The 86,029-nt window shown below is 64.4% G+C and carries 75 protein-coding genes and 3 pseudogenes (1 of these 78 running past the window's edge); 34 read left to right on the forward strand and 44 right to left on the reverse strand.

What is annotated here, in order from left to right:
- Positions 1-394, forward strand: the final stretch of a protein-coding gene (locus XI09_RS29785; RefSeq protein WP_271570011.1) for an enoyl-CoA hydratase-related protein. Its footprint begins 410 nt before the window's first position; the window shows 394 of its 804 coding nt (coding positions 411-804); its start codon lies beyond the left edge, outside the window; the stop codon is at positions 392-394.
- A gap of 11 nt (positions 395-405) precedes the next feature.
- Here XI09_RS29785 and XI09_RS29790 read toward each other — a convergent pair whose 3' ends face one another.
- Both XI09_RS29790 and XI09_RS29795 read right to left on the reverse strand, forming a co-directional pair.
- On the reverse strand, positions 406-678 hold the full coding sequence (locus XI09_RS29790) for a hypothetical protein (protein ID WP_271570012.1): 273 nt from the start codon (positions 676-678) through the stop codon (positions 406-408).
- A gap of 172 nt (positions 679-850) precedes the next feature.
- Entirely contained in the window at positions 851-1,735 is an 885-nt protein-coding gene (locus XI09_RS29795) for a LysR family transcriptional regulator (protein WP_271570013.1), read from the reverse strand.
- Between the two features lie 111 nt (positions 1,736-1,846).
- Between XI09_RS29795 and XI09_RS29800 the strand changes: the two genes are divergently transcribed.
- From XI09_RS29800 to XI09_RS29815, 4 genes are all read left to right on the forward strand, one after another.
- On the forward strand, positions 1,847-3,211 hold the full coding sequence (locus XI09_RS29800; protein WP_271570014.1) for an FAD-dependent oxidoreductase: 1,365 nt from the start codon (positions 1,847-1,849) through the stop codon (positions 3,209-3,211).
- Between the two features lie 34 nt (positions 3,212-3,245).
- Positions 3,246-4,250: an ABC transporter substrate-binding protein gene (locus XI09_RS29805; RefSeq protein WP_271570015.1), complete on the forward strand. Its 1,005-nt coding sequence runs from the start codon at positions 3,246-3,248 to the stop codon at positions 4,248-4,250.
- Positions 4,251-4,437: 187 nt separating this feature from the next.
- The gene (locus tag XI09_RS29810; RefSeq protein ID WP_271570016.1) at positions 4,438-5,211 is read left to right on the forward strand and encodes an ABC transporter ATP-binding protein; all 774 of its coding nucleotides are present in this window, start codon (positions 4,438-4,440) and stop codon (positions 5,209-5,211) included.
- Positions 5,204-6,031, forward strand: coding sequence for an ABC transporter permease (locus XI09_RS29815; RefSeq protein WP_271570017.1), 828 nt, complete (start codon positions 5,204-5,206; stop codon positions 6,029-6,031). Before XI09_RS29810 ends, XI09_RS29815 begins: the two co-directional genes overlap by 8 nt.
- 222 nt (positions 6,032-6,253) lie before the next feature.
- Here the strand turns inward: XI09_RS29815 and gtdA are convergent, their stop codons facing one another.
- Positions 6,254-7,294 (reverse strand): gentisate 1,2-dioxygenase, encoded by a 1,041-nt coding sequence (gene gtdA, locus XI09_RS29820; RefSeq protein ID WP_271570018.1) that lies wholly within the window; start codon positions 7,292-7,294, stop codon positions 6,254-6,256.
- Positions 7,295-7,400: 106 nt separating this feature from the next.
- Between gtdA and maiA the strand changes: the two genes are divergently transcribed.
- Positions 7,401-8,033: a maleylacetoacetate isomerase gene (gene maiA / locus XI09_RS29825; protein ID WP_271570019.1), complete on the forward strand. Its 633-nt coding sequence runs from the start codon at positions 7,401-7,403 to the stop codon at positions 8,031-8,033.
- Positions 8,023-8,535 carry a MarR family winged helix-turn-helix transcriptional regulator gene (locus tag XI09_RS29830; RefSeq protein ID WP_271570020.1) on the forward strand — a complete coding sequence of 171 codons (513 nt, stop codon included), beginning with the start codon at positions 8,023-8,025 and terminating at the stop codon, positions 8,533-8,535. The genes maiA and XI09_RS29830 overlap by 11 nt, the downstream gene beginning before the upstream one ends.
- A 171-nt stretch (positions 8,536-8,706) precedes the next feature.
- On the opposite strand, the gene XI09_RS29835 is transcribed toward XI09_RS29830, so the two are convergent.
- The 5 genes from XI09_RS29835 to XI09_RS29855 all read right to left on the reverse strand — a co-directional run bounded on the left by XI09_RS29835 (position 8,707) and on the right by XI09_RS29855 (position 14,069).
- On the reverse strand, positions 8,707-10,320 hold the full coding sequence (locus tag XI09_RS29835) for a benzoate-CoA ligase family protein (RefSeq protein WP_271570021.1): 1,614 nt from the start codon (positions 10,318-10,320) through the stop codon (positions 8,707-8,709).
- Positions 10,317-11,456: an FAD-dependent monooxygenase gene (locus tag XI09_RS29840; RefSeq protein ID WP_271570022.1), complete on the reverse strand. Its 1,140-nt coding sequence runs from the start codon at positions 11,454-11,456 to the stop codon at positions 10,317-10,319. The genes XI09_RS29835 and XI09_RS29840 overlap by 4 nt, the downstream gene beginning before the upstream one ends.
- A 189-nt stretch (positions 11,457-11,645) precedes the next feature.
- On the reverse strand, positions 11,646-11,861 hold the full coding sequence (locus XI09_RS29845) for a hypothetical protein (RefSeq protein ID WP_271570023.1): 216 nt from the start codon (positions 11,859-11,861) through the stop codon (positions 11,646-11,648).
- A gap of 129 nt (positions 11,862-11,990) precedes the next feature.
- Entirely contained in the window at positions 11,991-12,854 is an 864-nt protein-coding gene (locus tag XI09_RS29850) for a cysteine rich repeat-containing protein (protein ID WP_271570024.1), read from the reverse strand.
- Positions 12,855-13,067: 213 nt separating this feature from the next.
- The gene (locus XI09_RS29855; protein ID WP_271570025.1) at positions 13,068-14,069 is read right to left on the reverse strand and encodes an NADP-dependent oxidoreductase; all 1,002 of its coding nucleotides are present in this window, start codon (positions 14,067-14,069) and stop codon (positions 13,068-13,070) included.
- A 210-nt stretch (positions 14,070-14,279) separates the two neighbouring features.
- Here XI09_RS29855 and XI09_RS29860 point away from each other — a divergent pair, with 210 nt between their 5' ends.
- Together XI09_RS29860 and XI09_RS29865 are read left to right on the forward strand one after the other, a co-directional pair.
- Positions 14,280-15,578, forward strand: coding sequence for a dicarboxylate/amino acid:cation symporter (locus XI09_RS29860; RefSeq protein ID WP_092187108.1), 1,299 nt, complete (start codon positions 14,280-14,282; stop codon positions 15,576-15,578).
- A 9-nt stretch (positions 15,579-15,587) separates the two neighbouring features.
- Positions 15,588-16,514 (forward strand): amino acid ABC transporter substrate-binding protein, encoded by a 927-nt coding sequence (locus tag XI09_RS29865; RefSeq protein ID WP_271570026.1) that lies wholly within the window; start codon positions 15,588-15,590, stop codon positions 16,512-16,514.
- Positions 16,515-16,697: 183 nt separating this feature from the next.
- Here XI09_RS29865 and XI09_RS29870 read toward each other — a convergent pair whose 3' ends face one another.
- Positions 16,698-17,633, reverse strand: coding sequence for an ATP-grasp domain-containing protein (locus XI09_RS29870; protein WP_271570027.1), 936 nt, complete (start codon positions 17,631-17,633; stop codon positions 16,698-16,700).
- Between the two features lie 373 nt (positions 17,634-18,006).
- On the opposite strand from XI09_RS29870, the gene XI09_RS29875 reads away from it, so the two are divergent.
- The 3 genes from XI09_RS29875 (at position 18,007) to XI09_RS29885 (ending at position 21,239) form a co-directional block, all read left to right on the forward strand.
- Positions 18,007-18,780, forward strand: a complete 774-nt coding sequence (locus XI09_RS29875) for a ferredoxin--NADP reductase (protein ID WP_271570028.1) — start codon at positions 18,007-18,009, stop codon at positions 18,778-18,780.
- A gap of 493 nt (positions 18,781-19,273) precedes the next feature.
- Positions 19,274-20,899 carry an FMN-binding glutamate synthase family protein gene (locus tag XI09_RS29880; protein ID WP_271570029.1) on the forward strand — a complete coding sequence of 542 codons (1,626 nt, stop codon included), beginning with the start codon at positions 19,274-19,276 and terminating at the stop codon, positions 20,897-20,899.
- Positions 20,900-20,999: 100 nt separating this feature from the next.
- Positions 21,000-21,239, forward strand: coding sequence for a PilZ domain-containing protein (locus tag XI09_RS29885; RefSeq protein WP_271570030.1), 240 nt, complete (start codon positions 21,000-21,002; stop codon positions 21,237-21,239).
- A 213-nt stretch (positions 21,240-21,452) separates the two neighbouring features.
- On the opposite strand, the gene XI09_RS29890 is transcribed toward XI09_RS29885, so the two are convergent.
- Positions 21,453-22,751, reverse strand: a complete 1,299-nt coding sequence (locus XI09_RS29890; protein WP_271570031.1) for a hemolysin family protein — start codon at positions 22,749-22,751, stop codon at positions 21,453-21,455.
- 243 nt (positions 22,752-22,994) lie between these two features.
- Here XI09_RS29890 and XI09_RS29895 point away from each other — a divergent pair, with 243 nt between their 5' ends.
- Positions 22,995-25,070, forward strand: a complete 2,076-nt coding sequence (locus XI09_RS29895) for a methyl-accepting chemotaxis protein (RefSeq protein WP_271570032.1) — start codon at positions 22,995-22,997, stop codon at positions 25,068-25,070.
- Positions 25,071-25,185: 115 nt separating this feature from the next.
- On the forward strand, positions 25,186-25,917 hold the full coding sequence (locus tag XI09_RS29900) for a sulfite exporter TauE/SafE family protein (RefSeq protein WP_271570033.1): 732 nt from the start codon (positions 25,186-25,188) through the stop codon (positions 25,915-25,917).
- A 7-nt stretch (positions 25,918-25,924) separates the two neighbouring features.
- Here the strand turns inward: XI09_RS29900 and XI09_RS29905 are convergent, their stop codons facing one another.
- The 3 genes from XI09_RS29905 to XI09_RS29915 form a co-directional block, all read right to left on the reverse strand.
- Positions 25,925-27,895 (reverse strand): carbohydrate porin, encoded by a 1,971-nt coding sequence (locus tag XI09_RS29905; RefSeq protein ID WP_271570034.1) that lies wholly within the window; start codon positions 27,893-27,895, stop codon positions 25,925-25,927.
- A 403-nt stretch (positions 27,896-28,298) separates the two neighbouring features.
- The gene (locus XI09_RS29910; RefSeq protein ID WP_271570035.1) at positions 28,299-28,562 is read right to left on the reverse strand and encodes a hypothetical protein; all 264 of its coding nucleotides are present in this window, start codon (positions 28,560-28,562) and stop codon (positions 28,299-28,301) included.
- 139 nt (positions 28,563-28,701) lie between these two features.
- Positions 28,702-29,508, reverse strand: a complete 807-nt coding sequence (locus XI09_RS29915) for a creatininase family protein (protein ID WP_271570036.1) — start codon at positions 29,506-29,508, stop codon at positions 28,702-28,704.
- Positions 29,509-29,658: 150 nt separating this feature from the next.
- Between XI09_RS29915 and XI09_RS29920 the strand changes: the two genes are divergently transcribed.
- The 7 genes from XI09_RS29920 to XI09_RS29950 all read left to right on the forward strand — a co-directional run bounded on the left by XI09_RS29920 (position 29,659) and on the right by XI09_RS29950 (position 36,046).
- Positions 29,659-30,681, forward strand: coding sequence for an ABC transporter substrate-binding protein (locus XI09_RS29920; protein WP_271570037.1), 1,023 nt, complete (start codon positions 29,659-29,661; stop codon positions 30,679-30,681).
- Positions 30,682-30,890: 209 nt separating this feature from the next.
- Positions 30,891-31,706, forward strand: coding sequence for an ABC transporter ATP-binding protein (locus XI09_RS29925; protein WP_271570038.1), 816 nt, complete (start codon positions 30,891-30,893; stop codon positions 31,704-31,706).
- The gene (locus XI09_RS29930; RefSeq protein ID WP_271570039.1) at positions 31,703-32,521 is read left to right on the forward strand and encodes an ABC transporter permease; all 819 of its coding nucleotides are present in this window, start codon (positions 31,703-31,705) and stop codon (positions 32,519-32,521) included. Before XI09_RS29925 ends, XI09_RS29930 begins: the two co-directional genes overlap by 4 nt.
- A complete protein-coding gene (locus XI09_RS29935; RefSeq protein ID WP_271570040.1) occupies positions 32,521-33,510 on the forward strand; it encodes a 2-hydroxyacid dehydrogenase in 990 nt (329 codons plus the stop codon). Before XI09_RS29930 ends, XI09_RS29935 begins: the two co-directional genes overlap by 1 nt.
- Positions 33,510-34,202, forward strand: a complete 693-nt coding sequence (locus tag XI09_RS29940) for an AprI/Inh family metalloprotease inhibitor (RefSeq protein WP_271570041.1) — start codon at positions 33,510-33,512, stop codon at positions 34,200-34,202. The genes XI09_RS29935 and XI09_RS29940 overlap by 1 nt, the downstream gene beginning before the upstream one ends.
- Positions 34,203-34,320: 118 nt before the next feature.
- Positions 34,321-34,728, forward strand: coding sequence for a YciI family protein (locus XI09_RS29945; protein ID WP_271570042.1), 408 nt, complete (start codon positions 34,321-34,323; stop codon positions 34,726-34,728).
- 31 nt (positions 34,729-34,759) lie between these two features.
- Positions 34,760-36,046 (forward strand): RNA polymerase sigma factor, encoded by a 1,287-nt coding sequence (locus XI09_RS29950; RefSeq protein ID WP_271570043.1) that lies wholly within the window; start codon positions 34,760-34,762, stop codon positions 36,044-36,046.
- Positions 36,047-36,089: 43 nt separating this feature from the next.
- Here the strand turns inward: XI09_RS29950 and XI09_RS29955 are convergent, their stop codons facing one another.
- Positions 36,090-37,478: a peptidoglycan-binding protein gene (locus XI09_RS29955; protein WP_271570044.1), complete on the reverse strand. Its 1,389-nt coding sequence runs from the start codon at positions 37,476-37,478 to the stop codon at positions 36,090-36,092.
- A 259-nt stretch (positions 37,479-37,737) separates the two neighbouring features.
- Here XI09_RS29955 and XI09_RS29960 point away from each other — a divergent pair, with 259 nt between their 5' ends.
- A complete protein-coding gene (locus XI09_RS29960; protein WP_271570045.1) occupies positions 37,738-38,112 on the forward strand; it encodes a hypothetical protein in 375 nt (124 codons plus the stop codon).
- 165 nt (positions 38,113-38,277) lie between these two features.
- On the forward strand, positions 38,278-38,598 hold the full coding sequence (locus XI09_RS29965; RefSeq protein ID WP_271570046.1) for a YMGG-like glycine zipper-containing protein: 321 nt from the start codon (positions 38,278-38,280) through the stop codon (positions 38,596-38,598).
- Between the two features lie 22 nt (positions 38,599-38,620).
- On the opposite strand, the gene XI09_RS29970 is transcribed toward XI09_RS29965, so the two are convergent.
- The gene (locus tag XI09_RS29970; protein WP_271570047.1) at positions 38,621-38,926 is read right to left on the reverse strand and encodes a bestrophin-like domain; all 306 of its coding nucleotides are present in this window, start codon (positions 38,924-38,926) and stop codon (positions 38,621-38,623) included.
- A 139-nt stretch (positions 38,927-39,065) separates the two neighbouring features.
- A complete protein-coding gene (locus tag XI09_RS29975; protein ID WP_271570048.1) occupies positions 39,066-39,956 on the reverse strand; it encodes a helix-turn-helix domain-containing protein in 891 nt (296 codons plus the stop codon).
- Positions 39,957-40,307: 351 nt separating this feature from the next.
- Between XI09_RS29975 and XI09_RS29980 the strand changes: the two genes are divergently transcribed.
- Entirely contained in the window at positions 40,308-41,960 is a 1,653-nt protein-coding gene (locus XI09_RS29980; RefSeq protein WP_271570049.1) for a flavin-containing monooxygenase, read from the forward strand.
- Positions 41,961-41,988: 28 nt separating this feature from the next.
- Positions 41,989-43,044 carry an alpha/beta fold hydrolase gene (locus tag XI09_RS29985; RefSeq protein WP_271570050.1) on the forward strand — a complete coding sequence of 352 codons (1,056 nt, stop codon included), beginning with the start codon at positions 41,989-41,991 and terminating at the stop codon, positions 43,042-43,044.
- 103 nt (positions 43,045-43,147) lie between these two features.
- On the opposite strand, the pseudogene XI09_RS29990 reads toward XI09_RS29985, so the two are convergent.
- Positions 43,148-43,312, reverse strand: a pseudogene (locus XI09_RS29990) (JAB domain-containing protein); the annotation flags it as partial.
- A 330-nt stretch (positions 43,313-43,642) separates the two neighbouring features.
- Here XI09_RS29990 and XI09_RS29995 point away from each other — a divergent pair.
- Positions 43,643-44,857, forward strand: a complete 1,215-nt coding sequence (locus XI09_RS29995; protein ID WP_271570051.1) for an NAD(P)/FAD-dependent oxidoreductase — start codon at positions 43,643-43,645, stop codon at positions 44,855-44,857.
- A gap of 223 nt (positions 44,858-45,080) precedes the next feature.
- On the opposite strand, the gene XI09_RS30000 is transcribed toward XI09_RS29995, so the two are convergent.
- From XI09_RS30000 to XI09_RS30025, 6 genes and pseudogenes are all read right to left on the reverse strand, one after another.
- Positions 45,081-47,330, reverse strand: a complete 2,250-nt coding sequence (locus tag XI09_RS30000; protein WP_271570052.1) for an ABC transporter substrate-binding protein — start codon at positions 47,328-47,330, stop codon at positions 45,081-45,083.
- 681 nt (positions 47,331-48,011) lie between these two features.
- A complete protein-coding gene (locus tag XI09_RS30005; RefSeq protein ID WP_271570053.1) occupies positions 48,012-48,623 on the reverse strand; it encodes a flavodoxin family protein in 612 nt (203 codons plus the stop codon).
- Positions 48,624-48,781: 158 nt separating this feature from the next.
- Positions 48,782-48,946: pseudogene (locus XI09_RS30010) on the reverse strand (JAB domain-containing protein); the annotation flags it as partial.
- A gap of 208 nt (positions 48,947-49,154) precedes the next feature.
- Positions 49,155-52,232: an adenylate/guanylate cyclase domain-containing protein gene (locus XI09_RS30015; protein WP_271570054.1), complete on the reverse strand. Its 3,078-nt coding sequence runs from the start codon at positions 52,230-52,232 to the stop codon at positions 49,155-49,157.
- A 63-nt stretch (positions 52,233-52,295) separates the two neighbouring features.
- Positions 52,296-53,408: an ABC transporter substrate-binding protein gene (locus XI09_RS30020; protein ID WP_271570055.1), complete on the reverse strand. Its 1,113-nt coding sequence runs from the start codon at positions 53,406-53,408 to the stop codon at positions 52,296-52,298.
- A gap of 364 nt (positions 53,409-53,772) precedes the next feature.
- Positions 53,773-53,937: pseudogene (locus XI09_RS30025) on the reverse strand (JAB domain-containing protein); the annotation flags it as partial.
- Between the two features lie 399 nt (positions 53,938-54,336).
- Between XI09_RS30025 and XI09_RS30030 the strand changes: the two are divergent.
- Positions 54,337-55,050 (forward strand): DUF1326 domain-containing protein, encoded by a 714-nt coding sequence (locus XI09_RS30030; RefSeq protein ID WP_271570056.1) that lies wholly within the window; start codon positions 54,337-54,339, stop codon positions 55,048-55,050.
- A gap of 144 nt (positions 55,051-55,194) precedes the next feature.
- Here XI09_RS30030 and radC read toward each other — a convergent pair whose 3' ends face one another.
- From radC to XI09_RS30045, 3 genes are all read right to left on the reverse strand, one after another.
- Positions 55,195-55,923, reverse strand: a complete 729-nt coding sequence (radC, locus tag XI09_RS30035) for a RadC family protein (protein WP_271570057.1) — start codon at positions 55,921-55,923, stop codon at positions 55,195-55,197.
- A gap of 55 nt (positions 55,924-55,978) precedes the next feature.
- Entirely contained in the window at positions 55,979-56,827 is an 849-nt protein-coding gene (locus XI09_RS30040; RefSeq protein WP_271570058.1) for an intradiol ring-cleavage dioxygenase, read from the reverse strand.
- A gap of 79 nt (positions 56,828-56,906) precedes the next feature.
- Positions 56,907-57,848, reverse strand: a complete 942-nt coding sequence (locus tag XI09_RS30045) for a DMT family transporter (RefSeq protein ID WP_271570059.1) — start codon at positions 57,846-57,848, stop codon at positions 56,907-56,909.
- Positions 57,849-57,979: 131 nt separating this feature from the next.
- On the opposite strand from XI09_RS30045, the gene XI09_RS30050 reads away from it, so the two are divergent.
- Positions 57,980-58,576, forward strand: a complete 597-nt coding sequence (locus XI09_RS30050) for a bifunctional transcriptional activator/DNA repair enzyme AdaA (protein WP_092187133.1) — start codon at positions 57,980-57,982, stop codon at positions 58,574-58,576.
- Positions 58,577-58,624: 48 nt separating this feature from the next.
- Here XI09_RS30050 and XI09_RS30055 read toward each other — a convergent pair whose 3' ends face one another.
- The 3 genes from XI09_RS30055 to XI09_RS30065 all read right to left on the reverse strand — a co-directional run bounded on the left by XI09_RS30055 (position 58,625) and on the right by XI09_RS30065 (position 62,618).
- On the reverse strand, positions 58,625-60,262 hold the full coding sequence (locus XI09_RS30055) for an ATP-binding protein (protein WP_271570060.1): 1,638 nt from the start codon (positions 60,260-60,262) through the stop codon (positions 58,625-58,627).
- A 106-nt stretch (positions 60,263-60,368) separates the two neighbouring features.
- Positions 60,369-61,187, reverse strand: a complete 819-nt coding sequence (map, locus tag XI09_RS30060) for a type I methionyl aminopeptidase (protein WP_271570061.1) — start codon at positions 61,185-61,187, stop codon at positions 60,369-60,371.
- A gap of 114 nt (positions 61,188-61,301) precedes the next feature.
- Positions 61,302-62,618, reverse strand: a complete 1,317-nt coding sequence (locus XI09_RS30065; protein WP_271570062.1) for a mechanosensitive ion channel family protein — start codon at positions 62,616-62,618, stop codon at positions 61,302-61,304.
- Positions 62,619-62,833: 215 nt separating this feature from the next.
- Here XI09_RS30065 and XI09_RS30070 point away from each other — a divergent pair, with 215 nt between their 5' ends.
- Positions 62,834-64,627 (forward strand): potassium/proton antiporter, encoded by a 1,794-nt coding sequence (locus XI09_RS30070; RefSeq protein WP_271570063.1) that lies wholly within the window; start codon positions 62,834-62,836, stop codon positions 64,625-64,627.
- Positions 64,628-64,796: 169 nt separating this feature from the next.
- Here the strand turns inward: XI09_RS30070 and XI09_RS30075 are convergent, their stop codons facing one another.
- From XI09_RS30075 to XI09_RS30095, 5 genes are read right to left on the reverse strand one after another with little or no spacing between them, the layout of a single operon-like run.
- Positions 64,797-65,708: a polysaccharide deacetylase family protein gene (locus XI09_RS30075; RefSeq protein WP_271570064.1), complete on the reverse strand. Its 912-nt coding sequence runs from the start codon at positions 65,706-65,708 to the stop codon at positions 64,797-64,799.
- Positions 65,709-65,711: 3 nt separating this feature from the next.
- Complete coding sequence (locus tag XI09_RS30080) at positions 65,712-66,512, reverse strand: ABC transporter permease (protein WP_271570065.1); 801 nt, start codon at positions 66,510-66,512, stop codon at positions 65,712-65,714.
- Positions 66,509-67,372, reverse strand: a complete 864-nt coding sequence (locus XI09_RS30085) for an ABC transporter permease (RefSeq protein WP_271570066.1) — start codon at positions 67,370-67,372, stop codon at positions 66,509-66,511. The genes XI09_RS30080 and XI09_RS30085 overlap by 4 nt, the downstream gene beginning before the upstream one ends.
- On the reverse strand, positions 67,369-68,448 hold the full coding sequence (locus XI09_RS30090; RefSeq protein ID WP_271570067.1) for an ABC transporter ATP-binding protein: 1,080 nt from the start codon (positions 68,446-68,448) through the stop codon (positions 67,369-67,371). Before XI09_RS30090 ends, XI09_RS30085 begins: the two co-directional genes overlap by 4 nt.
- Positions 68,445-69,479, reverse strand: coding sequence for an extracellular solute-binding protein (locus XI09_RS30095; RefSeq protein WP_271570068.1), 1,035 nt, complete (start codon positions 69,477-69,479; stop codon positions 68,445-68,447). Before XI09_RS30095 ends, XI09_RS30090 begins: the two co-directional genes overlap by 4 nt.
- Positions 69,480-69,669: 190 nt before the next feature.
- Between XI09_RS30095 and XI09_RS30100 the strand changes: the two genes are divergently transcribed.
- On the forward strand, positions 69,670-70,419 hold the full coding sequence (locus XI09_RS30100) for a GntR family transcriptional regulator (protein ID WP_442869627.1): 750 nt from the start codon (positions 69,670-69,672) through the stop codon (positions 70,417-70,419).
- A gap of 207 nt (positions 70,420-70,626) precedes the next feature.
- Here XI09_RS30100 and modC read toward each other — a convergent pair whose 3' ends face one another.
- The 5 genes from modC to mepA form a co-directional block, all read right to left on the reverse strand.
- Complete coding sequence (modC, locus tag XI09_RS30105) at positions 70,627-71,289, reverse strand: molybdenum ABC transporter ATP-binding protein (protein WP_271570070.1); 663 nt, start codon at positions 71,287-71,289, stop codon at positions 70,627-70,629.
- Between the two features lie 2 nt (positions 71,290-71,291).
- Positions 71,292-71,987 (reverse strand): molybdate ABC transporter permease subunit, encoded by a 696-nt coding sequence (gene modB / locus XI09_RS30110; RefSeq protein WP_011090882.1) that lies wholly within the window; start codon positions 71,985-71,987, stop codon positions 71,292-71,294.
- Positions 71,988-72,000: 13 nt separating this feature from the next.
- Positions 72,001-72,783, reverse strand: a complete 783-nt coding sequence (gene modA / locus XI09_RS30115) for a molybdate ABC transporter substrate-binding protein (protein WP_271570071.1) — start codon at positions 72,781-72,783, stop codon at positions 72,001-72,003.
- Positions 72,784-72,993: 210 nt separating this feature from the next.
- On the reverse strand, positions 72,994-73,497 hold the full coding sequence (locus XI09_RS30120; protein WP_271570072.1) for a hypothetical protein: 504 nt from the start codon (positions 73,495-73,497) through the stop codon (positions 72,994-72,996).
- Positions 73,498-73,827: 330 nt separating this feature from the next.
- Complete coding sequence (gene mepA, locus XI09_RS30125) at positions 73,828-74,772, reverse strand: penicillin-insensitive murein endopeptidase (RefSeq protein ID WP_271570073.1); 945 nt, start codon at positions 74,770-74,772, stop codon at positions 73,828-73,830.
- Positions 74,773-75,296: 524 nt separating this feature from the next.
- On the opposite strand from mepA, the gene XI09_RS30130 reads away from it, so the two are divergent.
- Positions 75,297-77,468 carry an EAL domain-containing protein gene (locus tag XI09_RS30130; RefSeq protein ID WP_271570074.1) on the forward strand — a complete coding sequence of 724 codons (2,172 nt, stop codon included), beginning with the start codon at positions 75,297-75,299 and terminating at the stop codon, positions 77,466-77,468.
- Positions 77,469-77,664: 196 nt separating this feature from the next.
- On the opposite strand, the gene XI09_RS30135 is transcribed toward XI09_RS30130, so the two are convergent.
- Together XI09_RS30135 and XI09_RS30140 are read right to left on the reverse strand one after the other, a co-directional pair.
- Entirely contained in the window at positions 77,665-78,816 is a 1,152-nt protein-coding gene (locus XI09_RS30135; RefSeq protein WP_271570075.1) for an acyl-CoA dehydrogenase family protein, read from the reverse strand.
- A 104-nt stretch (positions 78,817-78,920) separates the two neighbouring features.
- Positions 78,921-79,376: a GNAT family N-acetyltransferase gene (locus XI09_RS30140; RefSeq protein WP_271570076.1), complete on the reverse strand. Its 456-nt coding sequence runs from the start codon at positions 79,374-79,376 to the stop codon at positions 78,921-78,923.
- A 126-nt stretch (positions 79,377-79,502) separates the two neighbouring features.
- Here XI09_RS30140 and XI09_RS30145 point away from each other — a divergent pair, with 126 nt between their 5' ends.
- Entirely contained in the window at positions 79,503-81,140 is a 1,638-nt protein-coding gene (locus XI09_RS30145) for an amidase family protein (protein WP_271570077.1), read from the forward strand.
- A 152-nt stretch (positions 81,141-81,292) separates the two neighbouring features.
- On the opposite strand, the gene XI09_RS30150 is transcribed toward XI09_RS30145, so the two are convergent.
- The gene (locus XI09_RS30150) at positions 81,293-81,481 is read right to left on the reverse strand and encodes a hypothetical protein (RefSeq protein ID WP_271570078.1); all 189 of its coding nucleotides are present in this window, start codon (positions 81,479-81,481) and stop codon (positions 81,293-81,295) included.
- Between the two features lie 418 nt (positions 81,482-81,899).
- Here XI09_RS30150 and XI09_RS30155 point away from each other — a divergent pair, with 418 nt between their 5' ends.
- Positions 81,900-83,153, forward strand: coding sequence for a serine hydrolase domain-containing protein (locus XI09_RS30155; RefSeq protein ID WP_271570079.1), 1,254 nt, complete (start codon positions 81,900-81,902; stop codon positions 83,151-83,153).
- Between the two features lie 206 nt (positions 83,154-83,359).
- Complete coding sequence (locus XI09_RS30160) at positions 83,360-83,776, forward strand: SRPBCC family protein (protein ID WP_271570080.1); 417 nt, start codon at positions 83,360-83,362, stop codon at positions 83,774-83,776.
- A gap of 213 nt (positions 83,777-83,989) precedes the next feature.
- On the opposite strand, the gene XI09_RS30165 is transcribed toward XI09_RS30160, so the two are convergent.
- Both XI09_RS30165 and XI09_RS30170 read right to left on the reverse strand, forming a co-directional pair.
- Positions 83,990-84,646 carry a phosphoribosylanthranilate isomerase gene (locus XI09_RS30165; RefSeq protein ID WP_271570081.1) on the reverse strand — a complete coding sequence of 219 codons (657 nt, stop codon included), beginning with the start codon at positions 84,644-84,646 and terminating at the stop codon, positions 83,990-83,992.
- Between the two features lie 341 nt (positions 84,647-84,987).
- Entirely contained in the window at positions 84,988-85,731 is a 744-nt protein-coding gene (locus XI09_RS30170; protein WP_271570082.1) for a class I SAM-dependent methyltransferase, read from the reverse strand.
- Between the last annotated feature and the right edge of the window lie 298 nt (positions 85,732-86,029).

An 86,029-nucleotide genomic window follows, 5' to 3' on the forward strand; every position in this document is an offset into this window, starting at 1 on the left:
GGTGCGCTGGGGCCTGACGGCGGCGATCATCATTCCGCAGCTCTGCGACGCCATCGGCGTGCGGCAGGTCCGCCGCTACGCGCTGACCGGCGAACGCTTTGGGGCCGAGGACGCCCGCCGCATTGGCCTCGTCCACGAAGTCGTGCCGCTCGCCGAGCTGGAGGTCGCCGGCTCAAAGGTCGTCGAGCAATTGCTCGCCAACGGACCGGAGGCGATGGCCGAGACCAAGCGGCTCGCGCTGGAGAGCTCGTTCGGCGGGATGGCGGTGGACGATGCCGCCTACACGCGGCTCGTGCAGCTGCATTCGCTCAAGCGCCAGAGCGCGGAGGCGGCGGAAGGGCTGGCGTCGTTCGCCGAAAAGCGGGCGGCGACTTGGGGTGGCGGGACAGGCTGAGCGTTCTCCGCTCAGCAGCCGCGGCAGATGTTGTTGATGCTGCGATAGACGGCGTCGTCGTCCTGCCGCATCTGGCGCAACGTTTCGAGCGTCTTGCTCTCGCCGACCGGCGCGGCGGGCTTGCGCTTTGCGGCCAGCTCTTCCTCCTGCCGCTTGTAGCAGGCCTCGCGGTCGGCCTTGGCCGGGATGAAGCGGCAGGTCTGCTCCACGGCCGAGGCGGCGGTGGTTGAGATCGCGAGAGCGGTCAGGGCGGCGAATGCGTATTTCACGAATGTCGAATCCATGGCGGCCCTTCTCTCAGGTCTGTCACGCGAGAGCAACTGCGATGTTGTGACAGGTGCCCGACACGGCGCGCACCGCGTTGCCCGGATGAGCGAAGCGACATCCGGGAATGTTGCGAAAGTCCCGCATGTCGCTTTGCTCATGCGGGCTACGCCACCTCACAATTGACACGGCCTACAGCGACGGCGCCAGTGACGTTTTCAGCAGGGTGAGCAGCGCCTGCACCGCAGCCGCATTGCGCCGCCGCTCGGGGATCGCGGCCTTGACCCACAATTCCGGAATCGGAAAGTCGCGCAGCACCGGTTTGAGCGTGCCGTCGCGCAAGGCATCCGCGACGAGATAATGCGATATCAGCGCAATGCCGTTGCCGGCGACCGCGCTGCGCGCCAGCACATGTCCTTCGTTGGAGGAGAGCAGTGGACTGACCTGGATGCTGATGCGGCCGCGGGGGCCGTCAAAGATCCACTCCGGCCCCGTCGGCAGAAAGCTGAGGCAGCGATGCTCGACGAGGTCGCGCGGATGCTTTGGCGTGCCGTGCTTCTTCAAATAGGCGGGCGACGCGCAGAGCAGCCGCTTCAGCGCGCACAGCGGCTCGTCGACCACGCCGCCGAAGGAGTGCGGGAAGGCGCCGATGGCGATATCAAAGCCTTCGGTGACGGGATCGACCGGGCGATCGATCAGCACGATCTCGAGCTTCAGCCGCGGGTTCTGGGTCTGGAACGCGCTGAAGGCGTCGGCAAGGCGCGCCACAGTCAGCGAGGTCGGGGCCTTGATGCGGAGGTGATCGACCAGATCGTGGCCCTTCTCGCCCATGCGCGAGAGCAGGTCGGTGGCATCGGTGACGACGCCGCGCGCGCGATGCACGTAGCGCTGCCCGGCTTCGGTGAGCCGCAATTGCCGCGTCGAGCGGTGAAACAGCGGTGTGCCGATTCGTGCCTCCAGTTGCGTGACGCGCTTGGCGACGACCGAGGTCGAGACATCGAGCTTTCGCGCGGCGGCGGAGAAGCCGGCCGCATCCGCGGTGGCGAGGAACGCCTGAAGGTTCACCAGGATGTCCATGTCGACCTTTCTCGATTCGCGAAAGCTGATCGCGTATTTTGGTGGATTGTAGCCTGCCTCGCGTTAATTCATAGTCGCCCCCAAGCAAGAGATTTTGGGAAGGGACGCGCCATGCGGGCCACGATGATCGAAGAACCTGCGCGCCAGGTGCCGCTCTACGGCGAGTATGAAGTCGTCGTGCTCGGCGGCGGTCCGGCCGGCATCGTGGCGGCGGCTTCGGCGGCGCGGGCGGGGCGGAAGACGCTGCTGATCGAGCGCTACGGCTTCCTTGGCGGCATGGGCACGGCGGCCGGCGTCACCAATTTCTGCGGCCTGCATGGCAACGTCTACGGCAAGGCCCACCGGCTGGTGCAGGGCATGGCGTCCGAGCTCTTGGCGCGGATCGACCTGCTCAACGGCCTGAACACCCCGCATCTGATCCTCGGCAAGGTCTTCGCCCAGGCCTACGACACTGCGGCCTACAAGATCGCGGCCGACGAACTCCTCGCCAGCCACAAGGTGCACATCCTCTTCCACGCGCTCGGCGCCGGCGTGGTGATGGGCGACGACCGCCGCATCGACGCGCTGATGGTCGAGACCAAGGGTGGCCGGCAGGCGGTTCGCTCAGAGATCTTCATCGACTGCTCCGGCGACGGCGATCTCGCGGTCTGGGCCGGCGCGCCGTTCGAAATCGGCGACGAACACGGCCATCCGCTGTACCCCTCGATGATGCTCCGCCTCAACGGCATCGATCCGGAGAAGGCGGGCGAGGCCTGGCGTACGATTCCGCAACTGATGGAAAAGGCGCTCGCCGCCGGCACCCACAAATTTCCGCGCAAGAGTGCCATCGTGCGGCCGCAGAAGTCCGGCATCGAATGGCGGGTGAATTTCACGCAGGTGGCGCGCGAGGATGGCCACGCCATCAACGGTATCGAGCCCGACGATCTCACCCGCGGTGAGATCGAGGGCCGCAAGCAGGCGCTCGCCGCGTTCGAATTCCTGCGCACCGTGCCGGGTTTTGAGAAGTCCTACATTGTGGACCTGCCGCCGCAGCTCGGCATCCGCGAGACCCGCCGGATCAAGGGCGGCTACCAGCTCAGCGGCGAGGACGTGCTCGGCTGTGCCTCGTTCGAGGATTCCATCGGCGTCAACGGCTGGCCGATCGAGGCCCATGTCCCCGGCGACGTCGTCTTCACCTTCCCGCCGATCCCGGAATCCCGCGGCTATAACGAGCTGCCCTACCGGATGCTGGTGCCCGAAGGCGTCGACAATCTGCTGGTCGCCGGCCGTTGTGCCTCCATGACCCATGAGGGCCAGTCGGCCGCCCGCGTCTCCGGTGCCTGTTTCGTGATGGGGGAGGCTGCCGGTTCCGCCGCCGCTCTGGCGCTCTCCGGAAACCGGATCCCGCGTGACATCCCCATTGAAAAATTGCAGGAAACGTTGAAACAACAGGGCGCCTTCATCGGGCGGGACCAGCCCGTACCCGAAGGGCTTTAACGGGCTGCAACAGAACAACGGCGGAGGAAACGGGATGATCGGGATTGCGCGGCTCGCGCTTGCGAGCCTTTTGGCGATCATGGCGATGGGCGCGGCGCAGGCTGAGGACGCGCTGAAGGCCAGGATCGGCGTGCTCCGCCTGTCCTCCTCCGGGCCGGTCTTCATCGCGCAGGACAAGGGCTATTTTCGCGAGGCCGGGCTCGACGTCGAGCTGAAGTTCTTCGACGCGGCGCAGCCGATCGCGGTCGCCACCACCTCGGGCGATGTCGATTTCGGCGTCACCGCCTTCACCGCCGGTCTCTACAATCTCGCCGGCAAGGGCGTGCTGAAGGTGATCGGCGGCATGAGCCGCGAGAAGGCCGGCTATCCCCTGATCGGCTATTTCGCCAGCAACAATGCTTACGCGGCCGGGCTGAAGACACCGAAGGACCTCGCGGGCAAGCGCGTGGCAATGACGCAGGTTGGCTCGAGCTTCCACTATTCGCTTGGGCTGCTCGCCGACAAATACGGCTTCAAGCTCGCCGACGTGAAGATCGTGCCGCTGCAATCGCTGTCGAACGCGGCGGCAGCGCTCAAGGGCGAGACCGTCGATGCGGCGCTGCTGCCGATCTCCACCGCGCGCAAGCTGATGGATGAAGGCGGTGCGAAGTTCCTGGGCTGGGTCGGCGACGAGACGCCGTGGCAGCTGGGCGCGGTGTTCGCCGCGCCGAAGACGCTGACCAACAAGGTGCTGGTGACCAAGCTGCTCGGCGCCTTGGCAAAGGCCGACCGCGAGTATCACGATGTCATCCTCGCCGCGATGAAGGACGGCGTGGCGCCGATCAACGAGCAGACCAAGCCGCTGCTGGAGATCATCGCGAAGTACACCAATCTGCCGGTCGAGCAGGTGGTCGGCAACTGCGCTTACATCGATCCCGACGGCAAGCTCGACGTCAAGAACGTCGACAACCAGATCAAATGGCTCCAGGAGCAGGGCTTTGCCGACAAGGGCTTTGATGCCAATACGATCATCGCCAAGGACTATGTGAAGGCGGATTGATGCTGCGCGCTTCAAATCATCTCCGTCATCCTGAGGCGCTTGCCTTGCGGTCTTCCGCAAGGCGAGCCTCGAAGGATGCACGGCCCGGATGCAGCGGGGCCGCTCATCCTTCGAGGCTCACATTGCGATGCATTCGCATCGCAATGTTCGCACCTCAGGATGACGGGTCGAGAGTGAGGCGCAACACATGGACCTGATCGCCAACCACATCACCCACCGCTTCGGCGATCTCGCCGTGCTCGACGACGTCTCCTTCACCGTCGGTGCCGGCGAGGTGGTGGCGATCGTCGGGCCCTCCGGTTGCGGCAAGAGCACGCTGCTGTCGATCCTCGGCGGGCTGTTGCAGCCGACCTCCGGCGCGCCCGAGCTGCGCGGGGCGCCGCCGGCTGACAGTCTCAATCCGCTGACCTTCGTATTCCAGGATTTTGCGCTGCTGCCCTGGGCGACGGTCGAGGAGAACGTCGAATTCCCGCTGCTGCATGCCCAGCTCTCGGCGGCGCAGCGCCGCGCGCTGGTCGAGGATGCGCTGCGCCGCACCGGCCTGACCGATTTTCGCAAGACCTATCCAAAGCAGCTGTCCGGCGGCATGCGCCAGCGCGTCGGCATTTCGCGCGCGCTTGCGGTCAGGCCCGCCATCCTGCTGATGGACGAGCCGCTCTCGGCGCTGGATTCGCAGACGCGCGAACTGCTGATGGAGGATTTCGTCCGCCTCCTCGCCGATGGCGGCATGGGCGCGATCTACGTCACGCACAATCTCGAAGAGGCGGCGCGGCTCGCCGACCGCATCGTGGTGCTGTCGCGCCGGCCCGGGCGCATCCGCGAGGTCGTCACCGTGCCGATGACGCGCACTGAGCGCGGCGAAACGGCGGCGCGTGAAAGGCTGCTGGCGCTCCAGAACCAGATCTGGTCGCTGATCCGCCACGAGGCGATCGATGCCGAGCGCGAGGTCCAGCATGCTTGATCGCGCACCCTCGACGGAGACACCTGTAAAGAACGAGGCGACGCGGCGCGTCCGCTTCCGCGGCGCCGGCTTCGTGCCCGCGTCGAGCCGCTTCGGCGGCTGGATCGCGCTGGCCCTCGTCATCGCGCTCTGGCAGGCGGCCGGCAGCGTCGGTCTCGTCAATCCGCTGTTCCTGCCGGCACCATCGGCGATCGTGCGCGCAATCTACGAGCTCGCGATGTCAGGCGCGCTCTGGCAGCACCTCTCGGCCTCGCTGCTGCGCATCGGCGTCGGCTGGCTGCTGGGAACGGCGGCCGGCGTCGCCGTCGGCTTTGCCATCGGCCTGTCGCGGCTCGCGCGCAGCGTCGGCATCACCTTCATCTCCGCGCTGTTCCCGATTCCGAAGATCGCGCTGCTGCCGCTGTTGATCCTCTGGCTCGGCATCGGCGAAGAGCCGAAGATCGCGACCATCGCGCTCGGGGTGTTCTTCTCGACCGCGATCTCGGTCTATAGCGGCGTCGATGCGGTGCCGCGCAACCTCATCCGCATGGCGCAGAGCTTCAACGTCCCCTTCGCCACCATCGTGCGCAAGGTGATCTGGCCGGGCGCGCTGCCCGCAATCCTCGCCGGCTTCCGCATCACCGCCTCCGTCGCGCTGCTGCTCGTCGTCAGCGCCGAGATGATCGGCGCGCAATACGGCATCGGCGCCTTCGTGCTCCAGGCCGGCAATCTGATGCAGACGGATCAGCTGCTCGCGGGCGTGGTGATCCTGTCGGTGTTCGGGCTGGTGGTGGGGAAGGTGATCAATCTGCTGGAGATCAGACTATTGCACTGGCGGTAGTCTCACCGTCGTCATTGCGAGCGCAGCGAAGCAATCCAGAGTCTTTCCACGGTTGGCAGTCTGGATTGCTTCGCTACGTTCGCAATGACGAGTGGGGGTAGGTTCGCTTACAATCGAGGTCGTCATGCCCGGGCTTGTCCCGGGCATCCACGTCTTTCCTCACGTGCGGCGGCGCGTGGATGGCCGGGTCAAGCCCGGCCATGACGGAGGATAGAGCCCGGCTCACGCGTTCCCGCGATCTTCCCGGAACAAATCGAGCTTCTGCTGCACGGGCCGGTCCGAGAAGCTGAACAGCACGGCATCGTCATCGGCCTCGTGCGTCACCCACTGCCAGCTCGGCACCACGAACAGGTCGCGCGGGCCCCATTCGAATACGGCATCGCCGATGCGGCTACGGCCGCGGCCTTCGATGGGACAGAAGACCGTCGCATCCGTCGAACGGTATCGCGCGGTCTTGAAACCCTTCGGCAGCAACTGGATGAAGGTGCCGATGGTCGGCATCGCGAAATCGCCGGTCTCGGGGTTGCTGAACTTCAGCTTCAGCCCGTGGCAGGCGTCCCATTCCTGGCTCGCGCGAGCCTTCTCCAGCGCCTCGCGGGTATGGGCATAGGGATAGCTGAAGATCGGCGAGGTCTTCGAACTCCGCTTCGCGTCGACCGGCAGCAGATTGTGGCCGTAGCGCGCAAAGCTGTCGCCGGCGGGCTTCGTGATCCTCTGCTGGTCCTCCTTCGAGCCTTCCGCAAAGGAGCAGTCGAAGAACTGCACCAGCGGGATATCGAGACCGTCGAGCCAGAACATCGGCTCGTCAGTCTCGTTGGAGTGGTCGTGCCAGGTCATCGACGGCGTGATGATGAAATCGCCGGGCTCCATCGCCGTGCGCTCGCCATCGACGGCGGTGTGCGCACCCTTGCCTTCGAGCACGAAGCGCAGCGCCGACTGGCTGTGCCGATGCGCGGGCGCGACGTCGCCGGGCACCACCATCTGCACGCCGGCATAGAGCGAGGTCGTGATCTTGGACTGGCCGCGCAGGCCCGGGTTCTCCAGCACCAGCACGCGCCGCTCGGCTTCCTTGGCCGTGATCAGCTTGCCGGCTTCCGTCATGTAGTCGCGGATGACGTCGAATTTCCAGAGGTGCGGCCGGCAGGCGCTCTTCGGCTCCGGCGTGATCAAATCGCTCATCACCGTCCACAGCGCGGTGAGATTTTCGCCGTCGATCTTCTTGTAGAACGCCTCGCGTTCCGGCGTCTTGGTCACGGCTTCCATGGCGCGCCTCCTGTGGTTCTCGTTGAGATTGACAGCATACTGACAATCTTTGTAGCGTCAACGCAGAAGGTCTTGGACGGGCAAGAAACTGAGAGGGAGGTTTTCGATGAAGCTGCACGGCTATTTCCGCTCCAGTGCCGCCTATCGCGTGCGGATCGCGCTGAATCTGAAGGGTCTCGGCGCCGAGCACCTGCCGCATCATCTTCGCAAGGGCGAGCAATGCGCGCCCGCCTATCTCGCCATCAATCCGCAAGGGCTGGTGCCGGCGCTGGAGAGCGATGGCGGTGCGGTGCTGACCCAATCGGTCGCGATCATCGAATGGCTCGACGAGACGCACCCCAATCCACCGCTGCTGCCGAAGGATCCGCTGCGGCGCGCCAAGGTGAGGGCGTTTGCGCTGGCGATCGCCTGCGACACCCATCCGGTGCAGAACCTGAAAGTGCTGGCGCGGCTGCGCGAGCTCGGCCTTGCGGAAGAGAAGGTCCAGGAATGGGCGGCATGGGTCAACCGCGAGGGCCTGTCGGCGTGCGAAACGCTGATCAGGGACGAGCCGGGCCCGTTCTGCTTCGGCGATGCGCCGACGCTCGCCGATCTCTGCCTCGTGCCGCAGCTTGCGAACGCGCGCCGCTTCGGCGTCGATGTCTCGGCCTATCCGCGCCTTCTCAAGGCAGAGGCCGCCGCGAAGGCGTTGCCCGCGTTCGCCAATGCGGCACCGGAGAAGCAGCCCGATGCCGAGTAAGCCTCCCCCTCCGATCACGATGGACGCGGTCTATGCCGCGCCGGGCTATCTGTTCCGGCGCATGCAGCAGATCGCGGTCTCGATCTTCATGGAGGAGTGCAAGGCGTTCGACCTCACGCCGGTGCAATATGGGGCGCTGATCGCGATCCACACCCATCCCGGCATCGATGCGACGCGGCTGTCGGCGGTGATCGCGTTCGACCGCTCCACGCTCGGCAGCGTGATCGAACGGCTCCAGGCCAAGGACTATATCGAGCGCAAGCCCGCGCCCGAGGACAAGCGGATCAAGCTGCTGTACCTGACGAAATCAGGCGCCGCGATCCTGCGCGAGATCATCCCCGCCGTCGAACGCGCCCAGGCGCGCATGCTGGAGCCGCTGAAACCCACTGAGCGCAAGACGCTGATGGGGCTTCTGGTGCAGCTCGTCGATCTCAACAACGAAGTCTCGCGGGTGCCGCTGCGGGCCGAGGACGCGCTGGAGCATCTGGGGAAGGGCGGGTGAGGGGAGAGTGGGATGTGGTGACCCTGTCGCCTTTGATCTCCGCTGTCATTCCCCGCGAAAGCGGGGAATCCAGTACGCCGCGCCCCATCGGTCTAATCACTGCGGCCTCTGGAATACTGGATCGCCCGCCTTCGCGGGCGATGACAGCGAGGAATTGGCGCGGCCGTCCCCTCACATCCTGAGCAACGCCTGCCGGTCGATCTTCCCCGTGCCCGTCTTCGGCAGTTCGTCGATGAAGATCACCTCGCGCGGATATTTGTAGGGAAGCAGCTTGCCCTTGACGTAATCCTGTAGCCGCCGTGTGGCTTCGCCTTGGTCGGCGGCGCGGCTGTTCATCACCACCACCGCCTTCAGCGTCATGCGACGGTCGGGCAGCTCAGCTGCGAACACCGCGCATTCGCGGATGTCGGGGTGATCGGCGAGGCACAGCTCAACCTCGAGCGGATAGACCCACTGGCCGGAGATCTTGATGAGATCGTCGGCACGGCCGCGGAAGAAGTGGAAGCCGTCGGCATCGCGCACGAAACGGTCGCCGGTGTAGATCCAGCCGCCCTCGCGGATGGTCTCGGCGGACTTGTCCGGCCGGTTCCAGTACAGCGGCGTGTTGGAATCGCCGCGCACCCACAAGATGCCTTCCTCGTCGTCGCCGACCTCGCTTCCGTCCTTGTCGCGCAGTGCGACCTCGTAGCCGGGCACGCGCAGGCCCGCGGCGCCGAGTTTCTTCCGTTCGGGGCGGTTGGAGAGATAGATGTGCAGCACCTCGGTCGAGCCGAGGCCTTCGACGATTTCGAGCCCCGTGAGCGTCTTCCAGCCGTTGAAGACGTCGGCCGAGAGCACTTCGGCCGCGGAGAGCGCCATGCGCAGCGACGAGAGGTTCGTCTGTTGCGCGCCCTCGGCCTTGGTCAGCGAGGTGTAAAGCGTCGGCAGGCCGAAGAAGACCGTCGGCCTGTACTGCTCGATCGCCGCGAAGATCGTTGCCGGCTTCGGCTGTCCCGGCAGCAGCAGCGTCGTCGCGCCGACCGAGAACGGGAAGGTGACGGAGTTGCCGAACCCGTAGGCGAAGAAAATCTTCGGCACCGAGAAGCAGATGTCGTCGGGCGTCAACTTCAACACGTTCTGCGCGAAGGCCAGCTCGCTATAGGCCATGTCGTGCTGGAGATGCACGATGCCCTTGGGCCGGCCGGTCGAGCCGGAGGAGTACATCCAGAACGCCATCTCGTTGCGATTTGTGTCCGCTTCCGCCAGCTCGGCCGGAAATTGCGCAAGCCAGCTTGCAGCCACGACCGCCGCAGGTGCGGCATGCTCGCCCATTTCGCCATTGACGACGATCAGCGTTTGCAGGCTCGTGTCCTTGCACGCCTCCGCATTGAAGCGCGCGCAGAATTCGAACTCGGCCACCGCGACGGTCGCGCCGGAATCGGCGAGATAGAATTGCAAGAGATCCGGCGGCGTCAGCGTGTTGATCAGGAGCGGCACGAAGCCGGCGCGCACCGCGCCGAAAAAGGCGGCCGGGTAGGCCGGGGTGTCGTCGAGGAACAGCAGCACGCGATCGCCGCGCTTCAGACCGAGCGAGATGAGGCAGTTGCCCCAGCGGCAAGCCTCCGCGCAGAGCTCGGCATATGTGCGCGCGCCCGCCGCACCGATCAGCGCGAGCTTGTCGCCATATCCCTTGCCGAGATTGTCGAACAGCACGCGGCTGGCGTTGTAGATTTGCGGAACGGCAAAGTCGATCTCGCGTGCGCCCGCGCTGTCGGCGGGCACCTGGTCGCGAATCTCGTTGCTCATGCCGCGTCTCCGCTGGTCTTCTCGGCCTCGTAACGCGCCATGAAGGCCGGCGACATCGCCCGCAGCCGGGAATCGTCGATGCGGCCGGAGCGGGTGATGTAGCTGTAGGCAAAATCCATCAGGTCGAGCTGCATGTGCTGGGCAAAGTTCTCGTACCAGGAGGCGCTGGTTCGTGCGGCGTCGACGAGCTTCTGCACGACCGGTTTGCGCGCGGCCTGGTAGCGTTGCAGCGCGGTCGAAAGATGCGCATCCGACTCCAGCGCCTTGACCAGCGCGATCGCATCCTCGATCGCGAGCCGCGTGCCGGAGCCGATCGAGAAATGCGCCGAGTGCAGGGCGTCGCCGATCAGCACCATGTTCTTGAACGACCAGTGCTCGTTCCAGACCCAGGGGAAATTGCGCCACACCGATTTGTTGGAGACGAGGCAGTGGCCGCCGAGCGTATCCGCAAACACCTCCTCGCAGACGCCCTTGGACTGCTCGACGTCCTTGTAGGCGAAGCCATAGGCCTGCCAGGTGGCATGGTCGCACTCGACCAGGAAGGTGCTCATGGTCGGCGAATAGCGGTAGTGGTGGGCGTTGAAGGCGCCGCGGTCGGTCTTGACGAAGGTCTGCGACAGCGTGTCGAACCGCCTCGAGGTGCCGTACCAGACGAACTTGTTCGAGGAATAGGACAGCGAGGTGCCGAAATCGCCCTCGAAGGCGCGGCGCACCAGCGAGTTCAAGCCGTCGGCGGCGACGATCAGGTCGTGGCCGTTGAGCTGGTCGATTCCGAGAATTTGCGTGTCGAAGCGCGACGTGACGCCGACATCGAGCGCGCGCTGCTGAAGGAACTGCAAGAGCTCGAGCCGCCCGATTGAGGAGAAGCCGACGCCGTCGATGGCGACGCTGCCGCCACGCAGGTTGAGCGTGATGTTCTCCCAGCTCTCCATATGCGGCGCGATCGCGTCGACCGTCTCGGGGTCGTCGGCGCGCAGGAACTCCAGGGCCTGGTCGGAGAACACGACGCCAAAGCCCCAGGTCGCGTCGGCCGGGTTCTGTTCGAACAGGTCGACTTGATCCTCGGGATGACGCTTCTTCCAGAGATAGGCGAAGTAGAGCCCGCCGGGCCCCCCGCCAATCACGGCGATCCGCAACGTCTGCCTCCCTAATTGACAGTATACTTACTATCTAGGGGTAGACTAATGTGCTCCGGCGGCCGGCGCCAGCGGAATTATTGGCCGGGCATGGCGCGCCAAAACTCGCTTTCGGACACACGTTTTGCGCGTGTCCGAAACCGTCAGGCGCGAACCATAGCCAAAGCGCGCCGGCTTGGCCACCCGGGATCAGACGCAGCGCTTCACGTAGACCCCGTTCACCAGCACCCTGGTACAGCGGACCGCTGGAACCGGCTTGCGGACCACGACGGCGGCGTTCGGCCCGGCGCAGCCGGCGCGATAGACGCCGCGGGCGCACACGACCGCGTTGGCATCGGTGGCCTCGATCGTCATGGTCGCCGCGAAGGCGAGGAGTGCAGAAGCAACGAGCAGCAATGAACGCATGTTGTCCTCCCGGTCTTGTCGTGATCGAAATCGATATCCGCAAAGATTTGTTGCGGCAGGCGTGCGAAAATTCATTCGGGCACGCCGCTGATCAGTGTCGTGCGCCTTGGCACGTCGGCGTGCGCTGCCTTATCGCGCCGCGAATGGCGCCAGCACGTCCTTGCACGCGGGCGACAGCGAGGCGGCATTGCTGGAGATGCATTGCACGATGCGGCCACCGCCGGGCGCAACGCCAGCGCACAGCGTGCGGATGTCGGCGCCGCAGGCGGAGCGGACGATGAGCAACTCTTCGCGCGGCCGCAGCGGGCGCAGAACGATCACGGCTGGCGCGGCCGCCGGTGCTGCTGCCGCTGCAGGAGCCGCGCCCGCAGGCGCCGCCGTTGTTGCCGCGCCGCCGCCGGCCGCGGCGCTCAGGGCCTTCTCGCAGGCGGGCGAAACCTTGGTCTTGTTCTTCTCCAGGCATTCGAGCGCGGAGGCGCCGCCCGGCGGCACGCCGGCGCAGACCTTGGGATAGTCGGCGCGGCACGCGCTCTTGACCGCAGCAGCCTGCGCGCTGCTCGGCTGCTTGGCGGCAGCTGCCTTCGGCGCCGGTGCGGCGGCGGGCTTTTCAGCGGGGGCCGATTCAGCCTTCGGCGCCGCAGGCGCCGTTTCCGTCTTAGGCTCTGTCTTGGACTCCGTCTTGGGCGCAGCTTCGCTCTTCGGTGTGGCGGGAGCGGCTTCGGTCTTCGGAGCCGCAGCGGGCTCCACCGCGCGAACCGCGGTCTGGCATCCCGGTGACAGGCTGGACATGTTCTTCTCCAGACATTGATACGCTTCCACGCCGCCGGGCTTGACGCTCGCGCAGTGCGCCATGAAGTCCGAACCGCATGCAGACCGGATGGCGCTCTTCTGAGCGTCGGTCGGCGCTTGCGCGAAGGCGCCTGTTGCAGTTGCGAAGAGCGCGGCCGCCATCAACGCCGCGCGCGTTGATGCATGTTTCAACGTGTTGAACATCTGAGTAAATTCCTGCCCTGTCGGTAACGCCGACGCATTAATCAAAAAGCTGCAAGCGCAATCATCGCGAGTGATGCCTCGCGAGCGATATCTTTGGACGCTTTGGCCTCTACCGCAAGTAGATAATGCCGGCGCAATTGCGACGTAACCAGAGCATGATCCGGAAAAGTGTGCAGCGGTTTTCCGAAAAGATCACGCTCAAACGATACGTCGTCAGAGCTTGACCATGCGCTTGCCGCGGTTCTCGCCCGCGAGCAATCCGATCAGCGCTTTCGGCGTGTTCGCGAGGCCGTCGATGATGTCCTCCTGCACCTTCAGCTTGCCGGATTTGACCCAGCCCTGGAGATCGGCGAGCGCACGCTGGCTCTCCTTCATGTAGTCCATCACGATGAAGCCCTGCATGACCAGCCGCTTCACCACGATCAGGCCGGGCACGCCGCGCGGACCGTGCGCCGACGGCACGCCATCATATTGCGAGATCGCGCCGCAGCAGGCGATGCGGCCGTAATTGTTCATTTGCGGCAGGCAGGCTTCCAGAATGTCGCCGCCGACATTGTCGAAATAGACGTCGATGCCTTTTGGCGCGGCCGCGCGCAGGGCCTTGAACACGGCACCGTCCTTGTAGTCGACGGCGGCATCGAAGCCGAGCTCGGAGGTCAGCCAGTTGCACTTGTCCGCGCCGCCGGCGATGCCGATGACGCGACATCCCTTGATCCTGGCGATCTGCCCGACGATCGAGCCGACCGAGCCCGCCGCCGCGGAGACCACGACAGTCTCGCCCTCCCTGGGCTTGCCGATCTCCAGCAGGCCGAAATAGGCGGTGAGGCCGGCGATGCCGAACACGCTGAGCAGATGCGTCATCGGCTCCAGCTTCGGCATCTTGGTGAGATGCTTGGCCGGCACCGCGGCAAACTCCTGCCAGCCGGTGTCGCCGAACACGATGTCACCGGCAGCCAACTCCGGCGCCTTCGAACTGACGACCTCGGCGATGGCGCCGCCGGCCATCACGCTGTTCGCCTCGATGGCTGAACGATAGGTGGCGCCATGCATCCAGGCGCGGTTGGCGGCGTCGAGCGAGATGTAACGCACGCGCAGCAAAGCCTCGCCGTCCTTCGGCTCCGGCATCGCGCCATCGACCATTTTGAAATGTTCGGGACCGAGCTTGCCGCTGGGCTTTTCCACCAGAAGAATCTGGCGATTGATGTTGCCGCTCATGGCGTTTCCCTCTTCGTTTGCTTGACGATTATTGATGCAGCCGCCGCAAAGAAAACGTGCAGCCGCATTCGTTGTGCGCTGCATGAAGGCTAGATCGCGGGAAGCAGTTTCACAACGGGAACATCCGGCCAACGCGGCCACTCGCCAAGCGTGTTGCGTAGCCGTCATATCTGCGACATCATGAAGCGCCGGTGTATGTGGGGGTAAGCAATGTCGAACAGGTTTACGCAATACATCTTGGGCGCGATGGTGCTGGGCATCATCATGGGCTCGGCGATCTACAACTTCCTGCCCGATACGCGCGCCGACTGGGCCTCGTCCATCAACCTGATCGCCATGATGTTCCTGCGCCTGATCAAGATGATCATTGCGCCGCTGGTGTTTGCGACCCTGGTCGGCGGCATCGCCCATATGGGCTCGGGCTCCAAGCTCGGCCGCATCTTCGCCAAGACCATGGGCTGGTTCATCAGCGCCTCCTTCGTGTCGCTGCTGCTCGGCCTCGTGATGGTCAACCTGCTCCAGCCCGGCGCCAACTTCCCCGGCACGCTGCCTGCGGCAGGCCAATCGACCGGCCTGCCGGTCTCGGCCTTCTCCATCGAGAAATTCCTGACCCATCTGATCCCGACCTCGATCGCGGATGCGATGGCGCAGAACGAAATCCTCCAGATCGTGATCTTCGCCGTGTTCTTCTCGGTGGCGATGGGCGCGATGCCCGAGCGCTCCAAGCCGATCCTGGCGCTGATCGACGACATCGGCCACATCATGCTCAAGGTGACGAGCTATGTGATGCTGTTCGCGCCGCTCGCGGTGTGGGCCGCCATCACCGCGACGGTGGCCAAGAACGGCCTGCTGGTGCTCTGGAAGCTCGTCGTCTTCATGGGCGGCTTCTATCTCTCGCTGGCGATCCTGTGGACCATCCTGGTGATCGTCGGCTTCATCGTGATCGGGCCGCGCTACAGCCACCTCCTGAAGCTGATCCGCGAACCGCTGATGATCGCGTTCTCGACCGCGAGCTCGGAGGCGGCCTATCCGAAGACGCTGGAGGGCCTCAACCGCTTCGGCGCTTCCTCGCGGATCTCGAGTTTCGTGCTGCCGCTCGGCTATTCCTTCAACCTCGACGGCACGATGATGTACTGCACCTTCGCGAGCGTCTTCATCGCGCAGAGCTACCACATCGACATGCCGCTCGGCACGCAGCTCGCGATGCTGGCGACGCTGATGATCACCTCCAAGGGCGTCGCCGGCGTGCCGCGCGCCTCCCTCGTCGTGATCGCCTCGACGCTGGCGCAGTTCAACATCCCCGAGGCCGGCCTGCTCATGATCATGGGCATCGACACCTTCCTCGACATGGGCCGCAGCGCCACCAACGTGATCGGCAACACGCTCGCGACCTCGGTCGTCGCGAAGTGGGAAGGCGAGCTTGGGCCGGAGCATGCGATGGGGCCCGGCGACGCCGTGCCTGATGACATGGTGCCGGGCGAAGTGCCCGCCATGGCCGGCCATGGTTAGGAGCACATCATGGGCCAGACACTGACAAGGTCAGTGATCGGCGGCTGCCTGTGGCTCGCGGCATCGTTGCTCGCGACCACGGCGTTCGCCCAGACCGGGAGCGAAGGGCTCAGCCCGACGCTGTCGGCCATCAAGAAAGCGCATGTCGTGCGGCTCGGCTATCGCGAGAGCTCGCCGCCGTTCTCCTTCCTCGACCAGTCGGGTCGTCCGATCGGTTACAGCCTCGAGCTCTGCGAGGCCATCGTCGAGGAGATCGGCGTCGAGGTCGACGATCCCAATCTCAGGATCGACTACGTCAAGGTCACCTCGGATGACCGCATCGACGCCGTGCTCCAGAACAAGATCGACCTGGAATGCGGCTCGACCACGGCCAATGCCGAGCGCGCCAGGCGTGTCGCGTTCTCCCCCCTGATGTTCGTCGCCGGTACCAAGCTGATGGTGCCGAAGGCGTCCAGCGTCCAGTCGCTGACAGACCTGAAGGGCAAGACCATCGTGGTGACGAAGGGCACCACCAATGAGCAGGCGATCCAGGCGGCCGACAAGAAGTCCTCACTGGGGCTGAACATCGCCGTCGGCGCCGATCACGAGCAATCGTTCCAGATGCTCGCGGACGGCAAGGCGGATGCGTTCGCGACCGACGACATCCTGCTCTCCGGCCTGATCGCGCGCCACAAGGCGCAGGACAAGTACCGCGTCACCGGCGACTATTTGTCCTACGACCCCTACGGCATCATGTTCAGGAAAGGCGAGCCGCAATTGTCGGCCGTGGTCGAGCGCACCTTCCGCAAGCTCGGCTCCAACCGCGACCTCGTCCCGCTCTACAACAAATGGTTCACCGCGCGGCTTCCGACCGGCGAACGGCTGAACGTGCCGATCTCGCTGCAACTCGAGGAAGCCTTCAAGGCGATGGACGATTCGGCGAGCGCGAATAATTAAAGGAGTTTGTTTCGCTTTGGTGAGTTGATAAGTGGGTATGTCGACCCCGTCATCCTGAGGTGCGCGCTCGGCGGTGCAGGGCACCGCTGAGCGAGCCTCGAAGGATGAGCGGGGCCCCACCGGTGGCCGTCGCCCTTCGAGGCTCGCCGAAAAGGGCTCGCACCTCAGGGTGACGGCGATAGATCAGCGCTCGCGGTGGTCTTCAAAAACCCGGTCCAGCGCCGCGTCATACGTCGCCTGCACCAGCTCCGGATGCAGCTTTGCCAGCGCTTCCATCATCACGCCGGAATTGATCTCGAGCACGCGCCACGCGCCATCCGCGCGCACCACGTCGATCGAGGCGAAGGCGATGCCGATGGCGTTGGCGGCGTCGACGGCGAGCCTCACGCATGCCGCGTGCACCTCGCCATTCTCCATCAGCACCGGCCGCGCGCCGGCGTCCAGATTGTGCCGCCAGTTCAGGATGCGGCGTTTGCCCTTCGGGACGATCGCATTCACGTCGCGCGTGTCGAGCTCGCGGAGCTGCCTGTCGTGTCCTGCCGCGATTGCGAGCTCGCGCAACGTATGCGCCCCGTCGCCGACGACCGACGGTCGATCCTTGCGGTAGACGATCATCGGCTTGCGATCGAGCAGGATCACGCGGACCTCCTCCTCGATCTCGACATAAGGCGCGATCACGAGGCCGAGGCTCGACGAAAAGACCTCGCTGACGGCGCGATCGAGCTCGGCGGCGATCGTCACCTTGAACACCGCGCGTCCCGAGGTGCCCTCGTTCGGCTTCACCACCACGCCTTGTGGGTTCTGCGCAAGCAGGGCCAGCATCGCGTCACGCCAACCGGGGCCGGCGATTTGGGCGCCCATGCTCGGGTTGAGGAAGAGATGATGAGGAATGCAGGGCACGCCTTCAAGCGTCAGCGCCTCGGCCGTCGCCGACTTGTCGTTGGCGAGGCGATGCGCGATGGCGCTGTTGAGGCCGATGTCGTAGCCGAAGGCGAAGTGGCGCGCCTCGCCCCGGCGCATCGCGATCAGCCAGCCGCCGGAGCGGATGTCGACGGCAATGCCATGGCGGGCGCAATAGCGCCTGATCGCCTGGACGAAGATACGTTCGCTGCTGGCCATGGGTCTCAATCATCCCTGTCGCCAAAAGCCGCAAAAATGCGGGGATCGGCGCCAGGCCGGGGTGAAAATCAGAGCTATTCTTAATGAAATTCTCGCGAGCGCGACGGAAATTAAGTGCTGCCATCGAGCCCGAAAGGGAAAAGAAATTGCCCTCCGCGCGCGCCACGCAGCAGATTCATTAATGGCGCGGCCAATTCCGCTGCAAATGCCGGTTTGATCGGCATCAATTGCATCCGAAACGAGGTTGATTATTGGTCTCAATGGCGTAGATCACACACGCGAAATCCTCCGCCATGGCAATGGTGTCCGCCCGCTTTCAGGGCCGGGCAACGCTTTTGCCCTAAAACCGCAATTATTCGGAATATCGAAAATCATGAGCGCGTTTTACCGAGAGAAGGTTCTTTCCGTCCAGCACTGGACCGACACGCTGTTCAGCTTCCGCGCCACGCGCGATACCGGCTTCCGCTTCCAGAACGGCCAGTTCGCGATGATCGGCCTCGAGGTCGACGGCCGTCCGCTGCTGCGCGCCTACAGCATGGCAAGCGCCAACCACGAGGAAGAGCTCGAGTTCTTCTCGATCAAGGTTCAGGACGGCCCGCTGACCTCGCGCCTCCAGAAGATCAAGGAAGGCGACACCATCCTGGTCGGCCGCAAGGCGACCGGCACGCTGATCACCGACAACCTCATCCCGGGCAAGCGGCTGATGCTGCTCTCGACCGGGACGGGCCTCGCGCCGTTCGCGAGCCTGATCAAGGACCCCGACGTCTACGACCAGTTCGAGACCATCGTACTGGTGCATGGCTGCCGCCAGGTCTCCGAGCTCGCCTATGGCGAGAAGCTCGTCGCCAATCTGCGCGAGGACGAGCTGTTCGGGGAGCTGCTCGCGGACAAGCTCGTCTACTACCCGACCGTGACCCGCGAGCCGTTCCGCAATCGCGGCCGCATCACCGACCTCATCAGCTCCGAGCAGATCTTCAACGACATCGGACAGGGCCCGCTCGACATCGAAACCGACCGCATCATGATGTGCGGCAGCCCGGCGATGCTGGAAGAGCTGAAGGTGATGTTCGAAGGCCGCGACTTCGTCGAGGGCAGCGGCAACAAGCCCGGCCATTTCGTGATCGAGAAGGCGTTCGTCGAGCGGTAAGTTTTGTTGAACGAGTGGCGCGATCTCGCGTCAACACTCAACTCGTCGTCCCGGACAAGCGCAGCGAAGCAGAGCGCCGATCCGGGACCCATAGCCACAGGATGTGGTTTGGCGAAGATTCGGAGTGACAGACTCGCCAGCCCAAAAATCCTGTGGTTATGGGTCCCGGGTCTGCGCTGGCGCTTGCCCGGGACGACACCTGAATTTGTGGACGCGCTTCCGGGCTCCACTTTCGCTTACCAGACGTCGATCGCATCGGCCCAGCCGCCCGCTATCCCAAATCCCCCCAACTCTGCTGCACTGCAAAACCCATCCATCGGGCTGATTGATTTGCCTCGGCCGAATTCGCTAGCCTGAAACAAGCGCCGCGTCATATCCGTATGACAGGCGCGGGCGTATCGTACCGCCTTAAGCTGGCGAGAGGATGGGAATCGTGGCCGACGAAAATAGCAAAGCGCCAAAATCGAAGCGTGGGCCCTTGGAAGAGGGGGCCATGGAAACCCTGCTGATTCCATTCTCGCCGCGCTTCATCGTGCTGACGATCTGTGCGGTCGTCACCGCGCTCCTGATCGGCATCGGCATCGCCGATCGCAAGATCTTCGACATCCTGCTGATCCCGATCCTGATCTTCGGCGCCCTGACGCTGCTCGGCGTCCGCGACCTGCTTCAGAAGAGCCATGCGGTGCTGCGCAACTACCCGATCTCGGCGCACATCCGCTTCCTGCTCGAAGAGATCCGTCCCGAGATGCGGCAGTATTTCTTCGAGAGCGAGAAGGACGGCATGCCGTTCTCGCGCGACACCCGTGCGGTGGTCTATCAGCGCGCCAAGATGCAGCTCGACAAGCGTCCGTTCGGCACCCAGGAGGACGTCTACCGCGAGGGCTATGAGTGGATGCATCACTCGGTGTCGCCGAAGGCGCATGCCGAGGAGAAGTTTCGCGTTGTCGTCGGCGGACCGGACTGCAAGAAGCCTTACTCGGCCTCGGTGTTCAACGTCTCGGCGATGAGCTTTGGCGCGCTCAGCCCGAACGCGGTGCGTGCGCTGAATGCCGGCGCGAAGAAGGGCGGCTTCGCCCATGACACCGGCGAAGGCGGCTTCAGCCCCTATCACCGCGAGATGGGCGGCGACATCATCTGGGAGATCGGCTCGGGTTATTTCGGCTGCCGCCACCTCGACGGCTCGTTCGATCCCGAAGCGTTCGCGCGTGTCGCCGGCGAAGACCAGATCAAGATGGTCGAGCTCAAGATCAGCCAGGGTGCCAAGCCCGGCCATGGCGGCGTGCTGCCGGCGGCGAAGGTCTCGGAGGAGATTTCCAAGATCCGCGGCGTGTCCATGGGCGAGGACTGCATCTCGCCGGCCTCGCACCGCGCCTTCTCGACGCCTGTTGGCATGATGCAGTTCATCGCGGAGATGCGTCGCCTCTCCGGCGGCAAGCCGGCCGGATTCAAGCTGTGCATCGGTCATCCCTGGGAATTCCTGGCGATCTGCAAGGCGATGCTGGAGACCGGCATCTATCCCGATTTCATCGTCGTCGACGGCAACGAGGGCGGCACCGGCGCGGCGCCGCTGGAGTTCATGGACCATCTCGGCATGCCGATGCGCGAGGGCGTCAACTTCGTCCACAACGCGCTGATCGGCATCAATGCGCGCGACCGCATCAGGCTCGGCGCCTCCGGCAAGATCGCCACTGCGTTCGACATGGCGCGGGCGATGGCGATCGGCGCCGACTGGTGCAATTCGGCGCGCGGCTTCATGTTCTCGCTCGGCTGCATCCAGTCGCTGAGCTGCCACACCGACCGCTGCCCGACCGGTGTCGCGACGCAGGACCCGACGCGGGCGCGCGCGCTCTACGTGCCGCTCAAGATCGACCGCGTGCACAATTACCACCATGCCACGCTGCACTCGTTGACCGAGCTGATCGCCGCGGCCGGTCTCGAGCATCCCCGGCAGCTGCGCCCGATCCACTTCAGCCAACGGACGTCGACGACCCAGGTGCAATCTTTCGCGCAGCTCTATCCGGCGCTGCGTCCGGGCGAACTGCTCGAAGGCACGGAAGACGCGCGCTTCCGCGACGCCTGGCGGATGGCGCGGGCGGAGACGTTCCAGCCGGCGCTGTGAGGCGCCGGGCCGCGGTATGATGTAGTCGCGCGCGGCCATAATTGTCGCGGGCAGAGCGTGGGCTTAACGTCTGATTCAACTTTGGGTGTAGATTCATCCCATGGACGAGCGACGCAACAAAGCCAGACATCGCGTGCTGAAGGCCGGAACGATCGAGTTCGGTGGCGGCGCGATCGACTGCACCGTCCGCAATTTCTCGGACACCGGCGCAGCCCTCGACGTCACCAGCCCGGTCGGCATTCCCGAACGCTTCACCCTGTTCATCCAGGCCGACGGAAAGCATCTGGCGTGCACCGTGGTCTGGCGCAAGGAAAAGCGGATCGGTGTGAAGTTCGGGTGAGGGCTTTGCGTTTGACCTGAGCGCGCACCACAATCTCAGCCGTCGTCCCGGACAAGCGCAAGCGCAGATCCGGGACCCATACCGCGTGATCTATCGATCGCGGTTGGTAGCAGTACTGCGCAACTACCAGCCTTCGCCAAACTCAGTCCTGTGATTATGGGTCCCGGATCTTCGCTCCGCTTCGCTGCGCTTGTCCGGGACGACGAGAGTGGATCACGCCGCCGCCTGCTCGCCCCTCCGGCTCGCCAAGATCTTGTCGATCCTTCTTCCGTCGAGATCGACCACCTCGATGTGCCAGCCGCCGAGGTCGAAGGCGTCGCCGACATTGGGCAGCACGTTGAAGTGTTGCAGCACGAGGCCCGCCACGGTGTAGAAGCGATGTTGCGGCGGCAGTTCGATGCCGAGCAGTTCGCAGAATTCGTCGACCGGCATCCAGCCGGCGACCAGCAGCGATTCGTCGGCGCGCTTGACATAGGCCGGCTCCGGCGGGCCTTCCTCGGAATGGAACGCGCCGACGATCGATTCCAGGATGTCGGCCGCGGTGACCACGCCTTCGAAGGCGCCGTACTCGTCATAGACGAAACCGACATGGACCGGAGCGACCCTCAGGATCGCGAGCACGTCGCGGGCATCCGCCGAGGCGGGAATGCTTGGCGCTTCGCGGACAAGTGCCCGCAGATCGGGCGTGCGTTCGTTCATGAAAGCGACCAGCAGGTCCTTGGCCTGGAGCACGCCGATCGGCTTGTCGCGATCGCCGTCCGACGCCGGAAAGCGCGAATGCGGGCTCTTTGCGATGATCTCCTGAATGGCTTGCGGTGCGTCGTTCAGGTCGATCTCGTCGACCTCCGTGCGCGGCGTCATGACGGCGCCGACCGGCCGGTCGCCGAGCCGCATCACGCCGGCGATCATCTCCTTCTCGCCGGGTTCGAGCACGCCGGCGTTTTCGGCTTCGCTGACGAGGTGATGGATCTCGTCCTCCGAGACCTTCTCCTCGGCCTTGCCGCCGCGGCCGAGCAGCGTGAGGATCAGCTTGCCGGAGAGATCGAGCAGGAAGACGAGCGGCAGCGAAATCCGCGCCAGAACATGCATCGCGGGCGCGACCTTGACCGCGATGCTCTCGGGGTCGCGCAGCGCCACCTGCTTCGGCACCAGCTCGCCGACGATCAAGGTGGCGTAGGTGATGAGCGTGACGACGATGCCGACGCCGACGATGTCGGCGATGCCGGCGGACAGGCCGAGCTCGACCAGCCACTGCGCCAGCCGCTGCCCGAGCGTCGCGCCGGAGAATGCACCGGAGAGCACGCCCACCAGCGTGATGCCGATCTGAACCGTCGAGAGGAATTTGCCGGGATCGGCCGCCAGCGTCAGCGCGCGGTCTGCGCCGCGCACGCCCTTGGCGGCGAGCAGCGAGAGGCGGGCCGGGCGGGACGAGACCACGGCCAGCTCGGACATCGAGAGCAGGCCGTTGATGACGATCAGGACGACGACGATGACGAGTTCGACCGAGAGCATTGATGTTCCGGAGGTATAAGAGTGCGGCCGGATGGCGGCGCAAGCATTGATATAGGTATTTTGCGGGGAAAATCCCGGCAATTCTGTCGCACTTGGCACCAGGGGGAACCCGGCGACGACGGCGTTGGGGAGACCCGCGCGGCCCAAGGCACTCCGCGGAACTACGGGCCTTTGCTTAACGGGCCCTTAGTGGCCGCCAGCTAGGTTTTCGACATTTGTAGCAATGTATTCGGGGACCCAAGGATGCGGATCGGGAAGCTCTTCGCGCTGTCGATGCTGACGGTGACGTTTTTTGCAGTCATCCTCGGCGCCGAGGTGCTGATACCCCAGGCGCGCATCTTCACGAACCGCTCCGACGCGATCAAGACGGTTGACGCTTTTGGTGCGACCCTGATGGTCAGCCAGCAAGTCGCCGGCCTTCGTGCCCCCTATATCGGACCAATCTTCCAGGAAGCCGCTGCGACGCAGGCCCAGATCGACGCTGCCGCGAAGGCCGCGAAAGCCGCCGAGACCGCCTTCGAGGGCGCAAAGCGGGCCATCATGGTGCTGGACGACGGCGGAGCGATTGCCGAGAATCTCGACCGTGCCGCACGGCGGCTGAAGGAGATCAACGCCGCGGCAGATCGCGCAATGAGCGTTCCGCTGGCGGCGCGCGACAGTGCCGCGATCAAGGGTTTCCTGCCCGGTGTTGCCGAGGTGCTCGCCAATATCGAACCGGTCATGAACCGGCTCGAGGCGAAGGTCGTCAATGCCGATTCCTCGCTTGCGGCGTTGCTGAACCTGGCGCGGACGGCGCAGGATCTGCGCGTCTCGGCCGGCAGCCGCGCCGCCACGCTGTCGCCGGCGCTAAGCGCACGCCGACCGCTCACGGCGGCCGAGCTCTCGCTGATGGATCGTATGCAGGGGCGCGTCGAGGCCGACCGCGAGCGCATCGAGGCCGGTATCGACCAGCTCGGAAGCCCACCCCGCATCGCGACCGCGCTGAAGGCGGCGACGGACTCCTATTTCGGGAAAGCAGCGGTCGTCGTGGATAAGGAAATGCCCGCGGCCCGCAGCGACGGCAAGTACGGCGTCAACGCCGAGGAGCTGGCCGGTGTCATCGTGCCGGCCATCCAGATGTTCTACGGCGTGCGCGACGCCGCGCTGGCCGAAGCTGCCGAGCGCGCCGCCTCCGCGCGCGATGGCGCGCTGGCGATGCTCGCCCTCGCGGGCGTGGCGGTGCTGGCGCTGCTCGGGACGCTCGGTGGCGTGACCATGATGCTGCGCAGCCGCGTGGTGACGCCGCTCAGCCGGCTCGCGGACGTGATCGGGACGCTCGCCGCCGGACAGCATGAAGTCGAGATCCCCGCGACGGGCCGCAACGACGAGATCGGCCAGGTGGCGGGCTCGCTGCGGCACTTCAAGGATTCGCTCGTCGCCAAGAAGGCCGCCGACGAGGCGGCCGCGGTCGAAGCCGAGGCGAGGCTCCGTCGCGGCCAGCGCGTGGACCAGATCGCGCGCGACTTCGAAGCCATGATCGGCGATGTCATCAACACCGTCGCGTCGGCATCTTCGGAGCTGGAGGCCTCGGCGGGAACGCTGACGAGCACGGCCGATCAATCGGAAAAGGTCACTGCGACCGTCGCGGCCGCGTCCGAGCAGGCCTCCACCAACGTGCAGACCGTTGCCGCGGCGGCGGAGGAAATGGCCTCGTCGGTCGACGAGATCAGCCGGCAGGTCCAGGACTCCGCGCGTGTCGCCGGCGAGGCGGTGCAGCAGGCCGGACGGACCAACGACCACGTCGGCGAGCTGGCCAAGGCCGCCGGCCGGATCGGGGACGTCGTCGAGCTCATCAGCCAGATCGCGGGCCAGACCAATCTTCTGGCGCTGAACGCCACCATCGAGGCGGCGCGCGCCGGCGAGGCCGGCCGCGGCTTTGCCGTCGTCGCCTCGGAGGTCAAGGCGCTGGCTGAGCAGACCGCCAAGGCCACCGGCGAGATCAGCCAGCAGATCGCGGGAATCCAGACGGCGACGGAAGATTCCGTCGGCGCCATCAAGGCGATCGGCGACACCATCACCCGCATGTCCGAGATCGCGTCTACGATCGCCTCGGCGGTCGAGGAGCAGGGCGCGGCGACGCGGGAGATTTCCCGCAACGTGCAGCAGGCGGCCCGCGGCACCCAGCAGGTCTCCGCCAGCATCGTCGACGTGCAGCGCGGCGCGAGCCAGACCGGATCGGCATCTTCGAATGTGCTCGCGGCAGCCAAATCGCTGTCGGGCGAGAGCAGCCGCCTCAAGGTCGAGGTCGGCAAGTTCCTGGACGCGATCCGGGCCGCGTAGGAGCCCATTGTGGAGAGGACGCGCTTCACCTAGACTTGCATCACGGGGATGTCGCAGCCTCCCCGTGAAGTGGTGATCCCACGCAAGCGCTGCTCGCTGCTGCATGGAGCGAGCAATGGACGGGATCGCAATCGAGCTTCCACTTTTCCTGTTGGCCACTTTCGCTGGCGCGTTCGTCGCCGGCCTCTCCGGCTTTGCCTTCGGCCTCGTCGCGGCATCGCTGTGGCTCTACGTGCTGACGCCGCTTCAGAGCGCCAGCCTGATCGTCGGCTTCGGCCTCCTGGTGCAGGGCTACTCGGTCTGGAAGCTGCGCAGCGCGCTCGACTGGCGCCGGCTATGGCCCTTCATCATCGGTGCCGTCGTGGGCGTGCCGGTCGGCGTGTCCCTTCTGACCTCGGCCGATCCCAAGAGCGTCCGTATCGCGGTTGGCGCAATCCTGATCGTCTACAGCCTCTATGCGTTCTTCAGGCCGCAGCTCAAGGTCGCGTCCGTCGTGCCGCCGGCCGCCGACGTGATGGTGGGTTTCGTCAACGGCCTGCTTGGCGGGCTGACCGGCCTCGCCGGCATCGTCATCACCGTCTGGTGCAATCTGCGCGGCCTGCCCAAGGACGTTCAGCGCGCAACGTTCCAGCCGGTCGCAGTCGTGGTGTTCGCCATGGCGGCGCTCCTGCTGGGCGCCAGGGGAGCGCTCACGCTCGAGACGGCAAAGCTGTTCGCGCTCGGCCTGCCGTTCCTGTTTGCCGGCACGTGGCTCGGGCTGAAGCTGTTCGGCCGGATCGACGAGACCACGTTCCGCAAGATCGTGCTCGCGCTGTTGTTCGTCTCCGGCGTCGCGCTGCTGTTCTGAGCCGCGATCAGAACTCGCCGTGGAGCCGCCCGGAGAACACCGACACCGGGCCACGATCCGCGTTGTAGGCGGGATTGACGATGAGCTGATAGTCCGCGGTGAAGGTGAGCGCCTTGTTCAGCGCATAGGCGTAGTAGGTTTCGAGGATACGCTCCTTGCGATAGTTGAGCGCGCCGTCACCGATCAGCACGCCGAGCCCGCCGGCGGCAAGGAAGTCGCGATAGTCCTGGGAGATTGCGTTGACGGCGCCTCCGATGCCGATCACGTCGTCGGGCCGGCCCCATTTCGTGCCCTTGATCGACAGTCCGCCGGACAGGCTGCGGTTGATGTCGGTGAAGGCAATCGTCTCGCTCTTGCCGTCGTTCCAGCTCCAGCGGCCGAACAGTCCGACATCGTCGGTGATCGCCTGCTCGAGGTTGACGACATAGCCGACCTTGAGGCGGCCGCGCCGGGTCTGTGCGATGTCGAGGTTGAGCGCGGGATTGTCCAGCGTCTCGCGGAAGCTGCCCATATTGGCGCTGTCGACCCAGCCCATGGTCCTGAGCTTGCCGGGTTGGCCGAACAGCGAGAAGCGCGTCTCCAGCTCGAGCACGTACTGGCCGCGCTCCCCGACCTTGGTGTCGAAGTGATTCGAATTGGGCTCCGCGACCATCAGGAAATAGCCGCCGCGCAGCGCCCATTGCTTCTGGTTCAATTCGGCGGTGACGCCATAGGTGAGGCCGACCTTGTCGGCGGAATAGTCGAAGGCACCCGGCGCCCACAGCGACCAGTTCATGAAGTCCTTGCGGGTGTCCTTGGCGTAGGCGTTGCCGTCGAACACGTCGACCACCGCGAACTTGCCAGCCTGCACGGTGAGCCTGGAAACGTCGACCTTCTGGCCGAGCTGCAACTGGCCGCTCGCGAGCTCTTCCTGCTCGCCGCCGAAGCCGAAGGTCTGACGCACGAACAAGCGCGAGGTGTTGTAGTGCGGATAGGGGAAGTTCGACTTCTGCGCCTCGCCGTTGGGGAAGCCGGCCGCGCCGACCGTGTCGTTCAGTCCAAATCCCTGGAGCAGCTCGGGATTGTAATAGACCTCGCCGCCGTCCCACAGCTTCGCGTTCAGGAACAGGCTGTTGCTCCAGGTCGCCTTGGCCTGCGCCGACGGCGAGAGAGAGTTCGTTCCGCTGTAGAGAGCGGGAAACGACGGATAGCCTTGCGGCAGATAGGTGCTCTGACCGTGAATCTCCCAGCGATCCGATTCCGTGTCGATCAGGGAGCTCTTCGGATTGTAGCTCGGCATGCCCGACCAATCGACCTTGCGGTTGAGGCCGAGCCTGACCTGCTGGAAGTCGAGCGACGAGGAGGTGTATTGGGCCCCCGTGGAGAAGGCGACGTTGGCACCGTCGAAGCGGCTATAGAGGTATTCGAGCCGTGCGCTCCAATGCGGTGCGAAGCCGTATTCGATGCCGGCACCCGCGATCCAGCCCGGCCGCGTGTTCAGGATTTTCGGGACTTCGGCGCCGGAGGCCGGCGTGTCGAAATAGCGCTCGCCCATCCAGGCGAAGCCGCCGGTGGCATAGACGAGCCATGGACCGCTGGTGTAGCCGACGCGGCCGCGCAGGCTGGCGGTGTAGTCCCATTGCTGCGTGACGGTGTTGGCGGGTGTCGACAGGAAGGAGACGACCGAGTTCGAGGTGATGTAGTTGGGGAACGAAAAATCGCCTTCGACGCCGACGAGCCAGCCGGAATTGAGCCGGTAATTGTAGCCGGCTTGCACGCCGCCGATCATGCCGCTGAAGACGCCGCTGTCGTTGATCGCGGTGCCGTCGTTCAGCGCGAAGCGGGACGAACCGCGGCCATAGCCGGCATGCGCGCCGATGTAGAGGCCGGTCCAGTCATAGACGGCCTTCAAGGCCGGTGCCTTCAGCGGCAGATCGGCCGCGCGGCCGGCGGCAGGAAAAGCCAGCACGCCCGAGGCAATCGCCGCGGCCGTCCGCAAGTACCGGTGTCGGTGACCTCTCAACGTCAAAACGCACGCCCCCAAACGCGAATGTATCCCATCCGCCGCAACCGACATCCCTGCCGATTCGCGGCGATCCTGTCACCAGGTTCCGGGTGGTCATGCGATCGGCCGAGATGATCTCGATTCGACGCGATTTCTTTCCAAGTCCCCGTGTCTGTTGCAAACCTTATTGCGATTAATTCGCAATAGCAACTGACACGGATTGCCGCAGGTGATGGTTCGCACCGCTGTGTGACGGGACTGCAACAAATTCTCAGGTCCAAAAATGGTTGACCCCGCCCGGGGGGACAGCCGGGCGGGGTCGGGGGCACGACACGGGGTGGATGAGGCGCCCGTGTCGGACGCAGGATCCACGTGAGATCGGCCTCAGGTACTCAAATCAGTAGCAGCTGCGAACGCGGCCAATGTACTGGCCGAAGGCGTTGTACTGGGCGACCCAGCCGCAGCGGTGATAGCCGTAGTAATAGGGGTCGTTGTTGGCGGCGATCGCGGAGCCGACCACAGCGGCGGTGGCGATGCCGGCACCCACACCCCAGACCCAGCCGGGCTGCTTGGCTTCGGCCGAGGAGGTGGTGGACACGATGCTGCCGGTGACGGCGAGGGCAGCGAGAGCGACGGCGGCAATCTTGGTCTTGATCGACATGTGAAACTCCATCCGGGTTGAGGCGGTCCGTTGTGGCCCGCGTGCCCAGTTGGACGGAGGCTCCTCGCGTCCGGTTCGAAAACGGCGGATGCGACTCCGGAGCGAGGTATTTTCCTCAACAACTCCAGGGAGATGTCGGCTAACCGAGAGGGCCCTTGGCGAGCCTGTTCACGTCGAAGTTATCGACCTCGGCAAGCAGCTCGCAGAAGGCCGTCGCGCCCTGATCCAGCAATTGCGCGCCCTTCTCGGGCACGGCCAGCGTCGCATTGCCGATGGCGCCGCTGGCGTTCAGATCCTGCGCCTGCCAGGCGAATGGCGCGGGCCGCTGCGTCGACAGCCAGCGATACTGCGTCTCCATCGCGACGCTGCTCGCGGGAAAATCCGCGATCGCATCCTGACGCACCTGGTCGGGATAGCGCGCCAGCATGATCGAGGTCTCGACCGCGCCGCCATGAATGCCGTGGCGCACCTCCTCGGCCGGGAACAATTTGTCCGCGCCCGACAGCCGCGACCAGGACGTCGTCACCACGAACAGCTTGTGATGCGCGCGCAGATCCTGCGCGACCAGCATCATCGCCGCGCTGTTGCCGCCATGGCTGGTGATGATGACGAGCTTCTTGACCCCGCGACGCGCAACCTCCTCGCCGATCGCGGTCCATCGCTTCAGCGCCACATCGGTCGGCAGCGTCTGCGTGCCCGGATAGTCGATATGCTCGGTGGAAATCCCGACCGGTTCAACGGGGAGAAAACTGGCCGGAACGGTTTCGGGCAAAAGCTCGCGCACGCGCGCCAGGTAGGCGTCGGCGATCAACACGTCGGTTGCGAGCGGAAGATGCGGGCCGTGCTGCTCGGTCGCCGCCAGCGGCAGCACGGCGATCCAGCGCGCCGCGTCCATTGGACCGGCATCGGCCCAGCGGATCTCGGTCCAGTCGCGGGACGGCGTCATCAAGTTTTCCTTGGAGGTTTCTTTGCCCGAATTTGTCACGTAATTTGGGGTATGGAGGGGACGCGGGCCTGGTCGGCTCGCGTCCCCGATGTCTTGCGGTTTTATCGCGTTGGACTGGCATCGGCCAGCCACGATCGACGGAGTCCCATCATGAGCCCCTCTCATCTGCGGCGAGCGTTAACGGCGGGCCTGATGGCCGCTTTCGTCTCTCTTGCGCCGGCGCGCGGCGAGACCCTGGACAAGGTCACCTTCGGCACCAACTGGGTCGCCGAGGCCGAGCATGGTGGCTTCTTCCAGGCGGTCGCCGACGGCACCTATAAGAAGTACGGGCTCGACGTCACCATCGTCCCCGGCGGTCCCAACGAGAACAACCGGATGCTGCTGATCGCCGGCAAGATCGATTTCTTCATGGCCGCGAACACGCTGATGTCGTTCGACGCGGTCGCCAACAACGTCCCCGTCGTCACCATCGCCGCGGTCTTCCAGAAGGATCCGCAGGTGATGCTGACGCAGCCGGACGCCAAGGTTGCGAAGATCGAGGACCTCAAGCCGCTGACCTTGTTCGTCTCCAAGGAAGGCATGACCAGCTACTTCCAGTGGCTGCAGTCCGAATACGGATTTAGCGAGAAGAACGTCCGGCCCTACAATTTCAATCCGCAGCCCTTCATCGCCAATCCCAAGAGCGCGATGCAGGGTTACGTCACCTCCGAGCCCTTCGCCGTCGAGAAGGCCGCCGGCTTCAAGCCGAACGTGCTGCTGCTCGCCGATTACGGCTTCAACACCTACTCGACCCTGATCGAGACCCGCCGTGACATCGCCGAGAAGAAGCCCGATCTGGTGCAGCGCTTCGTCGATGCCTCCATGATCGGCTGGTACAATTACATCTACCGCGACAATTCCGCCGGCAATGCCATGATCAAGAAGCTCAATCCCGAGATGACCGACGATCTGCTGGCCTATTCCGTCGCCAAGATGAAGGAGCACGGCATCGTTGATTCCGGCGAGTCGCTCAAGAACGGCATCGGCGCGATGAGCGACGAGCGCTACACCTCCTTCTTCAACAAGATGGTGAAGGCGGGCGTGGTGAAGCCCGATCTCGATTTCCGCAAGTCCTACACGCTGCGCTTCGTCAACAAGGGCGTCGGCGTCGAGCTCCGCCCGAGCAAGCCGTAGCGCATGCTGGAGCTAGATCGACATGTGGCGGCGCGGTTCACCTCTCCCGTAGGGAGAGGTCGGATCGCATCGAGAGATGCGATCCGGGTGAGGGGATGTGTACCCTCGTGGGACCTGAGCCCCCTCACCCGCGCCTTCGGCGCGACCTCTCCCCGCTGGGGAGAGGTGCAGGTTGCCGATCGATCCCACCACATCACAGCCAGCGTTCAATGGTAGAGCGCAAAACCTCGTCCGGGGTCGAGGCCAGCCTGACGGCACTCGCCGTCAGCCTGCGCGGCGTGACGAAGGTCTATGACAACGGCGTCATGGCGCTCGGGCCGCTCGATCTCGCCGTGCGCAAGGGCGAGTTCATCTCGCTGCTGGGGCCGTCGGGTTGCGGCAAGTCGACCGCGCTGCGGCTGATCGCCGAGCTCAGCGCGCCGTCATCAGGCATCGTGCGGATGGCGCGTCACGAGGGACCTGCGCAGCCGGGTCACGGCATCGGCTTCGTGTTTCAGGAGCCGACCCTGATGCCCTGGACCAGCGTGCGCGAGAACGTGCGGCTGCCCTTGAAGCTCGCAGGCATCCCCAAGGCGGACGCGCGCGCGCGCGCCGACGACGCGCTGGCGAGCGTCGGGCTTGCCGATTTCGCCGACGCCTATCCGCGCGAGCTGTCCGGCGGCATGAAGATGCGGGTCTCGCTGGCGCGCGCGCTCGTCACCGATCCAGACATCCTCCTGATGGATGAGCCGTTCGCGGCGCTCGACGAGATCACGCGCTTCCGCCTCAACAACGATTTGCTCGCGCTGTGGCGCAGCCTGCGCAAGACCGTCATCTTCGTCACCCATTCGGTGTTCGAATCCGTCTATCTGTCGCAGCGCGTGGTGGTCATGACGGCGCGGCCCGGCCGGATCCAGGCCGATATCCGCATCGAGACGATCGAGCCGCGGACTGAGGAGTTTCGCACCTCGGCCGCCTATTCGGATTACTGCCGGCGCGTGTCGGCCGCGCTGGCGCCGTCCTATTCGGGGCAACCGGTGCTATGAGCGCGCAGCCCTCCGTCACCGCCAGGCCGTCAGGCGCGCACCGCGCGGTGCGCTTCGTGCTTCCCGTCATCGTGCTTGCGGCCGGGCTTCTCGCCTGGGAACTCGTGGTCCGCATCAGGGAGATCCCGCCTTACGTGCTGCCCACGCCCTCCGCCATCTTTCTGACGCTGATCAAGGACTGGGCGGTGCTGTCGCAATCGCTCGCCACCACGCTTCTGACCACGCTCGAAGGATTTGTGGCGGCGAGCGTCGGCGGTATCGCGCTGGCGCTGTTGTTCAACCAGTCGAAATGGGTGGAATATTCGCTGTTCCCCTACGCCGTCGTGCTTCAGGTGACGCCTGTGATCGCGATTGCACCGCTGCTCCTGATCTATCTTGAGCAGCAGACCGCGGTCGTCGTCTGCGCCTTCATCGTCGCCTTCTTCCCGGTGCTCTCCAACACCACGCTCGGGCTCAATTCGGTCGACCGCAACCTCGCCGGCCTGTTCCAGCTCTATGGCGCCTCGCCACCACAAACCCTGCGCTTCCTGAAGCTGCCGGCGGCGCTGCCCTATATCCTCGGCGGCCTGCGCATCGCCGGCGGGCTGTCGCTGATCGGCGCCGTCGTGGCCGAGATCGCGGCGGGAACGGCCGGCGCTGGCTCCGGGCTCGCCTACAGGATCGCCGAGTCAGGCTACCGATTGAACATACCCCGCATGTTCGCCGCGCTGCTGTTGTTGTCGCTGGCCGGGATTGTCATCTATGGGGTGCTGGCGCTAGTTTCCCACCTCGTTTTACGGCGCTGGCATGAAAGCGCGCTTGGAAAGGAAAACTGATGACCGCCGGTTCGATTTCGTCCGAAAAGATCGACCTTCTGATCTATGGGCCGGTGCGGCCGATCCTCGAGAACGGTTTTTCCGATCATTTCGTCGTGCACAAGGCCGAGACGCGAGGCGACCTCGAGCGGTTGACACCCGCGATCCGTGAAAAGATCCGCGGCGTGGCCGTGACCTATCACACGGTGCGCGCCGACAAGGACTCGCTGTCGCAATTGCCCAAGATCGAGATGGTGGCAAGCTTCGGCGTCGGCTACGACCACATCGACGCCAAATACGCGGCCGAGCACAACATCATCGTCACCAACACGCCCGACGTGCTGACCGAGGAGGTCGCCGACGTCGCGATGGGCCTGCTGATCTCCACCGTGCGCGAGTTCATCAAGGCCGACCGTTACGTCCGCTCCGGGCTGTGGCAGACGCAGAACTATCCGCTCAGCGTCGGCTCGCTGCGCGACCGCAAGGTCGGCATCGTCGGCATGGGCCGGATCGGCCAGGCCATCGCGCGCCGGCTCGACGCGTCGCTGGTGCCGGTGGTCTACCACTCCCGCAACCCGTCCAAGGACGTCTCCTACAAGCACTATCCCGATCTGATCGAGATGGCGAAGGCGGTGGACACCTTGATGGTGATCGTGCCCGGCGGCGCCAGCACCAACAAAATGATCAATGCCGAGGTGCTCAAGGCGCTCGGCCCGCGCGGCGTGCTGATCAATGTCGCGCGCGGCTCGGTGGTCGACGAGCCGGCGCTGGTGCAGGCGCTGAAGTCCGGCACCATCCTCGCCGCCGGCCTCGACGTGTTCGCGGCGGAGCCGAGCGTGCCGGACGAGCTCAAGAGCATGCAGAACGTCGTGCTGCTGCCGCATATCGGCTCGGCCTCGGTGGTGACGCGCAACGCGATGGACCAGCTCGTCGTCGACAATCTCAAGGCCTGGTTCGCCGGCAAGGCGCCGTTGACCCCGGTTGCGGAAACGCCGTTCAAGGGGCGCTGATGACCGTTCTTCGGGTCGTTGCATTGGCCATCGCGGCATGTGTCGCCGCGGTCGGCCCTGCGTTGGCGCAGGATGCGACGACCCTGAAGAAGCAGATGCCCGGGCAGTGGGAGCTCTCGACCACCGAGCGCAGCAAGACCTGCGTCGTCACGATGAAGGCTGACGCGGCGGGCCAGGGCTTCAAGCTGGAGCTGGAGCCGGCCTGCAAGACTGCGCTGCCCTTCACCAAGGACATCGTCGCCTGGAGCGTCAGGGGGCTCGACATCGTCCGCTTGCAGGATGCGACCGGTGAAGCGGTGATCGACTTCACCGAGGTCGAGGCCGGCATCTTCGAGGGGCTGCGCCAGGGCGAGGGCGTCTACATCCTGCAAGACCTCGCCGCCGCCCGTTCGATGGCCAAGTCGATGGACCAGATGATCGGCGACTGGTCGATGGTGCGCGGCAACGGCCAGCCGGTCTGCGGGCTGACGCTGACCAATACCGAGGCGGGGCCCGACAATTTCCAGGTCTTCCTCAAGCCGAGATGCGATGCGGCGATCGCGCAGTTCAACCCGACGCAATGGCGGCTCGAACGCGGCCAGATCATCCTGATGTCGAAATCAGGCGATGTCTGGCAGTTCGAGGCCGACGACAACGCGCAGTGGCGGCGCGTCCCCGATACCGCCGATCCCCTGATCATGCTGCGTCAATAATTTCTCCCGGCCAATAATTTCTCTCGGGGATGTCGATTTAGCCAAGGCTCGATCGTCACATCCATAGCGAGCCGGTTTGCGGCCGGAGCGGTCGCTGCTCGCGCCAAGGGAGTTTTTCATGCGCTTCATGTACATCGTCACCTCCAGCCAGCCGATGGCAGGCCCGACCCCGGCACTGATGGAGGCGATGCAGAAAATATCGGAGCGGGAGATCAAGGCCGGTCGAATGATCGACACTGGCGGCCTGATGCCGCTTGCGACCGGCGCACGGGTGAAGATCGTCGACGGCGAGCTCAGCGTCATCGACGGCCCCTTCGTCGAGGCCAAGGAAGTGATCGGTGGCTACGCCATTTTCGAGCTGCGCGACAAGGCGGAAGCCTTGGCCATGGCGAAGGAATTCATGCAGTTGCATCTCGATCACATGCCGGGATGGGACGGTACCTGCGAATTGCGGGCATTCGCGACGCCGGGCGTCGACGTGGCGTGCGAGATCGACGCGCATTCCAGGGTCGCCGCCCACGCCTGATGAACACCACCGCTCGTCCCGGTCGGCGGCGATGACGGCCGCCGACATCGATCGCGCGATCCGCGCCGCGATTCACGCAACTTGGCGCGTCGTGCAGCCGCGGCTGATCGCGACGCTGTCGCGCATGCTGCGGGACGTGACGCTCGCGGAGGAATTGACCCAGGACGCACTGGTCGCCGCGCTGGAAGCCTGGCCGCTCAGCGGGGTGCCGGATAATCCCGGCGCCTGGCTGGTTGCGACAGCCAAGCGCCGCGCGCTCGATCATCTGCGCCGGGCGAAAATGCTCTCCCGCAAGCAGGACCTGCTGACGCACGACCTGATGCAGAAACAGGACGCGATGCCCGATTTCGACACCGCCCTCGACGACGACATCGGTGACGAATGGCTGCGGCTGATCTTCACGGCCTGCCACCCGCTGCTGCCGCGGCAGGCCCGCGCGGCGCTGGCGTTGCGCATGATCTGCGGCCTGACCACCGACGAGATCGCGCGCGCCTTCCTGGTCACGGAGGCAACCATCGCCCAACGCATCGTCCGCGCCAAGCGCACGCTTTCGCGGTCGGGCCTCACCTACGAAACTCCGGGCGGCGAGGCGCTTTCCGAGCGTCTCGCCTCGGTGCTCGAGGTCGTCTATCTCATCTTCAACGAGGGCTATTCGGCCTCACGCGGCGAGGAGTGGCTGCGGCCACAGCTCTGCGACGAGGCTCTGCGCATGGGACGGGTGCTGGTCGGGCTCGCACCGCTCGAGCCCGAGGTGCACGGTCTCATGGCGCTGATGGACCTGAATGCCGCGCGGATGCATGCCCGCATCGACCACGATGGCGAGCCCATCCTGCTCATGGACCAGGATCGCGGGCTGTGGGATCGGCTCCAGATCACCCGCGGCCTTCGGGCGCTGGATCGCGCGCGCGAGCTCGGCGGTGCCGGCCGCTTCTACACGCTGCAGGCAGCCATCGTCGCGTGTCATGCCACCGCGGAGGCGGCCGCAAGCACCGACTGGCGACGCATTGCGGAGCTCTATGGCCAGCTTGCGACGCTGGTGCGCTCGCCTGTGATCGAACTCAACCGCGCGGTCGCGCTCGGCATGGCCGAAGGGCCGCAGGCCGGGCTCGATCTCGTGGATCTGATCGCCGGCGAGCCGGCGCTCAGGACTTATCACCATCTTCAGGCCGTGCGCGGCGACCTTCTGCAAAGGCTCGGCCGCTTCGCCGAGGCACGGGTATCGTTCGAGACCGCCGCCCGTCTTGCCACCAATGCGCGCGAGCGCGTGTTGATGGAACGACGTGCGGCAGACATCGCCGATGCCGGCGGCATGGCTTGAGGCGCGCTGAAACGGCCGCGCGGTTGCGGTTACGTCGTCGGCTCTACGTCGTAGCCTTCGGCGGCGGCGCAGTGCCCTGCGCCCACTTCTCCAGCTTGCCGAGCACGCCCCAGGCCGTGAGCGCCAGCGAGATCGGCATCGCGAACTGGCCGAGACCCGGCACGGCCGACACGATCGTCCCGAGCAATCCGGCGATGCCGCCCGCATTGGGGCTCGCCGTCACCGACGAGAGCAGCGCGGTGAGCACCGAGCCGCCGAGGCCGAGCGCGGTCTTCTTGCCGTCGAGCAGCTTGCCGATGGTCTCGCCGAGCGCGCCGTTGACCTGGCCGAGCACGGGCTTGCCGTCCTTGTTGAGCAGGGTGCTGAGCAGGTCGACGACCTGCTTCAGCTGATCGACGGGGGCGGGATTGGTCGGGGTGACTGGTCCTGGCATGGGCGCGGTCTTGTTGATGAGGGAGAAGAGCCGTTCGAACAGGCTGATCGGATCGTTGGTGGCGGGCAGCGTGTTGCCCGGTGTCGTCGTCCCCGGCGTTACGCTGCCGGCAGACGGTCGCAGCAATTGCGCGAGGTCTTCCAGCCGCTTCAGGGCCTGGGACAGATCGCCGGTCTGCCCGGCGGTGCCCGACTGCGCCGCGCGCGTGATGGCGGCGACCGTGGCCCCGTCGAGAAGCCCGGTATCCCTCAGGCCGTTCTGCTGCTGAAACTGCGAGACCGCAGCCCTGGTCTTCGGTCCGCTGATGCCGTCCTCTGCAAGCGGCGGATTGGCGCCGAGCTTGTTGAGCGCCTGCTGCATGAGAACGACCGTCGAGGCGATGTCGTCCTCGGGCTCGGCGCGGCCCACGAATTGCGGGCTGCCGTCGAGGGTGATCGAGGAATCGAGCGACATCATCGCATGCAGGATCACCGCGGTGCCGAGCTGGGAATCGACGTGGTTCGAGTCGAACACGTGGTCGCGGACGAATTTGCCGCCCCTCGCCTCGGGCGGGCCGTACAGTGTCGAGCCGCCGTAGAGATAGGGCGAATTGCAGCCCTTGGCGTGATAGCCGAAGCCGTTGAACGCCTCGAGCCGGAACAGAATCCGCGCGATGCCCCAATCCTGGGCGCCGATGAAATTTTCGATTCTGAACGCATCCACGGCGCCGTCCACGAACGTGGCGAACGGGCCGCGCCCTTTCGGAACGATGGTCGTCACGCGATGGATCGACTCGCCGTTGCCGAGATAGGTGTCGAAATCGAAGTTGGACTCGCGATAGTGGCAGAGGGCGGCAAAATACCAGGGAACACCGGTCAACCGCTCGATCTGCTGATAGGTCGCCTTGCCATTGAGCGCCTTGCGTGCGACCGCGTTGGCGTCGGCGAGGCGTGAAGGCCGGATCTCAAGGCTGGTCCAATTTCGCTCGTACTCGTTTTTCAGACTCTCGAATGAGACCATTTCCCGCTCCCGCAAAATGATGAATTATCGGAATTATATGAAAGTCAGGGTGAACCAGGCCCCGTGATCGGGGCGTGACTCCAGCGTGATCGGCGCAAATGTGGCAGGTTGCCGGCGAGGCGCATGTGAAATGGCTTACAGCTCCAGCGGGAAAATAGGCGGAGGGACCGTGATCGGGGCGACCGACAATGGGGGAACCCGCGGGGTCCTCCGTCCGTTAGCAACGCACACGGTCAGGAGGCTTGCTCGGGAGGCTTGCATGGCCAAGCGCGTCCTCGCGATCGGCATCGAACCCGGCGTTGCGGACTACAGCGCATTCCCGCAACTGACGCCGGAGCTCGTGCGCAATTATATCGAGGCGCAGCTCTTGCGTCTGCGCGATCTCGGCTACCAGGTCACGAGCTGCCTGATCGACGTCGACGCGGCGGCGGAAGCCGCGGTGACGGCGGCGTTGCGCGACGAGAGCTTCGACTGCATCGTGATCGGCGCGGGCCTGCGCGAGCCGAAGGAGCGCCTGCTGCTGTTCGAGAAGGTGCTCAACCTCGTCCACCGCCTGGCGCCGAATGCGGCGATCTGCTTCAACACCACGCCCGCCGACACCGCCGAGGCCGTGCAGCGCTGGATCGAGCCCTGACCCGGAGGCGGCCTGCACGTGCATCGCACGCGGTACGGTCCGGGCGGCCATCGCGCAGCGCCTCCGGCGCCATCGCGGAGCGTCCCAGGCTGCGGCGCCGGCAATTTGTCTGGCTCGAATCCGCGTCCGGCGCTATGACACAGCTCACCACAGGGGAGGGCGAGCATGCTTCGAGGTCTTCGCATTGGAAGTCTTGGGATCGCAGCGTGTCTGACGGTTGCGATGGCGATGCCGGTGCATGAGGCGGCGGCCCAGGATGCCGTCGGCGGCGCGATCATCGGCGGTGTCGGCGGGGCGATCGTCGGCGGCGCGCTCGGTGGAGGCCGCGGTGCCGCAATCGGTGCCGTCGTCGGTGCCGGCACGGGCGCCGCGATCGCCTCGGAGGGCGAGCGCCGCCGCTCCGGCTACTACGCCTATCAGCGCGGCTGCTACATGCAGCGCCCCGACGGCCGCTACGTCCCGGTCGATCCCCGATATTGCTATTGAGGCCTGAAGGCGCGCTCGCGCTCTAGCTCTTTGCTGCCTCCGGCATGATCTGGAGCAGTGGCTCCGGCTGGATCGAGATCTGGCCGGCGAATGGCCGGTCGTGTGCGGCGATGAGCAGGACGGAGGTGGCGACCCTCGTCGCGAACAGGCCCATCGCGATCGCCGATCCCAGGCTGTTGTCGCAATGAACGAGGCCGATCACCAGCAGCGCGCAGGCGGCCTGGAGAACTGCGTTGAAACTAAAGAATACATTGGGGTCATTGATCGATTTGGAGCGGCGATTGGGAGCGGTTTTCCATGCGCCCGAGTGATCCTCACGCTCCCTCATCGACATCTACGTGGGGTCGCTTTGGTGCATGGCTCGTCACCATATTCCCTTGATCCCATGCATCAAGCTCGTTGATCGGATAAGGTAAGCCTTACCGACTTTGACGAAGGTTGGTCGCTGCCGTCGGGACTGGAGCGGCTCAGGTTCCCGAGGCACCCTTGCGATATTCAGCCGGCGTACAATTGAGGTAGCGGCGAAAGACCCTGTTCAGATGACTCTGGTCGGCAAAGCCACTGAGGAGCGCGATCTCCTTGAGCGCCAGATTGTCCCGTCGCAGATGCCGGCACGCCTGTTCGACTTTCTGTTTCTGAACAAAGGCGTGAGGGCGTATCCCGTAATGAGCGTGGAATTTGCGGGCGAATTGAATCGGCGTGCAGTTGCAGATGGCTGCTAGTTCGTCGAGCGTGATGTTTCGGGAAATGTTCTGCTGGATATAGTCCTCGATCAGCCGGGCATGAGCCGGCCTGAAATGTCCCTGCGCGGAAGGCATCTTGAACTTCACCGCGGCGTATTTTCGTATGATGTGGATGCTGGCCTGGAGCGACAGCGCGTCGTAGCAGAGTCTTCCGCCTGGACCGCCGGCGGCGACTTCGTGAGCCATTTGTTCGTTGATCCAGCTCAGGACGGGGTCATCGATTCCGAGCAGGTCATAAAGTTCAATGGCGCCGACGTCACGATCGAAAGCCTCGCTCGCGGTTTTCATCATGAAGGCCGGTGAAATGTAGAAGTGGCTGACCTCTATATCGTTTGCCCATCGCCAATGCGAAGGCTCGGCGCGGGTCAGCAGCGTGGTAATGCCGCGGCTGACGCGCTCCTGCTTCCATGCGCCGGTCACGCGACGGTTCATCGCGGTGGCTCCTTGCCGGTAGACGACGATCAGGAAGTCTTCCGTCGGGGGGACCCAAATGTCGGACGGCGCATAGCGAAATACCCGCATGCGGAAATCAGGCCGGCCGACCGCCGAACTGTCCAGCTTCAGTTCACCTGGTGCGTATTGCGGAAGCTCCTCGACCGCAATGAACTTGCTCATGGCGCAGCCTCCGCATGGTTGGCGGCCGTTCGCCGGCTCTTCTTTCCCATGATGTGGGATCGGTAGCGCAGGATACGGCGCTTTTTGCATTTGGCCAAATGTATTGGTTCGCCCGGCGCGTTCGCTGCGCCGCACACGCAATTCGTCCAAAGAAAGGTCGGCTTCGTTCAAGCGCGCCGTGCCTCGGGGCAACTAGTTTCCGGCACCTTCCGCTGGCGATGCGTGAGCGGCTCGAGACCCTTCGGGGCTCTGAGACCTGCCCAGCAGTTCCGTTGGATCGCCAAGGAGACGCCACTCCGCCCATTCGGTCGAGCGGCACGGTGCATAGCTAAAAAACAAAAGGAGAGGGAAATGGACCAGGCTGAAATCAAGTCCAGGGAATCGAACGGATCAAAAAAGACGACCCTCGATGCGGTCGTTATCGGGGCTGGCATCGCGGGTCTGTACCAGTTGCACCGCATGCGGCAACTGGGGCTGAAGGTCCGCGCCTTCGAGGCGGGTTCCGGCGTCGGCGGAACCTGGTACTGGAATCGTTACCCCGGTGCGCGTTTCGATTCTCAGGTCGAGGTGTACCAGTATTGGTTTTCCGAGGACTTGTACAAAGCGTGGAAGCCAAGCGAGCGTTTTCCAGGGCAGCCGGAGACCGAGCAGTGGCTGAACTTCGTCGCTGATCGCTTCGATCTCAAGAAGGACATCCAGTTCAGCACCCGGATCGAGTCCGCCACCTATCGGGAGAAGGACGGCCGCTGGGATGTGGTCACCTCCGATGGCGAACGCATTGATACGCAATATCTGTTGGCCTGCTGCGGTATGCTGTCGGCGCCTCTGAACGACCGCTTCCCGGGCCAGTCCACGTTCAAAGGTGTGATCACCCATACCGGTCTCTGGCCGAAAGAGGGTATCGATCTCAAAGGCAAGCGGGTCGCCGTGGTGGGCACCGGAGCCACCGGCATCCAGGTGATCCAGACCATCGCACCCGAAGTCGGGTCGATGAAGGTGTTCGTGCGCACGCCGCAATACGTTGTGCCCATGAAGAACCCGAAATATTCGCAAGCGGATTGGGATCGCTGGAGTAGCCGGTTCAATGAGCTGAAGACCCGCGTGCGCTCCACCTTCGCGGGCTTCGACTATGACTTTGAGAACCGCCCCTGGGCCGAACTGACGCCCGACAAGCGTACGCAGGTGCTGGAGAAGTACTGGAACGACGGGTCGCTCTCGATGTGGCTTGCGACGTTCCCGGAAATGTTCTTCGACGAGGCGGTAAGCGCGGTGGTGTCCGATTTCGTGCGGGACAAGATGCGCAAGCGGCTGCGGCATGACCCGAAGCTGTGCGATGTGCTGATTCCGTCCGAAGCCGATTACGGATTCGGCACGCATCGCGTACCTCTCGAGAACAAATATCTTGAGGCCTACCTGCAGGACAATGTTGATGCAGTGAACTGCCGAAAGACGCCGATCGAGCGCATCGTGCCCGACGGCATCCAGACCTCCGACGGCAAGGTCCATGAGGCCGACATCATCATCCTGGCCGTCGGATTCGACGCCGGCTCGGGCGCTCTCAGCCGCATCGACATCCGCGGCCGCGACGGCCGTTCGTTGAAGGACAGGTGGAAGGACGAGATCCGCACCGCGATGGGGCTGCAGGTGCACGGCTATCCCAACCTGTTCACCACCGGCGCGCCGCTCGCTCCGTCCGCCGCACTTTGCAATATGACGACCTGTCTTCAGCAGCAGGTGGACTGGATCACCGACTGCATTGCTTACGCGAAGAAGCACGGCAAAGGCGTCGTCGAAGCGACCAAGGAGTTCGAGGACAATTGGGTCAAGCACCACGACGAAACTGCGGCCGCGACCCTCGTTGTGAAAACCGACTCCTGGTACATGGGCTCGAACGTCGACGGAAAGCCAAGACGCCTGCTGTCTTATATCGGCGGCGTCGGCAACTACAACCGGCAGTGCGACGAACTTGCGGCCAATGGCTACCCAGGCTTCGCGATGACCTGATGATAACAACAACGGGAGGAAACATCCAATGAGCACAAATCCCTACTACGGCCAGGAAGGCCACGGCCCCTACGAGACGATCAGAATCGGCAACCTCGAGCTTGAGGAGGGCGGACATATTCCGGACTGTGCGCTTGCGGTGGCGACCCACGGTACGCTGAACGCGGCGAAGGACAACGCGATCCTCGTTACGACCTGGTACTCGGGAACGAGCAAGATCATGGAGCAGGTCTACATCGGCAAGGGGCGTGCGCTCGATCCGGCGAAGTATTTTATCATCGTCGTCAACCAGATCGGAAATGGCCTTTCCACCTCACCAAACAACAGCGTTGGAGCGCAGGCCGGACCGACCTTCCCGAACGTGCGCATTGGGGACGACGTTCGCGCCCAACACAAGCTTCTGACCGAGAAATACGGTCTGAAGAGCCTCGCACTGGTCGTCGGCGGCTCGATGGGTGCGCAGCAGACTTATGAATGGGCCGTGCGCTATCCCGACTTCGTCAAGCGCGCCGCGCCGATCGCCGGCACCGCCAAGAACACCGAGCACGATTTCGTCTTCGCCGAGACACTCTCCGAAGCTATTACATCCGATCCGGGGTTCAACGGCGGCAAGTACGGTTCGCCGGCCGAGGTCGCCGCCGGCCTCAAGCGCCACGCCAAGCTGTGGACGGTGATGGGGTGGAGTACCGACTTCTTCCGCGAAGGCCGACACAAGGCGCTCGGCTTCGACTCGATGCAGGCCTTCGTCGATACCTTCATGACGGGATACTTCGCGCCGATGGATCCAAACGATCTGCTGGCGATGGCGTGGAAGTGGCAACGAGGCGACGTGAGCCGCAACACCGGCGGCGATCTCGCGTCGGCGCTCGGCCGTATCAAGGCGAAGACCTACGTGATGCCGATCAGTCACGACATGTTCTTCCCGCCGAGTGACTGCGAGGTTGAGCAGCGTCTGATCCCGGGAAGCCAGTTCCGTCCGCTGAAGAGCATCTGCGGACATCTCGGCCTGTTCGGCGTGGACCCAGAGTTGCTCGCGCAGCTTGACGCCAATCTGAACGAGTTGTTGGCGGCGCCTGTGAATTGACGCGCCGGATTGACTGCCTGTTGCAGTTGAGGACGCGAACGAAAATTGTTCACGCCCTCAACCCGAACTCGACGCCGATGGCGCTCCTGGCGGCGTCTGCGGGCTAGATCAGCTTCATTCCCTTCAGGCTCGCGTGCCCGCTCTTGCCGACGATGATGTGGTCGTGCACGGCGATGCCCAGCGGCTTTGCGATCTCGACGATCGCCTTGGTCATCTGGATGTCGGCCTGTGACGGCGAGGGATCGCCGGAGGGGTGGTTGTGCATGAGACTATGGTATCGCTCATCACGTTGAACACGCGATAGATTTTTAAACGGTGGTAGTAGCAGGGGACGCGAACAGGGGACTGTAGGCAGTGATCGTTTGTGATCGTCAAGTTAGCACACTCGTGCTTCTGCAATCTCTCTTCCGATCACGTTGGTTCACGAACGCTGGTCGGCTTTAGCCTCAATACCGGACATTCTATCGCGACGTCTCGAGGTCAGCGAAGGCCCAATAGCGGCCCTCGTTGCGGCCGTCGCCCGGAGAAAGAGAATAGTAGGCCGCCACCGCCAGTGATAGACTTCGGTTGCTGCTAAGTCATTTCGAGGGAACGTCCCATGATTAGCAAGGCCGATATTATTGTCATTGGCTCCGGCGGCCTCGGCGCTGCCACTGCATATTACCTGAGCAAACGCGGCGTTGACGTCGTTCTGATCGACAAGCACGATATTGGATCGCAAACCTCGCCCCGCGCTGCGGGCATGGTGAGCTGCGCCCGCAAGAGCGACTTGATGATTGGCCTCATCAAGGACGCTTGTCGTAAGATTGAAGAGTTCACCGAAGAAACAGGGCAGCCTCTCGATTGGGTGCATTCCGGCAGCCTGAAGATTGCGCGTCGGCCACAGGATGCGGAGGTGATCAAGGCCGACCTTGAGCGCGGGCGCCGTATGGGCCTCGACGTCGAGCCGATTTCTCCGGAGCAAGCAAGTCGCCTCAATCCATTCTTAAAACCGACGGGCGTCGTAGGGGCGATGAGGATCGGTGACGATAGGTATTTCGACCCAGCGCAGGTTGCCACCGGTTTCGCCAGAGCAGCGGCGGCTCAGGGCGCAACCGTGCTGCCGAAGACCGGCGTGCTCACCGTAAACATCACTGCCGGCAAGGTGACCGGAGTAACCACCGAGAAAGGCATCATTGAAGGCCCGATCGTGGTTGATGCAGCCGGTGCATGGACACGACAGGTCGCGGACGCAAGTGGGATTTCCGTGCCGTTGGTCCCGACCCGGCAGCAACTCATCGTCACCGAGCCTTTGGATGGCGCGCGTGCTGACCTGCCAATGATTCGGATCATGGATGCTGCCGTGTACACGCGTCCCTGCCAGGGCGGCTTGCTTTGGGGTGTCTATGAAGAATCGCCACGATTTTTCGACATGCAGTCGCTCGGAGCCAGTTTCGATATCAAGGACATGCCACTCGACATCGAAGTGCTTCGTTCAGCCGCTCTTGAAGTCAAAGATCAACTTCCAATCTTGCAAACGGCAAAAGTGCGGGAATTTCGCGGTGGCATTCCGACAATGACCGCCGACGGCCACCACATCCTTGGCCCGGCCTCCGGAGTTACGGGCTTCTATTTTGCAAGCGGATGCAACGTCGCTGGCCTCTCAATCTCGCCAACCATCGGAGAGGCGCTTGCAACCTGGATTATCGATGGCAGGCCGGCTGTCGACCTCTCGCCCATGTCTGTCACGCGCTTCAAAGACCAGTCGTGGTCTGAACCTCAACTACAGAGGGAAGTTGCTTGGCAGTATCGGCACTTCTATGGCGCGGTCTAAGCTTTCCCGGGTGATTTAGGAAAGCCAAGGCTCATCGAGTCACGAAGGAATGACTGCGCCGGGTCACGAGCCGTAATACTTGCGGTGAGCAAATCAAGTCGGCTCTGCCTCCGGCAGGAGACCTCAGCGAGACTTCTTACGCTTGTCCGCGATGGGCCAGATCCGGACTCATGCTGCGAATTTCAACAAGGTGTGGCGGGCCGGCGAGGTATCCACGCTTGCCTCACACGGCATAACGCCGGTAGAGCACGACGATGATAGCGAGCACCGTCCCGGCATAAATGATCTGCGCTACGTGATCCGAAACAACAGCGACGCGCTTTCGGCCCGCGCCCCGAAGTTTTTCATGTCTGTAGCCCGCCAACATCGCCATCAGGCATAGTACGAAGAAGATGTAGAACATCTCTTCGACCACCACCGTGTATCCGACATCGCCGATCTGACTGTTCACCGCTACGAGCAGCACCGCGCTCGCCAGGATCGAGGTCACTGGGATCGTCACGCGTTCACGAAACATGGTTTCGGGAAAGAACAGCGTGGCGAATACGACGAGCACGAGCAGAAACAGCGGCAGTAGGTTCTTCAGCATGTAGATGGCGGAGCTGCGGTGCAGCATGATGGCCGCATCGAAGCCTGCGAATTCCGTCCTTGCCTCGGCACCAAACAAAGACGCCTTTCCGAGCGTCGATCCGCTGGACAGGGATTCGACGAAATAGTTCAGCCCGAGAAATCGCCAGAGCGGAAGTCCGGAATAGGCCCCGTCCTCGGCCCGCGAGCTTCCGTCGTCGGCGAGGCGCAAGCCGAACCGATCGATGACATAGGTGATGAGTTCCCGCCGCTGTTCCGTGTTCTGAAAATGTAGATGCAATTGCTGCGTGTCGAATGGATAGTCATGGAGATCGAAACGGGCCTTGAAATCGCCGTTGATGCGATAGAGCCGGTAGCTCAGGCCGTCTTCGTGTCCAGCCTGAATCGGACGAGCTGGATCGAACGCCCCGCGATCCAGCAATGCCGGGAATTCGACGTGCGTCTGCGCTTCATCGTCGCCAGCGAATCGCATCCAGAGATAGAAGTCGACGTTGAACGAATTTTGCTTCACGTCGATCCGGCTGACGCGAATGATGTCGATGCCGGTATAAACGACGCGCTGAATCCAGTAGCGCCGATCCTCGAACGCGATGACATGGCCCTTCTCCTGTTCCGCGGCGAGATCGATTCCATCAGGCTGATCGATGCGCACGAGTTGCTGCGGCGCCGTGACGAACCGACCGTAATGGAAGAAACCCATTCGGATCGGGCGCGGAATGTCGCGGTTCGCGTTGAAATAGAGCCGCCCCGTCAGCCCGACGACCGCCGATTTCGGACTGTCGATCGCGGCCAGTGCGACGCGCACCCGGTCGCGATCCGCAACCTTGCTGTCGGATCGTTTCTGAATCCCCTGCCCCATAAACCGGCGATGTACGGCAGCTCGTTTCAGCGCATCGATCATCAGGCGCGCGGCGTCATACGCGCCGCCGGCAACCCAGCTTGGCGAGGTTCCCGCTTTCGCCTTGTAGTCGACGGCAAAGGCCTGCGCCGCCACGCCTGCGCTGTCGAACATCAGCGATGACGCGGCATACAGATTCTCGCTGAAGAAACCCGGATGCGATTTTTCCTCGGGCTCGTTGGCGAAATTCTGCAAATAGCTTTCGCGGGCCGCGCCTTGGGATGCGATGATCGTTCCCTTGATGCCGTGGCGGCGCAGCGCCTTGACGATGTCTGGGCTAAAATCGGGTGCCGCGCCGACGACGATAACGCCGGGTCCGGGCTCCTGCGCGGCGGCGGCTAGCGTCCCATCCATCGATCCGATCTGACCGGCTGCGACGTCCAGTCCGAACACGTGCAACTGCTCCGCCGGGTAGGCCGCCGCAAATCCACGCTCAAAACTCTTGCCGTAGGAATCGCGCGTGTGAACAAGACGGACTTTTGGCTCCTTCATCACGGCGCGCAGATGTTCCGCGACCGAGCGCGCCTGCGCGGAGACCGGCGCCAACGCACGAAAATAGAAATCATTGGTGGATGTCAGATCGTCGGCAGCCGCGCTTCCCGTGAGCGCCGGAATCCGCGCATCCTTATATACCGGCGCTGCCGCGAGCGAAGCGGAGCTGAGATAATGGCCGAGCACAGCGACGCATGGGCTGTCGGCGATCGCCTGCGCATTCGCGCGCGCCACGGCTGGATCGCTTGCGTCGTCGAACAGAACGAGTTCAATTAGCCGTCCGTTGACGCCACCCTTGGCGTTCACCTCGTCGATTGCAAGCTGCGTCGCGACCAGGCTTTCCGTCCCGGCAGGGGCGGACGGGCCAGAGAGCGAATTGGCGAACGCGATGCGAATAGGCTCCGGGCGGGTCCAGAGGATGGCGGCCCAGGCGACGGCGAGCACCAGGGCGACGCCCGCAACAACGGCAAGCCACATTATAAGCCGCTGCTTCATCGTCGATCCTCGCATCGATCGGCATAAGCCGAGATTCTCCAGATCGAGGCCTCAATCAGGCCGAGATTGCCGCCGCTGAGAGCGTTTTTCAACCCCGCCCCATCGCCACCGGCAAGATCTACGACCACTCAAAGCGCATGAAGGAAAAATGCTTGGTGCCGGAAGTCCGGGCCGTCGGCCGTGGCCTCGGTCATTCACATACCCGGCCTGACACCGCGCGCATTCGCCGGATGGCTCGGAACGGCTTTCGTTCTGGCCGTTGCGCGCGGCCGATGAGGCGTTTGAGGGCGCGGTCCCGATCATTCGATTTGGGATGAACGGATGACCAGGACGGCCTGCCCCAGGAGCCGCGCCGCACGGCTGGTTTGGGTCCGTCACTGTCGTTCGATGTGTCGCGGGGCGAAAGTGTCGCAAGCGGCGCCACGGCGGTTATTTGAGAGGTTCTGCATCCGATAGATGCTGCCTCGCCAATGTCGCGTTTGGGTCAATCGCCACCGGGTCGAGCGAGCGAAAAGTCGGCCATGTCAGCTATGCCGCGGAAGCGACCAAATTCCGCAGCGCAACGAAATGACGCGATCTGCGTCCCGCGGGCAATAATCCCCCTGAAAGCGGAAGCCCCGACAGTCCTCCTTCCTGCCCCAACCCGCAGCAGAATTTTGGTGTCATACCGTGGCAATGCACCTACAGCGATCCCCGCTTGGTGATGACAGCAACTTCCGCAACGCGCTTGCCGAGTGCACGTGCCGTTGCCAATTCCTTGTCGTCAATGCCGGGTGATTCAGGTCCGGTCGTTGCGCTGGCCCCAAACGCGCCCCCACCGCTCACGATAATCATCTGATTTATAATCATCGCGCTTAAGATGGCAGTCATTGCGGTTTCCTTGCCGTTGGAGATCGCTCCACCGGTCACGAACGCGGCGCCGACCTTGTTTCGCATCTTGAACTCGGCGAACGGAAATTTGTGCTTCAGTAGCCAGTTGTCGAAGAAGGTCTTCACCTCGCCAGCCATGTTCGTGAAGTACACTGGCGAGCCGACGATGAGTGCGTTCGCCGCCAACAGATCATCGGCGGTTACCTCGCCCACATTCTTGATCACGACGTTGGCGCCTGAGACTTCTTTGGCTCCCTCAGCAACTCCCTGCGCCATCTTCTCCGTGTTGCCGGTCACCGAGTGATAAGCAATCAGAACATTCACCGCCACGGCAGCGCCTTGCGCCCTAGCCGCACCAACCGCGAGAAGAGACGCCGCTCCCGTCGCCATCCCCACGTCTTTCATCAACTCCCGCCTATTCATGTCGTCCTCCCTAGTGACAACGTCGAACACATCAATGATAGCAAATTGGGAAATTGCTCGGAAGTTCAGAGCTGCTGCCGCACCGGCAGCTTTGGGTCAATCGCGTCGTTTTGCGAGGTTCGCGGTAAGGTCCGCTTTAGCCCCAAGAGCCGACGTCGTTAGATCAGCTTCATCCCCTTCAAACTCGCATGCCCGTTCTTGCCCACGATGATGTGGTCGTGCACGGCGATGCCGAGCGGTTTTGCGATGTCGATGATCGCTTTCGTCATCTGGATGTCGGCCTGTGACGGCGAGGGATCGCCGGAGGGGTGGTTGTGCAACAATCTACGGAGAGCACATAGAGGCTTAATTTTACTATATATATTCGCCGTTTAAACTTGCACAGGGGATGGTGATCGGGGGCGGTAAGTGGGGTCGGTTCGTGATCATCATGCTGCGTCAATCTCCTTCCCGTTGGGTACTTTGCGGCACGATGAATCATCAGGCTCTACTCGCCGTCTATGGGACTGTTCCTCTGCGCCAAGCGCGCCGTTATTCCGCCTTTGGCGGGCCGCGCTGAGCGGACGCGACTTGCTTCGTCTCCTGCAGTCCCGGCGTGGAAGCTTGGTCGAGCGCAGACAGTCGATTCAAGGCCTCGCGCAATACGGTGGCCGCATGATCTCGATCACTGGCGGACATCGCGTCGAGATTGAGGTCAAGTCTCAGGTTGGGGCGTTCCTCGTGAATGAACAGGCGGTCGGTGCCGAGGCTCTCATAGGCGTCGACGACCTGATAGGTCGCGACGGGGTACGCGATGCCCTTGACCGAGATGTGCCCACGCTCATCACAGTGGATCTGGTCGCGAACATTCGCGTAGGTTTCAAAGGATATGAGGATTTCGCCCGGCGTGGCGGCAGCCTCAAGCCGGGAGGCGAGGTTCACGCCGCCGCCGATGATGGTGTAGTCCATCCGATCCTCGCTGCCGAAGTTTCCGACGGTGCAGTACCCCGTGTTGATTCCGATCCGGCACTGGAGGGGCTTTTCGATACCCGACGCCCGCCACACGTCCTGCAACTCAAGCATCCTCTTGCGCATGGCGATGGCCATCTCGACGCAGGCGAGGGCGTCCTCCTTGACGCCGCGTGTCTCCGGATCGCCGAAGAAGATGACGATGGCGTCGCCGACGTACTTGTCGATCGTCGCTCCATAGGAAAGGGCGATCCGCGACATCTCGGTCAGATAATGGTTCAGCAGCCGGGTCAGGTCCTCGGACTCCAGCCGATCCGACGTCTCGGTGAAGCCCGCGATGTCCGAAAAGAAGACGGTCAGCTCTTTTCGGCGACTCGCGATTTTGACTTCCTGTTTTCCGGTGAAGATGGACTCGTATACCTGGGGCGAAAGGTATTTCGCGAGCTGGTTCGAGAGCTGCTCCAACGCCCTCGATTTTTCCGCCAGCTGGTTCTCGCGCTTCTTCAACTCGGTGACGTCCGAGTATACGGCCACCGTGCTACCTTCGTCGGTCTTGCGCTCGCTGACCAGGATCCAGCGACCGTCGCCTCGCTGCTGGACCTGCGGGCCGCTCGGTTCCCGGTGACGGGCCATGCGTTCGCGGACCCACTCCTCGACCCGGCCGTCGGCGTCCCTGACGTAGCCGCGCTCAGCGGCGCGTCGAACGATGCTTTCGAACGTCATGCCGGGCGATATCTCGACGGAGGCGTCGCCCGGATAAAGGAGCGTTCGATACTTGTTGTTGCAGACGACCAGGCGATCCTCGCCATCGTAGAGCGAGAAGGCCTCGGAGATGCTCTCGATCGCGACCGTCAACCGCCGGCGGCCTTCGCGAATCTCCCTTAGGTTCGATCGCTGGACCTCGATAGCCGTGTCCCGGAAGACGCCGAGCGCCTCGGCCATCCGGCCGATCTCGTCGCTGCGGTTGCGACCCGGCACGTCGATCGACGTGTCGCCCGCGGCGATGCCGCTCATCGCCGCAGTAATGTTCTCAATGGGTCTTACGACTCGGGGCATCACATACAGCACCGCGATCACGACGGCCCCTACCACGCTCAGAGCAGTGATGAGGAGAAGCAGGAGCCGGCCATCGCGGATGGCCTGGGCGGTGCGAACCGCCGCTGCATCACTGCTGTTCTGGGCAGCCAGGACGAGATCCGCCACCTCCTTGCCGAGACGCAGGACGAGCGAGTTGTTGGCCTGTAAGGACGCCTGAGCAACCGCGATCTGGCGTAGCTCCTCGCGTCGCAAATTGAAGATGTTTTCTGCGGACGTGCCGAACGCGATCAGTTTTTCCGTGAGGCCCTTGAGCGCATCGTTGTCAGCTGCGGCGGGAAGCTGTACGAGCAGCTTTTCCGCGCGGCTCGCGGCCGCGACGAAGCGCTCCTGGAGCGGCTTGAGCGAACTGGGATCGGGGACGCCGGCGGCCTCATTCAGCAGGCCCGCCGCCAGGTTGCCCTGGGCGCGCAGCGTCAGCAGCACCTGCAAGGTGTTCGCCCCACCCTCGACCAAGCTCGTGATCGCCTTCGTGCTCTTGGCCGTCACGTCCTCGCTGGTCGTGACGAGGTCGAAGCCGGCGTCGTCCACCATCGGCGTAAGCGTCTCGAACAGCATGCGGTGCGCCACCTCCACCGCCGCCGTCATGCCCTCACGCTTGACCTGGAGCGAGTGCCGCGTCTCGGCGGGGGCGCGGAGCTCCTGCGACCGGACTTCGAAAACGTTGTCCACGCCACGGCCGAGCGCAATTAGCGCCTTGCTCGCCTCGCGCAGCCGCTTGTTTTCAGGCGACTGAGGCAACGCCTCAAGACCCCTCTCGATCGCGGCCGCTGCTGCCGCGAACCGCTCGCGGATGGGCTGAATCAAGGCCGGATCGCCAACGTGCGCCGCTTCGCCCATCAGGCTCGCCGCCAGATTGCCATCGGCGCGCAGCGTCAGCAGCGCCTTCAAGGCATTCACCCCACCCTCGATCAGACCTGTGATCGCCTCCTTGCTCTTGGCCGTCAACTCCTCGCTCGTGGCCACGAGGTTGAAGCTGGCGTCGTCCACCAAAGGCTCCAAAGCGTTCTGGAACTTGGTCTCCACGACGGCAAGATCCGCGACCGCGGTCTGCCTTTGCACGCTCAATCGCAGGCGCTGCGCGACAGCACCATCCAGCACCTTGAGCTCGGTTGCGATCTTGCCTTCGATCTCGATCAGATTGGCGAATCTTGCTTCGGCTATGCCCGTGACCTTCAGACTCTCGGTCACGGCGGAGATTTCATTCAGCCTCCGAACGAGCCTCTCCTGTTCCTTGGCCCGCTCCTCTTCGCTGCGGCTCGCAATGAGCGCTGGAGCCGTCGCCGTGATCTCGGCGCTCTTTTCAGCGAGCCGAAGCGAGGCCGCCATGCCGACGATGCTCTCCGCGGTGATCCGCGTCACCGATCTGTCGATGTCGGTGAAGGCGTACCACGCGACCGCGCTGGCGCCGACGGTCAAGATGGCCATCCCGCCGAACGCCAGAAACAGTTTGGCCTTGATGCCCAGGGCCGCCTTGCCGCTATGCTTGCGACCCGCGCCGGCTGAGTTCGAAGCGTGCGCTTCGACGGAGGCCGGTCCAGGATACTCTCGATTCGCTAGATCCATGACGGCATGCCACCGACTGGAGCGGGTCCGCGTTGCCCGGCGATGATGCGCCTGCCCGCCGCTTCAACGTTCCAGGCGGTCAACCGGCTTGAAGCTGCCGTCTGCCCGGATCACGGTGAGGAAGACCTGGTCCATTCCCTGATTGTCGTCTGGGCCATAGGACAGCGTGATGCCGCCCAGATCGAACGTGCCGACCTCTTTGATGGTCGAAAGCAGCCCCGCCCGCGTAACCGGACCTTTCACCTTTCCCAAGGCTTCGATGACCAATCGGCCGACCATGTATCCCTCGAGCGAGACGAAGCCGATCTGCGCGTCCGGATTCGCTGCCTTGAGCGCCTTTTGGTACCGGGCCACGAGCGGGATGCTCATGTCTCCGGGGAATGGTACAACTTGAGTCACCACCACTCCCTTCCCGTCCTCGCCGAGCTCCTTGGCGAGGGCGTTGGCGCCGACGAATGAGATGTTGACGAAGACCGCGTCCAGCTTGAGCCGGTGTGCCAGCTTGATGAACTCCGCGCACGGTTTGTAGGGACCGACCATGACGACGGCCTCGGGACCCGCCTTGCGAATCGCCAGCAGCGCCGTCTTCACCGCGGTCGTGTTGCGCTCGAAAGTGCCTTCGGCGACCAGCTTCATGCCACGCTTTTCCATCGCCTTCGAAACCCCCGAGAGCCCGGCGCGACCGAAGGTGTCGTCCTGGTACAGGATGGCGATCCGCGACACCCCGAGGTCAGTGGTGAGATGCTCGATCCAGGCCTCCGTCTCCTGTTCATACGAGCCGCGAATGTTGATCACGTTGCCGAGCGCCGGGTTGCGCAAGAAGGCAGCGCCTGTGAACGGCCCGATAAACGGCGCCCCCGCTTCCGTGGTGATCGGCTGCGCCGCGTTGGAAGTGGGCGTGCCCACCTCGCCGACGAGCGCGAACACCCCGTTCTCATTGATCAGGCGCTTGGTGTTGGCAATCGCCTTTTCCGGTTCGTAGCCGTCGTCATAGGAGACAAGCTCAAGCCTCCGACCGTTAACTCCGCCGGTGGAATTGGCTTCGTTGAAGGACGCGAGAATACCTTCCCGCATGCCAAGACCCAACGCCGCCGCGGGCCCCTCGAAGGCCGCCGATTGTCCGAACAAGATCCGGTCGTCGAACACGCCTGGCTCGGCGCGAGCCGCGATGTCCATGAGCGAACTCGCGCCGACCCCCAGAATCGCAGCGACTGCAATCCCTCTGGGCCAGCATGTCATGACGCGCTCCTTTGGTGAGGGCGCGATCCGAACCGAGGCGGCTATCGGAAACTAGCTCCCGGGCCGCCCGTTGGCGCACCCAAGTTTGGGAACTTTAACACATGGCGCGGCCGGACAACAACCGAAACCGCGGGTCAAATCGAAGCACTGTCCATTGTCCAACGGCGCTCCCGCGGGCGCAACCACGCTCACAAGCGACCACCTAACGGTCGTCGAGGTCGGCGGCGGATTCTCGTACAAGTTCTGACACGGTTGGTGCCACCACCGATCGCGGCAGCCCGGAAGCGGAGACATCGCTCGCTTAGATTAACCGCATCCCCTTCAGGCTCGCATGCCCGTTCTTGCCGACGATGATGTGGTCGTGCACGGAGATTCCGAGCGGCTTGGCGATCTCGACGATCGCCTTGGTCATCTGGATGTCGGCTTGCGACGGCGTCGGATCGCCGCTGGGATGATTGTGCAGCAAGCGACTATGCGAACTAATACGCTGATCTGGCGCCATATTTTACTCTGCAAACGAGCATAGGGGATGCGGACTGGGGGCGGTTATTGGTGACGGTTCGTGATCATCCTGGTGGGTCACGATTGAGCCCGCCACGATATTTGGCGTCACGGTCGATCACTGAGCATTGTCTGTTTCCGTCTCGTAAGCGGTCCTGAACCGGCTGTCGCCGGGGGCGCCAATGGGCCGCAACCGGTCCCGGTTTCAGTCGTAGGTTAACTCCGCTAAACTTCTGGGGCGAACGGGGTGTGAACACTACAACACCCCCCGGTTCCAGCCCGGAGGCTCGGAATCGACCCATGACCCGGACAACTTCTTCCACATCAACCAGAGCATCGCTCCGGCGAACGGGAGTTGAGCATCATGGCTTTCGAGGGACGCAGTGAGCTGGCTGATCAATGGCTATTCAAGAGCGAGACTTATGATAACTGCAATTGCGCTATGAATTGTGGTTGCCAGTTTAACTTGCCGAGTACCCACGGCTATTGTCAGTCGGTCTTCGTCGGCACCATCGTTGAAGGCCACTTCAACGATACGCCGCTCTCAGGCTTGAACTGGGCGGCGCTGTACAAGTGGCCCGGCGAAATCAAGGACGGAAACGGCCGGCGCCAGATCGTTATCGACGAGCGCGCGGATGAAGCTCAACGGATCGCACTTGAAACGATCATCTCAGGCGAGGCATGCGAACCATTGAGCAATCTTTTCGCCGTATTCGCGTCCACATGCTCAGAATTTTGCGAGACGTTGTTCCTACCGATTGATCTCGAAGCGGACTTGGAACTCAGAACCGCAAGAGTAGAGATACCCGGCGTCATGCGGAGTAGCGGCAGGCCGATGATCAACGAGTTTACTGGTCAACCATTCCACATTGCGCTGGCGCGTCCTAGTGGCAGTTTCGAGTTTACCTACGCAGAAATCGGGCTAGGTACCACATCGGTCACGGGTGACATGGGAATGGCGTTCGAAGATTCATGGGCGCACTTTTGTGTTCACCACTTCAATCAGGATGGCTTTGTCAGGGAAAGATCAAGGCTCACGGCATGGCTTGGGCACATGACCGCGCGTTCCCGTGAATGACGCCAGGCGTTACCGTTCTGGAAGCATGTCTGCGGATACGTCTTTGAACGTGAGCGGGCTCACTCGCTCGAGAGTCTGTAATGGGGTCAAAAGCGTCGAGACTACAATTTCCGCGATAAGGTCCGCTGTGCTCCAAAGACATCGCTAGATCAGCTTTAGTCCCTTCAAGCTCGCATGCCCGTTCTTGCCGACGATGATGTGGTCGTGCACGGCGATGCCGAGCGGCTTGGCGATGTCGATGATGGCCCTGGTCATCTGGATGTCGGCCTGTGACGGCGAGGGATCGCCGGAGGGGTGGTTGTGGACCAGGATCAGCGCGGTCGCCGACAATTCCAGCGCGCGCTTGATCACCTCGCGCGGATAGACCGGGGTGTGGTCGACGGTGCCGGTCTGCTGCACCTCGTCGGCGATCAGCTGGTTGCGCTTGTCGAGGAAGAGCAGGCGGAATTGCTCCTTGTCGGCAAAGGCCATGCTGGTGCGGCAATAGTCGATCACCTCGTTCCAGGACGACAGCGCGTTGCGGCTGTTGACCTCGCCCTTGGCGACGCGATGCGCCGCTGCTGCGATCAGCTTGAGCTGGTGGATCGCGGATTCGCCGATGCCGCCAACCTCGCGCAAGCGCGCCACCGGCGCGTGCACGACCTCGGCGAACGAGCCGAACGTCTTGATCAGCGTCTTCGCCAGCGGCTTGGTGTCGCGCCGCGGTAGCGCCGGAAACAGCGCCATCTCCAAAAGCTCGTAGTCGCTGAGCGCATCCGCCCCGGCGCTGTAGAAGCGCTCGCGCAACCGCTCGCGATGGCCGTGATAGTGCGGCGACTCTGGCTCGGGCTTCCTCGACGGAGCGTTGGGGCTGGTGCTGGACTTGGCGGGCATCGCACGCCAGCATCGCCGGGGACCCGCGCTTTTGCAACCGGCAATTGCGGTGCGGTCAGCGGCGCGGCTTCAACCCCGGCACCAGCGCGGCCAGCCGATCCCGGATCGGGCGGCCGAACATCGGCCTGCCCATGCCTGATGGCGGCGGGCCGGGTGGAGGTCCGCCGCGCATGCCCGGCGGCGGCGGCCCGGCGCGCCCGACCGTCGCATCCGTGCGGCGGTCGACGCCGAGGGTCAGCGTCGCGACGTAGCGGTCGCGCTCCTCCTTGACCGCGCAGAAGGCGCGATGCTCGGGATCGGCGCGTTCGATGACGTGGTCGTTGGCATTGATCACCATGCGCTGCCGCACGCGATCGCCGTAGTCGGGCACGTTGGTGTAGATGAACTCGTTCAGCGCGTCGGGCAGGAAGGTCTGCCCGGTCAGCACGGTACGGTCGTCGAGGAACACCTTGAAATGGATGTGCGTGGTGCGCCCGTCATACCAGCCGGGATAGATGGTGTTGAAAACGACCCAGCCGGCCTCGTCGGTGATTTGCGTGCCGCGCAGGAATGTCTTGCTGGTCGCATCGTTGTTGTGGGCATCGCCCTGGCCGGGGAAGGCCGAATAGAGCCCCTTGGCGTCGCAATGCCAGATGTCGACCCGCGCGCCCTTGATCGCGGTGCAAGGACCCGCCTCGATCACGCGCAGCTTCAGCGACAGCGGCACGCCGGGCTTGCCCTCGGCGATGTCGGATCGAACGAGTTTCGGATCGGAATAGAACGGCCCTTCCTCTGCCTGTGGCGTCAGGATGCAGGCGGGCTCGCCGTCTGTTGCAGCAGGAGATGCCTCCACGCGGCCCGGCAGCAGGCCCGCGGCGCTGACTGACACAAATCCGAGAAAGCCGCGGCGCGTCGACGTGCTCACCCCATCTCTCCTGTCTGATTGACGACAGATCGTCATCGGCAGGCAGGATGGCAAGATCAGGCCGTGCGGATGACGATATTCAGCCGACCTGTTTCCCGTTGTGTCGCACGGGCGAGGGGGCCGTGACGGCAACCGTTCCGGCGAGGATGAGCGCCATTCCGGCAAGAAGCGACCAGGTGAAGCGCTCGCCGAGCCATGCGGTGCCGAGTGCCACCGCAAAGCCTGCACGCAAATAGCTCCCGCTCGTCGTGCCGAGCGGGCCAAGCGTGCGGATCAGGCGGAAATAGATCACCATGGCAAGCGCGGTGCAGACCACCGCGAGGCCGAGCACCGCGACGACCGCCTGCGCCGTCGGCGCCAGCGTCCATGGTTGCTCGAGGATGGCGGCTGCGGGGAGCATCAGCACGGCTGCGCAGCTCATGGCCCCGGCCGCCGTGACGATCGCGGGAAGGCCCGAGAAGCGCTGCCCCCAAATCGGCGCGACCGCGTAACAGAGGCTCGCGCACAGCACGGCCGCTTGCGCCAGCGGCGCCGTCGTGCCGATCCCCGAGAGCGCGTCGGCCCCCATGGTCACGGCAACGCCGGCAAGGCCGAGAGCGACGCCCACGATCTTCCGGCCGCTGATGCTCTGCCGTCCGTGCCCGGTCATCATCGCGATCGCGAGCACGAACATCGGTGGGGTCACGTTGAGCACGCCGGCAAGACCGCTCGCAATATGCGCCTCGCCCCAGCTGATCAGGGTGAACGGCAGCGCGCTTTGCAGCAGCCCTTGCACGACGAAGGCCGCCCACACCGAGGTGCGACGGGGAAGCGTGTGTCCCTGCGTGGCTGCGATCAGGAGCAGGAGAATGGCCGCGATCGTCACCCGCGCCGCGACCATCGTGAAGGGCGGTATCGTCGGGATCGCGACCTTGATCAGCGTGAACGAGCTGCCCCAGATCAGCGCCAGAAGCAGCAGGAGCCCGATCTCGAATGCGAGAGTGGTTTGTCCTGACGTCGTTCGTTGCGCCTGCGTGCTCATGCGATGTGCTCCGGGATGTGGCGGCACCATGGTCCGGAGCGACGGCGCAGGCTGGCTGAATTCGGACCCCATCGCCCGACCGAGTCCGATTTCGGCTACTCGGCGAACCGCGCGGCCATTATCCTTCCGCCATGGCGACAGGCTCGGCACATCGGCAGACGCTGCCACCGCATCTCGACTGGGACACCTGCGACCGGGCGCGGCTCGCGCGTGCGCGCGCGTTCGACGGCCTGTTCTTCTCCGGCGTCCGCTCGACGCGGATCTATTGCCGGCCGGTCTGTCCGGTTCGCCCCGCGCGCTCCGAGAACGTGACCTTCTATCCGACTGCCGCCGCCGCAGAGCGTGCCGGCTTCCGCCCATGCCTGCGTTGTCGTCCGGAAACGGCGCCGGGGTCGCCGGCCTGGATGGGAACCGCCACCACCGTTGCGCGCGGCATGCGCCTGATCAATGACGGTTTCCTGGATCGCGCGTCCATGGTGGAGCTTGCAGAGGCGCTTGGGGTCGGGCCGCGCCATCTGCTTCGTCTCTTCATGCGCCACGCCGGCGCGAGCCCGAGCGAGATCGCGGCGACCCGCCGCGTGCAGGAAGCCAAGCGCCTGATCGACCAGACCAGCATGACATTGGCGGAGATCGCCTTCGCGGCAGGCTTCGGCAGCGTTCGCAGATTCAACGATGCCTTTGCCGCAACCTACAGGCGGCCGCCGTCGTCATTCCGCCGCCGGCGATAGGACGCGCGGCGGGATCAACCGATCTGCTTCTCGCCGTGCCGTCCCCGCTCAGGCCGTCGCCGGCTTCTGCGTCGCGATCGATTTGGTGGCCTCGATGCCGGGCTCGAAATCCAGATATTCGGGCGGGCGGCGGGCAAGGCGCGCCCGCTTGATGCCGGCCTTCACGAATTCCTCGATATGAGCGGGAACGAGGTGCAGCCGACCGAAATCGCGGCTCAAGGTCTGCTGCAATCGGCGCCGCGTCAGTTCGTCGTTGACGCCGAAGCGATCGAGATAGAGTTCGAGAATACGCAGCTTGTCCTCGTCGCTGGGGTAGCCCATCCGGATATGCGCATCGAAACGCCCGGCCCGCTTTGCGAGGGCTTCGTCGATGGCCTCGGGATGGTTCGTCGTGGCGATCGTGATGATGTCGTCATAGGCGGAGCCGCCGGACAGAACTTGGAGCAACTCTCCGGTGACGTCGTCCTTGTTGGTACCCGCATAGGGATTTTGACGGCTCTTGGTCATGAGATCGAGGTCTTCGAGGATGACGACGGCCGGGGCCAGTGTCTGCGCCAGATGGTAGACCGCACGGATGTGCTCGACCGCTTCGACAATCAGAATCGTGGCCTCCCCGGCGATATCGTTGACGAAGCACTCGATCGCCGTCGACTTTCCGTCGCCGGGCGGGCCCGACAGCAGCAGTCCGCGCCGGATGCTGAGGCCCTCGGCCTTTAGCATGTCGCGGTTGCGGATCGAGGCGGCGATGAAGTCGAGCTCGCGCCGGGCATGTTCATGCGGAACGATGTCATTCCAGGAGCGATCCGACATGCGCGAGCGGACGGTGCGCAGGTCGCGGTTGATCAGCACCACCCTGCCTTTGAAAGGCGTCGATTCGCGTAGCAACTGGCGGACCAGCGCGACGACGGCCGCCTCGTCCTGCTCGCGATAGATCAATCCGACGCTACCAGACGACCGGTCGGGCATCTGCACGATGAGCATGAACTGCGCGCCGGTTTCCGGGACAATGCCACGAAAAACGGTGCGCGGACGTATCACATGCAATTCGTCGTCGATCGTGAGTGTGACCTTTTTCGGGCGCCAGGCGGGCATGACAGCGCTGTTGTCGGCAGAGCCGAGCCCGGGAAGCTCGCTTAGCCACATCCATCCGGGAAGGTCGGTCAGCTTCCGGGTCAGAATTGCGATCGTGGCGTCGTCGCTGGGAAGCGACAGAATACTCGGATCCTTGCCGCCGCAGAAGATGCGGAACAAGGTTGAATAGCCGAGCTGTGGCGTTGCCGAGCGTTTGATCTGCTTGTGCTGGGCCACGATGTAGCCGAGGGCAGCCGACATTGTCGCGAAACCCTTGATGGTATCCTCCGGTATCTCGGCGAGCAGTTGGTCTCTGAGAGTCAACGATGCAGCAGCGGATTCGGCGTAAAGCCGTTTGATGAGCGGGTCCGTGGCGACAGCGGCACCTTCGCTGACCTCGTAGACGCCGTAGACGAATTCCCCGTCGGTGTCGGTACCATAGACGGTCGCTGTCACGTTGAGCGACGAAGCAAGGATTTCGGCGGTCTTGCGGGCCTCCGTCACGCCCTTGACCAGCCGTTCCTCGACCACCGGCTTGCCGGCGATCTCTGAGTTGCAGCGAACCGCATATTTTTGGCCCGTCGACGAGCGTTCCTGCTCAACCTTGAACCACATGTCTGATGCCCCCGGGCGCGCTGGTTACGCTCGGCGCCGCCACGGGCGATGTCCTATCAGGCAACTTTTGCGTGTTCCAGAGTGCACGCGCTGATCGGCCGGGCAATCACCCGATCTGCTTCTCGCCGTGCCGCTCCGACAGCGTAAAAATCTCGACGCCGGTCGCGGTCACGCCCACCGAGTGCTCGAACTGCGCCGAGAGCGAACGGTCGCGGGTCACTGCGGTCCAGCCGTCGGAGAGGATCTTCACATGTGGCTTGCCGAGATTGATCATCGGCTCGATGGTGAAGAACATGCCGGGCTTGAGCTGAACGCCCTCGCCGGGCCGGCCGATATGGATGATGTTCGGCTCGTCGTGGAACATGCGGCCGAGACCATGGCCGCAGAAATCGCGAACCACGCTCATGCCCTGCGGCTCCACGAAACTCTGGATGGCGTGGCCGATGTCGCCGGTGGTGGCGCCGGGCTTCACCGCCGCGATGCCGCGCATCATGGCTTCATACGTCACCTCGATCAGCCGCTCGGCCTTGCGCGCGATCGGGCCGACCGCATACATCCGGCTGGAATCGCCATACCAGCCGTCGACGATGAAGGTGACGTCGATGTTGACGATGTCGCCCTCCTTCAGCGGACGGTCGCCGGGCATGCCGTGGCAGACCACGTGGTTGAGCGAGGTGCAGGTCGAGTAGCGATAGCCGCGATACATCAGCGTCGCCGGGTAGGCGCCATGGCTGAAGGCGAAGTCGCGGACGAATTCGTCGATGCGCGAGGTCGGCACGCCCGGCGCGACGATGTCGGTGAGCTCGTCGAGGCACTTCGCCACCAGCGCGCCCGCCTTGCGCATGCCGGCAAAGGCGCTCGGCCCATGCAGCTTGATCTGTCCGGTCTTGCGCAGGGAGGTATCGGTGGCTTCGACGTAGCTCATGCTTGTGGGGTCTTTGCAGGCTCGATGCGGTGGAACGGCTTGATTTCAGGCCCTAATCTAATGATCGCGGGCCTTCATGCAAGCCGAGCCTGCATTTTGCGCCCGAAAGCGGGCCTAATTCGGGACTTCTACGGTGGTTTCCACCGGCAGGGCGCCGCCGCGGACGCGGATTTCGCGGACGGGATAGGGAACCCGGATGCCCTCGCGCTTGAAGGCCTCCCACAGCGCCAGCATCACGTCGCTTTTGACATTGTCCATGCCGTCGGGGTCGGCCAGCCAGAGGGTCAGCGAGAACTTCATCCCGGCCTCCGCGAACTCGGTCAGGATGCAGTTCGGCGGCTTGGCTTTCTGCGCGCGGGGATGGGCTATGGCCGTCTCGATGGCGAGCTTGCAGACCAGCCTGGGGTCGGCATCGTAATTGGTGCCGAACGCGATCTTCACCAGCGTATTCTTGTCGGTATAGGTCCAGTTGACGACCTTCTGCGTCACCAGATCCTCGTTCGGGACCAGGAACTCGCGGCCGTCGCCGGCGGCGACGGAAATATAACGCGTCTTCATCGCGCTGATGCGCCCGGTGTTGTCGCCGATGGTGACGAGATCGCCGGGCTTCACCGACTTGTCGGCGAGCAGGATGATCCCCGAGATGAAATTGGCCACGATCTTCTGCAGGCCGATACCGATGCCGACGCCGACCGCGCCGGAGAACACCGCGAGCGCCGAGAGGTCGATGCCGACCGCGCCGAGCGCGATGACGATTGCGATGGCCAGAAGTCCGATGCGGATGATCTTGACCAGCAGCACCTGCACCGACGGCGTCAGATCGGTGGTCGAATTGATCCGGCTCTCGGCGAAATTGCTGGCGATGTTGGTGGCCCACAGCGCGATCAGCAGGAGCGCGCCGGCCTTGATCACCAGCAGCGGGGTCAGCCGCAGGCCGCCGAGCACGATCGCAAAGGAATCGAGCAGTTCGATCGTCGCATCGAGCTGGCCGAGGATGGAGAGGGCTGCGACGAACCACGCCGTGATCGACACCAGCTTGACGATGAAGGCGTTGCGCAGCACCGAGGTCACCAGCCGGATCGCGAGCCAGGCAAGGCCCAGCTTGGCGGCGACCATCAGGAGATAGCTGCGGCTCGGCCAGGTCGCGTGGTACATCACCACGCGCGAGATGATCACGAGCAGGGTGAACACCGCCGTCGAGGCGCTGGAGACCATCACCCGGACGAAGTGCCGGAGCGGCAGCGGCCAGCGCATCGCCAGCGAGGCCATGTCGGCGCGGTTGCGGATGCCGGCTTCCGCGGCATAGGCGATTCCGGCCGCGGCCAGAATGAGGCCGAATTGCAGATAGAACCAGGGTGAGGAGACTTCCGCCCCGACGCTGCGCGCGGTGGTCTGCACGAACTCCATGAAGTCCTTGAGGTCCATGTCCATCGGGTCGGTCTCGTCGGGAAGCGGGCGGGAGGATTTGATTCGAGGGCGCCGCAGAATCCCACAAAGGGCGCGGCGGGACCATCGATACACCGCTAAGTGAAGTGCGTTAAGGCCGCAAAATGCGGGCAGATTGCCGCGAGCGGGAGAAAATGGGTTGGCGCGCCGCTACAGCGACGATAAGGATGCAAATCCAGCGACTTTTACCCGGAAGGTGGATGGCCTCTCTCGACTCTGTCAGCCTCGCCATATTGCTCGGCGCCGTCCTGGTGATGGCGGGTATCCTGTCGAGCCTGCTTGCACTGCGCTTCGGCGCGCCCTTGCTGCTCGTCTTCCTCGTGATCGGCATGCTCGCCGGCGATTCCGGGCCCGGGCAGCTCCAGTTCGACGACGTCCGCACCACCTATCTGGTCGGGTCGGTGGCGCTCGCCTTGATCCTGTTCGACGGCGGCCTGCGGACGCGCTTTGCCAGCATCCGCACCGTGCTTGCGCCGTCCGTGGTGCTGGCAACCGTCGGCGTGCTCTTGACCGCGCTGATCACGGCGCCGTTCGCCAAATACGCGCTCGACCTCAACTGGACCGAGTCGCTGCTGGTCGGCGCCGTGGTGGCCTCGACCGACGCGGCCGCGGTGTTCCTGCTGGTCCACACCCAGGGCCTGCGCCTGCGCCCGCGCGTCGGTGCGACGCTGGAGGCGGAGTCCGGCACCAACGATCCCTTCGCGATCTTCCTCACCCTGATGCTGGTCGAATACATCTCGCTGGGATCGAGCTCGGCGGGACACGTGCTGTTGGAGTTCCTGCAGGAGGCGGTGCTGGGCGCCGTCGTCGGTTTCTTCGGCGGACGTCTCGTCGTCATCGCGCTCAACCAGGTGGCGCTGCCGCAGGGCCTGCATGCGCCGTTCGTCACCACCGCCGCGCTCGTGATCTTCGGCGGGTCGCAGATCATGCACGCCTCGGGCTTCCTCGCGGTTTATCTCGCCGGCATCATCATCGGCAATCGCCCGACCCGCGCGCATAATTCGGTGGTGACCTTCCTCGATGCCGCGACCTGGCTGGCGCAGATCGTGATGTTCGTGCTGCTCGGTCTCTTGGTCTCGCCGAGCCGGCTCGGCGCCAGCGTGCTGCCCGCTGTCGCCGTCGCGCTCGTCCTGATGCTGGTCGCGCGGCCGCTCGCGGTGTTCGTGTGCCTGGCGCCGTTCCGCTTCAACTGGCGTGAAAGGATCTTCATCGCCTGGACCGGCCTGCGCGGTGCGGTCGCGATCTTCCTGGCGTCGATCCCGATGCTGGTCGGCCTGTCCAAGGCCTATCTCTATTTCGACGTCGCCTTCGTCGTCGTCATCATCTCGCTGCTGCTGCAAGGCTGGACCCTGGCGCCGGCCGCGCGCAAGCTGCACGTCGCGCTGCCGCGCGCCGAGCGCGGCCCGCGGCGTGTCGAACTGGATCTGCCCGGCCAGCTCGAGCAGCAGCTCGTCGGCTATTCGGTGCGACCCAAGAGCCTGTACTTCCGCCGCGGCCTGATCCCGTCCTGGTCGAAGCCGACGCTGGTGATCCGCAACGAGAACATCTTGACGCCGACGGAGGCCGATCCGATCGCGCCCGGCGACTACATCTATCTGCTGGCGCCGCCGGAAAAGGCCGAGTCGCTCGACCGCTTCTTCGTCGACATGCAGCCGAGCACCGCGCCGGACCCGCATCTGCTCGGCGACTTCATGGTCTCCGGCGAGCACACGCTGGCCGAGCTCGCCGAGATCTACGGCGTGAAGGTGAGCGAGGACGAAGGCAAGCTGACGCTCGCCGACTATTTCGACGTTCATCTCGACCGCGCGCCGAAAGAGGGCGCCGAGCTTGCGCTGGACGAGATCGTGCTGGTCGCACGCAGCATCTCCGGCGGCCGCGTCAATGTCGTGGGCCTGCGTCTGCCGGAAGACGAGGAAACCCCCGCGCCATTGACGCGCGCGCAGGCGTTGCGGCGCAAGCTGGCGGAGCTATGGACCTCGGTGGCGGGGGTTTAGGGGTTCGCGAGAGTTGGGGGCCGTCTCCTCAATTCCGCTGTCATCGCCCGCGAAGGCGGGCGATCCAGTATTCCAGAGGCTGTAATGACTAAGCCGAGAAGCCGCGGCGTACTGGATGCCCCGCCTTCGCGGGGCATGACACCTTCTATGTGGCGAAGGCCGGTGCGACTCACCCCCCCGCCGGCACCACCGTCATCCAATGCCGCGCAATTGCCGCGCGCGGTGCGATCCACGCGGCGCCGCCTGCCGTGATATGCGCCAGGATCCGCTCCAGCGCACCGATCCGGCCGGGCCGGCCGATCATGCGCAGATGCAATCCGACCGACATCATCTTCGGCGACGTCTCGCCCTCGCGCTTCAGCCATTCGAACGCGTCGATGACGTAGTCGGCAAAGTCGGCGCCGTTGAAGCGCGAGGCGTTGTAATACTGCATGTCGTTGGTGTCGAAGGCATAGGGCAGCACCAGATGCTGCTTGCCGGCAACGTCCCGGTAATAAGGCAGGTCGTCATTATAGGCGTCGCTGTCGTAGAGAAAGCCGCCGTGCTCGACCAGCAGGCGCCGCGTGTTCGGCGAGGTCGCCGAGCGCGTGTGCCAGCCGACCGGGCGCTGTCCGGTGACGCGCTCGATTGCCGCCACCGTGTTCGCGATGACCTCGCGCTCGCTGGCTTCGTCCATATCGGCATGGCTCTGCCAGCGCCAGCCATGCGCAGACACCTCGTGTCCTCGGGCAATCGCGTCGCGCGCCAGCTCCGGCGAGCGATCGACCGCGCGGCCGCAGGAGCTCACCGTCACCTTGACGCCGTGCGCGTCGAACAGGTCCATGATGCGCCACCACGCGGCGCGCGTGCCGTATTCGAAATGGCTGTCGATGCAGGAATCCGGCCCGTCGAGCCGGTGCACGACCTCGTAGATCGCCTCATTGTTCGCATCGCCGTCGTTGACGGAGAACTCCGAGCCCTCCTCGAAATTCACCACCAGCGACACCGCGACGCGCGCGCCGTTCGGCCAGCGCGGATTCGGCGGCTTGCCGCGATAGCCGGCGAAGTCGCGGTGAGAGGTGGTTTGCCTGGGTTCGCTCATGGATCAGTCCGAGGTTCCGGCCATGCGATGCAGGCCGACGACGCGGTCGCTGACGAACAGCAGGATCACCGTGCCCGTCAGGATGAGGGTGGAGAGCGCTGCGAGCGTCGGGTCGGGCGCCTCCTCGATATATTGCAGCATCCGGATCGGCAGCGTCTTGGTCCGGACGTCGGCGAGGAAGATCGAGACCGGATAATTGTCGAACGAGGCCAGGAACGAGAAGATCCCCGCGATCAGGTACGACGGCGCCAGCGCCGGCACCATCACGCGCAGCACGCTGCCGGGATAGGTGCAGCCGAGCGTGCGCGCCGCCTCGATCAGGGTGAAGTCGAACCGCGCAAGTCCCGCGATCATCGTGCGGGCGACGTAGGGCAGCGTGATCACGAGATGCGCGACCAGCAGCGTGGCCCCGGGCGCAGTGAAGCCGACCGCGCGAAAGCCCTGCAACAGCGCGATGCCGAGCACGAGGCCCGGCATCATCAGCGGCGACACCAGCGCGGTCGCAAAGATGCCCGCGCCCGGCAGCTTTCCGCGCGCGATGGCAATCGCCGCGAGCGTGCCTGAGATCAGCGAGATCGCGGTCGACAGCAGCGCGATCTGAAGCGAGAGGAGCAGCGACGGCCAGAAGCCGTCGAGCCGTCCGATCCGGCCATACCAGCGCGTCGATGCGCCGGTCAGCGGCAGGTCGAACACCGGCGTCGGCGAGAAGCTCGCGGCCGCGATCACCAGCAGCGGTACGATCAGGAACAGCGCGAGGCCGATGGCCATGACCCAGCAGACGATGATTGCAGCCCGAATCATCATTTCGGCTCCCGCGACAGGCGCGCGCTCAGCGCGACGACGGCAATCGCGATTCCCAGCAGGACGACGCCGGCTGCGGCGCCGAAGCGGGGCTCACGTGCCAGCAGATAGGCCTTTGCGATCGTGGTCGCGAGCGTCGGGTATTTTTCCCCGATCAGCAGCGTCGGCACCACATAGGCGGAGACCGACAGCGAGAACACAAGCGCAACGCCGGCGATGATGCCCGGCAGCGTCAGCGGCAGGATGACGTGAAAGAAGGTCACGATCGGCGAGGCGCCGAGCGTGGAGGCCGCTTCCGCATAGCGCGGATCGAGCTGGGCTACGATCGCGTAGATCGGCAGGATCATGAAGGGCAGGAAGATGTTCACGGCGCCGACGATCAGCGCGGTCTCGGTGAAGATCATCCGGATCGGATCTTCGATGATGCCGAGCGCGATCAGCGTCTCGTTGACGATGCCGTCGCTGCGCAGCAGGATCGTCCAGGCAAAGGCCTTGACGATGACGCTGGCCGCGAGCGGCAGGAACAGCGTCGCCAGCAGCACGGAGCGTAAAGGCCCGCGGGCCCGCGCCAGCGCGAAGGCGGCGGGATAGCTGATCAGGAAGGCGATGATGGTCGTCAGCAGCCCCAGCCGCAGCGAATTCCAGATCACCCCGAGATAATAGGGCGTGCCGAGCAGGCGCCTGTAGTTGGCCAACGTCAATCCGTTGGCGTCGATGGCGCTGACGCCGAGCAGGAGCACCAGCGGCAGCGCGAACACGCCGGCGATGATGACGAAGGACGGCAGCACGAAGCCGATTGCGGTGAGCCGCTCGCGATCGACCGCGGGCGCCGCGACAGGCGCGGGAAGGGCGGCTTCGGTCATGCCTGTGCCTCCATCGGAAACGCAAAGGTCTCGGTCACAGGCCAGCTCAGGCGGATCTCGTCATGCACGCGCGGGATCGCGCCGTCGCGTCCCGAGAGTTCGGCGAGCAGGCTCTCGCCGGCGCCGGCATCGACCTCGACCAATGTGCGCGAGCCCTGGAACACCACCGAGCGAACGCGGCCGGCCGCGGAATTGGCCTCGCCCTGTTCGCCCAGGCGAAGCTGTTCGGGACGCGCCGCGACGATCACGGGGGAGCCCGCCTGGAAATTGCCGAGCGCCGACAGGCGGCCGACCTTGGTCTCGACATCGACCTTGCCGTTGTCAGCCGCCAGCACGGTGCCGGAAATCCTCGTCGACAGCCCGACGAAGTTGAGCGCGAACAGGCTCGCGGGGCGCAAATAAAGTTCGCGCGGCTCGGCGAGCTGCTCGATGCGCCCCTTGTTCATGACTGCGACGCGGTCGGACATGGTCAGCGCCTCGTCCTGGTCATGCGTCACGAAGATCGCGGTCGCTTTCACGTCCTGGAGCAGGCGGCGCAGCTCGACCTGCATCTCCTCGCGCAGCTTGCGATCGAGCGCGGAGAGCGCCTCGTCGAACAGCAGCACGTCAGGCTCGACCGCGATCGCGCGCGCCAGCGCCACCCGCTGTTGCTGGCCCCCTGACAGCGCCGAGATCCGCCGGCCGGCGAGATGGCCGAGCTTGACCAGCGACAGCGCGCGCTCGACCGCCGCGTCGATCTCGCGCCTGGCCGCGCCGCGCACCTTCAGCCCGAATGCGACATTGCCCGCGACGGTGAGATGCGGAAACAGCGCGTAGCTCTGGAACACGATGCCGACATTGCGCTTGTGCGGCGGCACGTGGGTGATGTCGCGCCCGGCGAGCTCGACCTTGCCGGCATCGGGTTGTGCCAGCCCCGCGATGGCGCGGAGCAGCGTAGTCTTGCCGCAGCCGGATGGGCCGAGCAGCGTTACCAGCTCGCCGCGGCGGATGGTCAGGTCGATATGGTCGAGGACCGTCGTCGGCCCGTATCGCTTGGAGACGCTGCGGACGGCGAGATGCGGCGCGGCTTCGCTCATGTCATCTCCTTGCTCCAGCGGTCGACCCAGCCGGCGCGGTTCTTGGCGACGAACGCCCAGTCCGGCGCGAACAGCGAGGCGGGATCGGGGAAGCCCGCCGGCGTCGGCGTGCCCTTGTTGGTCGGTGCGACGAAGGCCTTGTCGGCGAGGATGGTCTGCGCCTCCGGGCTCAGGAAGAAGTCGATCACGGCGTCGGCAAGATCGCCGCCAGGTGCGCCAGCCACCTTCGCGATGCCTGAGGGCATCGCAAAACCGCCGTCCTGCGGCACGGCGAGATCGACCGGCGAGCCCTCGGCCTTGCGGATCAGCGTGTAGGCGGAGAACTGGCCGCCGATCATCCAGGCCTCGCCCTGCTCCATCAGATTGATGGCCTGCGGCGCGTTGGTATAGACGTTCAGCAGGTTCGCCTTCAGCTCCTTCACCTTCTTGAAGGCGGCCTCGATCTCGTACTGTGCCTCCTTGTAGGGCTTGCCGGTTTCGAGATGGGCAGCCGCCAGCAGTGTCCAGAATCCTTCAGTGTTGGAGAGCGACGGCACGATCACCCGCGAGGCATATTTCGCGTCCCACAGGTCCGACCACTTGCTTGGTGCCGTCTTCATCCGCTTGGTCGAATAGGCGATGCCGGCCCAGGGCCGCTGGTAGTTCGCCCACATGCCGTCCTGGTGCACCGAGCCGTCCACGAGCTTGCCGAGGTTTTGAATCGACGAGGCCGACATCTTGGTGATCAGCCCTTCGGATGCCGCGGGCAGCATCACCGGATCGTCCATGATGACGACCGAGATCTTTGGCGCGGCCTTGTCGGCCTGCATCTTCTGGAGATTGGTCAGCGAGTTGGTGCCTTCGTAGAGCACCTTGCAGTCGAGCTTCTTCTCCAGCACCGGAAACAGATCGGCGTTGAAATATTTCGCGGCGCCCGCGGGGCCGCCGATGACGATCTCCTTGGGCGCGGCGCGCAGCCGCGCCGGGGCCGCCAGAACCGCGGCGAGGGCCGCGCCGGACTTCAAAACGCTGCGTCGGGAGGGGGTGTGCATGGGCATGTCCCGTTTGTTGTGCGTAAGGCTTGCATCGAGGGAGCAGCAAGCGCCATGCCAAATGTGCACATTTTTATAAATATAAATAGTTTCAATATCTTGATCTGATTTCGAGTTTGAGGCCTGCGCAGTCGCGCGGCAAATGTGCACATTTTTTGGAGGTGACGCTGCGCATCCTTTGGGCCTAGCTATCGCCATGGCGACGCAGCGCAGGCGAAACGGCAAGGGAATCGGCAAGGCGAATCCGGCAGAGGACGAGGCGGTCTATCAGGCCATCCTGCACGCGCTGCAGGAGGGCAAGCTGAAGGCCGGGACCAAGCTCGCCGAGCCGCCGCTCGCCGACATCTTTGGCGTGTCGCGCGAGCGCATCCGGAAAGTGCTGCACCGGCTGGGCGCGGAGCGGCGGCTGGAGATGATCCCGAACCGCGGCGCCCGCGTGCCGCGCCCGACGCTCGACGACGTCCGCAGCGTCTACGAGGCGCACCGTGTGCTCGAGGCCGGCGTGCTGACGCAGCTCGTCCGCCATGTCGACGCTGCCCTGATCGAAAAGCTGACTGCGCATCTCGCCGAGGAGCGCGCCGCCGCAACGCGCGGCGATCGCGCGGCGTCGGTGCGGCTGTCCGGCGCCTTCCACGTCCATCTGGTCGAGGCGCTCGGCAATGCCGAGCTGTCGCGCTTCCTCGCCGATCTGCTCAGCCGCTCCTCGGTGATGGTCTCGGTCTACGAGCCGGCGACGGATTCGATCTGCGCCGTCGACGAGCACGGCGCCATCGTCGAAGCTCTGCGCGCCCGCGACGTGACGCGGGCCATTGCCGTGTCGCGCGAGCATTTTCTGCACGTGGAGAGCCGCCTGCATCTGGACGATGATGCGGCGCCGGCGGGGGAGGATTTGACCGCGGTGTTCGCGGCGGTGAAGCCGAAGCGGCGCAAGGTGCAGTAAAACTCCACCGTCGTCCCGGCCTAGTGCGCAATTGCGCACGGGGGCCGGGACCCATAACCACAGGAAGTAGTTTGGCGAGGACAGGTAGTTACCCTTCGCTGGTACTCGCACTGCCTGCCGCAGTTAGATCACGCGGTGGGTCCCGGCCCCCGTGCGCAATTGCGCACTAGGCCGGGACGACGGCGGAAGGTGTCGCGGCCACCGCGGCTACGTCAGCACCTTCACCCCGCCGAACGACGTCACGCGCCCCTCTTTCAGCATCACGATCTGCGTCGCGAGCTGGCGCAGTTCGGCGACGTCGTGGCTGACATAGACCATGGGGACGTTGGCCTCGTCCCGCAGCCGCACCAGATAGGGCAGGATCTCGAGCTTGCGGCCCTCGTCGAGCGCGCCGAGCGGTTCGTCGAGCAGCAGCAGGCGCGGCTTCGACAACAGCGCGCGGCCGAGCGCAACGCGCTGGCGCTCGCCGCCGGAGAGCTTTCCGGGGCGGCGACCCTGCAGGGCGCCGATGTCGAGCAGGTCGATGATGCGCTTGTGCTGCGCCGGATCGGACGGCAGGCCGTTCATCCGCCTTCCGTAGTCGAGATTCTGCGCGACGTTGAGATGCGGAAACAGCCGGGCGTCCTGGAACACATAGCCGATGCGGCGGCGCCAGGCCGGCACATGGATGCCGGCCGCGGTGTCGTCCACGGTCTCGCCGTCGATCACGATGGTGCCGCGGTCGGGCCGCAACAGCCCTGCGATCATGTTGACCAGCGAGCTCTTGCCGGCGCCCGATGCACCGAACAGGCCGATGACGCGGCCTTCGCTGCTGAAGGTCGCCGCAAGGGTGAACTCACCAAGTTGTTTTTCGACATCGACCCGCAGCATGGTCAATTCCCGTGCAGGCGCGCGGTGGCGCGGCGGGCGAACCATTCGGCGGCGATCAGCGCACCCAGCGCCAGGATGACCGAGACGATCACAAGCCGGCCGGCAGCGGCGTCGCCATCGGGCGTCTGGATCAGCGAATAGATCGCTGAGGAAATCGTCTGCGTCTCGCCGGGAATGTTGGAGACGAAGGTGATGGTGGCGCCGAACTCGCCGATCGCTTTCGCAAAGCCGAGCACCATTCCGGCGAGCACGCCGGGCAGCGCCAGCGGCAGCGTTACCGTGAAGAACACCTTCCAGGGCGCCGCGCCGAGCGTCTCGGCGGCCTGCTCGAGCTTGCGGTCGATCGCCTCGATCGACAGCCGCATCGGGCGAACCAGCAGCGGAAACGACATCACGCCGCAGGCGAGCGCAGCGCCAGTCCAGCGGAACGCGAAGACGATGCCGAGATGGTCGGCGAGGAAGCCGCCGACGAGGCCGCGGCGGCCGAAGGTGAGAAGCAGCAGATAGCCGGTCACGACCGGCGGCAACACCAGCGGCAGATGCACCAGCGCATCGAGCAGCGACTTGCCCCAGAAATCACGCCGCGCGAGCAGCCATGCCAGCGCAATGCCGAAGGGCGTTGCCACCAGCGTTGCAATGACGGCGACCCTGAGCGAGAGCAGGATCGCGGTCCATTCGGCAGGTGAGATCTCGGACATCAAGTCGCAGATATCACGTCGTGGGGCTGATCAGGAACTTGAAGCCGTATTTTTCCAAAATGGTCTTGGCCGCGGTCGAGCGCAGGAAGGCGAGATAGTCGCTGGTCTCGCCCTTCGCGGTCGTGGTCGCGGCGACGGGATAGATGATCGCGGGATGCGAATCCGCCGGGAAGGTGCCGACGATCTTCACGCCCGGCTCGACCTTGGCGTCGGTCGAATAGACGATGCCGAGGTTGGCCTCGCCGCGCGCGACCAGCGTCAGCGCGGCGCGCACGCTCTCGGCCATGGCGAATTTCGGCTCCGCCGCCTGCCACGCGCCGAGCTTCTCCAGCGCCGCTTTCGCATACTTGCCTGCTGGTACCGACTTGACGTCGCCGGTCGCGATCCTGCCGTCGCCGGCGAGCTTGGCGAGGTCAAAACCCTGCGCGATGGTGACGTTGTCGATCGCCGAATCCTTCGGCGCGATCAGCACGATGCTGTTGCCGAGCAGGTTGACGCGGGTCGGCTCGTTGATGGTCTTACTGGAGATCGCGTAGTCCATCCAGTCGGTGTCGGCGGAGACGAACACGTCGGCCGGCGCGCCCTGCTCGATCTGCCTGGCCAGCACCGAGCTTGCCGCATAGCTGACGCTGAACTTGACGCCGGTTTTGGCGGTGTAGGCGGCATCGATCTCGTCGAGCGCGTTCTTCATCGAGGCGGCGGCGAACACGGTGATGGTCTTGTCCTCGGCGGTGGCGGGCGAGAAGGCCGCGAGCAGAACGACGAAGGCGGAAAAAAGCACGGAAAGGCGGGACATCGGGAGCGCTCCATGCGCGTATGCGCGCGCCAATAGCGCACGCAAGACGGCGTTGGTTGGGTCAGGGGTGCGATCGGCGGACGCGCTGTTCCGGTGAGCCCGACGGACTTACGGTCCCTCGGGATATCGCTGGGCGCGACCATAACAGGCTGGCGGAACAGGTCAAAGGCGACCTTTGAGGTCAAAGGCGACCTTTGGTCCGACCCTTGCCTACTCGCTGGGGAGGATCGCGATCGAGAGCGAGTTCTCCTTGGCGCCGCTGATTTGGAGCACCCAGGGCTGTGCGGACAGCTCGTATTTCACGGTCTTGCGGATGCCGTCGCAATCGGTCGCGCCGCTGAAGGCCACGGGCTTGAGGACATGCCCGTCCTGCACCACGTCAACCCAGGCGCCGGCCGACAGGCTGATCGTGTAGAGCCCGGCTTTCGCGGTCTTGAAGCTCGCAAAGCCGGCAAAGCTGCCGTCCTTCGGCGCGCGCTCCGGCGGCGTGGGCAGCCTCGCATCCGCCGGCGCGACGAGGCCCAGCGTGACGGCCGTTGAGGGCAGGGCCGGCTGTTCGCTCCCCGAAGCGAGCTTTGCATGGTTCGGCGCCGTCAGCGCGGCGCGCTCGCGCTCGATCAGCCATTTGAACTTGTCGCAGCCGCTGGGCTCCTCCGCAGCCAGAGCGGAGGTCGCACTGATCGTGAGCGCGGCGAGACAGGTGAGGATGCGCATGTCAAATCTCATCGTTGGCCACGCGAAAGATGCGGGCGTGTGTTGAACGACGGGATGCGCATCCCGAGATGCCACGGGCTTACGGCACGGCGGCAGGTTGATTCTAGCGCATTTGGCTGGTGCGAACCAACCAACGACTTCGTCATCCCGGACAAGCGTAGCGAAGCGGAGCGCAGATCCGGGATCCATAGCCACAGGATTGTGTTTGGTGAAGACTCGGAGTTATCAGGTCGTGCGACAACCACTCCCTGTGGTTATGGGTCCCGGATCTGCGCTGACGCTTGTCCGGGACGACAGCGGTGGGTGAGGCAGCCTGCCCACCCGCCCACGTTACTGCTTCGCATCCGCTGCGTGCAGCACCGCCTTGCAGGCCGCCGGCATCTGGGCCAGCGTCATCGGCGGTTTCGGCTTTGGCGGCTCCGGCGGCGGCTTGGGGTGCAGCACTGCATCGGAGAACCAGTAGGCGAGATCGGCGTCCTTGCAGCCTTCGTCCTCGGACTGCGACGGCTGGCCCTCGCATTCGCCGGCGCCCGGCGGGCAGCGCATGCGGATGTGGAAGTGATAGTCATGGCCCCACCACGGCCGGATCTTCGACAGCCAGGAGCGGTCGCCCTTGGCCTCGCGGCACAGCGCCTTCTTGATCGCCGCATTGACGAAGATGCGCTGCACTGCCGGCTCCTGCGCGGCGTCGCGCAACACCAGCACATGAGACGGTGTGAACACCTTCGGGTCGATGTCGAGCCGGTCCTGCCGCACCATCATCACCGCGGACATCTCCTCGCGCTCCTCGCGCGAGAGACGATGGTCCGGCATCGGCGTCAGCCAGATGTCGGCATCGAGGCCGATCTGATGGCTGGCATGGCCTGACAGCGCCGGCCCGCCGCGCGGCTGGGCGATGTCGCCGACCAGGATGCCCGGCCAGCCCGCGTCCTTGTGCGCCCCGGCCGCGAGCCGCTTGATCAGCGCGATCATCGCGGGGTGGCCGAAATTGCGATTGCGCGACAGCCGCATCACCTGCCAATTGTCGCCGTTCAGCGGCATCCGTTCGGCGCCGCCGATGCAGCCCTTGGTGTAGGAGCCGATGACATGCGCCGGCCCTTTCGAGGGCAGCAGCTTTCGCGCGAACAGCTCCTTGGCGCCGATACTGGGATCGTTGGGGTTGGCGAGCGGCGGCAGCGGCTTTGGGTCGACGCTGCCCTTGTCCTGGGCCAGCGCGCCGCCGGCGGTCAGGAGTGTCATGAAAAGCAGGAGAGAGGCGAGGCGGCGGGGACTCATGCTGATCACCTTATAGCCCAACGCCGCGTCAGGGTTAAGAATTAGGCTCGTCCGCCTCGGCGGCCCGGCCTCGCATGGCGATCTCTCGCGCATGCGGCGGTCTTGTTCGCGCGGGGTCCAGTGCGAAGGCGCGCAATCGGACGATCCGCATCGAAAATCCCAGGCCGGCCGGCCGTTTTTTAACGGCGCGATAACCCTATGCTGCATTGACCAAAATTCATGCGCGGCGTGAGGAATACGCGCGGCTCGCATGCAATCGCACGCGATTTCGGAAATGATTCAAGTGAGCGCGCAATTTTGCGCCAGCGCATCGTCCCATCGCGACGGCGAAAACGGGTTTGCTGCGCCTGCCGCGGTTTTCGCGCCTCGCAAACAGGCACAGCAGGGCCGACGATCCCGCGGCCAGGCCGGCGAAGATTACTTTTTTTTCAGACACTTGCCCCAAAACTTGCGGTGGCAGGGCGCGACTGGGATATGTGAAGTTGAGTTTGGGGTCTCGAAAACCAGGAAAGCGAAAGCGCAACGTGCGCGCTGCGGCCGGCAGGTCGCCGCGCAAGCCGCGTTTCGCGCGCGCCTCGCTTCGGCCCGCCGAACACGACGAACTCGTGCAGAGCCGCGCGGAGGCCGAAGCGGCCATCATCGAGGCGCGCAGATCGCATGAGCGGCTGCGCCAGGCCGTCGACCTGCTGCCGCAGGGCATCGTGATTCTCGACCCCGAAGGCCGCTACGTTCTCTGGAACAAGCAATATTCCGAGATCTACAGCAAGACCGCCGATCTGTTCGCGGAAGGCGCGCGGCTCGAAGACACGCTGCGCGTCGGCGTCGCCCGCGGCGACTATCCGGAAGCCGCAGGCCACGAGGAAGAATGGATCGCCCAGCGGCTGAAGAAGCTCTATCAGCCGGGCGCGCGTCACGAGCAGACGCTGTCGGACGGCCGTGTCATCCTGATCGAGGAACGCCGCACCGACGACGGCGGCGTCGTCGGCCTGCGCGTCGACATCACCGAGCTGAAGCAGCGCGAGGCCTCGTTCCGCCTGCTGTTCGACGGCAATCCCGTTCCCATGATCGTCTGCGCGCTCGACGACGAGCGCATCCTCGGCGTCAACGACGCCGCGGTCGCCCATTACGGCTATAGCCGCACCGAGTTCGAGAAGCTGAAGATCCGGTCCCTGCAGGCCTTCGACAGCGAGCCGCCCTGGACCACGGATCGTTCCAGCGACGAGCAGGCCGCGCGCACCTGGAAGCACGTCAAGGCCGACGGCGCGCTGATCGACCTTGCGATCTATTCGCGCGAACTGACCTATGCCGAGCGGCCCGCGGTGCTGCTCGCGCTGATGGACATCACCGAGCGCAAGCGCGCCGAGGCGCGGCTGGCCTTCATGGCCCAGCATGACGGGCTCACCGGCCTGCCGAACCGCAACCTGTTGCGCCAGCAGGTCGACGAGATGCTGCTGCACACGCGGCGCAGCGCCGAGAAGGTCGCGGTGCTGATGCTGGGGCTGGACAACTTCAAGGCGGTCAACGAGACGCTCGGACATGCGATCGGCGACAAGCTCTTGCGCGGCGTCGCCAAGCGGCTGCGCTCCACCTTACGCGAAGAGGACGCGCTGGCGCGGCTCAATTCGGACGAGTTCGCGATCGTGCAGAGCGGGCTGACCCGTCCCGAGGACGCGGTGATGCTGGCCAAGCGCCTCCAGGAGGCCATCGCCGATCCTTATCTGCTCGACGGCCATTCCGTGGTGATCGGCGCCTCGATCGGCATCGCGATGGCGCCGGCCGATGGCGACGATTCCGAAAAGCTGCTCAAGAGCGCCGACATGGCGCTGTCGCGCGCCAAGCTGGATGCGCGCGGCACCTTCGCCTTCTTCGAGGCGGCGCTCCATGCGAAGGCGCAGAGCCGCCGCAAGATCGAGGTCGAGCTGCGCGACGCGATCCAGAACGACGTGCTGCGGCCCTACTACCAGCCGCTGATCGACCTCTCGAGCGGCCGCATCACCGGCTTCGAGGCGCTGGTGCGCTGGCCGCATGCCGAGCGCGGCATGGTCTCGCCGGCGGAGTTCATTCCGGTCGCGGAGGAAACCGGCCTGATCAATCCGCTCGGCGGCTTGATGCTGCGCCGCGCCTGCTTCGACGCCGCGACCTGGCCCGACGACGTCCGCGTCGCCGTCAATCTGTCGCCGCTCCAGTTTCGCAGCGGCAATCTGCTCTCGATGGTGACGGACGCGCTGAAGCAATCCGGACTGCCGCCGCGGCGGCTCGAGCTCGAGATCACCGAAACGCTGCTGCTGGAGAAGAGCGCCCAGGTGCTGGCGACGCTGCATGCGCTGCGCGCGTTGGGGGTGCGCATCTCGATGGACGATTTCGGCACCGGCTATTCCAGCCTCAGCTACTTACGCAGCTTCCCCTTCGACAAGATCAAGATCGACCAGTCCTTCGTGCGCGATCTCGGCGCCAACCGCGAGGCCCAGGCGATCATCCGCTCCATCGTCAGCCTCGGCAAGGGCCTTGGCGTCACCATCACCGCCGAAGGCGTCGAGACCGAGGCCGAGCTCAGCTGCCTCCGGGCCGAAGGCTGCGACGAAGGCCAGGGTTTCCTGTTCAGCAAGGCCCGCCCCAATATCGAGATCATCAGCCTGCTCGCCGCACAGCGCGGCATCGACGGTGCCGAGGACGAAGACGCCGCGATGGTGGCGTGATCTCGCGGCTCGCATAGCGACCCCTTGCGCAAGCCGCGCCTTTTCCGGCCTGCATGGTTCGAGACGCCCGCTTAGGGCGGGCTCCTCACCATGAGGGTCAAACATCTCGCCGCGAAACAAGACCTCATCCTGAGGAGCCCGCCTACAGCGGGCGTCTCGAAGGGTGGGCCACGAGCGCCCCCGTGATCATTCCGCCTCAGCCCCCCGACAAAATCGCCTTCCCCACATCCTCATAATGCGTGTCGCGCGCCTGGATCTGCTGCGCGATGGCGTGCATGTCGCGAAAGCGCCGCTCGAACGGGTTGCTGCGGAACACGGCCGTGGCGCCGGCCATGTGATAGGCGGCGTCGACCACCTTCGCCGACTGATGAATGGTCCAGGTCGCGGCGAGGCGCACCGCGCTGCGATGCGCCGCGCTGAATTCGCCGGTCGCAGACAGGTCGCGCCACATCGCGCTCGCGGTCGCATAGAGATAGGCGCGCGCGGCGCGAAGGTCGCCTTCGGTGCGGCCGATCAGACCCTGGACCGCCTGGTTGTCGCGCATGGCGCTTGCTGCGAGCGACTGGTGCTTTGCCCGCGCCAGCGCAATCGCTGCATCCAGCGTGGCGCGCGCCACGCCGAGCGACACTGCGGCAAAGCCGAGGCTGAATGTCGAGCCGGTGCCGATCCTGTAGAGCGGACCGGTCTGGCGCAGCGCGGACGGCACGTCACGGAACGCAGTGAAGCGCTCGGGGATGAAGAGGTCGCTCACCTCATATGAATCCGTGCCGGTGCCGGCGAGCCCGATCGCCTGCCACACGTCATGCAGTACGGCGCTCGCGACCGGAAACAGGATGGTGCGCACCTCGGGCGAGCCGTCGGCATTTTTGCGCGGCGCACCGTCGGCGTCGACGATGCGGACATGCGCCCCCAGCCAGCTTGCCTGCCGCGAGCCCGAAGCAAAGTCCCAGCGCGCTGTGACGCGATAGCCGCCCCCGACCGCGCGCGCCTCATGCGCGATAGCACCCCAGGCGAGGATGCCGGGCGCCGCGTTGAAGATCTCATGCGCGGTGTCGTGATCGAGCGAGGCCGCGATCATCGCGCAGACGCCGCACTGGCCGAGACACCAGGCCGTGGAGGCATCCGCCTTCGCGATCTCCTCCAGCATCTGCATGAAAGCTTCGATCGGAACCTCGGCGCCGCCAAGGCTCTGCGGCAGCAGCGCGCGATAGAGCCCGTTCTCGATCAGCGCGGCGACGACATCAGGCGTCAGTCGCCGCGTCCGCTCGATCTCGTCGGCCTCGCCCGCGATCAGCGGCGCCAGCGTGCGGGCACGTTCGACCAGACCAACTCCGGGAGTTGCGTTCATGCGCGTTTCCTCGCCCGTTCTGTTGTGAGCGGCAAGGAGGCGATGGTGGTCTATTTGGCAGGGAGGATCAAGATCACATCCCAGCGCTTCATCCGGGCTTCTGACTATTCAGCGAGCCATCGCTCCATGATGATCGTGCGCTCGTCACCATGATAGCTGTCGCGCACGGCATTGAACCCGAGCTTTGCGTAGAAGGCTTCAGCGGTGATCGACGATGGGACGGTCAGCGCGGAAATGTCCCGATCGCGCGCCGTCCGCTCGATCTCGGCCATCAGCAGCTTGCCGATCCCGCGGGCCTGAACGTCGGGAGCCACGAAGACCGTGCGAACGACGCTTCCATCGAGGCTCGCCGTTCCAACGACGCGGCCGCCGAGGATGGCGACGAAAACGGTGCGTTTCCCGATCAGCTCCCGCACCGCGTCCGGACTGAAGCTGCGCTCGACCCGTTCGATGATCTCGTCCGTATAGTCCTTCGCATTGGTCTCGCGCAGCGCCCGCAAGATGACGCCGCTGATGTCATCGGCGTCATCGTCGCGCGCGGGCCGGATCGTGCAGTCCATGGATCGCTCCACCGCAGCCTTGACGCCGACGTCTGTGCCACAGCCTGGGCAATCGGCTTGTCGCGCAAGCGCACTTAATGCTACCGTTGGTAGCATATTCACGGGACGCCGTCCAAGGGGGACCTCATGACGAAGCCACGCCGCCGCGATGCTCGCCTCGTCGCGGCTGTCACCCGCGCCGCGCCGACGGAGTCGAAGCTCGACGACGCGTCCATGAGCGACATCGTCGATGCGTTGGCAAACGGGCAGGTCACCGCTACGGCGCTGGCCAATGCCTATCTCGCGCGCATCGAGGCTTACGACCGCAATGGGCCCATGCTCAATTCCGTCCGTGCGCTCAATCCCGACGCACTCACCATCGCGGGCAAGCGCGACGGCACGAGGCCGTCGGCCAGGCGGCCTCTGGCCGGCGTCCCCATTTTGCTGAAGGACAACATCGCCACCGGTGACAGGCAGCCGACCACGGCGGGCTCGCTGGCGCTGGAGGGCGCGCGCGCCAAAGGCGACGCCACCATCGTCAAGCTGCTGCGAAACGCCGGCGCCGTGATCCTCGGCAAGGCGAACCTGACGGAGTTCGCCAACATCCTCGCGATCGACATGCCCTCGGGCTATTCGTCGCTCGGTGGTCAGGTGAAGAATCCCTACGTGCCGACGCTGCTGGACGATCGCGGCATCCCGGTCGTAGACCCCGGTGGCTCGAGCTCGGGTTCGGCGGTCGCTGTGGCCGCAGGTCTGTGCACGGCCTCTGTCGGCACCGAGACCCCCGGCTCGTTGCTGCACCCTGCCACCCGGAATGGCATCGTCACCGTCAAGCCGACCGTCGGTTTGATCAGCCGTGCCGGCATCGTGCCGATCGCGCACAGCCAGGACACCGCGGGGCCGATGACGCGAACCGTGCGCGACGCGGCGATGCTGCTGAACGTGCTGGCCGCCAAGGATCCGCTCGACCCCGTGACAGAGCGGCAGCGGAGGCCGGCCGATTACACGGCAGACCTCGCACGCGATGCGATGAAGGGTGCGCGCATCGGCGTGCCGAGCGACCCCGGCGATCCGCTGAACGATCCTTATTACGGCAAGTTGCCACCCGACAGGGCCAAGCTGATGGCCGAAATGATCAAGGTGCTGGAGGATCTGGGCGCCGTCATCGTGCGGGCCAGCATGCCGGCGGCTGGCTGGATGAGCGGACCGGGTACGACCATGGCCGTGCTCAATCGCAATCCGCTGAGCGGCAACAAGGGCAATCCGGTCGCGCAGCGGATCGTTTTCCTCTACGAGCTGAAGCACGATCTCAACCTCTACCTGAAGGATTGGGCGACCCGCACCGACATCAAGACCATCGCGGACATCATTGCCTTCAACGAGGCTCATGCCGACAAAGCGCTGCGCTTCGGCCAGGATCTGTTCCTCGCCGCCGACAACACCCGGGGCGACTTGAGCGAGCGCGAGTACAAATCGGCGCGCGCCATGGACCTGCTCACTGCCAGGACGCGCGGCATGGACGCCTACATGAACCGGCACGAGCTGGACGCCGTCCTGTTCCCCGGCGCGACCGGCGCGGCGATTGCCGCCAGGGCCGGCTATCCCAGCGTCATGGTGCCCGGCGGCTTCGTCTCGGGCGCCGACGGCAAGGACACGCCCGACTATCCGCTCGGCGTCGCCTTCGCGGGCCGCGCCTGGAGCGAGCACAAGCTGCTGCGCCTGGCCTATGCCTACGAGCAGGCGTCCAACATGCGCAAGCCGCCGCCGGGCTTGGCTCCGCTTTAGATTTCAAGATTCGCCTTGCCTGGCGGTGCTCACACGCCTCGCGGGTCGGGCCGGACGGCCATCGCCCGATGCTCAGCCGTTCGGCAGCCACCACCCGAATATCGCCACTGCGAGGCACGCCAAAAGGCAGATGGCCTGATGGCCCATTTCCATCAGTACCGGACCGGCGCGGTGTCCCTCTGAAAAACCTGCCTCGACCAGTCCAGCAGCCAGACCACGAGATCAGGACTGAAAGCCCTGATCTTCCTCTCGGCATAGCCATCCCGCAGCATGCGGCCGCAATCGACGCACAAATAGATCGCGACGACGCGAGCGACGATCTCACACAGGAAAAACCGCATGCACGCACCCGTTCATCGCGTATGGATTCGACGACCGGGCCGCATGGCTCGTCAATCGGCGGGGGCCGTCATTGCATTGGCACTACCCGGTTTGGTGCGGTTGGATTTGGTCCTGGTTCAATGGCAGGGCGGGTCATGTGTGCGCGCGCCGACGATCCGAGTGGCGCAGAACACAGCCGCCATTTGCTGGTTGCTACGAGCTTTTCCGGCGGAAGCGGTCAAAGCAGAAGTGGGGCGCCTCATTTCGGCCGACGTCGGCTATGGGGCCACATGCTGACACCGTCTACCCCCAATGATAGCATGGCTCTCGTCACCGGCCTGCGAGGTTGTTCTCATAAGCGCGCAAGGAACGTGTGAGGAGGCAAGTCCAATGAATTGGGGAGCGCTCTGCAGGCCGCGCGGTTGCCGCGGGTTCTTATTGCCCGCCATTCTCGCCTCCGCGCTCTGGGCGCCCTTGGCATGCGCGCAGGACGTCCGAAGCTCTCCCGGCGAGCCGGGGCCGGTCTTTTCGGATAGCGGCCCCGATGCCGAGATCTACGGCGCGGCTGAGGGCTATCCAGTCGGCACGCGGGGGACCACCACCCAGCTTGACAAGCTCGTCGGGGTCTACAGCCATTTCGGCGAGATCTACCCCTCGCGTCCGATCGCTCGCGCGACGGCGCCCTGGCAATTCAAACGCGCGCCAGAGCCATCGATCGCCTACAGTTTCGGCACGGAACGGCTGAGCATCGCGGACTACCTCAAGCGCAACCCGGTGACAGGACTCCTGATCGCCAGGGACGACACCATCCTGTACGAGCACTATCAATATTCGCGAACCGACCACGACCGCTTTCTTTCGCAGTCCATGGCCAAGACGCTGGTGGCCATGCTGGTCGGGATCGCGGTCTCGGAAGGACGAATCAAGTCGATCGACGACCTCGTCTCAACCTACGTCTCTGGCCTTGCAGGAACGGAATATGGAAACACATCCATCCGGGCCTTGTTGAATATGTCTTCGGGCGTCGAATTCTCGGAAAACTATGATGGGCACGATGATATAGCCCGGCTTGGGCGAGCCCTGTTCGTTGGAGAGACAAAAGATCCCGCCGCCATCGTCGCGCAATTCAATACCCGAACCGCACCGCCGGGGACCAGATGGCACTATGCAAGCGTGGAAACCGAGATACTGGGCCTGGTCCTGCGCGCCGCCACGGGCATCCCGGTTGCCGACTATCTCCACGACCGGATCTGGGACGCCATCGGCACCGAAGCGGATGCCTCATGGGCGATAGACAGTAGCGGGCAAGAGATTGCTTTTTGCTGCTTCAACGCAACCTTGCGCGACTATGCGCGCCTGGCCCGGTTGCTCGCACACGACGGCGCCTGGGAAGGTCGTCAGTTGATCCCCCGGCAGTGGCTGTTGGATGCCACGACCGTCAGACCAGGCGATAGTCATCTCGCTCCGCGAGTGGCGACACCCTTTTTCGGCTACGGCTATCAGGTGTGGCTCCTCCCTGGCGAGCAGCGCAGATTTGCCCTGCTCGGCATACGCGGTCAGGTCATCCTGGTCGATCCAGCCTCGAAACTCGTCATGGTGCACACTGCCGTTCGCCAAAAGCCGTCCGAGCCGGGAGCCCTCAGGGAGCCGCTTGCGTTGTGGTCCGCCGTGCTTCAACAGCTCGGGAAATGATGATCTGGCAGTTCTTTGAACCTCATGGCGGCGCACCTGGTTGCCCGCTATCGCATTTTTGAGACATTGATGGCTCGACCTTGTCGGCATGGACCGGTCTCGATCGTCCTTGGGTGGACACATCTCGGAAGTGCTGTGGATGGACCCCGCACACTTAAGGGATGCCGTCACCTTGAGCCGTGAAAATCGAACCAGGAGCAATGTTCATGAGGATCAGCGTCGAAACCACCGTAGCAGCCCCCATCGATCGGGTCTGGCGTGCTTATACGACGCCTGCCGACATCATGAAGTGGAACGCCGCGTCCGACGACTGGCATACGACCAAGGCTACGGTCGACCTGCGAGAAGGCGGTGTCTTCTCGTCTCGCATGGAGGCCAAGGACGGCAGCATGGGCTTTGACTTCGCCGGCACCTACACGAAGATCGTTGAACATAAGCGGATCGAGTACGCGTTTGGCGATCGAAAGGCCGAGGTCGAGTTCGGGCCCGGCCCGGACGGCATTGTCGTCCGCGTTGTCTTCGATAGCGAACCGACACACTCGGTTGAGCAGCAGCAAGGCGGTTGGCAGGCGATCCTCGACAATTTCGCACGATACGTGGAGGCGAAGCAGAAGACGTCGTGAAGCCGTGCGGGGGCAGGAGAGGGAGGTCTCTGACGGGCGTCGTCGGCCTTCTGCGCGGAGTGCCTGACGGAAACTGAACAGTCCGGGAATAGCCGGCTTCGGGTCGGCCGTGTCGGTTGATCCCTCAGCCGGCGACCTCCGGTTTGCGCCGGACCCCGGACATGCCGTTGTGCTGCGTTCACCAACGCGATGGGCCAAGAAGAGAAGTGCGATCTAACCGCTCGTCGCAGCGCGATAGAAGGCTTCTACCTTGCCCAGGTCTTTTGAGTGAGTGCCCTCTCGATCCGTTCTTGTTTTCGAATCAACGCCGGCAGGTCGCACCGACCGAATAGCTTCTTTGACATTGTCTGGTCCGAGGCCACCAGCAAGTATTACTGGGGTACGAACGCTCTCCACTATCGTTCGACTGATGCTCCAGTCGTGCGTCACGCCCTGCGCGCCGATTTGCACATCACCTGTGCGATGACTGTCGAGCAGGATCCAATCGACAACCCCATCATATGCTTGCGCCACACCTACTGCCTCAGGTCCCGTGACAGGTACGCTGCGCATGAATTTGGTCTTCGGCAGGGACTTTCGCAGCGCCACGACAAGATCAGGCGTAAGCAATTCGCTTGCTGCGCCAAGATGAACAATGGGCGGATCAAGCTCTCTCGCCATCCGTTCGATAAGAGCGACATCCGCCGAAAGGAACAGCGCGGAAAGTACGGACGGCGCCCGCATCATCTTCATAACCGCTAACGCCTTCTGAACCGGAAGCTCCCGAGGGAAGGCTCCATCGCCGACGAGCACGCCGACATGATCCACGCCGATTGCCGATATCGCCTCGGCTTCCGCAGGTGTCGCGACTTCGTAAATTTGCGTCAGCATTGTCTTACACGTTGCCACCACTCAGTTGAGTAGACAGGATGGGCTGGTCTTGGGTCAACGGCCGTTTTGGGTCAATCGCGTCGGTCGGGCGCTCGGCTAACCGCTTCCGATCGAAGTCGTCCTTGCTGGCGACGCGCTCCCTGTTGCAGATCAAGCTCGTAGGATGGGTAGAGCGAAAGCGAAACCCATCAAATCTCGTCCTCACCATCGGATCGAGCGAACAGGAATGACCAGATACTTCGCCCGCGAGGACGATGGGTTTCGCAAGAGCTCAACCCATCCTTCGCCCTCCCTTCGGACATGTTCGCGTATCGCTTCTGAGACGGGCGGCGGGCGTGGTGTCAGCGAGTGCCGGCAGGATTCCCACAAGCAACGATGTCGCGGGGAGATTTTCGACCCGCTACCTCCGGCGGAGAGAATACTGCCAGGTACCCTCCGTCCCCTGCGAGCCTATATGTGGCGACCTCGCGATAGCCGACGGCGGTCAATTCGCAGCGCAGGAGCTCGATTGGCGTGCCATGCTTCGACGTCGGAAGCTCAAGATCGACAATTCCGACCCGTGCACCCTGCTTCAAGGCGGGCGCGAGATTGTAGAGGAAGGCATAGGGTTGAGCTATCTCGTGATACATGTGCACAAGGATTGCGGCATCCAGCGAGGAAGCGGGCAGACGCGGGTCGTGTGATTCGCCGAGCGCGAATTTCACGTTCGTCAACTTCAGAAGTTCTGTTCGCCTGGCGAGCTCTATGAGGTAATCCCGCGTGACGTCCTGGGCAACGACAGAGCCGGCGGGTCCGACGAGGTACGAGAGTCTGACCGTGTGGTAGCCGCTGCCTGCACCAATGTCGCCGACTGTCATGCCAGGTTTCAGTTCAAGAACACGTGCGACCTGGCCGGCCTCATCGAGAGCGTCGCGGTGCTCTTCGGCGGAGCGGCGTGGGCTGACAATCCGTGCAACAGGGCGCTGCGGTGAGGGGAACTCGTTTGCAGCAACTCCGGGGGGAGCCAGATAACCTATGTCAGCGGCGCATGCGCGAGTTGCAGCAAACGCCACAAGTAGCGTCGCTGCATAAACCAGTGCCGTCACGCGCCTACCAAGCTTTCTCAATCGGTCCAGACGCAGTCGCCCAGGTTTTGTGAGCTCTAGATGTGCGCCCACCGTCAACTCAACGAGGTTCAGTGTAGCGGGCAACTCCATCCGTGCGCCTCGCGCTTACGCCCACCTATCGCACCTGAGAGCAAATCCTATCAACCCAATAGATCTGCATCGGGTCAAGCCATTAATGTCTGTTGCCAGTCAAAATGCGCCGTTCAGGCGGCACGCCGTCCGCTTCCGGTCTACCCCTATGGGCCGACAAATTGGCGTTTCGTCTGCACTTCGTGTT

Origin of the sequence: Bradyrhizobium sp. CCBAU 11386, assembly GCF_028128955.1 — a bacterium.
Classification (GTDB): Bacteria; Pseudomonadota; Alphaproteobacteria; order Rhizobiales; family Xanthobacteraceae; genus Bradyrhizobium.

Excerpts from the sequence above, each read along its gene's own strand:
- XI09_RS29895 (WP_271570032.1), top strand. The coding sequence starts at position 22,995 with ATGCGGATCGGGAAGCTCTTCGCGCTGTCGATGCTGACGGTGACGTTT.
- XI09_RS30000 (WP_271570052.1), bottom strand. The coding sequence starts at position 47,330 with ATGAAGCAGCGGCTTATAATGTGGCTTGCCGTTGTTGCGGGCGTCGCC.
- XI09_RS29945 (WP_271570042.1), top strand. The coding sequence starts at position 34,321 with ATGCGCTTCATGTACATCGTCACCTCCAGCCAGCCGATGGCAGGCCCG.
- XI09_RS29920 (WP_271570037.1), top strand. The coding sequence starts at position 29,659 with ATGAGCCCCTCTCATCTGCGGCGAGCGTTAACGGCGGGCCTGATGGCC.
- XI09_RS29950 (WP_271570043.1), top strand. The coding sequence starts at position 34,760 with ATGACGGCCGCCGACATCGATCGCGCGATCCGCGCCGCGATTCACGCA.
- gtdA (WP_271570018.1), bottom strand. The coding sequence starts at position 7,294 with ATGGAAGCCGTGACCAAGACGCCGGAACGCGAGGCGTTCTACAAGAAG.
- XI09_RS29975 (WP_271570048.1), bottom strand. The coding sequence starts at position 39,956 with ATGAGCAAGTTCATTGCGGTCGAGGAGCTTCCGCAATACGCACCAGGT.
- XI09_RS29965 (WP_271570046.1), top strand. The coding sequence starts at position 38,278 with ATGCTTCGAGGTCTTCGCATTGGAAGTCTTGGGATCGCAGCGTGTCTG.
- XI09_RS30165 (WP_271570081.1), bottom strand. The coding sequence starts at position 84,646 with ATGCTGACGCAAATTTACGAAGTCGCGACACCTGCGGAAGCCGAGGCG.
- XI09_RS30145 (WP_271570077.1), top strand. The coding sequence starts at position 79,503 with ATGACGAAGCCACGCCGCCGCGATGCTCGCCTCGTCGCGGCTGTCACC.
- modA (WP_271570071.1), bottom strand. The coding sequence starts at position 72,783 with ATGTCCCGCCTTTCCGTGCTTTTTTCCGCCTTCGTCGTTCTGCTCGCG.
- XI09_RS30055 (WP_271570060.1), bottom strand. The coding sequence starts at position 60,262 with ATGTGGTTCAAGGTTGAGCAGGAACGCTCGTCGACGGGCCAAAAATAT.
- XI09_RS30030 (WP_271570056.1), top strand. The coding sequence starts at position 54,337 with ATGGCTTTCGAGGGACGCAGTGAGCTGGCTGATCAATGGCTATTCAAG.
- XI09_RS30120 (WP_271570072.1), bottom strand. The coding sequence starts at position 73,497 with ATGCGCATCCTCACCTGTCTCGCCGCGCTCACGATCAGTGCGACCTCC.
- XI09_RS29790 (WP_271570012.1), bottom strand. The coding sequence starts at position 678 with ATGGATTCGACATTCGTGAAATACGCATTCGCCGCCCTGACCGCTCTC.
- XI09_RS29830 (WP_271570020.1), top strand. The coding sequence starts at position 8,023 with ATGCCGAGTAAGCCTCCCCCTCCGATCACGATGGACGCGGTCTATGCC.
- XI09_RS30135 (WP_271570075.1), bottom strand. The coding sequence starts at position 78,816 with ATGAACGCAACTCCCGGAGTTGGTCTGGTCGAACGTGCCCGCACGCTG.
- XI09_RS29860 (WP_092187108.1), top strand. The coding sequence starts at position 14,280 with ATGTCGAACAGGTTTACGCAATACATCTTGGGCGCGATGGTGCTGGGC.
- mepA (WP_271570073.1), bottom strand. The coding sequence starts at position 74,772 with ATGAGTCCCCGCCGCCTCGCCTCTCTCCTGCTTTTCATGACACTCCTG.
- XI09_RS29930 (WP_271570039.1), top strand. The coding sequence starts at position 31,703 with ATGAGCGCGCAGCCCTCCGTCACCGCCAGGCCGTCAGGCGCGCACCGC.
- radC (WP_271570057.1), bottom strand. The coding sequence starts at position 55,923 with ATGCCCGCCAAGTCCAGCACCAGCCCCAACGCTCCGTCGAGGAAGCCC.
- XI09_RS29885 (WP_271570030.1), top strand. The coding sequence starts at position 21,000 with ATGGACGAGCGACGCAACAAAGCCAGACATCGCGTGCTGAAGGCCGGA.
- XI09_RS29815 (WP_271570017.1), top strand. The coding sequence starts at position 5,204 with ATGCTTGATCGCGCACCCTCGACGGAGACACCTGTAAAGAACGAGGCG.
- XI09_RS29985 (WP_271570050.1), top strand. The coding sequence starts at position 41,989 with ATGAGCACAAATCCCTACTACGGCCAGGAAGGCCACGGCCCCTACGAG.
- XI09_RS30140 (WP_271570076.1), bottom strand. The coding sequence starts at position 79,376 with ATGGACTGCACGATCCGGCCCGCGCGCGACGATGACGCCGATGACATC.
- XI09_RS30045 (WP_271570059.1), bottom strand. The coding sequence starts at position 57,848 with ATGAGCACGCAGGCGCAACGAACGACGTCAGGACAAACCACTCTCGCA.
- XI09_RS29935 (WP_271570040.1), top strand. The coding sequence starts at position 32,521 with ATGACCGCCGGTTCGATTTCGTCCGAAAAGATCGACCTTCTGATCTAT.
- XI09_RS29870 (WP_271570027.1), bottom strand. The coding sequence starts at position 17,633 with ATGGCCAGCAGCGAACGTATCTTCGTCCAGGCGATCAGGCGCTATTGC.
- XI09_RS29880 (WP_271570029.1), top strand. The coding sequence starts at position 19,274 with ATGGAAACCCTGCTGATTCCATTCTCGCCGCGCTTCATCGTGCTGACG.
- XI09_RS30015 (WP_271570054.1), bottom strand. The coding sequence starts at position 52,232 with ATGGATCTAGCGAATCGAGAGTATCCTGGACCGGCCTCCGTCGAAGCG.
- map (WP_271570061.1), bottom strand. The coding sequence starts at position 61,187 with ATGAGCTACGTCGAAGCCACCGATACCTCCCTGCGCAAGACCGGACAG.
- XI09_RS30005 (WP_271570053.1), bottom strand. The coding sequence starts at position 48,623 with ATGAATAGGCGGGAGTTGATGAAAGACGTGGGGATGGCGACGGGAGCG.
- XI09_RS30070 (WP_271570063.1), top strand. The coding sequence starts at position 62,834 with ATGGCCTCTCTCGACTCTGTCAGCCTCGCCATATTGCTCGGCGCCGTC.
- XI09_RS29900 (WP_271570033.1), top strand. The coding sequence starts at position 25,186 with ATGGACGGGATCGCAATCGAGCTTCCACTTTTCCTGTTGGCCACTTTC.
- XI09_RS29890 (WP_271570031.1), bottom strand. The coding sequence starts at position 22,751 with ATGCTCTCGGTCGAACTCGTCATCGTCGTCGTCCTGATCGTCATCAAC.
- XI09_RS29940 (WP_271570041.1), top strand. The coding sequence starts at position 33,510 with ATGACCGTTCTTCGGGTCGTTGCATTGGCCATCGCGGCATGTGTCGCC.
- XI09_RS29955 (WP_271570044.1), bottom strand. The coding sequence starts at position 37,478 with ATGGTCTCATTCGAGAGTCTGAAAAACGAGTACGAGCGAAATTGGACC.
- XI09_RS30075 (WP_271570064.1), bottom strand. The coding sequence starts at position 65,708 with ATGAGCGAACCCAGGCAAACCACCTCTCACCGCGACTTCGCCGGCTAT.
- XI09_RS30080 (WP_271570065.1), bottom strand. The coding sequence starts at position 66,512 with ATGATGATTCGGGCTGCAATCATCGTCTGCTGGGTCATGGCCATCGGC.
- modB (WP_011090882.1), bottom strand. The coding sequence starts at position 71,987 with ATGTCCGAGATCTCACCTGCCGAATGGACCGCGATCCTGCTCTCGCTC.
- maiA (WP_271570019.1), top strand. The coding sequence starts at position 7,401 with ATGAAGCTGCACGGCTATTTCCGCTCCAGTGCCGCCTATCGCGTGCGG.
- XI09_RS30085 (WP_271570066.1), bottom strand. The coding sequence starts at position 67,372 with ATGACCGAAGCCGCCCTTCCCGCGCCTGTCGCGGCGCCCGCGGTCGAT.
- XI09_RS29960 (WP_271570045.1), top strand. The coding sequence starts at position 37,738 with ATGGCCAAGCGCGTCCTCGCGATCGGCATCGAACCCGGCGTTGCGGAC.
- XI09_RS29810 (WP_271570016.1), top strand. The coding sequence starts at position 4,438 with ATGGACCTGATCGCCAACCACATCACCCACCGCTTCGGCGATCTCGCC.
- modC (WP_271570070.1), bottom strand. The coding sequence starts at position 71,289 with ATGCTGCGGGTCGATGTCGAAAAACAACTTGGTGAGTTCACCCTTGCG.
- XI09_RS29800 (WP_271570014.1), top strand. The coding sequence starts at position 1,847 with ATGCGGGCCACGATGATCGAAGAACCTGCGCGCCAGGTGCCGCTCTAC.
- XI09_RS30095 (WP_271570068.1), bottom strand. The coding sequence starts at position 69,479 with ATGCACACCCCCTCCCGACGCAGCGTTTTGAAGTCCGGCGCGGCCCTC.
- XI09_RS29875 (WP_271570028.1), top strand. The coding sequence starts at position 18,007 with ATGAGCGCGTTTTACCGAGAGAAGGTTCTTTCCGTCCAGCACTGGACC.
- XI09_RS30065 (WP_271570062.1), bottom strand. The coding sequence starts at position 62,618 with ATGGACATGGACCTCAAGGACTTCATGGAGTTCGTGCAGACCACCGCG.
- XI09_RS30020 (WP_271570055.1), bottom strand. The coding sequence starts at position 53,408 with ATGGACATCGCGGCTCGCGCCGAGCCAGGCGTGTTCGACGACCGGATC.
- XI09_RS30090 (WP_271570067.1), bottom strand. The coding sequence starts at position 68,448 with ATGAGCGAAGCCGCGCCGCATCTCGCCGTCCGCAGCGTCTCCAAGCGA.
- XI09_RS30050 (WP_092187133.1), top strand. The coding sequence starts at position 57,980 with ATGGCGACAGGCTCGGCACATCGGCAGACGCTGCCACCGCATCTCGAC.
- XI09_RS29850 (WP_271570024.1), bottom strand. The coding sequence starts at position 12,854 with ATGTTCAACACGTTGAAACATGCATCAACGCGCGCGGCGTTGATGGCG.
- XI09_RS29925 (WP_271570038.1), top strand. The coding sequence starts at position 30,891 with ATGGTAGAGCGCAAAACCTCGTCCGGGGTCGAGGCCAGCCTGACGGCA.
- XI09_RS29805 (WP_271570015.1), top strand. The coding sequence starts at position 3,246 with ATGATCGGGATTGCGCGGCTCGCGCTTGCGAGCCTTTTGGCGATCATG.
- XI09_RS29835 (WP_271570021.1), bottom strand. The coding sequence starts at position 10,320 with ATGAGCAACGAGATTCGCGACCAGGTGCCCGCCGACAGCGCGGGCGCA.
- XI09_RS30150 (WP_271570078.1), bottom strand. The coding sequence starts at position 81,481 with ATGCGGTTTTTCCTGTGTGAGATCGTCGCTCGCGTCGTCGCGATCTAT.
- XI09_RS29970 (WP_271570047.1), bottom strand. The coding sequence starts at position 38,926 with ATGAGGGAGCGTGAGGATCACTCGGGCGCATGGAAAACCGCTCCCAAT.
- XI09_RS29980 (WP_271570049.1), top strand. The coding sequence starts at position 40,308 with ATGGACCAGGCTGAAATCAAGTCCAGGGAATCGAACGGATCAAAAAAG.
- XI09_RS29995 (WP_271570051.1), top strand. The coding sequence starts at position 43,643 with ATGATTAGCAAGGCCGATATTATTGTCATTGGCTCCGGCGGCCTCGGC.
- XI09_RS29845 (WP_271570023.1), bottom strand. The coding sequence starts at position 11,861 with ATGCGTTCATTGCTGCTCGTTGCTTCTGCACTCCTCGCCTTCGCGGCG.
- XI09_RS29865 (WP_271570026.1), top strand. The coding sequence starts at position 15,588 with ATGGGCCAGACACTGACAAGGTCAGTGATCGGCGGCTGCCTGTGGCTC.
- XI09_RS29915 (WP_271570036.1), bottom strand. The coding sequence starts at position 29,508 with ATGACGCCGTCCCGCGACTGGACCGAGATCCGCTGGGCCGATGCCGGT.
- XI09_RS29795 (WP_271570013.1), bottom strand. The coding sequence starts at position 1,735 with ATGGACATCCTGGTGAACCTTCAGGCGTTCCTCGCCACCGCGGATGCG.
- XI09_RS29855 (WP_271570025.1), bottom strand. The coding sequence starts at position 14,069 with ATGAGCGGCAACATCAATCGCCAGATTCTTCTGGTGGAAAAGCCCAGC.
- XI09_RS29910 (WP_271570035.1), bottom strand. The coding sequence starts at position 28,562 with ATGTCGATCAAGACCAAGATTGCCGCCGTCGCTCTCGCTGCCCTCGCC.
- XI09_RS30160 (WP_271570080.1), top strand. The coding sequence starts at position 83,360 with ATGAGGATCAGCGTCGAAACCACCGTAGCAGCCCCCATCGATCGGGTC.